Source organism: Affinirhizobium helianthi, assembly GCF_042680945.1.
GTDB lineage: Bacteria > Pseudomonadota > Alphaproteobacteria > Rhizobiales > Rhizobiaceae > Neorhizobium > Neorhizobium helianthi.
Genome location: NZ_JBHUEQ010000015.1, coordinates 287,574 through 377,725 on the forward strand (window position 1 = coordinate 287,574; position 90,152 = coordinate 377,725).

Sequence of the window (90,152 nt, forward strand, 5' to 3'; positions counted from 1 at the left end):
GCTCCGCAATGTATTTCTTTTGACCAAGGTGAAGTTAGACTAGCTGTAGTTGAGTGCGCGGAACCATTCACGCCCGGCGCGTTAGAGGGAAGCGCTCCTTGAGCAGCCGCTGTACCGCATCCGGTGGCATAGGTGCGCCAAAGAGGAAGCTTTGACCATAGGTGCAGCCAAGGCGTGCAAGTTCTGCAGCATCCTCATCCGTGCCAATACCCTCGGCAACCACAGCCATGTTCATTGACAGCGCCATGTTCACCACTGAGCGTAGCAAGACTATGCCCTTCTCGGATCGATCAAGCACAAGCGATTTGTCGATCTTCATGGTGTCGAATGGGAACTGGGTGAGATAGCCGAGCGAGGAATAGCCCGTGCCGAAATCATCCAGGGCAAGGCTTACACCAAGATCTCTCAGCTTGGCGAGAACCAGACGCGCTTGCTCCGGGTTCTCCATCATCATCGTTTCGGTGAGTTCCAGCTTCAACCGATGTGGATGGCAATGGGTGCGGGCAAGGAGCGAGCGGATCTCGTTGAACAGGTCGGAGTTCAGTAGTTGCGCGCTCGACAGGTTGACCGAGATGAAAATCGGAAGCTCGCCCGTCTGCTTCTCCCATGTCATGAGATCGGACGTGGCGCTCTCCAGTGCGAAGAGACCGAGTGGCTCGATCAGATCGCACATTTCGGCGATGGGTATAAATTCACCGGGTGGAATCATACCCCGTTTAGGGTGCTCCCACCGCATCAAGGCTTCGAAACCCGCGATTTCCCCGTTGGCGAGATTGATGATGGGCTGGTAGGCAAGAGAGAGCTCGCGGCGGTCAATCGCGCGGCGCAGATCGGTTTCGATCTGCAGTTTGTCTGGCGCGACGTTAGTCCGAAATGCCGGGCGGAATGGCTCGACTTTGTTGCCGCCGGTGCGCTTGGCGCGATACATCGCAAGCTCTGCATCGCCCAGCATGCCGGATGCATTCTCCTGCTGATCGACCCAGGAGCAAAGGCCGATCGACGCTGTCAGGATCACCTCGCGGCTGGCAAAATTGATCGGTACCAGAATTGCGCGGCTCACCGCATCGGCAAATTCCGCAACCTTGATCGGATCGCGTTCTGATACGAGGATAATGCCAAACTGATCGCCAGAAATGCGAGCCAGCGTATCCTGTGGCTTGAGCAGGCGGCGAAGACGGCGCGTCAGGGCAATCAGGATATTGTCGCCGGCAGCGATGCCAAGTGTATCGTTTACCTGCTTGTAGCGGTCGATATCGATTGCCATCACCGTGGGGCGCACACCATCGCTGGCTGATGCAATGGAAAGCACCGATTGCAGCCTATCAAGGAAAAGCTGCCGGTTCGGCAGTCCCGTCAGGTTGTCGTGCAGAGCGTCGGAGAGAAGGCGCTCGACCGAGTTCTTGGGTTCCGTCACATCGGCGATGGTGCCAACGCAACGAATAATTTCGCCGTTGGAGCCGAGCACCGGGCGCGCCCTGATTTGAAGCCAGTGAAAATGCCCGTCTTCGGCACGGACACGGAATTCGTGAGAAAGGCGCCCTTTCCTCTGCTCCAGCAGGACATCGAGGGTTGCTTTGAATCGGTCGCGATCATCGGGGTGCAGCCGGGGAATCCAGTTGCGCACCGGCCCATGCATGGCACCCGCAGGCAGGCCAAGTTGCAACGATACATCCGGCGTGGTCACCAATTTGTCGCGCGCTACGTCCCAATCCCAAACGGTGTCGCCACTGCCCATGAGGGCGAGCGATTGCCGCTCCAGGTCCGAGAAGAGACCTTGCTGATAGGCTCCGCCAGCGAAAGCGTGCTGCATGACCGTGAAGCCGATGAGAAGGACGATGAGAACGAGGCCGCCGCCGAGCGCGGGCTGGATGATGTCGTTATCCAGCTGGCCGGTGACAGTCAGCCAGCCGCCGAAAAGCCAGACCAGCGTCAAGGCCCAGGTCGGAACTAGCAGGATTGCGCGATCGTAGCGGTTAAGCCCCAGATAGACGATCAGCACGATTCCGGCTGTGGCGGTCAACGCAAGCGAGATCCGGGCAATACCTGATGCGATCGCGGGATCATAAATTGCGACGCCATAGAGAAGAACAAGCCCGATCACCCAGGCAAAGGTTGCATGACCCAGATGCACATGCCAGCGATTGAGGTTGAGATAGGTGAAAAGGAATATGACGAGCGAAGAGGCGAGGGCCACTTCGGCGCAGGCTCGCCATATGCGTTCGTCGCTAGAGGTAAGGCTGATCAGCTTTTCGAGGAAGCCGAAGTCCACGCAGATATAGGCAAGGACCGCCCAGGCCAGTGCCGCTGCGGCAGGTAGCATGGATGTTCCCTTGACCACGAAAAGGATGGTCAGGAACACGGCCAGAAGACCTGCAATGCCAAGAACGATGCCGCGATACAGTGTGAAGGAGTTCACTGTGTCCTTGTAGGCGTCCGGTTCCCAGAGATAAAGCTGCGGCAGGTTGGGCGTCGTCAGCTCTGCCACAAAGGTCACAACCGAGCCGGGGTTCAGCGTGATGCGAAACACGTCAGCGTCAGGGCTAGGTACGCGATCCAACGCGAAACCTTCCGATGGAGTGATCGCGTCGATACGCTGTGAGCCAAGATCGGGCCAGATGACCTGGGAATCGACAAGGCGGAAATGGGGCGCAACAATCACCCGCTCCAACTGCTCTTCCGAAACATTGGCGAGTGCAAAGACGGCCCAATCTCCCTGATGAGAGGGTGAGCTTGCGCGAACTTCGATGCGCCGACGAATGCCGTCTGAACCGGGTGCTGTGGAAACCTGGAAGGCTTCTCCCTGATTGGCATAAATGTCGGTCGTAGCGGTGAGATCGAGCGCGCGATCGTCGCGTGATATCTTGACCGGTTCAAGGGCAAAAGCCTGTGAGACCGGGGCAAGAGCAATGAGAAGCGACAGGACAAGGGACAGCACGCGCATGGGCAGAGTTGCAATGTGGGCAATTCTTCTCATCGGGCGGTATGCGCCCATGCAGCAACGTCATCGCCCTCAAGCAGCGAATAAAGGATGTGATCTCGCCATTCGCCGTTGATTTTCAGATATTTCCGCAACAGACCTTCCCGCTCGAAACCGGCTTTCTCGAGAAGCCGAATGCTCTTCCAGTTCTCCGGAATACAGGCTGCCTCGATGCGGTGCAACTGAAGGCCGGAGAAGATGTAGGGTACTACCAGTTTGAGTGCGGCAAACATATGGCCTTGGCCGGCATGGTTTTCGCCCATCCAATAGCCGATCATGCAGTTTTGTCCGGCCCCTCGACGGATATGACCAACCGTAATGCCGCCTAGCAACGCCATATCGTTCCGTCGGAAAAGGAAGAGTGGAACGGCAAGACCGGAAGAGAATTCCTGTGAATTACGCACGACGCGCGCCCGGAAGGAGGCTTCCGTCAGCTCATCATGCCTCCAGGTCGGCTCCCACGGCTGGAGGAATTGCCGACTCTGCGAGCGCAATGCGTACCACGCCTTATAGTCCTGATAGCGGGGTAGCCTAAGCAGGTGGTGATCACCGTAAAGCTCGGGCGACTCCGGCAGGCGCGACAAGAACCGAAACACCGACCTTTTCACCCCATCTTGGCGTCGCCACGCAGTTCCGGTCAAAGCCGATTTGCGCGCCGACGCCACCTCGACTCAACCCGTTGCGATCTGAGACTTGAACGGCTGCGACGACAGCGCCGCAGTGATGTCTGTCAGTGGTGCCAGCTTTTCGACCGGTCCGATTGCAGACAATGTGGGAACTGTATCGAAAAACAGTCGACCTGCAAGATCCGTCAATCGTGAGGTCGTAATCCCTTCCAGCCGCTCCATCATCTCCTGGTTTGGAATCATCCGACCGTAAAGAATCATCTGGCGGGCGATCTGACCAGCGCGCGCTGCCGGGCTTTCCTGCCCCATCAGCAATTGCGCACGGATCTGAGCGCGGGCGCGGTCAATTTCCTGCTGATCAATGAATTCGGAAGACTTGCGAAGCTCCTGCAGGATGACAGGCACGAGTTCCGGCAGATCCTCGCCACCTGTTGCGGCATGGACGCCGAAGACGCCCGTATCCGAAAAGCCCCAATGGAAGGCGTAGACGGAGTAGCAGAGGCCACGATGTTCACGGACTTCCTGGAACAGGCGGGATGACATGCCGCCGCCAAGGATGTTCGCCAGAATCTGCGAACAGTAGAAGTCGCGCATATGGTACGCCTTGCCCTCGAAACCGAGCAGCAACTGGGTGTCCATCAGGTCCCGCATCTCGCGAACTTCGCCGCCGTAATAGTGGGCGGGATCGAAAACAGGCGGTGAGGAGGGGCTGAGAGGCAGAAGCGCGAAGCGCTCTTCTACCTGACGAACCAGCGCATCGTGATCGACAGCGCCGGCGGCAACGATGAACATCCGATCCGTGGTATAGTTTCGCGAGAGATAGCCGCGGATCTGATCGGGGGTGAAGGAGCGAACCGTATCAGGCGTGCCGAGGATCGGGCGACCAATTGTCTGGCCGCGATAGGCTACTTCCGAGAAGCGGTCGAAAACCACATCGTCCGGCGTGTCGTTGGCCGCGCCGATTTCCTGCAGAATGACGTGCTTTTCCCTTTCGAGTTCCTCTTCATCGAAGACGGATTCCGTCAGGATATCAGCGAGAATATCAATCGCCAGCGGCACATGATCTTTCAGGACGCGGGCGTAATAGGAGGTCGTCTCGGTGGAGGTGGCGGCATTCAACTCACCGCCCACATTCTCGATTTCCTCGGCAATATCCCGCGCACTGCGGCGTGCGGTGCCTTTGAAGGCCATATGCTCCAGAAGGTGCGCTATGCCATGTTCATCCAGGGTTTCGTTACGTGACCCTGATTTGATCCAGACGCCCAATGCCACGCTTTCCAGATGTGGCATATTCTGCGTTACAACAGTCAACCCGGATGCGAGCCGGGTGATTTCAACATTCATCGTCGGTCTTTCCGGCACTTCGCCCACTGTTTCAGGCCTTCGCTCGCGCATGTTGACTGATGAAATTCTCTACAGCCTTCAGCTCCGGCTCCAGCAGGTCGAAGCGCTCCTCCCTACTCATAAGATCGCCGAGCCATGATGGAAGGCCGGGAAAAATTCCGCAAGCGGATTCTACAGCTGCCGGAAACTTGGCCGGGTGAGCGGTTGCAAGGGTTACCATAGGGCTGTTGGGCTTGCTGTTCTTCTGCGCCACGAAGATCCCGGTCGCAGTATGGGGATCAAGCAGATATCCGGTGGTGGCAAGGATCTCGCGAATTGTTTCTGCCACTTGTTTTTGAGTGGTGCGGCCCGCCCGGAACTCCCTGCGGATTGATTTCAGCGCCTCGGCCTGAATTTCAAACGCGCCGGACTGGCGCAGCCCGGCCATGGCTGCACGTACCTGCGAGGGATCGCGGCCATAGGCTTCAAACAGCAGTCGCTCGAAATTGGAGGAGATCTGGATATCCATGGATGGCGAGGTTGTGGCGATCGCTGGCCTCATCTCGTACCGTCCGGTCTTCAGCGTGCGCGCCAGAATGTCGTTGTCATTCGTAGCAATGACGAGGCGGTCGATCGGAAGCCCCATGCGCTTTGCCACGTAGCCAGCGAAAATATCGCCGAAATTGCCTGTCGGTACCGTGAAGGAAACCTTGCGGTCCGGGCTGCCCAGCGAGATTGCGGCCGTGAAGTAGTAAACCACCTGAGCCATGATTCGGGCCCAGTTGATCGAATTGACTCCGGAGAGTTTCACGCTGTCGCGGAAGGCCACATCGTTGAACATGGCTTTGACCAGATCCTGGCAATCGTCGAAATTGCCTTTGACCGCCAGCGCATGAACATTGGCGTAGCCGGTGGTTGTCATCTGCCTTTGCTGGACAGGTGAGACCTTGCCATGCGGGAAGAGAATGAAGACATCGGTTCTCTCCCTGCCGCCAAAGGCATCGATGGCAGCGCCACCCGTGTCGCCGGATGTTGCCCCAACAATCGTCGCGCGTTCGCCGCGCTCAGCCAGCACGTAATCCATCAGACGTGCCAGAAGCTGCATTGCCACATCCTTGAAGGCCAATGTGGTGCCGTGGAACAGTTCGAGGACGAAATCATTCGGGCCGATCTGCACCAGGGGGGCTACTGCAGGATGACGGAATGTTGCGTAGGCCTCGTCGATCATCGACTTCAATGCATCCGAGGGAATTTCATCCACCACGAAATGCGAAAGAACGGCGAAGGCAATCTCCTGATAGCTCTTGCCACGCAATGCGCGAATTTCCTTCTTGGAAATCTGTGGCCATTCCCGGGGAAGATACAGGCCGCCATCTCTTGCAAGGCCAGCCAGAAGCGCATCACGAAACTTGAGGGCGGGTGCATCGCCGCGTGTAGAAATATAGTCCAAGATTTCTCTTCCCAGCATGAAGGAGCGGCAGTGCCGCTTCTTTAACGTCATCGTGTCTGAACCTATCGGCAAAACGCCTGTTTTTCCGCACCGGGCGAACAAAAATCAGCTGCAATGCCAATCGATTTTTCCTTTTGTCGCTGGTATAGACCATCGAAATTTACCGTGAAAGCCCGGAATGAGTATTCAAACGAGTATTCGGGGACGTTCAGAAGAAAAGGGTCGCAGTCACGTGTCTGGCAAGCAATCGCTCAAGTTCCTCCCGCTCGCGCTTCTCGCAATCCTCGCCGGGTGTAATTCGGCCACGCCAACCGGCGGGCTCTCGCTCGGCGAATCCGCTTCACAAACGGCGCAGCCTGTAACGCCTGTGGTGCAGGCCTATTGCCCGCAGGTTGTGATGCTGGAGCAAACGGCTATCCGCAATGCCTATGCAGGCAATGCCAAGGATGATCAGAACAAGCTTCTTTATCGCGCTTCGCTCAGTGAGGCTACGCGTGCCTGCACTGCCAATGACACGACGCTGACAATCCACGTGCAGGCGCAAGGCCGCGTTGTGCTCGGCCCTGCCGGAAAGCCGGGACGCATTACCGTGCCGATCAACGTTCAGGTGTTGGATGATGACAAGGTCATCTACTCCCAGACAACCAACACCACTGTCGATGTGCCGCCGGAAGGCGTTACGCAGTTCCTGTTCGACAAGGCCGATGTGTCCATCCCGAACCAGATGGGCGGTGTTTCCCGCTTCACCCGTGTTCGCATTGGCTTCGAAGATGCAAGCGTGAAGAAGAGCGGCCGCCGCAAGGGCTGAGGAAGACCCGTCTGAAGGATATGGAAACCCGGCAGCTCAAGCGAGTTGCCGGGTTTTTGCTGTCATCAGATGGCGCCCGCCCACTCGCCGAGCGCGGCAATTGTCGCTGGCAGGTCGCTCATGCGGGATATGACCGTTTCTGCGCCCGCATCCGTCAAGCGGTCGGCATGGCTTGGATAGGTGTGAGAGGCACCGGTGAAACCAATAACGCGGCAACCGGCTGCGACGGCGCCATGAATACCGTGCACCGAATCCTCCACAACCACGGCCCGTGACGGCGCGACGTTGAAGGACTTCAAGGCGTGCTGGAAGATATCTGGCCGCGGCTTCACCTTATCCGGCCCCAGATCCTTCGCCGAAAAGATATTAGGCGCGAAATAGGGTTTGAGGCCCACCTTCGTCAGCATCGCATCAAGGCGCTGACTGCTTGAATTTGAGCAGATGCAGGCTTGCGTCGTGATGCGCGAGAGGGCCAGCTTGACACCTTCAATAACCTTCACATCGCGTGCCAGACGGGCATCCAGGATCTTCTCGGACTTATCCAGAAGCGAGGCGGAGAGGGGAATATCCGCTTCCTTTTCGATGGTCAGAAGGATATTTTTCCAGGTCATTCCTGCAAAGCGCTCTCCCATTTCCTCGACGGAAATGGGGTAGCCAGCGTCTGTCAACAGTTTCGATTCCACCTGTGCTGCGATGATTTCCGAATCGACCAGAACGCCGTCGCAGTCAAAGATGATGAGGTCGAACCCGCTCATAATTATCCAGCTCTTATCCAAATTCGTTTTGCGCACACCTACACGAGGCATGTCGAATTAACAATTGCGCAGCCTTGCATGGCTGCTTCCCGAAGGGCCGGCCTGCCTTTTCTGTGAAGTGCGGAGGAGTGGGTATATTTCTGTTGCGATCTCGGCCGTGTATGCGGCAATTGCCGTCATCGCCACGCGCCGCATCACAAACCACTCAATGTCTTTGCTTGCTCGCATAGGCTCTTTGCAAAAGCGTCGCAGGGTTTTGGGCAGGTTACTTTAGGGTTGCAGCGTCAAACAATCTGAGGCCACGTCGTGACTATACGCCTGCGTCCCCATCATCTTTTGTGCATGCTGACCTTTGTCGGCAAAGGCTATACGCCGTCCTTCACGCAGAACTATGTGGTGATCATCCGCCGTTTGGGACAAGGCGAAGATATCCTTCTTGTGGATGGGCCGGATGATATCTGCGCACCGCTTCTTGCAGACATCGCCATTCCTCACTGTCATTCCGACAGTGTCGCTTCACGCGATACGCAGGCTCTTTTAGACATAGCGTGTCTTCTTGGAGTGCCGCATCGGTTGGGCGATTTTATCCGATTGAACGCCGATCTCCTTCGCCGTCTTCGTACGGCCTTCGCCATGAAACAGGTGCGAAACGCCTGCCAGGGATGTGAGTGGGCTGGCCTCTGTGACAGTGTCGCCCATCACGATTTTCAGGATGCGTTGCTACGGATCGAGTGAATCTCAGCTATCGCATTTACCATTCTCGTACGCGCTCCAGACGCAATTCTCGGATTTATCCAGCCGTATTCAGCTTTTGGTAACCAAACTGAGTAACCATAACAGTCAATTAATGTGTCGAGTAAGCGTTCAGCGAGTATCAGATGGCATCCGTTCTTCCGCTTGTGGACCTCAAACAACAGGTCCGCCCCGATTCCTGGATTAACAGCATCATCAAGGGCGATTGCGTCGCCGCACTCGAGGCTTTGCCGGACCAATCCGTCGATGTCATTTTTGCGGATCCGCCCTACAACCTCCAGCTCGGCGGTATGCTTCATCGCCCAGATCAGTCACTGGTGGATGCGGTTGATGACGAATGGGATCAGTTCGAGAGTTTTCAGGCCTATGACGCCTTCACGCGTGCCTGGCTCCTTGCTTGCCGTCGCGTCCTCAAGCCGAATGGCACGATCTGGGTCATCGGCTCCTATCACAATATTTTCCGTGTCGGCGCGATGCTGCAGGATCTCAATTTCTGGCTGCTGAACGATATCGTCTGGCGCAAGACGAACCCGATGCCGAACTTCAAGGGACGCCGTTTCCAGAACGCTCATGAAACCATGATCTGGGCCAGCCGTGACCCGAAGGCAAAGGCCTATACGTTCAATTACGATGCTCTGAAGGCATCCAATGACGATGTGCAAATGCGCTCAGACTGGCTCTTCCCGATTTGCAGCGGTGGCGAGCGACTGAAGGGTGAAGACGGCAAGAAAGTACACCCAACCCAGAAGCCCGAAGCCTTGCTGGCTCGTGTTATCCTCGCCTCCACCAAGCCGGGCGATATTATTCTCGACCCCTTCTTCGGTTCAGGCACGACGGGTGCAGTTGCCAAGCGCCTCGGCAGAAACTTCGTCGGTATTGAGCGAGAGCAGGATTACATTGATGCGGCTTCTGCGCGGATTGCAGAGGTTGAGCCGCTGGGCAAGGTGGAACTGACTGTCATGACCGGCAAGAAGGCTGAACCGCGCGTTGCCTTCAATACCCTTGTAGAAAGCGGCCTTATCAAGCCCGGTCAGGTTCTGACAGATGTGAAGGGGCGGGTCAGCGCCATTGTCCGAGCTGATGGCACACTTGTATCCGGTGGCGAGGCAGGCTCCATCCATCGACTGGGGGCCAAAGTCCAAGGCTTCGATACCTGCAATGGCTGGACATTCTGGCACTATGAGGATGAAGGCGTACGAAAGCCCATCGATGCTTTGCGCAGCATTATTCGAAGCGGAATGGCGAAGCTGGATTGAAGGATCACAAATCCGGGAGTGGGCTAGGGAAGTGACCGGCAAACCGGACGTTCAATAATTCTGCCATATTCAAGGCCCCAGATGCCCTCGCGCCATTGACGAGGGACGATCCACCGCCACTGTCTCAAGGCGCAGCAGTTCGTGGAATTCGCGAGCTGCAGAGAAATTCAAACCATGTTCGGTTTGACCCTCCAGTGCCGAACAATCATAAGGTGCCCGGACCTTCCCTGCGGTCCGGGCGCTTTCTTTTTGGCGAACCCTCAATCCTCGGTTCGAAGAGTGTAATGGCGCGGAATGCCTGCCGTGATCTCGAACCAGTCAGAGGCCTTGGTTCTGGTTTGATGCGCCTCGAAGGCAGCTTGAGTTTCGAATTGTTCCGCAACAATCAGCCGACCGGGCACGTCTGGGCACTGCGTCACATCAAATTCTACGCAGCCCGGTTCAGCGCGATGTGCTGTGGCAAGGCAGCCAGAACCGCTTCCAACCGATTATCGGGAACATCGAGATAGCCATCCAGAAAAACACTCATTGCGTGTTCAAACCTCGAATCCGTAACGCGCCAGATCTGCCCTCAGCCTTGCTGCATCTGTGAATTGCACGGCGGACCAGCCAGCCTCACGCGCACCGTCCACATTGGCGGCAGAATCGTCGATGAACAGGGTCTTTTCCGGGGCCAGATTGAAGTTCCTGGCGTGGAGGTCATAAATCGCCTTATCCGGTTTGATGAGGAAAACCTCACCTGAAACAGTCACGCCACGCGGTTTGTTCAAGAAAGGAAAGAGCATACGCGCCTGCCGGAACGTGTCGGCGGCGAAATTGGTCAACATGGTTACATCATGACCCTGTTCGATCAGGCTCTCCATGATCGAAACACTTTCGTCATAGGCGTGCGGCACCATCTCGTGCCAGTGCTGCCGGAACGCACGGATCTGGTGGGCGCGTTCCGGATATTTGCCGATGAGTTCCGCTTCTGCGACCGCCCATTCCCGGCCTCTATCCTGCTCAAGGTTCCATTCATGGGTGCAGACATTGAGGAAGAACCAGCGTCGTTCTGCTTCATCAGGAATGATGCGACTGAAGGGAATGTTCGGATCGTAGTGGATCAGCACTTTGCCGATATCGAAGACGATGTGCTGAATGTTCATAGTCATCGGCTCTTCCTTTTCATTGCAGGGGAATTCATGTCTGCGCCGTTGAAGGCTGTCGGGATTGCCACCGAAATGGCCTTTTTCATCACCGTGGGGAGTGCCTGCGCCTCGAGATGATCGACCGGTTCCCACCAACCGGAAGCATCGGAACTGCGGGCGGTTACGGCGCGAAAAACCGTCAGGCGCAGTTCGAAATGCGTGAAGACATGAATGACAGTTCCGCAGCTTTGCCAATCTGCGGAAAACGGCGCGTGGTCAGCTGTCGTGCCTCCGTCCTGGCGTGCGGTCCATGCCGTGTTTGGCACCTCGGTCATTCCCCCCAAAAGCCCGGAGGCGGGGCGGCGACGCAGAAAAATTTCGCCTTCGGGCGAAACGGCAACGAAGGCCGCTCCCTGTCGTAGTGGCTTTTGCTTCTTTGGGGCTTTTAGCGGAAAGTTTTCAGGGTCGAACTCCCTTAGCGCAAGACAGTGGCCATTAAAGGGACAGAGTGCGCAGGCCGGGCGTTTTGGGGTGCATATAGTGGCTCCAAGATCCATCATGGCTTGAGCGAAGTCGCCGGGGCGTTCGATCGGTGTCAGCTCGCGGACCTTGCCTTTCATGATGGGCTTTGAGGCCGGAAGCGGTGACGAGATGGCATAAAGGCGCGAAATCACCCGCTCCACATTGCCGTCCATGACCGCGGCGGGGCGGTCGAATGCGATAGCGGCAATGGCTGCGGCGGTGTAGTCACCGATACCGGGAAGTGTTCGCAGTCCCTCTTCTGTGTCGGGGAAAAGGCCGCCATGGTCATTGGCCACCGCTTCGGCGCATCTCTTCAAATTTCGAGCGCGGGCGTAATAGCCCAGGCCCGCCCAGGCTGCCATGACATCCTCGACAGGTGCCGCTGCAAGATCCACGACTGTTGGCCATGTCACCAGGAATTTCTGGAAATAGGGCTTGACCGCTTGCACCGTTGTCTGTTGAAGCATCACCTCTGAAAGCCAGACGTGGTAGGGATTGGCGCGCTGTCCGGCCTGTTGCATGGCAGGTCCCACCCGCCACGGCAGGTCGCGGTGATGTCGGTCGTACCAGCCCAGCAAGTGGGCGGCGAGAGGATTGGTCGTTTTGGCGTCCATCGAGGCAGGCGTTCTCGTTGTCGATGCCTGTTCATAAAGAGGCGGAATGTCAAAGCCAATGGTAGTGCTGGATGATTTGCCCGTCTATCTCATCAATATTGATCGTGCGGCGGCGCGACGGGAATTGCTTGAGAAGCAGGCCGCAGACCTTGGTATCGAGCTGGAACGTGTTGCCGGTGTCGATGGCAAAGCTATCCCCGAGGCTGACTGGGTGGCAGTCGACAAGCCGCTTTTTCTGCGCCGCAATGGTCGGCCCCTCATGCCGGGCGAGTATGGTTGCTACAAGAGTCATTTGAAGGCTTTCGAGAGGCTGATTGAGAGCGGAAAACCCGCAGCACTTGTGATCGAGGACGATATATCGCTGAGCCATGACCTGCTGGAGCGTGCAAAGTCTGTGGCGATGACTGTGCCGAAAGAGTGTGTGGTCAAGCTAGTCAATCACCGCACGCAGGGCTTCCGTCCGCTGTTCACTACGGCAAAAGGTGACGCCGTAGGCTTTGCGCGCCTGGGCCCCCAGGGGTCTGCCGCATGCTATCTTCTCACTGCCGAAGCCGCGCGTCATCTGGTTCAACGTCTGAAAGTGCAATCGCTCCCCTTCGACATGGCCCTGGAGCGAAGCTGGGACCATGGAATCCCCGTTCTGACAATGCGGCATTCGCTTGTCGATTTCGGAGCGTTGAGGTTCGACACCTTTATTGCAAGTCGCGCCGATTACAGAAGTCATAAACTGAAAGGTCTGGCCAAGTTGCCAACGCATATTTTTCGCTTGCGGGAAATGGTCAAGCGGGCACTGCATCCACTTTTTCTATAGAAGTGCTGCCTTATGAAGATTGACGCTGCCTGCTCGTGACACAATTCACTTGGCTGAAGATTGAAGAAAGCTGCCATATGACCTTCAAGAAATTTCTGCTGGTGCGAAGACGCCTTGATCCTTGGCTTCTTGCATTTGGCATGTTTTCTGTTGCTCTCTACCTGCCAGCTGCTGTGGCAGTGGCAGGGCTTTTTGGCGCGCTCGGGATCTATGTTGCTTTATCGAAACGTCGCAGATTGATTGAGTTGGTACGCTCTCCAATCGGATTTGTCTTTGCTTACATTGCCTGGGTCGTGCTCTTGTTGGCCTGGCGGGGTGACCTGATCCCTCAAGACAACCGTCAGCTTGGTTTCATGGGTCTGCTGCTGGGGCTCTGTTTCATCGCTCCGGGTCTCTGTCTTGTGCGTCAGCCCATGCGGTGGCTTGTTCTCGGCGCGCGGGTTGGAACTTTTGCGGCGCTTGCCGCATCACTGATCGACCAGTTCGTGTTGAAGCCGGCGCCGGACCGTTACGATGGCGGAGGAAATTCGGCCATATTAGCTTTGGTTGTGATGCTTGCCGCGATTGTTGCCTTGATACCTCTTTATCGATCGCCGCGATATTTGCCCAATAGCATGCTTTATCTTGTCCTAGCGCTTGGTCCGGTTTTTCTTTCTCTTACAAGAGCTATAATGGTCGTTCTGCCCGCAATCTTGGTCGTGGAGTTCATTCTCTATGTTTGGCGTTTGCCCGCGTGGAAACGCAGTGTCGCGTTTGTCAGCGCGATCGTTGTCTTGTTCAGCGCGAGCTTCCTGCCGCCGGTGGCGCACATGTTGAACGAACGTTTCATTCCAGTTTACGAATATTATGTGAAAGGCGAAACAGATCTTCACATGGAATCGGGGAATGTGCGTCTGGCCCTATGGGATACCTCGCTGAAGGTGATTTCCGAGCATCCACTCATCGGGGTTGGCATTCGCAATACCTTTCCGGAACTGGAGAGGGTGGCTGGACCCGAATTGACCCGCGTTGAGGGAGGAAAGCATGTGCATAACTTTCTTCTGCAGGAGCTTTTGGCTAACGGGGTCATCGGACTGATTCTGCTTCTGTCGATCTTTGCAACCGTTGCAATTACGATATTGCGCCAAGGGGAAAATGCAGCGTTGAAGCGGGCATGTTTCTATTACTTTGGAAGCATTATCGTCTTCGGCCTTCTGCATGATCCATTTTATCATGAGTTGTGCATGTCCGCGACAATGCTGTTCCTCGGCGTTTTGATTGCCCAGATCGGTCGCTGGCGGCGGCTAACGAAGAGTGCCCGGAGGCTCATTTAGCACAATGGCGCGTAGACCTGTTCCGCTTCAGATCGCAGAGATCGCCAACGGGTTGATGGATCCCGTTCTGGCGCGCCGTGCAGGTATATCCACAAGTCTGCTTGGTTCATGGGATGAGATCGCGGGCGAGGAATTTGCCGATTGCACAAGACCGGAAAAGATCGCATGGCCTCAAAGGGATGGTCGTGAGGGGGAAGGTGGATATCAGCCTGGTACCCTGACCATTGCCTGTGAAGGCGCCCGCGCACTCTTCCTTAGCCACGCCCAGGGTGAGTTGATTGAGCGGATCAATGGGTTTTTTGGATTTCCGGCGATCCGACAGATTCGAATTGTGCAGAAGCCGGTTGTCGTGGCCGTGCGGCACAGAAGGCGCCCTCAGCCTTTGCGTGGCGATTCTGCGCGCAAACTTGCCGATTTGATGGAGGGGATCGAGAGTGATGCGCTGCGCAAGGCAGTCGAGCGGCTGGGAACGGCAGTGCTGCAACCTCGTAAAACGCCAAAGCGATAGCTGAACTGTCTCTTCTAAATCGCGACTTTACTCAGCTTCGGTTCATCTTCCCCCTGTCACGTTTGTTTGAGAAACGTCACCGGAACGTTGAAGCGCCTTGTTCTCGGTTCGATGGCGCGATACGTGAAGCAACAACTCTTTTCTTTACTTTAAAATGGGTGCCGCATGACGATTAGCCTTCCCGCTTCAACCCGCCGCCAGCTGCTTGGTGGTGTTGCTATTTCCGCCGCCGGCCTGGCCGTTCTCGGCACCGCTCCGTCTGCTCTTGCCGTGGATTTGCCGGAAGCTTCCGGAAAGGTGGATATGGCCAAGGTTCTGCAGCCGGGTCCGCTGCCCGAGATGGCTCTCGGTGATGAGAAAGCCAGGGTCACGATCGTCGAATACATGTCGATGACATGCCCCCATTGTGCGCATTTCCACAATGCAACCTTTGACGCAATCAAGACCAAGTACATCGATACCGGCAAGGTTCGCTTCATTCTGCGCGAGTTTCCGTTCGATCCAGTTGCGACGGCTGCCTTCATGCTGGCGCGTTGCAATCCCGCAAAGCCGCAGGAAATGGCTGATGTGAACAGCTACTACGCCATGGTTTCCATGCTGTTCAAGCAACAGCGCGCATGGGCCGCGCCTGCCGATGGCAATGTCCGCAATGCTTTGATGCAAACCTCCAAGATCGCCGGTTATTCACAGGAGAGCTTTGAGGCTTGCTTGACGAACCAGAAGCTTCTCGATCAAGTGAATGCTACCATGAAGCGCGGCGCGGATGAGTTTGGCGTCAATTCCACGCCCACCTTCCTGATCAATGGCAACCGCTATTCTGGAGACATGTCTGTTGAGGCCATGTCGGCGCTCATCGATAGCCTGCTCTAATACGAACGCGGCACGACACGCGGGCGCAGCGTCTTTGTGTTTGCGTGTCGGCTATTTGTCATTGGCTTGGAGAGCGTCGGCATGAAGTTCACCAAGCTTCGACTCGTCGGTTTCAAATCCTTCGTGGAACCGACCGAATTCATCATCGAGCCCGGCCTGACTGGTGTGGTCGGACCAAACGGGTGCGGCAAGTCTAATCTTGTTGAAGCTCTCCGCTGGGTGATGGGGGAAAATTCCTACAAAAATATGCGTGCGTCCGGCATGGACGACGTGATTTTTTCCGGATCTGGTAACCGGCCCGCACGCAATTCTGCGGAAGTCGGACTTTATCTGGACAATGCTGACCGGACCGCGCCCGCCGGCTTTAACGATTCCGATGAGATACAGGTTTCCCGCCGCATTGAGCGGGAGCAAGGCTCGGTTTATCGCATCAATGGCAAGGAAGCGCGGGCAAAGGATGTGCAGCTTCTCTTTGCCGACGCTTCCACTGGCGCACGGTCTCCGTCCATGGTCGGGCAGGGGCGGATTGGTGAACTGATTCAGGCCAAGCCGCAGGCTCGACGTCAATTGCTGGAAGAGGCAGCCGGTATTTCCGGATTGCATTCAAGGCGCCATGAAGCGGAACTGAGGCTTCGCGCTGCGGAAACCAATCTGGAGCGTCTGGAGGACGTGACCTCCCAGCTGGAAAGTCAGATCGAGAGCCTCAAGCGACAGGCGCGCCAGGCAAACCGCTTCAAAATGCTATCCGCAGACATTCGTGAGCGTGAGGCCAAGCTTCTGCACATTCGCTGGGTCCAGGCAAGAGACGCGGAAAATGAAGCAACGCAGGCGTTGAACGCCGCAACTGCCATTGTTGCGGAGAAGGCGCAAGCCCAGATGGAGGCGGCGAAGGCGCAGGCCGTTGCCAGTTTGAAACTGCCGGAGTTGCGCGAGGCAGAGGCACGGGCAGGCGCTGCCCTTCAACGGCTGCAAATCGCGCGTAGTCAGTTGGAAGAGGAGGCAGGCCGCCTCCTGCGCCGCAAGGATGATCTGATGCGCCGCCTCGCGCAGCTTGCTGAAGACATTCGGCGTGAAGAACAGCTGATGTCCGACAATGCCCAGATCATGGCGCGGCTGGTCGCGGAAGAAGAGGAGCTGAGCGATCTTCTGGGGCAAGCAGGCGAGGAAGGCGAAGAGCTGCGTATTGCCTTCGAAACGGCTGCTGCACGTCTGGCAGAGACAGAAGCGGCATTTGCTGCCATTACGGCAGAGCGCGCCGAAGCAGCGGCCATTCGGGCGCAACTGGAACGTCTGGTGCGCGACTTGACAGACAGGCGCCTCCGTCTCGATCGAAGCCGTGCCGATACGCATTCGGAACAGGAGGCACTCAACGAAACGCTTGCTGCGCTGCCAGATCCGGAAGAGCGACGGGAGGCTGTTGAGGCAGCTGAAACCGTTCTGGAGGAGGCAGGTAATGCTATTGATGAAATCGAGACTGCGTTGGCCGTATCACGCCAAAGGGAGGTGGAGGCACGGCGTCCGGTTGAGGTCGCCCGGGCAGCCCTGAATGGTCTAGAGGCAGAATCGCGTGCTATCCGCAAGATGTTGGCTGGGGACGGAGGAAGCGGAGTATTCTCACCCGTTGCAGACCTCGTTCGTGTCGCAAAGGGGTTTGAGACTGCCTTGGGAGCTGCTTTGGGCGATGCTCTTGAGAGTTCGCTTGATCCGGATGCGCCATCGCATTGGCTGAATATTGAAGCGACTGAGGCCGATCCTGCCCTGCCGCCGGGCGCTCAGTCCATTGCCCAGCATGTGACTGCGCCTGTGGAACTATCCCGACGCCTTGCACAGATCGGTATTGTGGCTGGTGAAGCAGCGGCATCCTTGCAGAAACAACTGAAAGTCGGACAACGCCTCGTCACACTCGAAGGTGCGGTCTACCGGTGGGATGGCCACGTTACCGGCTCTGAGGCACCCAGTGCTGCTGCCCTGCGTCTTGCGCAGAGAAACCGCCTTGCTGAGCTGGAGGCGGAGATCGATGAGGTACGCGTTCAGCTCTCTGAAGCGGAAGAATGGGCCGCAGATGCGCTTGAGACCATACGTGTACAAGAGGCTCGGCTGAGCGAGGCGCGTGAACGCAGTCGTCTGGCCCAGCGCGCGGTATCCGAAGCGCGTGACACTTTGGCTCAGGCCGAAAGGGCGGCGGGAGATTTGATGCGCCGTCGCGCCGTTCTGGATAATGCGCTGGCGCAGATCGATGAACAGATTGAGGACTTGGCTCGTCAGGCAGAGGAGGCACGTGCCGAACAGGAAACAGCACCTGACCTGGAGGAAATCGATAGAAGGCTTGCCGAACGTCAGATGATGCTCTCAGAGCAACGTTCGCAGCTGGCCGAGGCCCGGGCCCGTTATGAGGGGCTTGCGCGGGAAACGGACGTTCGCCGACGTCGCTTATCGGCAATTGCAGCGGAAAAGGAGAGCTGGAATGCCCGCGCAGCAAGTGCGCAACAGCATGTCTCGACGCTGCGGGAGCGGGAGGAAGAGGCTCGAGAGGAGGTCGCGGAACTCGATCTCGCGCCCGAGGAATTCGAAGACAGGCGCCGCGCGCTGATGGACGAGCTGCAAAAGGCTGAGGCCGCGCGACGCGCAGCCGCAGATCTTTTGGCAGCGGCGGAAAATCATCAACGTGAAGTCGATGGCGGGGCTGCTACTGCCTTGGCTGCCTTGGCAGAGGCACGGGAAAAGCGTGGCCGTATCGAGGAACGCCTGGTTTCCGCTGCAGAGCGGCGGCACGATGCTGAGAACGCAATCCGGCAGGCTCTTTCGGTCGAGCCTCATGAGGCGTTTCGCATGGCGGGTATAACACCGGGCTCCGCACTACCGGAGACGGCGGTGGTGGAACGGGAACTGGACCGGCTGAAAATTGAGCGAGAGCGACTGGGTGCCGTCAACCTGCGAGCTGAGGAGGAGCAGAAGGAGCTGTCGGAGCGGCTGGCGCAACTCATCAAGGAGCGCGACGACATTATCGATGCCATTCGCAAGTTGAGATCGGCGATCCAGAGCCTCAATCGCGAGGGACGCGAGCGACTGGTTGCAGCCTTCGATGTCGTGAACACACAGTTCCAACGCCTGTTTACCCATCTGTTTAACGGTGGAACAGCAGAGCTTCAGCTGATTGAGAGCGACGATCCGCTGGAGGCCGGTCTGGAAATTCTCGCCCGTCCCCCCGGCAAAAAGCCCCAGACGATGACGCTTCTTTCTGGTGGTGAACAGGCATTGACTGCCATGGCATTGATCTTCGCGGTATTCCTCACCAATCCGGCGCCGATCTGTGTGCTTGACGAAGTGGATGCGCCGCTGGATGACCACAATGTGGAGCGTTACTGCAATCTGATGGATGAGATGGCCGCCTCGACGCAGACCCGTTTCGTCATCATTACCCATAACCCCATCACCATGGCCCGGATGAACAGACTGTTTGGTGTGACGATGGCCGAGCAAGGGGTTTCTCAACTGGTGTCTGTTGATCTGCAGACTGCCGAATTGATGCGGGAGGCGGTTTGATTTTTTCGTTTCGAAGCGCCTTGCTGATCTTTAGCGTGGTGTTCCTGATGGCTCCGTTGAGTCTGGCGCAGGATTCTTCCAATTCGGTCAAGCCAACCGAAGGCGCGACTAAAGAACAGGCGAAAGCAGGCCGGTTTCTCCATGAAGTGATACGAACCTCTCCGCCGCACCAGAATGCACTTCTGCAAGCGCTACGAGGCCAGCGTCATCTGCCCAACTGGGTGCGCAACATGGTTGCGACGCCCTTTTATGTCTCCAGCGCCTCAGTGGCTGTGACGATCGACGGGGTCATGATGGAGGCTTTTGGTGCATGTCTGGCAGGAGATTGCGCCAACAGCCACTTGCGGGTGCTGTTTCAGCCAGACGGAAAGTTTGCCTCAATGCGTATCGTCGATGCCAAGATGGGTGAAATCATCGTTGGAACCCCCTCTCCGCAGGCGCTGGCGGAATTGGCAAGGCCGGGTCTTTAAGTGCCGAAACACAGGTGCCATCTACCGTTACTTGATAACTCTCTGGTTGCAGAATCGTGTGGCAGGGCATCCTAAACAACATTCGTTGCAACGTCGCGAACTGATCCATTGCAAGGGTTCTTTCGTAAGAACCTCTAAAGGAGCACGCCACCACCTATGCGTGTCTCTTTTACGGACTGCTATCGCTTCATGCGTTAGGTGTGAAATATCGCCCGTAGAATATCACTGCTTTTCAGAAGCGGTAAACGTGATACTTAGGCTTGAACCGCCGTGCCATGGCAAAGGCGGATATTGCAACCCCCCGGCCGGTTTCCTGTACCAGCCGGAAGACTTTGCGGGGCCGAAGCAGGCGGCCCCGCAAAGTCTGGTAATCTTACGAAATTTCACTAAAATCTAAAATATACTGCGGGTGATCAAATGCCAGCAGAACGCTTTTCATGCCCAAAAAATGCTGCATTGCAGCATGAACCTGTCTGTCGGCAGTTTTCAAGCCACACTATCTACGCTAGATAATTGAAGAAAAAGGCGGAAGGGGATCGCCGATGCGGAGGAGTGCATGAAGCAGTGGGTTTACCGTTTTGGAGGAGGTGCAGCCCAAGGACGTGCGCAGGATACTGCTCTTCTTGGCGGTAAGGGCGCGAATTTGGCAGAAATGGCTTCTCTCGGCCTTCCCGTGCCACCTGGCATGACCATTACGACGGAAGCCTGCCTTTGGTATTTCAGTCATGGAAAATGTTTGCCGGATGAGATGAAGGAGCAAGTTCTTGAGGCGCTTGCCGAGATGGAGCGCCTTACGGGCCGCAACTTCGGTGCCATCACCAAGCCTTTGCTCTTGTCTGTGCGATCCGGTGCGCGTGCCTCCATGCCTGGCATGATGGATACGGTGCTCAACCTCGGCCTTAATGATGAAACTGTGCAGGCACTTGGACACGATGCGGGCGATGCACGTTTTGCCTGGGACAGTTATCGCCGGTTTATCCAGATGTACGCGGATGTCGTGATGGGGCTCGATCACGAAGTCTTCGAGGAAATCCTGGAAGATGAGAAAGCGCGATTGGGGCATGACTACGATACCGAGCTTTCCGCAGTTGAATGGCAGCATGTTGTTGCATTGTACAAGCAGGCAATCGAGGAGGAACTGGGTGAAGCCTTTCCGCAGGATTGTCACACACAGCTTTGGCGAGCCATTGCCGCGGTGTTCTCAAGCTGGAACAATCCGCGCGCGGTGACATATCGTACGCTTCACAAGATTCCGCAGAACTGGGGAACTGCCGTCAACGTTCAGGCCATGGTATTCGGAAATCTTGGTTCAACGTCTGCGACCGGGGTTGCCTTTACCCGTAATCCGTCGACGGGTGAGAAAAGGCTGTACGGCGAGTTTCTCGTCAATGCCCAAGGAGAGGATGTCGTCGCGGGCATCCGGACGCCTCAAAGCTTGACGGAGGAGGGGAGGCTGGCCAGCGGCTCTGACAAGCCGTCTATGGAAAAACTGATGCCGGAAGCCTTCGCGGAGTTCAAGGCAATCTGTGAGAAGCTCGAAAGCCATTATGGCGATATGCAGGACGTTGAGTTCACAGTGGAGCGCGGCAAGCTCTGGATGCTTCAGACGAGAGCCGGCAAGCGCACGACCCGCGCGGCCATGAAGATTGCGGTGGACCTGGTGGATGAGGGTGTCATCACCGAAGAGCAGGCAATTTGCCGTATCGATCCGGCTTCTCTCGATCAACTGTTGCACCCGACAATTGATCCGCGCGTCGAGAGGGTTATTCTTGGATCTGGTCTTCCTGCTTCGCCTGGTGCCGCCAGCGGGGAGATTGTGTTCACCGCCGAAGATGCCGTGGAAGCGGAGGCCGAAGGGCGCAAGGTTGTTCTGGTTCGCATCGAAACCAGCCCGGAAGATATTCACGGCATGCATGTCGCAGAAGCCATTCTTACGACGCGCGGCGGCATGACCAGCCATGCCGCTGTCGTTGCACGGGGCATGGGCATTCCCTGTGTCGTGGGGGCGGGCGGTTTGCGCGTTGATTTGCGTAATGAAGTGTTGATCGGCCCGGGCTTCACCCTGAAACGGGGCGAACTCGTAACCGTTGACGGTTCTTCGGGACAATTGCTCAAAGGTGAAGTGCCGATGGTTCAGCCGGAACTTTCCGGCGATTTCGGACGCCTGATGGCCTGGGCCGATGCGGCCCGCCGCATGGGCGTCAGAACCAATGCCGATACGCCGCAGGATGCCCGTGCCGCACGCTCTTACGGCGCTGAAGGGATCGGGCTTTGCCGAACGGAACATATGTTCTTCGAGGGCGCACGCATCCATGTCATGCGGGAGATGATCCTGGCGGAAAACGAGGCTGGCCGAAGGGCCGCGCTTGACAAGCTTCTTCCCATGCAGCGGTCAGATTTCATTGAGCTTTTCACGATCATGTCCGGTCTGCCCGTGACGATCCGTCTGCTTGATCCGCCCTTGCACGAGTTTCTTCCGAAGACCCAGCAGGAGATCGAGGAAGTGGCCGCAGCCATGGAAATGGAGCCTGCGCAACTGTCCCGGCGTGTCGAGGCGCTGCATGAGTTCAATCCCATGCTCGGTCATCGCGGCTGCCGATTGGCAATTTCCTATCCTGAGATTGCGCAGATGCAGGCTCGCGCCATTTTCGAGGCAGCAGCGGCAGCCGCCAAGGAAACCGGCGCGCCGGTGGAGCTGGAGATCATGGTGCCGCTGGTTGGTCTTCGCTCTGAACTCGATTATGTCAAAGCCTGCATTGATGAGGTCGCGGCAGATGTGTCGCGGGAGACTGGCCTGCCCATCGGCTATCTGGCCGGTACGATGATTGAGCTGCCGCGCGCGGCCTTGCGGGCACACGTCATTGCTGAAACGGCCGAGTTTTTCTCATTCGGCACCAACGATCTCACGCAGACCACGTTCGGTATTTCGCGAGACGATGCGGCGAGCTTCATACCAACCTACCAGCGTAAAGGCATTATTGAGCAAGACCCCTTCATCTCGCTGGACTTCGATGGTGTGGGGGAGCTGATCGGCCTTGCCGCAGAGCGCGGAAGAAAGACCCGCGCAGACCTCAAGCTCGGGATTTGCGGAGAACATGGTGGCGATCCGGCCTCTATCCGCTTTTGTGAGGAGGTGGGGCTGAACTATGTGTCTTGCTCTCCATTCCGGGTGCCTATCGCGCGTCTTGCTGCGGCTCAGGCTGCGATTGAGTTGCGTCGCTGAATGACGTTTCGCAAAAACGAGTTGCGCCCGGATGGCGAACGGAGATGACTTGCCTCAGGACGGCGTCAGCAGCCAGTCCGTCAGACCGGTGAAGGTTGTCTGCCAGTCCGGAAGCGCTTGACCGAAACGCCATGCCTCATCTGCAAGCTTTAACAGCGTTGCGCGATCCTCAGCCAGTTGATTGATGGCTTGCGCCATGGCCAGCGGCCTCTCGGCATCAACCTGCAGTACGCCTGCTCCAGCCCAGGTGGAGACTGCGCCTGACGCGGTAGTGACAACGGGAATACCGTGGCGAAGCGCTTCTGCGATGGCCATTCCATAGCCTTCATAGAAGGATGCGCCGACGCAAATGTCGCTGGCAAGCCGGAGTGCTTCCAACTCTGCGTCGGACACATCCTCCAAGAACCGCAATCTGTTTTCCAATCCCAGCGTGCGGACCTGCGCTTTCAGCTCCTCAACATGGTCCGGTTGCCGACGCGGATCCCCGACAATGTTCCAGTGCCAGTCGAAATTGCCCAGTTGCGATGCTGCCTGGATGATGTGGTGATAGCGTTTTCGCGGGATGAGGGCTCCGACAGACAGTATGCGCAATGGGCCGGCATCAATTTGCCCGGCTGTGCCTTTGTGGGCTGGCGGGTTGCCAGGAATGGCTACCAGAATGCGGTCCGTCGAAATGCCGTATTGCGTGGCGAGATAGCGCTGCGTTTCACCGGAAGAAACGATGATTTTTGTGGCGAGTTGAAGTGCTGCCTTCTCTATCGACCGCAGGCTCTGTCCTTCTTCGTCCGCGTCTGTCCCATGCTCCATGACATCGGAGTGATGAAAAATAGCTGCAATCGGATTGGGGCTATCAGCCAGCTCCTGCCGGAGGCGGCAAAGATAGACGTGGTCCATCAGCAGGAGGCACTCCGCTGGTAAGCTCCGCAGATGCTCCATCACGATGCTGCGCTCTTGCGCAGAGATATCCGGAAAGGCTGCATGCAATTTCAGGACGCGTGGGTCTTGCCCCTGATGCCTGAGCGCCGAAAAGAGGTGTGTGTTGTAGATGTGGCCGCCGGTGAGTGCCGCGTAGTCCGAGCTCGTCAAATAGAGAATGCGCGTCAATGTCGATCCTGCCGATGGGTGAGTGCTATCTGCGCTCTACGATAATACGGCGTTCGACGATCATAGGCGGACCCCAGAATTGATCTGCCCGAGCCTGAAATGCCCGGCTATCGGCACGGCGATCGAGATCGAGATCCAGCAGGCAGCGGGCCAAGGCATCCGTGTTTGGCTTGAAGCCATAGCGCAGGCAAGTGCGTTCGTCGGCTGCGCGGCGTTCCTCCGGAGTCAGTGTCTGGCAGCTCGCCAGAAGAAGCGGGACTACAAGAAAAGCAAAAAGAAGCTGTTGGGGCCGTCCGAATGTCATCTTTGCCTCCGATCTGTTCCGATACCTGATTTTACTGCATCATGGTGACGCGAAGCGGTGCATGGCATAGAAGATAGAGCATGTCCTGCCAAAATCTGCGGGCCCAGGCAAATATATGGGCTTCCCGGCTTCTGGCATGGCCTGCATTCATGTAAGGCTTTGGTATAACGGGAATATCAGGGAATGGCCGTTCGTTTTGTCAGACCAGTATCCTCTGCCGCCTACTCGGCGAAGCGTCTGGCGTCGGGGGCGTTTCTGCTCTTGGTCATGGCCCTGCTTGCCCATCGCTTTGGACCGTTGACGACTCCGGGTTTCCTGGCACTGGTTCTTCTATCCGCCGCAATTTCCGCTATCAGCGTGATTCTGGCATTGCGTGGTCTGTCACAACTGTGGTCGGTGGGCGCAAAAGGTGGTGGCGCTGCCACGAAGGCACTCCTGCTGGCCCTGCCATCGCTCGCGCTTTTCGGTGCCGGGTTATGGCTATATGAAACGAAGCCGGCACTCTTCGATGTTTCTTCGGATCTGGCGGATCCTCCAAGCTGGAAGAAGCAGCCGGTTGCCGATCAGCTGTGGCTCAATCAGCCGATCTTTGTCAGCCCGGCAGATCGTGCCCTGCAGGAAGATGCCTATCCTGAACTGACAGGCCGGCGTTATGAAGGCGCACGCGACCGTGTTTATGAGGCCGTGATCAAGGTTGGACTTTCAAATCGCATTCAATTTGAGAAGGACAAGCAGTCTCAAAGCATGTCGGCAAAGTCAAAACCGAAATCCGGAGTGGTGCCACCGCCCGAATTGTCCGACGCGGAGCAGACGCCACCCGTTCCCGATGTTGTGCCGGTTCCGCTTCCGCGGCCTTCCCCTGTCACGCCATCGTCTATCCTTCAGTCTCAGGCACGTGGCGATCTTCTTCTTCAGGGAACCGTGCGTACGCTTGTGCTTGGTTTGCCATTCGATGTCGTGGTGCGGCTTCGAGAGGAGGAGGAAACAGTCATGGTGGATGTGCGGGTTGCCTCGCGCTATGGCTCGCATGACCTGGGTATCAGCGCCGAACTTGCCCAAGGCTTCCTGCGTTCACTGGATTCGGAACTTCTGGGGATTGCGACCGAGTAGGCTGCAGAATTACCCCGGCCAGTAGGTGCCTGACAGAGCGGGAGGTCCCTCCGTCACCACCCGGCCCTTTTCGACCAGATCTTCCAGATGCGCGAGAACGGAAAGTGCAGCGGCGCCATGAAGGCGCGGATCGGTGCGCGCATAAATCGCGCGAACCATATCCGGAATCTTGCGATCTCCCGCCTTTATCCGTTCCAGCACGGCACGTTCGCGCATTCTGCGATGGGTTCTGAGGGCCCGCAGGAAGGATGGCGGGTCGCCGATAGGTCCCCCGTGGCCGGGAAAAAGGACCCGGTCCTGTCGCTCCAGCAGCTTGTCCACGGATGCCATGAAATCACTCATCGATCCGTCGGGTGGCGCCACAATTGTGGTTGCCCATGCCATGACATGATCCGCCGAGAACAGGATGCCGGTATCCTCCAGGGCAAAGGCGCAGTGATTCGCTGTGTGCCCGGGCGTGTGGACCGCAGTCAGTGACCAGCCATCCGCATGGATTGAGGCACCATCCTCCAGCTTAATATCCGGTACGAAGTCAATGTCCGAGCTTTCGGCAAAGGGATTTTGCTCCCCTTCATGCAAGGGGCGCGCAGCACGGTGTGGCCCTTCTGCGACGGTCAATGCCCCAGTTTCGCGCTGAAGGCGCTGTGCGAGCGGAGAGTGGTCCCTATGCGTATGACTGATGAAGATATGGCTGACCTTTTTGCCCTTCAACGCACGTGCCAATGATTCGAAATGCGCGTCATTTTCAGGGCCGGGATCCAGCACGGCCACTGTGTCGCCTTTGCCGATGATGTAGGTGTTTGTGCCGTGAAAGGTGAAGGGTGAGGGGTTGTTGCACGTCAGCCGCAAGACACCGTCTGCAACCGCAACGGCTTGTCCGTAGGCAGCCTCGAAAGACAGGTCGAAGTCCGGCCCATCGGCATTGCTGGTCATGGCTCTTCCTCACGCAAACATCAACTGCGAAATGCCATGTGGAAGCTTTTGGCGAAAATGTCAAAAAAGCGCAGAGACCTGATTGCTCGAAGCAAAGAGCTTTGCTAAACGCATGCCCATCACGAAGGAAGTGCTTCGACGCACTGAACGGCCTTCGGTGGTGGGGCGTAGCCAAGCGGTAAGGCAGCGGTTTTTGGTACCGCCATCCCCTGGTTCGAATCCAGGCGCCCCAGCCATTCTTCTTATTAGATTTTTTCAAGAATGTGCGTGGAAGGTCTGCCTCCACCGCGCAAGCTTGTTCTAGGCTATCGCAGGCACATACACCCGCGATCTCGCTCTATAAGGTAGCGGTTTTGACGAATCCCATGCGCCAAGTCCCGAATGGGATCTGACCTTAACTCACTTCGCCCGTTTTAAGTTCGTCGATGATGGTTTCTGTCTTGATGACCATGCGGTGCGCCTTGGCAAACAGCGCGCGGCTGACTTCGGCCTCTGAAGTTCGCTGCTCCACCTCCGCTCTGGCGCGCAACACATCAAAAGCACGATCTTCCATTCGAGCCCTGGCAATGACTTCGGCTGAGCGCAGTTGCTGAAGCTCGGCACCACTCACCTGCCGCGAGGTGAGGCGCCGCCTGTTTAAGCTGGCTTCCGCAACATGCGCCTGTGCCGTTGCAGCCATATGGTCTGCAGCCTGCAGTTTGGCTAGGCTGGCATCGCGGCGTGCATCAGCTTCGGCCATTTTACGTTCAGCCTTCTCTGCGCGGATCGAGCGGATCTTGAGGAGAAGGGCGTAGTCCTTGCTGAAACGATCCATGAGAAACCCGCGACCTAGCGCTTCTGCTGCAGATCGAGATCCTGGACGTTTCCGCCGCGGATGACCTTTACAGTGGTGTTCTGCGGCCGGGCAAGGATGGCGGCAATCGTGTCATTAAACACTGCAGGGCCACGAACCGACAGGACACCAGCCTTTGCGTCAAAACGAAGCGTATCTTTCGGCATGATCGGGTAGAGAGACTTTACAACCGCCTGCGCGCTCGGCCAGTCATAATTGCCGAGTGGCAAAATCGTGGTCTTCGTATCCGTGCGAGATGCGATGATGACACGTGACCCGTCATAGGCCAGGAAGAGATTGGCATCTTTCGCAAGCTGCTGGAAAACGGCCAGACCATCCCCATCTGCAATCCAGTTTTCAATCTTTCCCGGAATCTCGCCCAGTTTTTGCGCCGGTGTGCCGGACAGGTCCGCCAGAACATCGATAACCTGTGTCAGCGGCTGGCTTTTTACCTCATAGCGCACTTGGCGCGCGCTGACGTCGATGGCCGAGCCGAGGGACGATGCCGCGAATATCAATCCAATGAATAAACTACGTAATAACACTGTAATATCCTCGACCCTGCGATATCTGAAGCAGACGGGCACAAAATGAAAATGCCACAAAATAATTCGTCTGTCTTGATAGAGCTTCGTTAAGGTTAAACGCCGGCCGACGGTTGCTGTGTTGATTGCTTTGTTATTGTGTCGGCGTAAATTAGACTGCGGCTATATAGCCGCGTCCCATGTCGGTCACACCGGACTGGCGCTTCACATTGATCGACGCGGCCCGAAATCTCCCTCTAATAGCTTTGCAAACCGTCGCGGATCCGGATTTTCGTCCTGACATTCGAAATGGCGATCTCGCCCAGAAAATTCGCCTTGGCTTGGGTGCTGTCGGTGCGGAACATAGTGCTGCCGTTGGAGAATTGCCCGCCATTGATCGTGACATTTGCCTTGATTTCCTTGCCCCCATTGGTGCGGACGAGCGTGGAGAAGTGGTCCGCGTTGAAGTCCTTAACGGTAAAATTCGTATCGGCGTTCAACTGAAAGATCTTGTCGGTCGCCTTGCTGGCAGATCCGCCGATAATGTTGACATCCCCGGCGGTTTTGACCGTCAGAGCATCCTCTCCCACGTCCTGCCAATGAACGTTCTGAAGGTTTGCTCCGCCATAGACGTGGATTCCGTCGGCACCATTCGCGCCGATGGTCACGTTCCTCAGGGTTGCACCATTTCTGAGAATAAAAACCGGCTTTTGCGATTCGCTCTGCCCGCCATCTCCGAGCTGGGATGAGGCAGTGAAAGTTTGTCCAAGTCCATCGAAAACGCCTCCGTCTACGATGATCGGTTTGTCGACCACCGTCACGGTTCCTTTCCCCGCGACCGCCGATGGTTCTGTGATTGCGCTGGATAGCGGTTTCGACTCGTTGGGAGTTGAAGAGGTGCTCCCCTTGGCTTTAGAGGGAACGCTATTCGTTTCCGTCGATCCAGTAGAAGCTCTGTTGGCTCCTTGTGGCGCGCCCGTGGTGCTTGCCATTTGCGCCAACGCCATCTGCTTCGGGGCAGGCGCGAATGGTGATGATTGTCTTGCCGTAGAGGGGAGCAGATCTCGCCCCGGGCTGGATTGGTCCCGAAAGGGGCATTTCTTTTGTATTGCTCCCATCGCTGTGCCCGGTACCTTGGTGCGAGCTGCCTTCCGATTTTTGTCCGGACTGGTGTCGCTCCGGAACTGACCACTGACGCTATACATATTCGGTCCTTATACGCAGAGCGCCTCATAATAAGGCGCGGTGAAAACTGATTTGAGCCTATCTCAGTTCGCAAGGCGATTGTCTGCGCCTATGCGCACTGCGGCTTATTTTGACGCATGCGTTCTCCGCGTCCAGTAGAAACCGAAGTAGAGTTAATTGGTTTACGGGTAGAAAGCGGTTAAAATTGTATTAAACTCAACACTCCCGGAGCCATCGCGCATCCTTCTCCTATGGACAGGGAGTCTAAACTTGGGCGCTCCCCGTGTGCTGTTCCCGCACCTCTGCTCTGAACATTATTCGGTAACTTCATGGTTGGAGAGCAGCTATCCAGCCAGCATTTCCTCGGGGCACGTGAGCGCCAGCCTTGGCCGAGGTGCATCTAAATAGCTGGATGCAATATCAAATTATGTTGAGGCTGCGCCCAGATCCTTCCAGTTGATGTCCTGAGCGGCGGGATCGCGTAAATCGTATAAGTCGTGAATGCGGATATTCGGATTTACTTCAATAAATGGGATTTATCCACCAAGAGAATCTTTTATCCGCAAAACGAAGCAATAAATTATTTACTCGACGGCCCAATTTGAACAGTATTGTCTCGTGATTTAAGCGCACTACTTCAAAAAAGGAGTTTCAAATGGCTAGCAGCAGTGGTGGAAGTCCAGCAGGCGGTTCCGGTAGCGGTAGCGTTGATAGCGCAATCGCTGAATACAAAAAGGCTCAGGAGGAGTCTTCGGCACAGAGCATGCGCGTTGCAACGGAAGTAACCCGCATCAACGGTGTCTTCAACGCAATCAAGAAAATCAGCCCATCATAATACTATCAGAAATTGTATTTTGATTATGTTTTTTCTGAACTTGCCGAGGGCGAATTTTTAACCGCCCTCGGAAGTCCAGGCAATGGCGGATTGTTCTATGAATGTATCTCAGCAGTTCGCGGCAGTATCCGGCAAGGTTCGGTCTGCACCACTTCGTAATTTCAAGGCGCGGCTTCCTGCAATGGCAGATAACGGCATGCAGCCTCACCTGTCTATTCAACGCGAGCAGCGATCCGGCAAGGTCGATCTTGCCGAAGGAACGCAGGCCATAGGCGGCGATCCCGCCTGTGACATCGTCATTCTGGGACTAGAGCCCAAGACCTATTTCAACCTTTCGCTTGAGACTGAAAAAGGCGTGCCATCCATTGTGGTGCACATTCTGGCGGACGATATTCGTCTGAATGGCCGCGATCTCGCGAAGGACGCCGTTCTGAGGCTCAAGCCGTCAGACGAGCTGCAATTTGGCGGTGCCACCTGCAAGATCGGCGGCATCAGACAGCCCGCCCGGCCTGCCTCCAGGCGCAGGATCGTCGCGGCGCTTCTGCTCAGCCTTTCGGCTGGTTTGATTGCATTGCTTGTCGTCGATGGTGTCGGCACCAGCAAGGCTCCACCCGTTCAGCCGCAGCAGCGCGTTCTGCGCACGCCAACCAATGTGTTGATTAACGAGTTGCGTGACGCGCTCCGAATGTCTTCTTTGAAGCTCGATGTGCGTCTCGATCAGTCGGGTAGCGAAGTGCAGATCGGTGATGCGAAGGAGCCGCTGACCATCAGCGAGAAACAGAAGCTGGCGGGGATTCTGGCTTCCTTCGAAAGACGCAGCGAGTTACCGCTGAAGGATATGACCCGGCTCACATCGGGGCTCGATAGTTTCGTGGCATCCATTGCCCTTGAGCCGGTCAAATTTGTCGTGGGCAGCGATGGCCGTCGCTACCGCGAGGGCGATCTTCTTGCCGAGAAGTGGCGGGTTGAGAGCATTCAGCCCGGCGGCATCGTCGTCAGCCGGGAAGGCAAGCAGGACATCATTGCAACCGCGCCGGTTTCCACCCCGGTGGTTATGCACCTTGCAACGCGCGATCAGGCGATACGCTAATGAATACAAGTCTGACCAATCTCACGCAGATGCTTTTGAAGCGGACGGAGATCCTCTTTTCGATCTTCTTTGTAGTCATCGTTGCCATGATGATCCTGCCGCTGCCGCCCGTCATCATTGATACGCTGATTGGCTTCAATCTCGCTTTCTCTTTCGTCGTTCTCATCACGACAATCTATCTCAAGACAGCGTTGGATATATCCACCTTTCCAGCGATTATACTGATCGGAACGATTTTCCGTCTGGCTCTGACCATATCGTCTACTCGTCTCATTCTGGCTGAAGGCCATGCCGGCGAAATCATCATCGCTTTCGGCTCCTTCGTCGTGGCAGGAAATGTGGTTGTCGGCCTCGTTGTCTTCCTCATCGTCGCGCTTGTGCAGTTCATCGTCGTGACAAAGGGCGCCGAACGTATTGCAGAAGTGGGAGCGCGCTTCACGCTCGACGCAATGCCAGGCAAGCAGCTGGCGATCGATAGCGATCTTCGCAATGGCCATATCACGCCGCAGAAAGCGCTTCAGCGCCGCGAGCAGCTCGAGCTTGAAAGCCAGTTCTTCGGTGCCATGGACGGTTCGCTGCGCTTTGTGAAAGGTGATGCGATTGCCTCACTCGTGGTGGTCGCGGTCAATCTCGTCGGCGGTCTTGCTATCGGTATGTTCCAGCGCGGAATGTCCTTTTCCGAGGCAGCCCATCTCTATTCGCTGCTCTCCATCGGTGACGGTCTGGTTGCGCAGATTCCGTCCATGCTGATGGCCATTGCCGCCGGTACAGTGGTAACGCGTGTTTCCTCCGATGACGCCGTCAGCCTCGGTCAGGATATCGGCCGGCAGTTGTCAAAGGATGCGCGTGCCCTGGGTGTTGCGGGTGCCATGACCTTCGCGATGGGCTTTGTTCCAGGCTTCCCGGCAACTGTGCTTTGGCCGCTTGGACTGCTTCTCGGCGGCGGTGCCTATTTGCTGGTCCGTCCAAACAAGAACGGCAAGCGCAGTGATACGGTTCGCTCGCAGGCGATGGAACAAAAGCTCCTCAGTCGCACCAAGTTTGGTGATCCGATTGTGGCCACAGTCTCGGAAGCCACACTCGATCGCCTGGAAAATGCGAATTTCGCGGCCCATCTTGAAACGCGGATCGGTGCGCTGGCTCATTCCACCGGGGTTGCCGTCACCCTGCCCACCTTCAATGTCGATACCAGGATTGCGGATAACATCATCCATGTTCAGGTGGAGAATGTTCCAGCAGGTGTGGTGGATGCGTCGCCGGAAGCGGAACTCGATACTATCGCCATCGGCCTGTGCCGCATTGTGCGCCGCCATGTCGGCCCAACCTTCAGTGTAGAAGATGTGGCGCAATGGCTGAGCAGTCTGGAAGGCCGCCTGGGAAGGCTCGCATCGCAGGTGCAGGACGATGTTCCACAGATGGTGCTGGTGCAGGTGATCCGCACCTTGCTAAGCTCCGGCGTCACTCTCTCCCAGCCGCGCGGTTTGCTGGAAGCGCTGCTCGCCAACAAACACCTGCATGATGATCCGGCAACTCTTGCGGAAATTGGCCGCAAGGCACTTGGCGAGCAGGTTGCCTATGGCATGCTCGATGTGAGGGGAGTGCTCAGCCTCATCAATTTCGGCGGGCGTTGGGAAGCTGCAATTGAAGCCAATCGCTACGGCGACACAGCCGAAGAGCGGGCGATTGCAGGCGAAACACTGGCTTCTCTTTCGAAACTTCTGGGTCAGCAGATCGACTATCTGATCCGCAATAATATTGACCCGGTAGGTTTGGTCGATAGCTCCGTACGCGCAGTGACGCAGAGCTACTTGGCCAGTCATAACATCCATATTCCACTGATCTCTTCTGAAGACATTCCAGCGGAACTTTCTTGCGAAATTCTGTCCTCTCTGGATGTCTCAGACGATGATGAACAAGAGGAGGGGATTCCGACCAGCACCGCAGCATGAAGCGAGCAGTATAATCGGATTTAAGCCGTGTATATCTCAGCGAAATAATTCATGAGGAATTCATTTCGTCAATGAATTGAGTGCGTACGGCGAACTTTAACAACGAGCTTTCATTTTTTAGATCAGGGGAAAGCAATGACGACAACAGGTATTTCATTTAGAACCTCAGGCAGCTTGTCGCAGTCTTCGGGAGCAACGGGCGATACCCGCAGCTCTAGCTTCAGCGCCTCGCTGGATGTGGGCAGCCGCAAGGAATCCCCGTTTGGCGGTGGCGCGCGCACCAGCGCACTGGATTCCCGTTACCTGAAATCAACAACTGCTGGTGCAGGCTCTGGCAGCTCTGCGGGTGCCTCTGGTTCTGGTAGCGCGAGCAGTGCAGCAAGTGCAGCGGGCGCCGGTGGTGCAAGCAGCGCTGCAAGTGCGGCGGGTTCCAATGGTTCCAGCAGTGCGGCCAGTGCCGCGAGTGCCGGGGGCTCAAGCAGTGCGGCAGGTGCCGCAAGCGCCGATAGTGCAAGCAGCGCCAGCAGCTCGAGCATGGTAGGGTCGCTTCAGCAAAGCGCTTCCAACCTCTCGCAAATGGTAAGCTCCCTGCAGGCGCAGCAAGGTGGTGGGCAATCCGCCAGTGCAGCAGGCGTCGGTCAAGGCGGGTGTGGTCCGCAGGGCAGTGGTGGGCAACAGGGTGGCGCCCAAGGTAGCGCTGGTCAGGGCGGTGCCCAAGGTAGTGCTGCTCAGGGTGGTGCGCAGGGTGCAGGCGGCCAAGGCGGAGCACAGGGTGCAGCGGGCGGCAAGGGCGCCGAAGGTGGAAAGGGCGCTGAAGGTGGACAGCAGGCTGGCGGTGCTCAGGGTGCGGGGTCGGCAGGCGGTGCATCTGATATGAACGCAATTCTGCAGAAGCTGTCATCCGTCCTTCAAAACCTGCAGCAGGTACTTGCGCAGATGGGCGGTAAAGATGCAGCCGGTGGCAAGGGTGATGCAGGTGGAGCCGCTGGCGGTAAGGCTTCCGGCGGTGGAGAAGGTGCCGGTGGTGGCCAAGGTGCTGGCGGTGAACAGGCAGCTGCAGGCGGTAAAGGCCAAGGTGGCGCTCAGGGTGCCGGTGGTGGCCAGGGTGCAGGCGGCGGTCAGGCCTCGGCTGGTGCAGGTGGCGGTCAGGCCTCGGCTGGTGCAGGTGGCGGTCAGGCCTCAGCTGGCGCAGGTGGCGGTCAGGCCTCGGCTGGTGCAGGCGGTGGTCAGGCCTCAGCTGGTGCTGGTGGCAATCAGGCTTCGGCTGGCGCAGGTGGGGGTCAAGCATCTGCTGGGGCAGGAAGCGCTCAGGGATCTGCGCCCGGTCGCAATCCTACGGACATGAATTCTACCTTGAAGCAGCTGTCTTCCGTTCTTCAGGAGCTGGAGGAGGTGCTCGGCAAGAAGGGCGCAAAGGGCGGATCCAAGGGCGCGGGTGCTGGCCAGAGCGCAGGCCAGGGTTCTGCTAGCGCCGGTTCAGCTGCAGCCGGTGGTGAGGGTGCTGCCTCTTCAAGCGCCGCCGCAGCGGCAGGCCAGGGTTCCGCTAGCGCCGGTTCAGCCGCCGCTGGTGGACAGGGTGGAGCGTCCTCGAGCTCTGCTGCCGCCGCAGGCCAGGGTTCCGCTAGCGCCGGTTCAGCCGCCGCTGGTGGTCGGGGTGCAGCCTCTTCCAGCGCTGCCGCTGCCGCAGGCCGGGGTTCTGCTAGCGCCGGCTCTGCCGCCGCTGGTGGTCGGGGTGCAGCTTCTTCCAGCTCTGCTGCAGCCGCAGGTCAGGGTTCTGCTAGCGCCAGCTCTTCTGCTGCCTCCTCCAGCTCTGCCGACATGAACACGGTACTGACGGATCTCACTGGCACGCTTGAAGGACTTGTTCGGGTGCTGTCGACGGGTGGCGCAGACCAGACGCAGGTGGTTGCCTGATAGAACGTGACGATCCGGGAGGCGGCTCTGCCTCCCGGATTTCTGCTTGAAGTGCTTCCAGTAAAATGGGTTTCACTGGAAGTTTTCTGCTTTTCGCACCGCTCTTTGCAATCCCGAAGCTTGGTGTATGCCACCCCCTGTCGGGAAGGGCCGGAGCGAATCTACCAAAACCTCATCTGGGAAGTCCGGCTCCGGCAAGGGGTAGTTATGCGTGCCGCTGTCCACTCACGTTCGTCTGATCAAGGCAGCTTTCGCGGTCTTCTGTAATGGCTAATGCTTGCCCATCCCGCTCTACTGTCTATGTTGGCAGAAAAGATGAAGCGGCAACAGCCGCATAGAGGGGAAGGGCGGAGCAATTTTCAGGAAATATGGCTGGCCGATCATCGGCCTTCTTGTCGTGGCAATATCGATCTGGCTCCTTTACCGGGAATTGAGGGGCCTCTCTCTTGAGGATCTCGGCGATAGCTTTGAGTCCATCACCCTTACGCACTGGCTTCTTGCTGGTGCCGGTGCAGTTTTCGCCTATGCGGCCCTCGCAGGTTACGATGCGCTTGCCCTTCGCTATCTGGGACGTAGAGTGGACCGGCTCTTTATCACGCTGACGTCGTTCACGACCTATGCGCTTTCGCACAATATAGGCGCCTCGGTGCTTTCCGGGTCGATTATTCGATATCGTGCCTATTCGTCCAAAGGGCTGTCGGGTCTTGAAATCGGGCAGTTGATTGCCTTCTGCTCTTTTACCTTTGCGCTTGGCACCATCGTATTGACCGGAATGGTGCTGGCAATCGACCCGATGATCGCGGTCAGGCTGGCGGATGGACTGTCGCCACATGTCGCGCGTTCGATTGGCCTTCTCTTGCTGCTTGCAGTCATTGCCTATGTGTATGGAAGCTGGAAGCAGATGAAGCCGTTCAAGATTGGGCCGCTCAGAATTGAATATCCCAATCTGAAAATCGTGGGGCTGCAACTGATCATAGGCCCGCTTGAATTGATCGGGGCTGCTGCAATCATTTATTTCGCATTGCCCGCCGCCGTAAACCCTGGCTTTTTCACGGTGCTCGGCATTTTCCTGATGTCGTTTTCGGCAGCACTCATTTCCAGCGCGCCCGGAGGGTTAGGCGTTCTGGAACTGTTGTTTGTCAGCGCATTGCCTGAAGTTCCTCCCTCGGATCTGCTGGCGGCACTGATTGTCTTCAGGTTGCTCTATCTGCTTGTTCCCTTCGCTATCTCCATCGTCATGGTCATATTCTTTGAGAAGAGAAATTTCGGGCGAGGACTGGAACCCTAGGCTCAGCTTGCCTGCTGGCGTTTGGCCCAGGTTACGGCGGCTTCTATGCCGCCAAGAGGGAAGAGATGGAACTGTTCGATCAGGCTCTCCGGATGGCCCTGCTTGTAACGTTCCAGTTCCAGAGCGAGTTCGGTGGGTTCGTAAGGCAAGAGAAGGCGCCGCACATCCATGGCGCGCCGTTGCAGCACTTTCAGAGACGGGCCGACCCCGCAGGTGATGGCGTATTTGATGAGAGTTTGAAGTTTGGCAGGGCCTGCCAGTCCGACATGAACGGGCAGATCAACGCCAAGATCGGCAATACGCTTGCTCCATGCGAGAATGGCGTTGGAATCGAAAGCGAATTGAGTCGAGATCACAATCCGACAGCCGGATCGTTCGCCCAATGCCTGCTTGCGTAGGAGGGAGTTATCGATCAAGTCATGGCCACCATCAGCCTGAATATCGCGATTGCCCTCCGGATGCCCGGCAACATGCAGTTGTTCGAACCCCGCCCTGTCGAAAAAGCCGGTCTCGATAAGATCGAAACTATCGCTAAACTCTCCTCGGGGGCTTGAAGCGCCGCCCGCCAGAAGCAAGGCGCGGCGCATGTCAGCCTCGTCTCGATACCTTTGCAGTAGATCTTTGAGCGATTGGCGATTTTCGATCGATCGCGCGGGAATATGCGGTGTCACCACAAAGCCTTCCCGGCATAGGCGGCGAGCCGTGCTCACCATGTCTTCCAACGGCGTTCCGTCCACATGGGCGAGGAATATGTTTGTTCCGGCAGGTAGAAGCTGGCGAAAATCCGCAATCTTGGCTGCCGTTCGTGGCAAGACTTCAATCGACCAACCGTCGATCAAGCGCTTGACCTGCGCTGGACGCTCCCCCGATGGCGCCAAGGCTGTATTGAAGTCCATTTTGGCTCGAAATCCTCGCGCAAACATGTGTATCGCCGCTGACATAGGCAATTCAGCTGCCTTTGTCAGCGCACGATTCCTCAAATGATGCGGTCAGGACCGCCGCTTGAGCTTATTTAGCTCTTCAGCGGCTGCAAGCGCAGTCACCTTGCGACATCTTCTGTTCGGTTGAGTCACTGCTATGTCGTTGGGCTGCATGCATGCCAAGTCGCTGCAACAAAGCTTCGTCCTGTTCGCGCTCCGGATTTCCGGTGGTCAGAAGCCGTGAGCCGGTGAAGATGGAATTGGCGCCCGCCAGAAAGCAGAGTGCCTGCGTCTCATCGCTCATTGCGTGGCGTCCGGCGGAAAGGCGCACCACCGACTGCGGCAGCATGATGCGCGCGAGCGCGACCAGACGCACAAAAGCAATGCTGTCCACTGCCTCAGCGGTTGACTGGACGGGCACTCCGTCAATTTCGTTCCACATGTTCAGCGGCACGCTTTCCGGGTGAGGAGTGAGCGTCGATAAGAGGACCAGCATGGAGATCCGATCCTCGATGGTCTCACCCATGCCAACGATTCCACCCGTGCATAGCTTTATGCCGCTGGAGCGAACCCTCTGCAGTGTCTCCAGACGATCCTCCATGGAGCGTGTGGTGACAATCTTGGGGTAAAATTCTGGTGAAGTGTCGACGTTATGGTTGTAGTAATCCAGTCCGGCATCCTTCAATCGCTCGGATTGTTGCTCCGTCAGCATGCCAAGCGTGACGCATGTTTCCAGGCCCAGCGCGCGGACACCCTCGATCATATCGCAGACGCTATCGAGATCCCTGTCTTTGGGTGAACGCCAGGCAGCACCCATACAAAAGCGGGTGGCGCCGCCTGCCTTGGCTTCCGCAGCGGCAGTCAAAACATCCTGCACCGCCATCAACTTGCTGGCGCGCAGGCCGGTCTTGTGATGCGCGCTTTGGGAACAGTAGCCGCAATCTTCCGGACAGCCCCCCGTCTTGATGCTGAGGAGGGTCGCGGTTTCGATCTCCGTGGGATCGAAATTTTCACGATGAACGGATTGTGCGCGGAAGAGGAGGTCCGGGAATGGAAGATTATAGATTTCTTTGGCTTCCTCCCGGCTCCACAGCGCGACGTCAGCTCTCATCATTCTTCCTTTTTATAGATAAAAAGCGATGGAGCAGGTTAAACTTGTGCGGCCATGTCGAGTCAAGCAAAAATCATAGATAATATCAGCCGATGATCGCAAAGGCGGAGTGGGTGGTTCCGTTGGCCGCACGGAGATTCCGATGCCCGATCCATTGAACGTGGCGGGCAAGCATGGCGCAAGCTGCCTCCAGATCGCCATTTCGCAGCGCCGCTAGAATGGCGCGGTGATCGTGGTCCGTCTGTGCTTCCCAGTTTGCCTGCCAGGCAACGAACAGGAAGCGGGCGCTTGCGGCATGAAGATCGTCGATGGTCGCAAGCAGGCGTGGCATGTTGCAGGGGGTGAGAATGGTGCGGTGAAAACGCCTGTTCGCTTCCTCCCAGCTGCGCACATCCCGAGACGCATCACCGGCTCGGATTGCTTCTTCCGCCAGATCAAGCGTTTCCCTATCGAGATTGGGCGCTGCATGGCGCAATGCCAGCACTTCCAGAGCGGCGCGCATTTCCGCCACTTCCTTGACTTCCGCGAGCTGGAAAGTGGCGACACGAACGCCTCTTCTCGGTTCGCTGACTGCCAGGCCTTGAGCTTCCAGACGCCGGAAGGCTTCCCGGACCGGAACATGGCTTGCACCGAACTCGGCGGCAATGTGATCCTGCCTGAGCTTTGTTCCGGGGGCGATCTGGCCAGCGATGATCCTGTCTGCCAGGACTCGACTTATGCGCAGCGCCAAGGTGTCTTCTTTGCGTTCTTTCATGAGAACTTGATAGGTCGGACTCAAGCTATTGTCGATCAACAAGATATGGCTTGGCAGCAAATTTTGTCACACCAGCAGGCTCCAGCACATCTCAAAGTCTTCAACTACGCAAATCGTCATATGGAGATGACAATCTGAGCGGCGTGGTGCGCAAATTTGGCCGTTCAAGCCATTCTGATCGTCACCCAATTGTGTTTTTCTTGCGCATCACGGAGGCCACTTATGCTTTGTAAACTCATCGGAATTCCGCTTCAGGACGGCGCCTCGCAACTCGGTTGCGAAATGGGGCCAAGTGCGCTTCGCACGGCGGGCATCGCAGCTGCCTTGAGCGACCTCGGGCATGAGGTTGAGGATACAGGCAATCTCGGCATTGCTGCGCCCGACCAGGTTGAACACTCCAATCCGCGTCTGCGCAACCTCGGATCCATCGCCAAGTGGATTGAAGTGATTGCCGATGCGGCCTACCGCGAAAGTGCTGAAGGAATGCCGATTTTTCTGGGAGGCGACCACGCTCTTTCAGCCGGAAGCGTATCCGGTCTTGCGCGGCGTGCGGCGCTTCTCAACCGCCCTTTGTTCGTCCTATGGCTGGACGCCCACACTGATTTTCATACGCTCGAGACAACAGATAGCGGCAACCTTCACGGTGTTCCGGTTGCCTATTTCACGGGGCGCGCAGGCTTTAGCGGCTATTTCCCGCCGCTCGCGCAGGCCGTCGATCCCGCCAATGTTTGCATGATTGGGATCCGAAGCGTTGATGGTGCCGAGCGTGAGGCTATTCAAGAAACGGAAATCACCGTGCATGATATGCGCGCAATCGACGAAAACGGCGTTGCGGTACTTCTCCGTGGCTTCCTGGCACGCGTTGCATCAGCCAACGGCCTGCTGCATGTCAGCCTTGATGTCGATTTCCTCGATCCATCGGTTGGCCCAGCCGTCGGTACCACGGTTCCAGGGGGCGCAACCTTCCGAGAGGCCCACCTGGTCATGGAAATGCTGCATGATAGCGGGCTAGTGACGAGCCTCGATCTTGTCGAACTCAATCCATTTCTCGATGAAAGAGGCCGAACAGCGACGCTGCTCGTTGATCTGACAGCGAGCCTTATGGGCCGGAAGGTGCTGGACCGCCCGACCCGTCGCTACTGATTAGTAGGATTTGCCTGGCAGATCGACCTGCGGCCGCTCTCCACGGTCGCGGGCAGCCTTCAATTCCCGATATTGAGCAGCCGCAGCGGCTCCAGCGTCACGCAGCAGCGCGATATTGTGTGGGCCGACGATAAAGCGGTAGCCGCGATCCAGCAGCGCGTTGACCGATGCGCCGGCACTTGGAACCGTCCCAAGCACCTTTCCGGCTGCCAGAACCGCTTCTTCCGCCCGCTTCGCCATGGCCTGCACTTCCGGATGCCCTGTTTGCCCGAGAAGCCCCATATTGCCCGCCAGGTCATTGATCCCAATGAAAAGTATATCGGCGCCATCAAGCGCGGCGATGGCTGCGGCGTTTTCCACGGCCCTAACGGATTCCAGCTGAATAGCAATCAGCATGTTCTCGTTTGCCTTGTGAATATAGTCTGTCTCCACGCCAAAGGTGGAGGCGCGAACGACGGAAGCGGCATAGCCGCGAATGCCCGCTGGTGGATAATAGCAGGCGCGGATCGCGTCTCTTGCCGCCTCGACCGTGTCGACAGAGGGGATCATCACGGACTGTACGCCGCCATCAAGTGCGCGTTTGAGCAGGACGTGGTCATTCCATGCCACGCGAACCATTGCGGGCGTTGGCGTGGTTTCCATCGCCCGCAGTGCATCGACAATCTCTCGCGTATCGCCTTGGCCATGCTCGAAATCGGCCAGCACGAAATCGAAGCCCACATGGCCCAACACTTCGCATTCCGTTGGCGTTCCACCCGCAACCCAGCATCCATAGGCGGCTTCACCAGAGAGAAGTTTTTGCTTGAGGACGTTCGGACGAAACATGGCACCACCTTGAAATGATTACAGCGCGGGAATGGTTTCCCGCGCTGTAGCTTATCGATCAGCAGATGGCTTTTCTATTTCTATTTGCCGAAGCCAAGCGTGCAACGGACGGCCGATTCCCAACCCTCTACCAGTTGCTTTCGTTCCTGGGCCGGCATTGAGGGGGTGAACTGCCTGTCGCGATGCCATTCTGCCGCAAAGCCTTCCTGATCGGGCCAGATCCCTGCGCCATGACCGGCAAGCCATGCTGCGCCAAGCGCCGTCACTTCCGCTGAGGCCGAACGATCCACAGCGACGCCCAGGATGTCAGCAAGGCGCTGCATGGTCCAATCATTGGCAGACATGCCACCATCCACGCGCAGCAGGGTATCGGTCTGACCCGGCCAATCCTTGTGCATGGCGCCCAGAAGATCCCGCGTCTGAAAGCAAACCGATTCCAGTGCCGCGCGGGCAAATTCTGCGGGACCTGTATTTCGCGTCATGCCAAACATGGCGCCCCGCGCTTCCGCATCCCACCAGGGTGCACCCATGCCGGTGAAAGCAGGCACCAGATAAACCCGTTGGCCGGGATCTGCTTGAGCAGCCAGTTCAGCGGTTTCTGAGGCTTTACCGATCATCTTCAGTCCGTCGCGAAGCCACTGGACCGCCGCGCCCGCAATAAAGATGGAGCCTTCCAGGGCGTAATGAACCTCGCCATTCAACCGGTATGCAATTGTTGTCAGCAGACGGTTGCGCGAGGCGACACGATCGGTTCCGGTATTCAGCAGAGCAAAGCAGCCCGTGCCATAGGTCGATTTCAACATGCCCGGCTTGAAGCAGGCCTGTCCGATGACTGCTGCCTGCTGGTCGCCCGCCACACCCTTGATAGGAATGGAGCCACCAAACAGAGAGGATTCGGTATCGCCGAAGTCGTCGATATTCGACAAGATCTGTGGCAGCATGGCGCGTGGGATGTTGAAGAGCTTCAGCAACTCCTCATCCCATTCGGCTGAACCGATATTGCAGAGCATGGTGCGTGAAGCATTGGTAACATCGATGACGTGTTTTTTACCGCCAGTCAGCTTATAGACAAGCCAGCTATCGACTGTTCCAAAGGCAAGATGACCTGCCTCGGCAGCTTCACGCGCGCCGGAAACATTGTCCAGCAGCCAGGAAATCTTTGTCGCCGAGAAATAGGGGTCGATCAGAAGGCCGGTGCGCTCGGCGATCAGGTCCGAATGACCATCCGCCCGAAGTTGCGCGCAATGGTCGGCGGTTCTGCGATCCTGCCACACGATGGCTTTGTGAATGGCTTTGCCGGTGCGGCGGTCCCAGACAAGCACTGTTTCTCGCTGATTGGTGATGCCGATAGCCGCGATCTGATCTGCAGCTACGCCCGCCTGTGCAATGGCAGTGCGTGCTGTTTCGAGCGTGGTGGTCCACAGATCTTCCGCTTCGTGCTCGACCCAGCCGGAATGGGGAAAGTGCTGTGTGAACTCCAACTGACCAGCGCCGCGAGATTGATATTGGCGGTCAAAGATGATGGAGCGAGTGGAGGTCGTTCCCTGGTCGATGGCGAGAATGAAGTCCTTCATGCAGCGGATCCCGTTTCAGTCATGTCTTCCAGATAGGCCGAGAGTGCCTGACGCTCCGCTTGGGTAAAGCGAAGGCCGAGCTTGGAACGACGCCAGAGGATATCATCTGCTTCACGCGCCCACTCATGAGCTACGAGGTAACGAACCTCGTTTTCACCCAGGTCTGCGCCGATGATTCTCCCCAGTTCTCCCCCGCTCCCGACGATGAGGAAGGCCTTGGTACCATAATTGCGCGCCAGTCGTCTCAGGGTCGTTTCAGCAATTTTTGGTGCTCGCTGCTTGAGATCTTTCACCAGCTTTTCAAAGCCATCGACGGAAAAATCACCGCCGGGCAGCGCGGCGCTGCCGGTCCACGGCTTTCGGCTTTCGCCCAGCTGGCGATTGATCTCCTCAAGCGCAGATTCCGCCAGCTTGCGGTAGGTCGTGATCTTGCCGCCGAAGACGTTGATGATCACGCCGGTTTCCTTGGTACCATCGCTGCGCAAGACGTAATCGCGGGTGGCCTCCTGGGCGGAACCTTCACCGCTGTTGTAAAGCGGACGGATGCCGGAATAGGTCCAGACGATGTCCTCTTGGCGTATGGCCTGCTTGAAATATTCGCTTGCCGCCTTGCAGAGGTAATCTGTTTCCTCAGGCGTGATGGCCACCTTGGATGGGTCGCCCTGATAATCACGATCTGTCGTGCCGATCAGGGTGAAGTCATTCTCATAGGGGATAGCGAAGATGATGCGGTTGTCCGCGTTCTGAAAAATATAGGCGCGGTCGTGATCGTAGAGCTTTGGCACCACGATGTGACTGCCTTGTACAAGGCGAACATTGTGCGCGCTGTTGTTGCCGGTCGTGTTACCGATAACGTCGTCCACCCAGGGACCGGCAGCATTCACCACAAGGCGGGCAGTTGCTCTTGATGCGGCGCCGGTCTGCTGATCACGCATGAAGGCAACAAAGCCGCCTCTTTCCCTCTCGATGCGCGCGACCTTGGTGCGGGTGCGGATTACAGCGCCACGGTCTGCTGCATCGCGCGCATTCAGTGCCACAAGTCGCGCGTCCTGAACCCATGCATCCGAGTATTCGAAAGCCTTCGCGTAATCGCCCTTCAAAGGCGCACCGCGCGGATCTTGCGTCAGGTTAAGAGCAGTCGTTGCCGGCAAAAGCTTTCTTCCGCCAATGTGATCGTAAAGGAAGAGGCCGAGGCGCAACAGCCAGGCGGGGCGCAATCCCTTGTGGTGCGGCAGTACGAAACGCAGCGGCCAGATGATATGGGGGGCGATTTTCCACAGAACTTCGCGCTCCATCAGCGCTTCGCGCACAAGCCGAAATTCATAATGTTCCAGATAGCGCAAACCGCCGTGAATGAGCTTTGTGGAGGCGGACGATGTGCCGCTGGCAAGATCATTCATTTCAGCCAGCAGGACTTTGTAACCTCTACCTGCTGCATCGCGCGCAATGCCGCAGCCATTGATACCGCCGCCGATGATCAGGATGTCGTAATCAAAGGAACTCATGGCTCGAACCTCTTGGGAATTAAGCTGCTTGGCTTGCGAGTTTGACGATGGCTGGTAGTGCCAGCGAGACGCCGGACAGAAACAGCAGAGCAAAGGCTGCGCGGCGCATGGCAACCGGTGAAAGGGGAGGGGGAAAGCGTTTTGCCAGATAGGTCGCGAGGATCACGACGGGAATGGCCGTTAATCCCCACCAGTAGGAGCTTGATGGCAGGTGCCCGGCGACCGTTACCATTCCGAGACGGATCAGCGCATTGGTCGCGAAGATGGCCACCAAAGTTTCCCGCACGGCGGAAGGCTTCAGCGGCTGGCGGTAGAAGTGATAAATCAGCGGTGGCCCGGCAGTGGAAAAGAGACCACCCATGACGCCCGCCGCAGCGCCAAAAACACCGAAGGAGACAGGTCCGGACATCTTCGGCAGCGGTTCCGGCTTGAGAGAAAGCTGGATGCTGGAAACGACGATGACAAGACCGAGCACGATCTTGAGCCAATCGAGTGATGCGGCCATCATCAGCCCGAGCAGCCAGTAGCCAAGCCCGAGAAACACCAGACTGGCCGCAAGGGCAGGAACGAACTGTCTGATGGCGACCTCTCGCCAGCCCTTTGCAAGCACCTGAACAGCATTGACCACAACCAGAATGCTCACCAGAACGGCGGCATCCGGCAGGGGCACCACGCCGGTCAGTCCGACCCCACCCATCATGATGAGACCGAGCGCAAAACCGGTGAGTGTCTGGGTATAGGCGGCCACGAAGGCTATGGCCAAAAGGCCCGCCAGACCGGAGAGGTCCATTGTCAGAGTGTCCGCATCGCTTCGAACAGAGAGGTATCAGACGCAGACGCGCGGTAGAAAACCGGCGGCTGACCAAGCGGTGCAGGCACGGTCACCGACTGCGCGCCCTCGTATGTCGCACCTGTCCAGACATGCACCCAGGTCTCGCCTTCCGGCAAGTACAGTGTCCGCTCGCTCTGTCCTGCCTGCCAGACCGGTGCCACGAGAAGGTCCCGACCGTAGAGGTAGCTGTCCTGAATGGCATAGGTGTTGCGGTCATTTTCATGATGCAGGAACAGCGGGCGCTGAACCGGCAGTCCCGTCGCCGCGGCCTCTTCCGAAAGCTTCCGGAGGTAAGGTGCCAGATGTACGTAGATCGAAGTCATGCGGGCAAAATGCGAAAGGACTTCCGCATCCTGATCGATCTGCACGTTATCGCGCGGCCGGTTGCCTTCGTGGCTGCGCATGACCGCCGTGAAGGCTGCCATTTCTGCCCAGCGCATGATGAGTTCCGGCGTGCGGACATTGCCAAACAGGCTGGTATAGCCACCAATATCGGAATGGTGATAGGCATTGCCCAGCAGACCGGAAGAGAGCGCGCCGCACATCACGGTAACCAGCCCATCGTGGCGCGAGAAATCGACCGACTGATCGCCGCCCCAGAGCAGCGGGCAATGAGCCTGGACGCCGGTGAAGCCTGCGCGCATGAAAAACAGGGCCTCGCCAGTCTTGCCGCGGCTTGTCACCGCCTTGGCGTTTACTTCCGCCCACAGCGTTGGCCAGGCATTGTGCATCAGCTTGGCATCCACGCCGTTTGCCAGTTTCACGTCGATGGGTAGATATTCGCCGAAATCGGCCATCCAGCCGGACAGGCCGTAATCCAGCATATTCTTGCCGATGACTTCTTCTGCGAACCAAGCGGCGGCTTCTGGATTGGTGAAATCCACCACACCGCAATCGAACTCGCCGAAATCGACGAGAGCTGTTTTTCCTGCCTCGTCCTTTGCGAAATAACCCTTCTCATCGGCAATCGGATAAAGCGGGCCATCCACGCAAAGATAGGGGTTCACATAGCCGAGGAAGCGGATGCCTTCATTGTTCAATTCGGCAATTTTCTCGCGCAGGTTCGGATAGCGGGTTTCATTTGCCTGCCAATCCCAGAACAGGCGTGCGCCGAAGGAGGTGTGGCGAAGACCGACCCAATCCTCACACCACAGCCCCGATACCTTGACACCTGCCGCTCGCATTTTTTCCATACGGGCAAAGGAGTTTTCACCGTCCTTCAGGCCCAGGATTGCACCCCCATAAACCCATTCCGGCAGCTTTGGCTGTCGACCGAAGCGGCTCGAAAGCTGGCCAACAAGCTCGATAAAGCTATCGGCTGTGAAAAGTTCCAATCGCTCGGGGATGGCCCAAACTTCGATTTCATGAAATCCGTCACGGCGGAAATCGAATACAGAATAGGCGGTCGTTTCCACGTGCAGCGCATATTTGCGCGAAGAGATATAGGTGGGTTGCGGATAGTTGGTGTTGTAGTAATCGCCGCCCGCCTTGCCGCTTACATCCGACTTGAAGGTGATCTCGGTCGTTTTATCTCGGCCTACGCCCGGCTCGGAGGTCCAGAGAGGAAAGCGGCGTCCCTTCATGTCGAAGTAGGACATCTGTTCGCCGCCGCCCCAAACGTGTTCGTCCGGCTCTGCGCTGATGCGCAGCCAGACCCGGTTTATGCTGCTGTCCAGAGCCGTTGTCAGGATGTGGTTGTCTTCGATGGTCAAAGCGAAACGGGCAGGCAGGCCTTCCGCAACCGCAAATTCAATGCGCTTGCCGGACACCGTAACGTGAGACAGCGCAGTGCGCTCGACCACATAATCCTCGATGTCGAAATTGCCGCGATACATATCCATGCGCTCTTCGCCCTTGCCGACGAAAAGGGCGGGTGCGGTGGCGGTGTGACGCAGAATCTCGCGGCCCTGAAGAGAGAGGACGAAACCACCGGGGATGAGATCGAGTTGCATGGAGGTAATCCTTAATTCTGTGTCAGACCGGCATCGACGACGAAGTTTGCGCCGGTGCAACCGTTGCTCTCATCGGAGCCGAGGAAGAGGGCAAGACGTGCAACATGGCTTGCGTCCAGGCGGAACTTCAGAGCTTGGAGATCAATGAATTGCTGGTTCTGTTCCGGGCTGGTCCAAAGCTTCAATTGCCGTTCCGTCACGATGGCGCCGGGGACAATGCAGTTGACGCGGATAGATGAGGGGCCAAGCTCACGTGCCAACGTCTTTGTCATGCCATTGATGGCCGCCTTCGAGGTGGTATAGCCGATCATGCCCGGACGTCCGCGCATCCAGGAAATGGAGCCGAACATGATAATCGAGCCGCCACCGGCCTCGGCCATGCCCTTCTGGACGGCCTGCGTGACGAAAAACTGGTGATCGAGATTGAGTGCCAGCGCGCGACGCCAGTAATCCGGCTCGACCTCATCCATCGCGTGTCGGTCGTCCTTGCCAGCATTGTTGAGGAGAACGCCGACCGCGCCGTGATCCTTCTCGATGCGCGCAACCGTCTCACGTAGAAGCGGCACATCGGTGAGGTCGCAAGGATAGAAGGTTGCGCCTGTGGCTGCAGCCGTTGCTGCGCCAGCGCTTTCATCGATGTCGATAAAAGAAACGCGCGCTCCCTGACTGCGATAGGCCTTTACCATCTCCTCGCCAATGCCCGTGGCGCCTCCTGTAATCAAAACATGGCGATCCGCGAGCGAGCGATACAGAACGGTGTCATAGGAAGCGGGCATGATGCGTGTTTCTCAGGCTTCTGGATTGAAAAGCGGCTTGGCCAAGCCGGGGACATCAGTGCGCATGGCAAAAAGCGCACCTGAAAGAGGATATTCGGCCAACTCTTCCTCTGGCCGTCCGATGCTGGCACTCGTGCAATAGAGCGTCTTGAGATCGGGACCGCCAAAGGTAACCATGGTCGGGCATTTGGCTGGTACGGGATATTCGCCAATCAAAGCGCCATCGGGCGTGTAGCGCTGAACGCGTCCACCTTCGAAGAGCGCGGTCCAGTAGCAGCCTTCGGCATCCACCGCACCGCCGTCCGGTCGTCCCTTGTCCGTCTCGGAGCCGAACCGGGCGAAGAGCTGCCGGTTGGTCGCCTCCCCGGATGCGACATCGTAATCGTAGGTGAAGAGGGAGTAACGCAGTGTATCGGAGTGATAGAGGCGCTTGCCATCCGGCGAGAAAGCAACCCCGTTAGAGGTCAGCAGGCCGCCCGCAAGTTTTTCAAGTCCACGCGCATCGCAGCGGTAGAGACTCGCGATGCCCCGCTCCCTGGTTTCATCCACCGTGCCAGCGATAAAGCGCCCGGCCGGGTCCACCATGCCGTCATTGAACCGGCTGATCGATTGATCCTCCGGATTGGCGGCGAGTTTGCGTAACAACTCGCCACGGCTTGAAATCAGCCAGATTCCGGAGCGAAGACCCGCGACAAAGCCGCCGCCGTGGGCAAGACCGATGCAGCCGACTTCCTCGGGCAGAGTGAGCGTATCCAGCGCGTTCGATGACGGATCGAACCGATGGATGCGGCTTTTTTTAATATCGACGAAGTAAAGCACCTGCTCTTCGACTGACCAGATCGGGCACTCTCCCAATGCGGCTTTGACATCCAGAACAAGCTCGAATCCGGTTTGCACGGTCGATTTCCTCAATAGGCTGCGGTTGGTGCGGCTGCGGGTTTGGTTTCGCCCTTCATCTGCGACAGCCAATCGTTCGCACGGCCGGTCATCATGGCAATATCGGACGCAATGGCCGCATAGTCATAGCCATAGCCGATAAAGCGTTTCACCATGTCCGGGTTCGGGCCTACGATGCCGATCGGCTTGCCAGCCGCATGCGCGTCCTTCGCCGCCTTCTCGATCAATGCCTGTACCTCGGGGTGAGCGATGTTGCCGATATGCCCCATTGCAGCCGAGAGATCGCCCGGGCCGACGAACAGAGCGTCGATGCCTTCGACAGCTGCGATTTCAGGCAAGCGCTCGATTGCCTCCGGCGTTTCCAGCTGAACGATGGTGCAAACATCCTCGTCTGCACTCTTGAGGTAGTTCGGAATGGTGCCGAACTTGGAGCCGCGATGAACGGCCGCCACGCCACGAATGCCATGCGGCGGATAGCGGGTGTAGGAAGCTGCAGCCTTGGCCTCTTCCGCGGTCTGAACAAAAGGCAGCATGACCGTCCGTGCGCCGGCATCCATGCAACGCTTCACGAGCACCTGATCGTTCCAGGCAAGACGCACGACCGCATCAGCAGGGGTGCAGCCAATGGCGCGCAGAATATGGGCCAGATCGGACACCTCGATTGGCACATGTTCCATATCCACGACGAGGAAGTCGAAGCCCGAATAACCAAGAGCCTCTGCGCTGGCGGGCGCGGCGGCCATCAGCCAGGTGCCGAGCGGCGTAGGGCGGGTTTTATCGGACAACCAGGATTTGAAAGGATTGAGCTTGCTCATCAGATTGTCCTTTAAAAGATGACCGGATCGGGCACGGTTTTCGTGCCGCTCAGGAAGTCGAAATCGCAGCCCTCATGGGCCTGGCTCACATGCTGCTGGTAAAGAGCAGCGAAGGAACGCTCGTAGATGCGTGCAGTTGGCTTCCACTCGGCACGGCGGGCAGCAAGTTCTTCCTCGCTCACCTTCATGTTGATGGTGCCTGCAACGACATCCAGCTCGATAAGGTCGCCGGTCTTGACCAGCGCCAGAGGTCCGCCGACAGCGGCTTCCGGCGAAACGTGCAAAATGCATGTGCCATAATGGGTGCCGCTCATGCGGCCATCGCAAATACGCACCATGTCGCGCACGCCCTGCTTCAACAGCTTCTTCGGGATAGGAAGATTACCCCATTCAGGCATTCCCGGTGCACCCACGGGGCCAGCGTTGCGAAGGATGATGACCGTGTCCTCGGTGACATCGAGATCCGGGTTATCCAGCGTCTTGTTCATGGTTGCCGGATCATCGAAGACAATGGCCGGACCGACATGCTTCAGGAATTTCGGATTGGCGGCAGACGACTTCATCACTGCGCCATTCGGAGCCAGATTGCCGCGCAGCACTTCCAGCGTCTTGCCCTTGGAGAGCGGCACGACAGGATTGCTTTCGTCGCGGATCACATCATCGTTCCAGCATTCCGCATCGGCAATATTCTCGCCAATGGTCCTGCCGTTGACCGTTGGGCGGGAAAGATCGAGATGATGCGAAAACTTCTTGAGAAGTGCGTTCAGGCCGCCCGCGAAGTAGAAGTCTTCCATCAGATATTCGCCGGACGGGAATACGTTGGCGGCCACCGGAACCTTGCCCGCCATGGCGGACATGTCATCCAGTGTCAACTCAACGCCCGCGCGCTTTGCCATGGCAACCAGATGAACCGCTGCATTGGTGGAGCCGCCCAGCGCCATATAGGCAACGAGGCCGTTGAGGAAGGTTTCCTTGCTCAGAATGTCGGAAGGTTTCAGATCCTCCCAGACCATTTCGACAATGCGGGTGCCGCAGAGCGAGGCCATGCGAGGATGGCCGGAATCGGTTGCAGGTATGGATGAAGCACCCGGCAAGGTCATGCCCATGGCATCCACAATCGAAGTCATGGTGGAAGCCGTGCCGATTGTGTTGCAGGTTCCGGCTGAGCGCGTCATCCGGCTTTCCAGATCGACCCAGTCATCCTTCGTAATGTTACCCGCCCGCAATTCGTCCCAATACTTCTTCGTATGGGTGCCTGCGCCGGTTTTAATGCCGCGCCACTGTCCGTTGGACATGGGACCGGCTGGGCAGTAGATCACCGGGAGATCCATCGAGAATGCGCCCATCAACAGTCCCGGCGTGGACTTGTCGCAGCCGCCGAGAAGAACGGCGCCGTCAATCGGGTGTGAGCGCAGCAGTTCTTCGCATTCCATCGCAAGGAAGTTGCGATAGAGCATGGTCGTCGGCTTCACCATGACCTCGCCGACGGAAAGAGCCGGCATTTCCACCGGATAGCCGCCTGCCTGCCAGACGCCGCGTTTGACGGCTTCGGCGCGATCGCGAAGATGCGCATGGCACGGGCTCATCTCGCTCCAGGTGTTGATGATGCCAATGACGGGACGCCCCATGAACTCTTCGCGCCGCATACCCATCTGCTGTGTGCGTTGGCGATGTGCGAAACCGCGCATGTCATCGGAAGCAAACCAGCGCTGGCTGCGCAGTTCGGACAATTCTTTTCTCTTTGTCATCTCGATTATCCCTTGATGCCACCCGCTGTGAGGCCCGAGACCACGCGTTCCTGGAAGATGACAATCAGGATTGCGACCGGAACGATGCCAACGACCAATGCGGCGGAAATGACCGGCCACGGGAAGGCGAATTCGCCCTGATAGAGCTGAATTCCGACCGGCAAGGTGCGCAGCGCAGGGTTCGAGTTGAAGGACAGTGCCAGAAGGAACTCGTCCCAGGCATTAACGAAAGCGAGAATGCCTGCCGTAAACACACCCGGAGCGCAGAGCGGCACAACCACCTTGAACAGAGCGCCAAGGCGGGTGCAGCCATCGATCATGGCGGCATTTTCCAGGTCGCGCGGAATGCCTTCGAAGAACGAAACCAGCATCAGCGTGCAGACCGGCAGCGACAAGACCGTGTAGGGCAGGATAAGCGCGATCCAGCTGTTGAGCAGGTTCAACGCACGCATGATCTCGAACAGAGGAACAAGCAGTGTGACGAGCGGGAAGGTGGAAACCGCGATGATCAGCGACAGGATCAAGCCACGATACTTCAGGTTCAACCGGGCAAGCGCATAAGCGGCCAGCACCGAGACCAGCAGCGTCAGGCATGTGGAGAGCAGCGCCACCATGAAGCTGTTGAACAGGAAAATGTGGAGCGGCTGATCCGAAAAGGCCTGCATATAGTTGGCAATGGTCGGCTGATGCGGAAACCATGTGATGGGTTTTACCGTCAGTTCCGCTTCCGTCTTCAGCGAGGTGAAGAGGATCCAGAGTGCCGGGAACATGCCGTTGACCAGCAGAATCGCGGCAGCAATGAAACGCAGCGGCTTGCCGGAAAAGAAAGAGGCGGAGCCGGAGGAGGCGACTTGGCTCATGAGTTTACTCCTTGGTCCGGATGATGCGGAGATAGACGGCGGTCACACACATAGAGAGGGCAAACATGACGACGGCAAGCGCAGAGCCATATCCAAGATCCAGGAACGAAACGGTGTTTTGGTGGATGTACATGGCAAGCGTTGCTGTCGAGGTGCCGGGGCCGCCACCCGTCATCATGTAGGGAATGTCAAAGGTTTGCAGAGCCGTGATGGTGCGGAAGATAAGCGCCACGACAATGGATGGCTTGAGAAGCGGCAGCGTTATCTCGAAAAACTGGCGGATGCGCCCGGCCCCATCCACATCGGCGGCCTCATAAAGCGAGCGGGGAATGGTCTGCAATCCTGCCAGGATGATCAGTGCCATAAAGGACGAGGTCTTCCAGATGATAGTAAGACAGATCGCTGCGAAAGCCAGATTCGGCGAGTTGAACCAGATAACCCCTTCAATGCCGAAACGGGCCAGTACATCGTTGACCACGCCATATTCCGAGTGGAAGAACCAGGCGAAGATCAGGCCCGCGAAGGAAAGCGGCAAAGCCCACGGGATGAGAAGGGAGAGGCGAACCGGCCATTGCACGCCGAAGGGCAGATTGGCAAGAAGTGCCAAAGCTAGCCCAACAAGCAGAGCGCCGGGAACGGTAATCAGCGTGATCAGAACCGTGTTCCAGGTGGTTTCCCAAAACACCGGATCGGTGAACATCAGCTGGTAGTTCTCAAAGCCTACGAATTCAGCAGGAAGGCCTGATGTCAGCGATAGGCTAAAGAAACTGGTATAAGCCAGTCGCAGCACAGGATAGACAATGATCAGCGACAGCAGGATAGCAGCCGGAGCCAGTAGCAGGACAGCAAGGGCGCGGTCGCTGAGATCGAGAAACTTCACCCAGCCTGGCTGTTGTTTTTCAATCCGCTGACTGGTGGCGATGGTTTGAGTGTTCACCTTGGCTGCTCCCGCGAAGACTCGTCGGCAAAAGAAATCCTGCGCGCTCCCATAAGAAGCCGCGTGACAGGAATATTGGACGGAGAGGGCGAGTAACCCTCTCCGGATTGTGCAAGTTCAGGACCGGATCAGCGGATGATTCGGCGAAGACGCGCTTCGATCTGAGCGGCACCTTCTTCCGGCGTCGTGACACCGGCGAGAACGGCATTCACCGTGGTGCGTATGACTTCGCTCACTTCATTGTAGCGCGGTGTGACCGGGCGCGGCTTGGCTGTTTCTACAACCTGCTTTGCATCGGCAAACCACGGAGCGGCTTTCAGAACCTCTGCATCCTGATAGAGAGCCGGATAGGTCGGCAGCAGAGATCCGTTCACAGCCATATACTTGGAGGCATCCTGGCTGGAGAGATATTCAACCAGCTTCTTGGCGGCATCCTGGTTCTTGGAATAGGCGGAAACGCCCCATTCCCACCCACCGAGGCAGGTTGCCTGCTCGCCACCCGCGATAGCCGGAAGACGCGTAACGCCAACCTTGCCCGCAACAGCGGATTCCTTGCCCTGAGCCTGCGCCCATGCATAAGACCAGTTTACCGCGAAGACCGCATTACCGGCCTGGAATTCCTTGCGGGTGTCATCCGTTGCGACTTCGGCAATGTTCTTCTTGGATACGCCTTCATCCACAAAGCTCTTCCACAGCTTCAGAGAGTTGACGGCCGCATCCTTGTCGAAGGTCAGCTTGCCATTGTTGACGAGCGTTTTGCCCTGGCTCCAGTATGGCAGCAGGAAGGTACAGACGGCACCTTCAATTGCCTTGCCCTGGAAAGAAAGGCCCTGCAGATCGGCGTTGTTCTCGCCGCCATTGATCTTCTTTACAGCAGCTTTCAGCTCGTCCCAGGTCTTCGGCGGCTCAATGCCGTATTTTTCCAGAAGGTCCTTGCGGTAGTAAAGGAACATCGAGTCCGCAAAGGCAGGCAGGGCAACAACCTTGCCGTCAACCGTGTTTGCTTCCGCATAGGCTGGCAGATAGACCGACATGTCCTTGCCTTCGAAAGGCGAGGTCCAGCCGGCTGCAGCAAACTGTGCCGGGCGAATGACGTCAAGGATCAGAACATCGAGGGAGCTATCCTTCGCGGACATGATCGTGTTGAGGTACTGAGCCTGCGCCTCGGAGGTGTTGCCTCCGGTCTCGATAGAGACCTTCGTGCCCGGGTTCGCGGCTTCGAATTGATCCAGAACCTTGCGCCAGACCTGAGGCTGATGCTGGCTGGAAATATAAACTTTCAATTCCGTATCGGCAAAAGCCGGGGCGGCAAAGCCGAGAATGCTGGCAGCTAGCAGTGTGCCAGTCAAACGCTTGATCATCATGGTCTCTCTCCCAGGTATAACAAGTTCAAAACGAGTGGGTCTCCGCCGTCCAGAGTTCAGGCGATGGCGCGTTCCGTTGCGGCATCGAAAAGGTGAACCTTCGTCGGGTCAAGTCCAAGCCGAAGCTCGGTATCAGGCTCCGGGCGCATTTCCGGCGGCATACGCGCCGTCAGCATCTCGCCGCCGATTGCAAAGTGGACGAGGGTATCGGAACCGAGGGGCTCGACGACCTGAACCTTGGCCGTCAGGGTCATTGCCGGATCGGCAACGGTTACGAAGTGCTCTGGGCGGATGCCAACAATGACTTCGCGGCCGTTTTCGACAACCTGCTTGTCGGATGCCAGGGCGGATAGCGGAATGCAGTCGCCGTTGGCGAATACAAGCGAGCCTTCCTGCACCTTTGCCCGGGCGAAATTCATGGCGGGCGAGCCGACGAAGCCGCCGACGAAAACGCTTTGCGGCTTGTTGTAAACCTCATCCGGCGTGCCGACCTGCTCGATATCGCCGCCCCGCAGAATAACGATCCGGTCCGCCAGCGTCATCGCCTCCACCTGATCATGGGTCACGTAGATGATCGTGGTGCCGATCTGCTGATGCAGCCGTTTGATCTCGGTGCGGACCTGGCCGCGCAATTTTGCATCGAGGTTGGACAGTGGCTCATCGAAGAGGAAAACCTGCGGGCGGCGAACAATGGCGCGACCCATGGCGACGCGCTGACGCTGACCGCCTGACAATTGGCCCGGACGGCGGTCCAGAAGATGTGCGATGCCGAGCATTTCAGCAGCTTCGTTGATGCGGCCTTCCGCATCCTTTACCGAAACGCCGCGAACCTTCAGACTGAAGCCCATATTTTCTCGCACTGTCTTGTGCGGATAAAGAGCATAGTCCTGAAAAACCATGGCGATGTCGCGCTCGCGTGGCGCAAGCTTGTTGACTATGCGCTCACCGATGCGGATTTCGCCGCCGCTGATTGTTTCCAGGCCCGCCACCATGCGAAGGGTGGTGGATTTGCCGCAACCGGAGGGGCCGACAAAAACGACGAACTCCCCATCCTGAATTTCAAGGTCGATGCCCTTGACGATCCGGAGCGAGCCGTAGCTCTTTTCGAGTTTGCGAAGGCTGACAGAAGCCATGGAAATCCTCCCCGCACGGCGCACCCACAGCGCCGCATTCTGCAATTTTCGGCGATCATAGCGCTACGATTGACAATTGCAATGCCTGTGTGTGGTTTTCCTTTTATTCTTTCAAAAGGGGGCATCGAAACGCGCCTATGGCGAAATTTCGTTGCCATCTCGCCTTATTCCTGCACAATACACTCCTTACAAGACAGATCATTGACGATCATGTATTTTCGCAGCGCTATGCAGGAGGGGGTATGGCAGATCAGGTGAAGGAAGCGATTTCTCGTCCGCAGCGTCGTCGCCGCAAGATGCAAAGTATCACCATGATGGATGTGGCGGAGCATGCAAAGGTTTCGCCTTCCACAGTTTCCCTTTATCTTCGCCGTCCTGAGGCTGTTTCGGCAAGTGCGGGCAGTTCCATAGCGCGCGCAATCGACAAGCTGAATTATGTCCCCAATCTGGTCGCGGGTGGTCTGGCTGCGGCCTCATCGCGCGCAGTCAGCATCATCGTTCCTTCTGTCCGCAATGCCTTCTTTGCCGAAACCGTGGCGGCCATGCAAACGGCGCTGCGCAAGGAGCGTCTGCAAGTTATCCTCGGTCACACCGAGTATGACGAGAAAGAAGAGGAAGATCTCGTCCGAACGGCCCTATCCTGGGCGCCGGCTGCGGTCGTCTTGACCGGCCTTTCGCACAGCGAGGCAACGCGCAAGATGCTTGCCAAGGCCACTGTTCCGGTTATCGAGATATGGGAACTGGGCGGTGTGCAAATCAATACGGCGATTGGCTTTCACCATGATCAGGTCGGCATTGCCTCCGCGAAGCATCTGATTCATGAGGGGCGGCGCAACCTCCTGTTTCTGGGAGCGCGCATGCACGAAGACAGGCGCGCAAGACAGCGTTGCGACGGGTTTGTCTCAGCCGCGAGAGAGGCAGGCGTAAAGGTGGATATGGTCCAGCATCCGGCACCGTCATCCGCCGAGGTCGGAGCGATGCTGCTGGCAGAGGCCATCGAGATGCACCCTGATGTTGACGGGATTGCCTGTTCCAACGATCACGTTGCACTTGGTGTCTTGTTTGAGTGTGAGCGTCTGGGGATTGCAGTGCCGGATCGTCTGGCGGTTATCGGTTTTGGCGATCTGAGCTTCAGCGCCGCCTGCAACCCGTCGCTGAGCACGATCAGGCCTTCTGGCGATCTGATAGGCCGGGAAGCTGCCCGCCTGATTGTGGATCATATGGCGGGCAAGGAATTGGAGCGCGACACCAGCATTGATACCCGGTTTACGCTTCTGCACAGGCGCAGTAGCTGATCGACCTCACTTCCTCTTGATTTCAGCGATGAGCACAGAGCCGGAACCAGCTATAGTTACCTCCGGCTCATGCGGTTCGATGAGAAGCGAATCGTGCTTTGCGAGGCTTGTCTGCGCAGGTTTGGCTCCTTCGTCGAGGCATAGAACCAGCCTCAGATGCGGGGATGGTTCCAGCGTCAGTGGTAGGATATGCCGCTTGACCGAATGGTCGCACAGACCGCGCCTTGTCATGACATTCAGATCCACGACGGTTCCGTCCAGCAGCCTGGCGAATGTCTGCTTGTCCGCCGGAAACGCCAGCGGTTCCGATGTCGGCGAAAGCCGGTAAAGGGGCTCTCCCTCTATAGCCAGTTCCATCCCCTCACCGGAAAGGATGGTCAGTGTTCTGTCTATGCCCGGAAAAGACGAAAAGGGGCCATCTGTTGCAACAGTTGCCATGCTGATGCGCCAGTGAAAATCGGAAAGATCCGCATTGGCGGGAAAGACGGCGATTTGCGCCGTCTCACCACCACCGTTCTTCCAGGGCATACGAATGTATTCTGCCGCGCGAAGAACCTGCATGGTTCAGTTACCAAGAATGCCGGGAAGCCGCAGGCCCTTTTCCTTGGCGCAATCCAGGGCAATGTCATAGCCCGCATCCGCGTGGCGCATGACGCCCGTGGCCGGATCGTTCCAAAGCACGCGCTCAAGCCTGCGGGCCGCATCATCGGTGCCATCTGCGCAGATCACCATGCCGGAATGTTGGCTGAAGCCCATTCCAACGCCGCCACCATGATGCAACGAAACCCAGGTTGCGCCCGAGGCACAGTTGAGCAGCGCATTCAGCAACGGCCAATCGGAAACGGCATCGGAGCCGTCTTTCATCGCTTCGGTTTCGCGGTTCGGCGAGGCAACCGAGCCTGAGTCGAGGTGATCGCGACCGATGACGACCGGAGCTTTCAATTCGCCATTGCGCACCATTTCGTTGAATGCAAGCCCCAGCTTGTGGCGGTCTCCAAGGCCGACCCAGCAAATGCGTGCGGGCAGACCCTGGAAGGAAATGCGCTCACGCGCCATGTCCAGCCAGTTATGCAGATGCTTGTTATCGGGCAGCAGTTCCTTCACCTTGGCATCCGTCTTGTAGATATCTTCCGGATCGCCTGAGAGGGCGGCCCAGCGGAAGGGGCCAATGCCGCGGCAGAACAGCGGACGAATATAGGCAGGAACGAAGCCGGGGAAGGCGAAGGCGTTTTCGAGACCTTCTTCCAATGCGAGCTGGCGGATATTGTTGCCATAATCGAGCGTCGGCACGCCCCTGTTCCAGAAATCCACCATGGCCTGCACATGCACTTTCATGGAAGCACGCGATGCCACTTCCACGGCCTTCGGGTCGGATTCCTGCTTGGCGCGCCACTCGGCTACGGTCCAGCCAGCGGGAAGATAGCCATGGATTGGATCGTGAGCAGACGTCTGGTCGGTCACGATATCCGGCTTCACGCCGCGACGAACCAGTTCCGGGAAGATCTCAGCGGCGTTTCCGAGAAGGCCGACGGATTTTGCCTCGCCCGCTTTGGTCCATTGATCGATAAGCGCCAGTGCCTCATCCAGAGTGTGCGCTTTGGCATCGACGTAACGGGTGCGAAGGCGGAAATCGATACGCGTTTCATCACATTCCACCGCAAGGCAGCAAGCGCCAGCCATGACAGCGGCGAGAGGCTGTGCGCCGCCCATGCCGCCGAGACCGCCAGTGAGGATCCACTTGCCCTTCAGATTGCCGCCGTAGTGCTGGCGTCCGGCCTCTACAAAGGTCTCATAGGTTCCCTGCACGATGCCTTGCGTGCCGATATAAATCCACGATCCGGCGGTCATCTGGCCGTACATGGCAAGGCCCTTGCGGTCCAGCTCGTTGAAGTGATCCCAGGTTGCCCAGTGAGGCACGAGGTTGGAGTTGGCGATGAGCACGCGTGGCGCGTCCTTGTGGGTGCGGAACACCCCGACCGGCTTGCCGGACTGGACGATCAGCGTCTCCTCTTCCGTCAGTGTCTTCAGCGTCTCGACGATCCGGTCAAAATCGTCCCAGGTGCGGGCTGCACGGCCAATGCCGCCATAAACGACCAGTTCATGCGGGCGCTCTGCGACATCGGGATCGAGATTGTTCATCAGCATGCGCAGCGGCGCTTCGGTCATCCAGCTTTTGGCGGAGAGTTCTGTTCCGGTCGCGGCGCGAACGTCACGAATATTATGGCGTGGGTTGCTCATCGTCTGGTCCCCTTGTTCTTCAGCTCGAACGCAATGGCTTCGATTTTTGTGAGAATAGTCTTTAAATGGACGCGCAGCCTCTCCGCTTTCGCGGTGTCATAGGTGAAGGGAGGTGCCTCGCTGCGCAGATGCGTGGATTGCGCCAACTCCATCTGAATGGCGTGAATGCCAGCTTGCGGCGTTCCGTAGTGGCGCGTCGTCCAACCCCCTTTGAACCGCCCGTTGAGGATTGACGTGTAATTATCTGCATCCGCCGCAACGTCTCTGACTGCGGCTTCGATCGCCGGATCGCAGGTGCGCCCCATATCGGTGCCGATGTTGAAATCCGGCAGCTTGCCATCAAACAGAAACGGAACGTGAGAGCGGATCGAATGGCAGTCATAGAGCACGGCAATGCCGTGTTCAGCCTTCACACGCTCGATCTCGGCGCGAAGCGCGTCGTGGTAGGGCGCGTGGAAATCCATCAGAGCGATGCGGATATCCGCCGTAGTTGGCTCTTCGCCCTGCTTCCAGATGGCTTGGCCGTCGAAATCCGTGCGCGGAACAAGATCCGTCGTATTCTGGCCGGGATAAAGACTGTTGCCGGAAGGATCGCGGTTTGCGTCGATGACATAGCGATGGAATGTGGCGCGCACGGTGGTCGCATCTGGCAAAAGCCCTGCGTAAAGCTCGTGAATATGCCAATCCGTATCGGCCAGCAGCTTTCCGTTATCGTTCAGACGATCCCAGATATCCGGGGGAACGTCTGTGCCCGTATGTGGAAAGGCCAGAATGACCGGCGAGCTGCCATGGGTGACTTCGAAGACGCTCATCTTTATCCCTCCAGCGCGGGCAGCAAGCCATCCGAGACGCTGGCCGTGAGCGCGCCACTGGCCACAAGCTGGCCGGCCGCTTCCAGATCCGGTGCCATGAAGCGATCTTCTTCGAGCGTCGGAACAACTTGGCGCAGTGCCGTCATGGCCTTCTGCAGTTCCGGGCTTGTCGTGAGCGGCGCGCGGAACTCAACGCCCTGTGCTGCCGTCAGGGCCTCGATGCCGATGATGGAGAAGAGATTCTCGGTCATCTGGAGCAGACGCCGTGCACCATGGCATGCCATGGAAACGTGATCCTCCTGGTTGGCTGAAGTCGGCGTGGAATCCACCGAGGCCGGGTGCGACATCTGCTTGTTTTCGCTCATCAAGGCCGCAGAAGTGACTTCTGCAATCATCAACCCGGAGTTCAGCCCCGGCTTCTTGGCGAGAAACGCGGGCAGTCCGTAGGACAGGGCAGGATCGACAAGCAGTGCGATACGCCGTTGGGCAATCGCCCCGATTTCACACACGGCAATGGCAATCTGATCGGCAGCGAAGGCAACCGGTTCCGCGTGGAAATTGCCGCCGGAAACGACGCTGTCATCCGACAGAACGAGCGGATTGTCCGTCACGGCATTGGCTTCGATTTCCAGCGTGCGGCCAGCCATGCGCAACAGATCCAGGCAGGCACCATCCACCTGCGGTTGACAACGAATGCAGTAGGGGTCCTGTACCCGTTCGTCGCCTTCCAGATGGCTTTGGCGGATAACCGAGCCTTCCAGCAGACGACGAAGGGCTGCGGCTGTGTCGATCTGCCCCTTATGGCCGCGCAGCGTATGAATGTCTTCGGTGAAGGGGGCGGAGGAGCCCATCGCGGCATCGGTTGATAGCGCGCCGGTGATAAGTGCTGCCTGTGCTGCACGATGCGCCCGGAAAAGGCCCGCCAGAGCAAGGCCGGTGGAAGCCTGAGTTCCGTTGATGAGAGCCAGTCCCTCTTTCGCAGCCAGCGTAACGGGTGCGAGGCCCGCGCGGCGAAGCGCTTCGCCACCCTGCAATCTCTCACCCTTGTAGAAGGCTTCTGCCTCGCCCATCATCACCGCAGCCATGTGCGCCAGAGGGGCAAGATCGCCGGATGCGCCGACAGAACCTTTCTCGGGAATGAGAGGCGTTACCCCTTTTTCCAGCATGCCTTCGATCAGGCGGATCAGGTCCAGACGGACGCCGGATGCCCCGCGGCCCAAGGAAATGAGCTTCAAGGCCATGATCAGCCGGACGATGTTTTCCGGCAGCGGAGAGCCGACGCCACAGCAATGGGAAAGGATGAGATTGCGCTGAAGGGTGGCAGTATCGGCGGCATCAATCTTGATGGAAGCGAGTTTTCCAAAGCCGGTATTGATGCCGTAGACGGGCTCGTTGCCTGCGGCAATCGCGGCTATGCGGGCCGCGGCCCTTTCAATCCTGGCATCGAAGCTGCGATCCAGAACGGCAGCGTCTCCGTGCCAGTAGATGCGGGCAAGGTCTGTCAGTTCCACGCTGCCTGGGTGAAGAACTATGGTCATTCAAATCTCTCCTGCCATCAAAGTTGAGGTGATGTGGCCGTTCCAAACCCTTGCACGCAGCGGGTTGAAGCCCATTCGGTAGACAAGCTCTGCGGGGCGATCGATGTCCCACACTGTGAAATCGGCGGCTTTGCCGACCTCGAGGGTTCCGGTTTCGGCAGAAATTCCCAAGGCACGGGCAGCCTCACGGGTTACGCCAGCAAGGCATTCATCCACCGTCAGCCCAAAAAGCGTGGCACCCATGTTTATCGTGAGCAGGAGTGAGGTGAGGGGAGATGTGCCTGGATTGCTATCGGTCGCGAGAGCAATGGCAGCGCTCTCCCGACGCAGCGCCCCTATCGGAGGCAATTGTTTTTCCCGCAATGTGTAGAAGGCGCCGGGAAGAAGCACTGCGACCGTGCCTGCCTGAACAAGCGCCGGGATGTCTTCCTCGGCCAGATATTCCAGATGATCGGCAGAAAGTGCGCCATAGGAGGCGGCAAGCCTTGCACCTTTCAGGTCAGAAAGCTGTTCTGCATGAAGCTTCACGGGAAGACCGAGCTTTCGCGCCTCATCGAATACCAGCGCTATCTCATCCCGCGAGAAGGCGATGCCTTCGCAGAAGCCATCCACCGCATCGACCAGCCCTTCAGCATGGGCAGCGTGCAGACCCGGAAGCGCGACTTCGCGGAGATAGTCACCATTGCGGCCCTTGTATTCCGAGGGTGTGGCATGGGCAGCAAGCCACGTGGTCGCGATGCGGATGGGCCGCATCTGGCCAAGTCTGCGTGCCGCACGCAGCATGTTCAGTTCGCCCTCAATGTTCAGAGCGTAGCCGGACTTGATCTCGACTGTGGAAACACCTTCAGCAATGAGCGTGTCCAACCGAGGCAGGGACTGTTCGACAAGTTGCTGAACATCGAGAGCGCGGGTTGCTTTCACCGAGGAGATGATGCCGCCGCCTGCGCGGGCAATCTCCTCATAGCTTGCCCCTGCAAGGCGCATTTCGAATTCCATGGCGCGATTGCCGCCGTAAACCAGATGCGTGTGGCAATCGATGAAGGAGGGCAGGAGCCAGCGGCCCCCGCAATCGATTTGACGAATATCTTTGGGGAGATCCTTTGGCAGCTGGCTCTCTGGCCCGACAAAGGCCAGGCGGCCATTCTGGACGACCACGGCTCCCTTTTCGATGGATGTGCCGTGCTTTGCCATGGTTGCGATGCGTGCATCGACCCATAGCGAAGGTGCGGGCTCTGCTGCTTTCCAAGTCTGCATTGAGCGATCTTTTTCCATATGGCTCCACCTTCCATTTGCGGATAATGTATAGACATGATAATGATCCACGCAAGCCAATTTTTTCCATCAGCCGACGGAGAACGCCGCCATGAGCCTTAGCCTCCACATCGAAAGCCTTTATTCGTCAGCAGGTTGGAGACAAAATGTTCGCCTGAAAATTGCTGGCGGACGCATAGAGACGATCGAAGAGGGAGTCTTGCCTGAGGCGCAGGACGAGAAGCATAAGGTTGTTGTTCCTGCTCTGCCAAACCTGCACAGCCATGCATTCCAACGAGCCATGGCAGGCCTTGCCGAAACACGCGGCCCTGGCAGTGACAGTTTCTGGAGCTGGCGCGAGTTGATGTATCGGTTGGCGCTGAGGTTCATGCCCGAACAGGTGGAAGCCGTGGCCAGCCAGCTTTACATGGAAATGCTGGAAGCGGGATTTGGCCGGGTCGGGGAGTTTCACTATCTGCATCACGATAGCGATGGCGGCCACTATGCCAATATTGCCGAGATGGCGGAACGCGTTGCGGCAGCCAGCGTCGAAACCGGAATTTCGCTCACGCTCCTGCCCGTGTTCTATGCGCATTCAGGCTTTGGCGCACAGCTGCCGACACCGGAGCAGCGCCGTTTTATTCATTCTGTCGATGATTTTGCGCTGCAGATGGATGCCTGCCGTGACCTCGTGAAACGGCTTCCTGATGGACGCCTGGGAATAGCGCCGCACAGCCTTCGCGCCGTCACGCCGGAAGAGTTGCACAGCATACTTCCACTTGCCGATGGCGGACCAATCCATATCCACGTTGCGGAGCAGACGCGGGAAGTCGAGGATTGCCTTCGGCACCTTGGTCGACGTCCTGTCGAGTGGCTGCTGGATGCTATGCCGGTCGATGCCCGCTGGTGCATGATCCACGCCACACATATGTCTGAGGCTGAAACCGTCAACCTTGCGAAAACCGGCGCAGTTGCAGGCCTTTGCCCTGTGACGGAGGCCAATCTTGGCGACGGCATTTTTGATGGCATCCGTTTCCGCAATGCCGGAGGTTTCTATGGTGTCGGCTCTGATTCCAACGTCCTCATTTCCGTGGCGGATGAATTGAGACAGCTTGAATATTCCCAGCGCCTCGGCGAACGCGTTCGCAATGCCATGGCACTACCGAATCAATCTACGGGCCGGGCGTTGTTCGAGGCCGCGCTCGCGGGCGGCACACGGGCACTGGCTGGACTAAAACCGCTGGAAGCAGGATCGATGGCTGATCTGGTTTCGCTGGATCTCTCTGCTGCGCCGTACCTTCGCGGCGATCAGATCCTTGATTCATGGATTTTCGGACAAGGAGTTTCGATTGACTGCGTATGGGTGAATGGCATCAGATGGGTAAGCCAAGGTCGGCACCACCAACGTGAGAAGATCAGCAGGAACTTCCGAACCGCCATGCAGGAGCTATTGCAGTTATGAGTGCAGAAAAAGACGGGACGCTCCACAGCCGTATTCTGGGCGATCTGGAGCAGAAAATCCTGTCCGGTGAATGGCCGCCGGGGCATCGTTTGCCCTTTGAGATCGACCTGGCCGCACACTATGGCTGCTCACGCATGACGGCGAACAAGGTGCTGACGCAACTTGCTCGATCCGGAATGATAGAGCGGCGTAAGAAGTCTGGCAGTTTCGTGGCCCAGCCTGTTGCACAGGCTGCGGTGCTCGAAATTCATGACATCGAAACCGAGGTGCGTTCCCTCAAGCAAGCCTATTCCTACCAACTCCTTTCCCAGCAGCAACGTGTCGCTGATCGGGAAGATCTGGCAAAGCTCGACGTGGAGGAAGGCGCGCCCATTCTGCAGCTGTCCTGCCTGCATTTTGCGGGTTCCAGCATTTTCTGCGTCGAGGATCGCCTGATCAACCTCGATGCCGTACCCGATGCGAAAGCTGCTGATTTTGAGAAAAATGCGCCGGGGCCTTGGCTTCTGGCCCGCGTTCCGTGGAATGCCGCTGAACATCGCATTCAGGCAATTGCCGCGACTGCGGAGACGGCCAGGCGCTTGCAGATCGCAAAGAACGCTCCCTGCCTGGTTATCGAGCGCCGCACCTGGGGCTCTGCCGGCCCGGTCACGCAGGTCAGGTTGACCTATCCCGGCGAGCGGCACCAATTGATTGCCCGGTTCCAACCCGGGGAAGCCGAACGGGCAGGCTGAGCACGGCCCTTGGCTTAGCCGAACAGGCCGACCAGAAAATAGAACCCGGCGGAGATCAAGGCTGCTGCGGGCAGCGTCACGATCCAGGCGATCACGATGTTTCCGGCCAGTCCCCAACGCACGGCGGAAACGCGGCGTGCGGCACCTACACCAACGATTGCGCCGGTGATGGTATGCGTGGTCGACACCGGGATGCCAAGCCAGGTTGCGCCAAACAGCGTCAAGGCACCTCCTGTTTCCGCGCAGAAGCCCTGCATCGGGTTTAACCTGGTGATCTTCGAGCCCATGGTGTGGACAATTCGCCAGCCGCCGAAAAGCGTGCCGAGGGCCATGGCCGCCTGGCAGGAAATGACAACCCAGAACGGAACGTAGAATGTGTCGCCCAGGTGCCCCTGACTGAACAGCAGAACGGCAATAATGCCCATGGTTTTCTGCGCATCGTTTCCGCCATGTCCGAGGGAGTAAAGCGAGGCCGATACAAATTGCATGAAACGGAATGTTCGATCCACTGCAAAGGGGGTCTGCCGCACGAAGAGCCATGAGACGATGAGGACGAGCACCAGCGCCAGAAAGAAGCCAATGGCCGGAGACATGAAAATGGCGCCTGCGGTTTTCAGAAGTCCGCTCCAGACGATGGACTGAAAGCCGACCTTGGCAAGCCCGGCGCCCACCAGGCCGCCTACCAGAGCATGTGATGAACTGGATGGAATGCCGAAAATCCAGGTGACGATGTTCCAGATGATTGCACCCATCAGCGCCGCAAAAATCACCTGCGGCGACACAATGGATGGATCGATGATGCCGGTGCCGAGTGTTTCAGCAACGTGAAGACCAAAGAACAGAAAGGCGATAAAATTGAAGAAGGCAGCCCAGGCCACAGCATATTGGGGGCGTAAAACGCGAGTGGAGACAATCGTGGCGATTGAGTTGGCGGCGTCGTGGAGACCGTTCAGGAAATCGAAAAACAGGGCGACGGCGATGAGACCGGCAAGAATGGGCAATGCAAGTTGCGCGTCCATTACACGTTCTCGATCACGATGCCGCTGATTTCATTGGCTACGTCTTCGAAACGATCCAGCACCTTTTCCAGTTCGCCGTAAATTTCGCTGCCAATCATGTAGGCCATGGCATTGCCGCTTGCGCCGTGCTGGTGGAACAGGTCCTTGAGGCCCTGATCGTGCAGATCATCCGAGCGGCCCTCAACCCGCGTAATCTCTTCTGTTATCGCGGCCAAGCGCTGGGCGTTGCTGCCTACCTTGTCGAGAAGAGGAATTGCTTCTGCGATAAGATGCGCTGCCTGGACGATTTCCTCGCCCATCTGCTGCATCAGAGGGTCAAAGCTTGATTTTTCGAACAGACGGATTGTCTTCACCGTCTTGTGCATCATATCGATGGCATCATCCATGGACTGTATGAGATCTTTGATATCGCCACGGTCGAATGGTGTGATAAAGCTCAAACGGACGGCGAGAAGCACCTCCCGGGTAATGTCATCGGCCTCATTCTCCAGCGTCACGATACGCTGGCAATTGCCGCTAACATCCTTTCCGTGCAGCAGATCATTCAGGGCTTCGGCTGCGCCCACGACGGTTTTGGAATGCTGACAGAACATGTCGAGAAACTTGTCCTCGCGCGGCATCAACTTACGGAAAATGCTCATCATGACCTTCAACCTTCCCGGTACAATTTGCGGTCATAAATGTGTCATGATCGCAGACAGGGCAATCTCTGCTTGCGCACTATCCAGCTTTATCCAGTGATATGAGCCAATCCGGGAAAAACCGTAAAGCCGGCTCAGGCAAGCCGCGCTCACTCCTGCAACAGCTTGCGCGTGTTCCTGAAAAGCTGTTCGACGGCGGTTTCCGTCAGCAATATGCCGCGCTCTGTTTTCGCCGTATTGAGTGTGAAATCCAGATCCTTCTGGTTACGACTCGCGACAGCGGTCGCTGGGTGATACCCAAGGGATGGCCAATCAAGCACAAAAAGCCACATCAGACTGCGGCGACGGAGGCCTGGGAAGAAGCGGGCGTGCGCGGCGCTGTGAAGAAAAAGCCCATTGGCCGCTACACCTATCTGAAGCTTTTGGATGACGGCGACGTGGTGCCCTGTGTCGTCGATGTATTCCAGATTGAGGTGAACGAGGTTCAGGATCGCTTCAAGGAAAAAGGAGAGCGACGCATTGCGTGGGTCAGTCCTGATGAAGCGTCGCGTCGCGTGCGCGACATCGAATTGAAGTCGCTTCTGGTGGAATTCAAACCAAAGAAGGTGAAGCGCCCCGCCACGTCGATGTCATAAGCCGTACATTGCCAAGGTCCTCCTTGCCGACTTTCCCCGACCGCTCATTTTACCTATAAGCAGAAACGTGCCGAAAGACGCGGCATCGGTATCAGGAGAGTTTTCATGGAGTTCCACTCGCCCTTCCGCCACGGCTTCGTGCGTTGCGCCACTTGCACGCCCGCCAGTGAAGTGGCTGATCCGCAGTTCAATGCAAAATCCATGCTGGAACTGGCACGCGAGGGACATGAAAAGCACGTGTCGCTGATGGTCTTTCCGGAGCTTGCGCTTTCCGGTTATGCCATTGACGATCTTTTCGGGCAGGATGCGCTGCTTGATGCTGTCGAACACGCCATCGCCTATATGGTGGAGGAAAGCCGAAGCCTCAATCCGGTTCTGCTGGTGGGTGCGCCCTTGCGTCATGAGGGACGGCTCTTCAACTGCGCAGTCGTTATCCATTCAGGCCGTATCCTCGGCATTGTGCCGAAGACGCATCTGCCGAATTATCGCGAGTTTTATGAAAAGCGCTGGTTTGCGTCCGGGCGCTCCGTTCGGGAAGCGGAAATGACGGTTGCCGGCCAGGTGGTGCCCTTCGGCATTGATCTGCAATTTGCAGCAAGCACGGTGAAGGATTTCATTTTTCACGTCGAGATATGCGAAGACCTATGGGCACCGGCACCGCCAAGCGATTTCGGCGCCCTTTCGGGAGCGCTCATTCTGGCGAACCTGTCTGCCAGCAACATTACCGTCGGTAAGGCGGAAACGCGCCGCCTGCTGTGCTCGGCGCAGTCCTCACGCACGTGGTCAGCCTATCTTTATTCCGCAGCGGGGCCGGGCGAATCCACGACCGATCTCGCCTGGGATGGTCAGGCCTGCATCTATGAACTTGGAGAACTACTGGCAGAGACGGAACGCTTCCCCTCCGGTTCCCAGATGTGCATTGCGGATATCGATCTTGAGAGGCTGCGACTCGAGCGGCTTCGCACCGGCACTTTCAATGACGCTGCAACGCTGCACCTGAGACCGGGAAAGACATTCCGGCGGGTCATGTTCGATTTCACCCTGCCAATGGCTGCAACGGACTTGATCCGCCCCCTGGCGCGCTACCCCTTCGTTCCAGCCGATCACAGCAAGCTGGATCAGGATTGCTACGAAACCTTCAATATCCAGGTCCAGGGCCTGATGAAGCGTTTGCAGGCCACGGGCATTCGAAAGCTGTGCATTGGTGTCTCCGGCGGGCTTGATTCCACACATGCTCTGCTGGTGGCTGCCCGCGCTTACGACCGGCTGGGCTGGCCCCGTTCCGATATTCTTGCTTTCACCATGCCCGGTTTTGCCACTGGTGACGAAACAAAGGGCAATGCCTGGGCATTGATGCGTGGCCTTGGCGTGACGGCAGAAGAGGTCGATATACGGCCGCTGGCCACCCAGCTGCTGAAGGACCTCAATCACCCCTTCTCCAACGGTGAGCCTGCCTATGATGTGACCTTCGAAAATGTTCAGGCGGGCTTGCGCACCGATTTCCTGTTCCGTGCTGCCAATCAGCGAAACGCCTTTGTTCTGGGAACCGGCGATCTTTCGGAAATTGCGCTCGGCTGGTCGACCTATGGCGTCGGCGACCAGATGAGCCACTACAACGTCAATGCCTCCGTTTCCAAAACGCTCATCCAGCATCTCATTCGCTGGGTCATTCGTTCGGAATTGTTCAGCCCGGACACTGGTGAGACCCTCGGTCGCATTCTCGATACGATTATCTCGCCTGAACTGGTGCCGACCGACGAAAGCGGAGCAATGCAGAGTACCGAAGACAAGATCGGCCCCTACGATCTGCATGATTTCTTCCTGTTCTATATCACCCGCTTCGGATTGAAGCCGTCGAAAGTCGCTTATCTCGCACTGCAGGCTTGGGGCGATGTGGAGCGCGGAAATTGGCCAGCCTATTTCCCGGAGTCAAAGAAGCGGGAATTCGATCTGGCAACCATCCGGAAGTGGTTGGAGACGTTTCTCTTTCGCTTCTTTACCATCAGTCAGTTCAAGCGGTCGGCTTCGCCCAATGGGCCAAAGGTCACTTCGGGCGGATCGCTTTCTCCCAGGGGGGATTGGCGCGCGCCCTCGGATGGCAATGCCCGTGTCTGGCTGAAGGAATTGCAGGAGAACGTACCGAAGGGTTAAAGCAGGTCCAAAAGACCTGCGTCAGCGGTTTGGCGTCCGGTTTGCAACTGAACTTTCCACTCCTTCTGCGGTTTTGTGCCGGACAAGGAGTGATCGATGAAAATTTCAGAGAATTGGCGGCACCTTTGCATCGATATGCAGCGCATCTTCGCGGAAGAGACGCCATGGCAGGTGCCCTGGATGGGGAGGGTTCTCCCACAAGTGATTGAGGTTGCGCGCCACCACAGCGAACGCACCGTCTTTACCCGCTTCATTCCCCCTCGGTCAGCCCAAACGGCTGTCGGCGCGTGGAGTGATTACTATCGAAAATGGTGGATGATGACGGGCGAGCATTTGCCGCCCGAGATGCTTGAACTGGTGCCGGAGCTTCAAAGCTTTGCGCCACCGGCGCGTATCATCGATAAAATGGTCTATTCTCCCTGGCTGGAGGGGCTGTTGGCGCAGGAACTGGCCCGTGATCAGGTTCGCACCCTCGTTGTCTCCGGTGGAGAGACGGATGTCTGCGTGCTTTCGACGATTCTGGGTGCCATCGATCTTGGTTTCCGTATCGTGGTTCTGTCAGACGCGGTGTGTAGCGGTACCGACGAAACCCATGATGCCGCCATTGATCTGCTGGCAAAACGTTTCTCTGTCCAGCTGGACCTGGTGGAAACCGAGGCATTCCTCTCCGCCCAAGGATGACTGGCATCTAGAGCATTTACCTGAGAAGAGTGCGCAGCGGTATTTCGCCCGGCTGAGGAGATGGGGCAGGGCTTTTACCGCTGCTCCATCTTCAAAGACCGCCCATGCAGAGATATTTCATTTCGAGATAATCCTCCAAGCCATGGCGTGAGCCTTCGCGCCCAATGCCGGATTGTTTCATGCCGCCGAAGGGCGCGGCTTCCGAGGACATTCGGCCCGTATTGATGCCGACCATGCCATATTCGAGCGCCTCGGCCACATGCCAAACACGCTTGAGATTGGACGCGTAGAAATAGGCTGCAAGGCCGTAAATCGTATCATTGGCTTCGGCGACCACCTGATCGGCATCCTCGAAGCGGATAATCGGGGCGAGGGGCCCGAATGTTTCTTCCTGAGCCAGGCGCATGTCGCGGGTCACTTCGGTGATGACCGTGGGCTGGAAGAATGTGCCATCGGCACTGACGGGCTCTCCGCCACATCGAACCACGGCGCCTTTCTCGATGGCATCGGCGATGTGTGACTGCATCTTTGCAAGGGCGCGCGTGTCGATCAAAGGCCCGATGGAAACGCCAGGATCGAAGCCGTTTCCGACCCTAAGTTCACCGACCCTCGCCGTGAATTTTTCCGCAAATTCCGTGAAGACACCAGACTGCACATAAAGTCGATTGGCCGAAACACAGGTTTGCCCGGCATTGCGGAATTTGGCTTGAAGGGCGCCATCGACAGCGGCATCGACATCTGCATCGTCGAACACGATGAATGGTGCATTGCCCCCCAACTCGAAGCTGACGCGTTTGATCTGATCGGAACATTGGCGCATCAGCAAGCGCCCCACTTCCGTCGAGCCGGTGAAACTGATCTTTCGCACCTTCGGATTGGTGCAAAGCTCGTAGCCGACCGAAGCGCCTTCCGAAGCATAAATGAGATTCAGGACGCCTGAAGGAAAGCCCGCCATGCGCGCGAGCGCAAACATGGCGCCAGCGACAAGGGGCGTTTGTTCGGCCGGTTTAACGACAACGGCACAGCCAGCGGCAAGTGCTGGAGATATTTTCCGCGCGATCATGGATGCAGGGAAATTCCACGGCGTGATGGCACCCACCACGCCAACAGGCTGCTTGATGACGATCATCCTTCGATCGACCGATGGCGCGGAAATCGTTTCGCCGTAAATCCGGTTGGCCTCTTCCGCATACCATTGCAGATAGGCTGCCGCATGAGCAACTTCCGATTTGGCTTCCGTAAAGGGTTTGCCCATTTCCGCCGTCAGGATGGATGCGAGGTCTTCGCTATGCTGCAAGATCAGTCGGTGCCATTCCCACAGAAGATCGGAACGCTGGCGTGCCGTCAGTGCGGCCCATTGCGCCTGGGCGGCATGAGCACGGTCGATAGCTAAGGCAACCTGTGGAATACCCATATCAGGAAGCTCTGCCAGCACGTCACCCGTGGCGGGATCGAAGACCGCAAACTTCGGCAGGCTCTGCAAATCCCCTTCGGGAACGCCCGCAAGATTGGAAAACAGCTCAGGCTTTTTCAAATGCCTGGTGAGTGCTGATGTAATGGTCACAACCATATCCTTCCGTGGGCACTGCTCATCAACAGGCACGAGGGCGCTGAATGAGGCAGGAGACAACTCCTCTTTAGGCCGGTCTCCTCCAGCGTTCCAATCAGTTACTTTGATGCCCGCCATCTGCCAGCGTGATCGCCGCCCCGCTTTTTCGGGTCCGTGTCAGGCACTCTTGTTAAAGGCTTGTTGATCGAAGAGCAGAAGGCAATCCTCCAATGTCTGGGCCACATCGGCGCAAAGGGAAAGGATTTCCGGTGTCGGTTGCAGAAGATCTGGGACCATCACTGCCATTGTTCCGGCCGCTGCGGCGCTGCGAATACCGTTGAAGGAATCTTCCAGCGCAAGACAATCGGCCGGTGCGACGCCAAGCCTTTTTGCCGCCTCAAGATAGGGGTCTGGATGTGGCTTGCCCCGCTGGTAGTCTCCATGAGCCAGAATATGGGTAAAGCGGTGTCGGATGCCCAGTTTTCCGAGGTGATGATCGACCTGGAAATGCGCCGAAGACGTGCATAACGCCCGCGGAACATCATTGGCTTCCAACAGATCCAGCAAGGCGAGTGCGCCGGCTTTCGGCCGAAGCTGGGTTTCTGCTAGCTGGTGAAAGTGATCGAGCCAGATATGGCGGAATCCATCAGCGTCGAAGGCTGATCCGTAATGGTCGCGCAGGAGTTCAGCGATGCTGATCCAGGGGCGGCCCAGCATTCCTTCATAAATCGAAGGGCCGATTGGCAGGTCCAGCGTGCCCGCGGCGGAGATGATGGACTGCCGATGCAGGATCTCGGTATCCAGCAACAGGCCATCCATATCGAAGATGACGGCTTTTGGTTGGCGGGGAAGTTTGAGCATGATTATCTGCCTTCAAAAAGGCCGAATACCCAAATCCTCGAAGGGCCGCAAGAGATAGCCGTCCGGATCGGCGACGACAAACTGTCGATTGCCCATTTCCTCATCGCCGCGCCGATACCATTTTTCTTCCAGCGGCAGATGCAGTGAATAACAAGCCGCTTCAAGCCGACGGATGATCGTTGTCACACTCTCGACGCGCAGCTGAAGGTTCAACCCCCGACCAAGCGGCGGATCGAAATCAGCCTGATCGCCAAAGGTGCGCCCAAGACCGATCTGATCGATCATCAACTGTGCACCGTTGAGGCTCAAAAAACTAAAGCCCTCTTCCGGACGCTCGTAATCGACTGAAAAACCGATCAGGTCACAGTAGAAGCGACGACTACGCCGCCAGTCCGACACGGCCAGTTCAGGTACGAGCGAATTGCTCCTCACGCCTTGGTGCCGCCGACCGTTACCTGATCCATTCGCAAATGCGGCTGGCCGACGCCAACGGGCACCCACTGGCCGGCCTTCCCGCAATTGCCAATCCCGCTATCCAGCGCCATGTCATTGCCGACCATGGAAACCCGCTTCATGGCATCTGGGCCGTTTCCAATCAGCATCGCACCCTTGATCGGCGCGCCGACTTTGCCATTTTCAATCATGTAGGCTTCGGTGCAGTCAAAGACGAACTTGCCGGAGGTGATATCGACCTGCCCGCCGCCAAAGGAGACGGCGTAGATGCCCTTTTTCACCGAAGCGATGATCTCTTCAGGAGTCTTGTCGCCACCCAGCATGTAGGTGTTCGTCATGCGCGGCATTGGCTGGTAGGCATAGCCTTGCCGACGGCCATTTCCAGTCGGCTTCATGCCCATCAGGCGGGCGTTCTGCCTGTCCTGCATATATCCGACCAGCCTGCCATTTTCGATCAGCACATTGTAGCCGGAAGGGGTGCCTTCATCATCGATGGTGATGGAGCCGCGGCGGTTGTCCATCGTGCCGTCATCGACAACGGTCACACCCGGTGCTGCAACCATTTCTCCCAGAAGGCCCGCGAAGGCGGAGGTTTTCTTTCTGTTGAAATCGCCTTCCAAACCGTGACCGACGGCCTCGTGTAGCATCACTCCAGGCCAGCCGGAGCTCAGCACAACATCGAAAGTGCCTGCAGGGGCTTCCATGGCTTCGAGGTTGACCAAAGCCTGTCTAAGCGCCTCATCCGCGCCGCCCCTCCAGTTGCCATTCAGGACGAACTCGGCCAACCCCATGCGCCCGCCTTTGCCGGAACTGCCGCTTTCCTGACGATCGCCTTGCCCCACGACCACGGAAATATTCACGCGCGTCATGGGTCTGACATCGGTGACAAGATGGCCGTCGGCACGCAGAATATTCACGACCTGCCAACTGGCGGCAATCGAAGCCGTCACCTGCCGTACCTTCGGGTCCTTCGCGCGCAGGTAGGCGTCAATCTCTGTCAGCAGCGCAACCTTCTCTTCGAAGCTCGGTGAGCCGATGGGATTTTCATCGCCATAGAGCTTTTTGTTGGTGCGCTGTGGCGCGGCTGCATAGCTACCGGAATAGCCGCGGGTAACGGCCTTCACTGCATCAGCCGCGCGCGAAAGGGCGCTAACGGAAAGCTCTCCTGCATGCGCATAACCTACCGCTTCGCCAGCGACCGCACGCAGACCAAATCCCTGGTCCGTGTTGAAGGAGCCACCCTTCAGGCGGCCATTATCGAAGGTGAGTGCCTCTGCCTGGGCATGTTCGATGAACAACTCGCCGTCGTCAGCCCCATCCAGCGCCTTTGCAAGCATGAGGCGCAGCTGCGCTTCGTCACAATCGAACAGGTTCAACAGATCCGTGGTCATGCAGGAAACTCCTTCGCGCTGGCCGGGATGGTCGTTTTAGCAACCCCGTCCTTAAAGTCGCATGTAGGCTGAGCGCATCATGGGCGCAAGGGAGGCTGGCAGCGCCAACCTCACGGCAGCGCATCATATCCCTGGGCGAAGCCATTCAGCTCGATGGGAATGCCGACGCGATCCTGATCCACCGCCTCACGCAATGCAAACACCGCATTCTTGCCTGCGCGCAGGATTTTCAGAAGTTCATCGTCAATTTCAACTTCAACATAGCAGCCTTCGGAGAAGCAGCGGGTGAAATAGGCGCGGCCTATGTTGTTTCCATCGACAAAAAGATCCATGCCATCCTTCAACAGAACGCCAAGAGGCGCAAGGATGCGCAGAATGCGTGCCTTTCGATCGACCGTTTTCAAAACGACTACGGAAAGGCCGACTTCCGGTCGGTCATCGGCGATGACGTTTTGCATCATCGCGCATTGTTCGACGCTGGAGCCTGCAGGCTTGTCGCAAAGAATGGACCAGGCACCATGGCTTTCGCGAACGGTACCAGGTGCTGCCGGAGAACTTTGTTGACCAGGAGCCTGAGCGGCACCAGTTTGCCGCTGTTGCTTGTCTCCCGTCTGTGGAGTCTGGGACAGTGCCGGGGACACCGCAAGTGCAACCGGCAGCAGTGCTGCCACAGCTGCGGCGCACAGGGTGGGAAAACGCATGAATACCTCTGTTGTACGAATCAGTCGCGCTATTCTTGTCGCCAGGGAGCGGGAATGAAAAGCCCTCACCTCATTTCAACCGACTGCGGCGAAAATACGGATCGGGGACGAAGCCCGGATTTCCGCCTGTTTTCGACGAAAATTTGACAGCCGGCAAAAATGCCGCACGCTCAGGCAGAGACAGACACCGTTGAGCATATTGCGGCTCCGCTGATTCTGTGGTTGAAACGACGATCTATAGATAGGGAATTTGCGTTGCGATCTGATCTGGATCAAACGCAAGGGGAGAGAAAATCGATGAACAGAGCTTGTGCAGCCTTGGCTGCGACGATCTGTCTGCTCTTCGCCTCCACGGCGGGGGCGGATCAACCAGTGCCGTGGCAGTTGGATCTGCAGCAGGCCGTTACGCCGATCATGCATGAGATCCGTTGGTTCTCACATTATAGCCTCTGGTTCATCGTGCCGATAACGCTGCTGGTGCTGGCGCTTCTCGTGTGGGTGGTCCTGAAGTTCCGTTCGAGCGCCAATCCGGTACCTTCCAAGACAAGCCATAACACCGCCATCGAGGTTATCTGGACCCTCGGTCCGGTTGTGATTTTGCTGTTCCTGGCAATCCCATCGTTCAACTTGCTGAACGCACAGTTGACGATGCCGGAAAATCCGGATGTGACGGTGAAGGCAACTGCGACGCAGTGGCTCTGGTCCTACGAATATGAAGGAGCTGAGAACACTGTTTCTTTCGACAGTTATATGTTGAAGGAAACGGACCGTGCTTCCTTGGGGAAGGAAGACGTCAAGGCCTATCCTCGCCTTCTCGCTGTCGACAATGAGTTGGTGCTGCCTGTCAACAAGACCGTGCGTCTGCTTGTAACGGCTGCGCCGACAGATGTTATCCACGCTTTTGCGATGCCGGCCTTCGGCGTGAAGATCGACGCAGTTCCGGGCCGCCTGAACGAAACGTGGTTCCGCGCCGAGAAAGAAGGCCTCTATTACGGCCAGTGCTCGGAACTGTGCGGTAAGGATCACGCCTACATGCCGATTGCTATCCGTATCGTTTCGGAGCAGCAGTACCAGGCCTGGCTGGCGGATGCCGCCAAGGATTTGCCTGCAGCGAACAAGGCTTTGATGGCTGCCTTCGACATGAAGAACGGTTTGAAGCTCGCTTCGGCCGAGACGAAATAAGGGGGAGTGGGGACAATGGCTGGACCATCATCACACGACAGTCATCACCATGCCGCTCACGATGCGCATGTGCATGACGATCATCACAAGCCGGGTTTCGTTGCCCGCTGGTTGTTTTCGACCAATCACAAGGATATCGGCACCCTTTACCTGATCTTTGCGATCATGGCAGGTATTGTCGGCGGCCTGATGTCCGTTGCCATGCGCATGGAGCTTCAGGATCCTGGTATCCAGATTTTCCATGGACTTGCCTCCATGGTTTACGGTTTTGAGGGTGACGCTGCCATCGATGGCGGCAAGCACATGTATAATGTGTTCACGACTGCTCACGCTCTGATCATGATCTTCTTCATGGTCATGCCAGCATTGATCGGCGGTTTCGCCAACTGGATGATCCCGATCATGATCGGCGCGCCGGATATGGCTTTCCCACGCCTCAACAACATCTCCTTCTGGCTTATCGTGCCTGCATTCCTGCTTCTTGTTCTTTCCATGTTTGTGGAGGGGCCGGCAGGTGCTTATGGTGCTGGTGGCGGTTGGACCATGTATCCGCCGCTTGCGACCTCTGGTCAGCCGGGGCCGGCAGTCGATCTCGCGATTTTCGCGCTGCACGTTTCCGGTGCCTCCTCGATTCTTGGCGCGATCAACTTCATCACGACGATCCTCAACATGCGCGCACCGGGCATGACGCTGCACAAGATGCCGCTGTTTGCGTGGTCCGTTCTTGTTACGGCGTTCCTGCTGCTGCTGTCGCTTCCGGTTCTGGCCGGTGGCATCACCATGCTGCTGACCGATCGCAACTTCGGCACGACCTTCTTTGCGCCTGAGGGCGGTGGTGATCCGATTCTTTACCAGCACCTTTTCTGGTTCTTCGGCCATCCGGAAGTCTACATCCTGATCCTGCCCGGTTTCGGCATCATCAGCCATATTGTGTCGACCTTCTCGAAGAAGCCGGTCTTCGGTTACCTTGGCATGGCCTATGCCATGGTTGCAATTGGTGCTGTCGGCTTCATCGTCTGGGCTCACCACATGTATACGGTCGGTCTTTCTCTCGATGCGCAGCGCTATTTCGTCTTCGCAACGATGGTCATTGCCGTACCAACGGGCGTGAAGATCTTCTCCTGGATTGCAACGATGTGGGGAGGCTCCCTCAGTTTCCGTGCACCTATGGTTTGGGCGATCGGCTTCATCTTCCTCTTCACGGTTGGTGGCGTCACGGGCGTTCAGCTCGCCAATGCGGGTCTCGATCGCTCGCTTCATGACACCTATTATGTTGTGGCTCACTTCCATTACGTTCTGTCTCTTGGTGCTGTTTTCGCGATCTTCGCCGGCTGGTACTACTGGTTCCCGAAAATGAGCGGATACATGTACTCAGAGACCATCGCGAACCTGCATTTCTGGGTTATGTTCGTGGGTGTGAACCTGGTGTTCTTCCCGCAGCACTTCCTCGGTCTGGCTGGCATGCCGCGCCGCTACATCGACTATCCGGATGCATTCGCCGGCTGGAACTACGTATCTTCTATTGGTTCGTACATCTCCTTCGTCGGCGTGCTGATCTTCCTTTACGGTGTGTGGGAAGCTTTCGCTCGCAAGCGTGTCGCTGGCGACAATCCGTGGGGCGAAGGTGCAACGACATTGGAATGGCAGCTTTCTTCGCCGCCACCGTTCCACCAGTGGGAAGAACTGCCGCGCATCAAGTAAGCGCAAGACTATGAAAGCGGCGCACCTTGGTGCGCCGCCTCCATCGAGATCAGGAAATTGACATGGCCGCAATCGATCACCACGCAAATCTTGGACAGGAGGGAGAAATCCTTCTATCCGAAGCTGGCGCGCGGGATTTCTTCGAACTTCTGAAGCCGCGAGTCATGTCGCTTGTCGTCTTTACGGCCTTCGCCGGGCTGGTTCTGGCTCCAGGCAGCATCCATCCCGTCCTTGGCGCGATTGCCATCCTTTGCATTGCGGTCGGGGCCGGGGCATCCGGTGCGCTCAACATGTGGTACGACGCCGATATCGATGCGGTCATGAGTCGGACGGCCCGTCGACCGATCCCGGCGGGACGTATACAACCGCGCGAGGCGCTCGCATTCGGCCTTACCTTGTCGACATTCTCAGTTGTTATCCTCGGTTTGGCCGTCAACTGGTTCGCTGCGGCTCTGCTGGCTTTCACAATCTTCTTCTATGCCGTTGTCTATACAATGTGGCTGAAGAGATCGACGCCGCAGAATATCGTGATCGGCGGCGCGTCCGGTGCCTTCCCGCCCATGATAGGTTGGGCTTGCGTCACTGGCGGCGTCTCACTCGACAGTCTGATTCTGTTTCTGATTATCTTTCTTTGGACACCAGCGCATTTTTGGGCCCTGGCCTTGTTCAAGATGCGGGACTACGGTTCCGTTGGTGTGCCGATGATGCCAAATGTAGCGGGTGAACGCTCAACCAAGCATCAAATTGTGGTTTACGCCGTACTGACCGCCGTCATCGCCGTTGCGCCGACCTTTACGGGTTTGGCTGGCATGGCTTACGGCGTGTTCAGCGGCGTACTCGGTGTGATTTTTGTGATCTGTTCCATCGCCGTCTGGCGCATGCCGGATGGCGACGAGAAGATGGCGCCGGCAAAGCGAATGTTCGCTTACTCCGTGCTGTATCTGTTTGTGATTTTCTGTGGCCTGCTCCTATCGCATACAGGCGCTATGCTGTTTGGCGATGTCGGAGGCTTGCTGTGAAGGACACCGTAAAGCTCAGTGAGAAGCAGCAGAAGTCGCGTCGCGGTCGCAATATCGCACTAGGGTTGGTACTCGGCGGTCTCGTGCTGTTGTTCTATGTTGTGACGCTCATCAAGATCGGTGGCACGGGCTGATAGGCTGATTGTGGGAGGGGAACCAATGAGCAAACTGGACGCAAGTGCTCCAGGTGCAAGAAGGCGGGTCAGCAATAGCTCCATTCTGGTGGGCTGTCTGGTCTTTGTGTCAGGAATGGTTGGCGCAGCCTATGCTTCGGTCCCGCTCTATGGGCTTTTTTGCCAGGTGACCGGCTATAATGGGACGACCCAGCGCGTTGAGCAGTATTCGGAGACTATCCTGGATCAGAAGGTAAAAGTCACCTTCGATGCAAATGTATCGTCGGGGCTGAACTGGACCTTCGAACCGGAAAAGAAATTCGTGGAATTGAAGATCGGCGAGACCACACAGGTCGAGTTCAAGGCAACCAATCGTTCTCCTTATGAGACGACCGGAACCGCGGTTTTCAATGTCACGCCGATGGAGGCCGGAGCCTACTTTAACAAGGTACAGTGCTTCTGTTTTACCGAGACCAAGTTGAAGCCGGGTGAAAGCATGAATATGCCTGTTGTTTTCTTTGTTGATCCGGAAATAACGAGGGCCGAAGAAACAAAGAATATTCGCACTATCACCTTGTCCTACACATTCTATCCGAGCCAGGGGGCCAAGCCGGTTGCCGGCTTGAAGGAGAATGGGGCAGACGAGGCGAAGAAACTGTGAGAGTGGGTTCCACGCCAGCGGCGAGGGCTTGAGGAGAGAGATCGGGGACTATTGAAATGGCTGAAACGCATCAGAAAAAACACGATTACCACATCATAGACCCGAGCCCGTGGCCGCTTCTGGCATCCATCGGTGCCTTCGTCATCACCTTTGGCGGTGTGGGCTATATGCGCTATTTGCATGGCAGCGAGTTCAAGATCTTTGGCTTGAACCTTGCCACCCCGTGGCTCTTCTTTATCGGTTTGGCGATTGTTATCTATACCATGATCGGTTGGTGGGCAGATACGATCAAGGAAGGGCGCGAGGGCCATCACACTCGGGTCGTGTCGCTCCATCTGCGCTACGGCATGATCATGTTTATTGCATCGGAGGTTATGTTCTTCGTTGCGTGGTTCTGGGCCTTTTTTGACGCGAGCCTCTTTGCCAACGAAGCTATTCAGGCCAGCCGTGTGACGGCGACAGGTGGCCAGTGGCCGCCGAAGGGCATTGAAGTCCTCGATCCCTGGCATCTCCCTCTCTACAACACAATCATTCTATTGCTATCGGGTACCTGCGTGACCTGGGCGCATCATGCGGTACTGCATAACGACCGCAAAGGTCTGATCAACGGTTTGGCGCTAACCGTTGCTCTTGGTGTCTTCTTCTCCTTCGTTCAGGCGTACGAATATGCTTATGCTCCGTTTGCATTCAAGAATTCAATTTATGGGGCAACCTTCTTCATGGCGACCGGCTTCCACGGTTTCCACGTGCTCATTGGTACGATCTTCTTGCTCGTTTGCCTCATTCGGGCAATGAACGGAAGCTTTACGCCACAGAAGCATTTCGGCTTCGAGGCTGCAGCCTGGTACTGGCACTTCGTTGACGTTGTGTGGCTCTTCCTTTTCTTCACGATTTACATCTGGGGGGGCTGGGGCGCGCCTTTAGCGCACTGAGCTGATGAGGCAAGACGGCAGGGTGGGATGACTGGACCCTGCCGGATTACGTGCTAATCCTACGTCAGGAGATAGAGGGTGCAGGATGAAGCGCAATTTCCGCCACAGGATCCCTGGCGTTCAGGCTTGGCTGGGCTATGCCCGCGATGTGGCAACGGAAAGCTCTTTGAAGGCTTCCTGAAGGTTAAATCTGAATGCAGCTCCTGTGGTCTAGACTTGCAGTTCGCTGATGCAGGTGACGGGCCAGCAGTTTTCGTGATGTTGATCCTCGGTTTCCTGGTGGTTGGCTTTGCGCTTTGGCTCGAGTTTACCTTCCGTCCTGTATTCTGGGTGCATTTTATCGTCACAGCGCCCGTCGCTGTTATTGTATGCCTTGCTGGTCTGAGACTTCTCAAAGGGCTCCTCATTTCACTGCAATACAGACACAGTGCACATGAGGGGCAGCTCGATCGTGATTGACATTGAACCGATGTCACGACGAAAAGCTGTCGTAAGCCTCATCATGATATCTATTCTGCTGGCCGTTCTGGTAACCCTTGGTACGTGGCAGGTGGGGCGACTTCACTGGAAAGAAGATTTGCTCGCACAGATCGAAGCGAGGCGAGATGCGGATCCAACTCCGCTGGCTGAGCACACGGTGGCTGAAGTGCGGAACGAAGAATATCTGCATGTAAGATTGCAAGGTCGCTTCGATCATAAACGAGAGCGTCACTTCTTCGCCACGCTTGAGGGAAGCACTGGCTTCTACATATACACGCCACTCATATTATCGGATGAGAAGTATATTTTCATCAATCGGGGCTTTGTGCCCTATGACATGAAAGAGGCTGACACCCGTGCACAGGGACAGGTTGAGGGTGAAGTGGAACTGACGGGGTATGTCCGTCAGATTTTGGATCGGAAGCCTTCTTGGTTAGTGCCGGATAACGATGAGAAAAAGAATATTTTCTATTGGAAAGACTGGAACGGCATGGTTTCGTCCAGCGGTCTGAAACCGGAGCAGGTTCTTCCCCTTTTCGTAGATGCCGACAAGGCGGTTCAGGTACCAGGCGGTTGGCCTAAATCGGGTGTCACCCAGTTCGAGTTTCCCAATAATCATTTGCAATACGCGCTCACTTGGTACGGTCTTGCGCTCACCTTGATTGCCATAGTCATTGCCTATTCAATTCGCCAACAGAAACGTCCATGAAATGTGTCACTTTTTAGCGTAAGTTATTGGAGTAATTCGATGTGTATTGCAGCAGATACATTAACTTTGTTGCTTGCCATTCTGCATGTCTATATTCTTATCCTAGAAATGTTTTTATGGACAAAGCAGGCTGGTCGTAAAGCTTTCGGAATGTCGGCGGAACGGGCAGAGCTGACACGGGTAATGGCGGGGAACCAAGGATTATATAATGGCTTTCTCGCCGCAGGGCTGATTTGGGCGCTTCTCCACCCCAACCCTATCGTCGCGGTAGAGCTCAAATTGTTTTTTACTGGCTGTGTTCTGGTTGCTGGCCTATATGGAGGGCTAACAGTGGGGCGGAAGATACTGTACATTCAGGCTCTACCAGCTGCCATTGGTCTTCTGCTCACAGGACTTTGCTGGCTAAAAATATGACTTCTCCTATTGACCGACCTCAACTGACTATCCGTCTATGTGGGCCGCGCGGTTTTTGCGCAGGCGTTGATCGGGCGATACAAATTGTTGTGCTGGCACTTAAAGCCTATGGCGCACCAGTCTATGTGCGCCATGAGATCGTGCACAACAGATATGTTGTCGAGGGATTGGAAGCGAAGGGTGCAATTTTCGTTGAGGAGCTCGACGAAATTCCACAAGAGCATAGGCAACAGCCAGTGGTGTTCTCCGCGCACGGAGTGCCGAAATCAGTTCCAGCCGATGCCCAGTCGAGGAACCTCTTTTATCTTGATGCCACCTGTCCCTTGGTATCCAAAGTTCACAAGCAGGCTATGCGCCACCAGCGCCTCGGGCGCCACGTTATCCTCATTGGTCATGCGGGCCATCCAGAGGTGATTGGTACCATGGGGCAATTGCCGGAGGGGACTGTCTCGCTGATTGAGACAGTCGAAGATGTTGAGCGCTATCAACCGACTGACCCCGATAATCTGGGCTATGTCACTCAGACGACACTCTCGGTTGATGATACTGCAGGCGTCATTGCAAAATTGCAGGAACGCTTTCCGAACCTTACGGCGCCATCGGCGGATAGTATCTGCTACGCAACGACCAATCGGCAGGAAGCAGTAAAGCAGGCAGCGCCGGGCTGTGACCTTTTCATTGTCGTGGGCGCGCCGAATTCCTCGAATTCCAAGCGGCTGGTTGAGGTGGCTCTCAGGGCGGGTGCCAAGCAGTCAATGTTGGTACAACGTGCTGCTGAGATTGACTGGCAGAATATCGGACAAATCGGAACTCTGGGCATCTCAGCAGGAGCGTCGGCTCCTGAAGTGATCGTTGATGAGATCATCGAAGCATTCCGTCAGCGCTTTAATGCGAAGGTGGAGCTCGCGATCACCGCAGAAGAGAATGAGCACTTCCTGGTGAACAGGGAGCTGAGGGATATTGAGTTGACGCGCGAGGACATGGCCTGGGTTAATGGCTAGTCTGTCAGTGGGAACTGCCCAGCACTCCTAACAAGCGCAACGCAACGGAACTAAGCTGTGAAAACGCGGCGGGTTCCAGTTTCTCTAACGAGAAATATGAACCGCTTTAATGGCCGTTTTCGCTTTGCTGATCTGTATGGTTTGAATGCAAAGTCTATGGTGTTGCAGGCTTGGACCTGCAATAGGGACGCGCCCGCGGTGATGTTGGGCGGACGCGTTCATCGTCAGGATTCGCCCACGAGGAGTTCCGCGCAGTAACTCGGGCCCTTGGCGCCCGGACGATCCGCAACAATGCGAATGGACTGAATGCGGTACTGTGAATCTGCCGTGATCTGCGCGCTGCAGCTGACGCTGATCGACCTGCCCTCTTTCGTCTTGATGCGATTGAAGCCGCCGCGCCAGTTATAGACTGTCTGCGAACCATTTTCACTATCGCTGTAAGGAGGGGCAAAGCGCGCGAAAAATGAGCCTGCTGATTTGCCCTTCCAATAGCTTTCGACCGGATTGGTTGCGACTGGTGAGGTAGTGGTGCAGCCTGAGGCCAGACCTGCCAAAGCCGCCACCGCAATCAAACGATAGTTCATTCAATTCACCCTAATTTTGCTGCTCGGCCCTGTGTCGCCGTAACTGGATTCTGAACGATGACGGAGACTCTTGTCATCTTGACCGCTGCAACTAGACAATTTCCCGAGAAGTCGCGAGAGGAGATGGTGTGAATGCGAAAAAAACTTTTCGCAGTGCGATTTCTGCCACGCATCATCGGCGATTGGTGCCACAGAGTTTGTATAAATTAAGGATCGCTTAAATCGGTCCTGGGACCACCTTGATATTGTGAAACGTGATATCTAAAATTGCATTTTGTAATGCACCTTTTATTGGTGTGAATGCGTATCTGCAATTTGGGCGATTGCCTTAAAAGTGAAACGCCCAGGTGAGGAGTGTGAGGTGCGGCGCGGACGATCAGATCGAACGACACTGTTCGATGTTGCAAAGAAGGCTGGGGTCAGTCCGATTACAGTGTCCCGCGTACTCCGGGAGCCTGGAAAAGTATCGCCAGAACTCCGGGGCAGGATCCTCGAACTTATCGAGGTGATGGGCTATGTCCCGGATCAAGCCGCGAGAGCGCTGGCAAGCAAGCACAACTCTACCTTTGGCGTTCTGATATCCGCGATGACCAATCCCGCATTTATCAGCTTCATGCGCGGAATTGAGGAGCGGGTCCGCGATACTGATTTCCGTGTCCAGTACGCAAACACGCATTACTGTGTCGAGGAAGAGAAGCGTCAAGTCCGCCTGCTACTCTCACAAAATACCGCTGGGATTATTCTGGCGGGAATGGAGGGGCTGGAGCAGGTTGCAGAATTATTGAAACAGGCAACCTGTCCTGTGGTGCAGGTGGTTGATGTTAATCTGGAGAGCGTTGGCGCTTCAGTTTCCATTGATCATACGGAGGCTGCTGCAACGGCCACCGAATATCTGCTCAAATGTGGCTATCGCCGCATTGCCTTTTTTGGTGGCACGTCAGACGAGAGGGGTCGACGCCGTTCCTTGGGCTATTCCCGGGTGATGAAAAAGGCAGGACTCTTCCAAGAGTCGCTAATCTACAGCGAGAACAATATCAGCGCGCCAGCTGGTGTGCACTTGCTTCATGCCGCACTCCAGGAGCATCCGGATCTTGACGCAGTTCTTTGCCAGATTGATGAACTGGCTCTCGGTGTGCTGTTCGAAGCCCAGCGGATCGGCAAACGGGTTCCCGAAGATTTCGGGATTTGTGGTTATAATGATCTCCAGTTCGCGGCCATTACGCAACCGCCGCTAACAACCATTCGCGTTCCACTTTTCGAAATGGGCTATCGCGCAGCGGATCTGGTCATCAGAGACGCTTGCGGGCAGACGAAAACGCGTTCGGTGGTGAATATGGGTTTCGAACTCATCGCACGCGGCACCACCCGGCCACCGCGAGCCGTCGAGTGAACGTTCGGTTCTCGGTGCACAAACTAAACGAGATTTTGCCAATCAATGCTGTGTCATACCGAGCCAGTTGTCGGTCGTGACGAAGCCTTCGCCACAAGCTGGTTGGTGCGTTGCCAGAACATAGCCTGTGTCATCGTCTGTTACCCAGCGTTCAGCAGTTTCGCTGTCCAGAAGAGTGGGGGCTAGCCTTTGTGTGATGGCTGGGCTGTATAAGGCCGTAGCTTGATCGGGAGGTTCCATTCAGGGATCATCGACCAGCACAATCTCGGCTGCTTCAGCAACGAAGTCGTGGCAGTGAAGTTGGAGGGCCAATGGCTTGATAGCCACGCATTGCTCATCCGAAATTAAAAGCAAATCTCGTAAGTTTGATGGAAGACTATTCTTCACTCTTTCCCGTCGCGCTAAATCAAGACTTCGTTCTAATTTTAACTCCATTCTCATTGTATAAAGGTCAATGGCACGTCGCCATAGTGAGCCCCGCAATGCAACATGAGCCAAGCGATTATAACATATATATTAACCTCTCTTTGCATAAATATCGCACAAAGTTTTGTTTCGTTAGGAAAGTTCCTCGGTATGGGCGTTGAGCGTTTGCTACAAAATTTCCGAATTGTGACAAAATTTTTGTTTTTTCTTGCGCCATTGATTATCATCATTGCAGGGGTAGGATTGATCGGCTTTTTGACTGCAAACAAGCTCAATAGCCACATGACCATTACCCGTCAGACGATTGAAAATCTTTCCGATTTTCAAAACTTGCGTTCGGCAGTGCTCAGCTTTACCGAAGAGCGTGATCAGGCGTCGCATCAATTCTTATCCAAACGCATTGATGAGCAGCAAGCTGGCATCCGCAAACTTGAAGCAATGCTATCGTCGCCGGATCAGCAGCAGCAAGTAACGCAGGTCGTGCAGCTTGCCGACCTGCTTCGTAACTCGCTGAAGCAAATGTGGGCGGCTGAAACGCTTCGCTTGGAAGCGGACAAGAAAATTGAAGAGGCAATGGACGACCTGCAGGGGCAGAGCAAGACCGCACGCGACCAACTTGATGTCATCGTGAATGCCGCCACTCAGAAGCAGAATTTTGTTAAAATGCTTATGTTCGACGCTTCGGCATTCCAAAAGGTCTCGGCCCGCCTTGAGAAGCTCGCAAAGTTGGCAAATGCGCAGATGGATGCGTCAGAATTGGCCAAGGCCCTCGCTCTCGCCATCCCTCAATTGAAGAAGGATTATTTTGCTGCCAAGGAAATCGCCTCGCCTGATGGCCTGAAGCAGCTTTCTCCGCTCGAACCTCACATTGCTACGATCGAGGCAATGGTTGTCGACAGCGCAAAGGTAACACCGGCTGCCTACTCTGCCGTTGAGGATGCGCTTGCACGGATTGAGGCCAACTTGAACTCAAAAGCCTTGAGCAATTCGCAGAAGGCCGCTGATCGTTATGTGAGCATCGCCGCTGAAATCAACGAGATGAATAGCCTCGCAGGCATCGTAGACAGTACATTCAAGGCGCTTGATGAGAGCCGCATCAAGGTGGGAGATCTGCGCCGTCGTCTGGATGAGACTTCGAGAAACGCCGTGATTTCCGAATTGGATATGTTTGCCTCGAATGCAGCCAAACTTGCGACTGTGGGCGCCAAATACGCGGCATTGGGCAACTTGCAGCAGAAAAGCAAACCGTCACTTGATAGCATCCGTGATGCCACCGCTTCATTGATTTCTGCTGGAGCGGATTGGGACACACAAAGCGCCGCCACCCAGCAGCTCATTGCAACCGCCAGCAAAAGCCTGGAAAGCTTCGTTGGAAACACGCAAGAAATTGGTACGCAAGACAGCGAGCAATCTGGAAATGTGTCTCTCATCGCTATGATTGCAGGCACGTTGCTGGCACTGATTGGCGGCATCATGCTGATCGAAACCTTGCGCCGTCCCATCAACAACGTCACCGAGATCACCACCAGTCTGTCGATGGGTAATCTGAATGTGGCAATCGAGGGGCATGAACGGCGTGATGAAATTGGCCGAATGATCCGTTCCGTTATAGTCTTCCGCGACAATGCACTGGCGCGCATACGCTTGGAAGAAGAAGCGGAACAAAGCAGAGCCAGGGAAGCAGAGATGCAGACGCGCCGCGCCACTGAGCGCGCACGCATTGAAGCAGAACAGCGCGAAGCATTGGACGCCCTGTCAGAAATGCTGGCGAAGATTGCAAACGGCAACTTGCAGGAGGCAATGCGGGAGGATCTGACGGAAAACTACGTGGGAATGGCGCAGACCTTCAATCGGGCCATTGAGGCCCTGCGCGCGACCTTGGTCGATGTCAGGCTTGCAACGAATGAAATCACGGCCGGCACATTCAATCTGGCCTCTTCTGCAGACGATCTCGCGCAGCGCACCGAAAAACAGGCGGCAGCGCTGGAAGATAGTGCCCGCTCAATGAACAAGTTGACAACTATGGTTCATTCCTCAGCGGAAAATGCGCGCAAAACGTCAGATTATGTCGAAGAGGCAACAATCTATGCAGATCGCTCGGCGGAGGTTGTCTCGAAGGCGGTGAGCGCAATGGACCAGATCAATAAATCGTCGCAAAAAATCGGATCAATTGTAGGCGTGATTGACGAGATCGCATTTCAGACCAACCTCCTTGCCCTTAACGCCGGTGTTGAAGCAGCGCGTGCAGGCGAAGCGGGCAAGGGCTTTGCAGTCGTGGCTCAGGAAGTGCGCGAGCTTGCAATGCGCTGTGCAAGTGCGGCGCGTGAAATCAACGATTTGATCTCAGAAAGCTCGGCTCAGGTGAACACAGGCGTGTCTCTCGTTCAGGAAACTGGCACTGCTTTGGGCGTGATTCACGAAAAGATCGCGTCCATACATGAACTCGTTTCTGCGATCTCCCGCTCTACAAGTGAACAGTCATCCAGTCTGGAAAGCATTAACACTGCGGTGAACGGCGTTGCACAGATCACCCAGGCAAATGCAGCCATGGTTGAGGAGAACACCGCCGAGATTCACAGACTCCGCTATCAGGTAGAGAGGCTGAATCTGAAGATAGACAGCTTCAAGATCGGCAGAGAGATACCGACCGCACAACAAATGCGCACTGCAGTCAATAACGCCGCCTAGTTTTTATATAAGTTGGATTTTCAGCATCTCGGATAGCTCTCGCCGGACACCGCGTAAAGACCGTTAATTGTTTCGGCGAGGGCATTGTATTAACTGTCGCCACCGCTTCCGAAAGACGGTTCGCTGCCCGCCTCCGCCAATCGTTTGCAATAGCGAATGATGCACTGATCAGTCGACACCTGAAGGGCAAGGCCGGGGAGGGAGCCTTTGAGGCTTTCAAAGCCCGGCAGAAGGTTTGTCAGTTCAAACGGTTCATGGCCTTCAGGCCATGGCTCGGCAATCTGGTCACGCGGGGCTGCCTGCCAGAAGGAATAGTCGAAGTTATGCGGCAGCAGCGGATGGCGGGTGTTGAACCAGTCATCGTCATAGGTTCCGGCAAGAGCGGCGCGATCCTTCCAAAAGGGAGAGACTGGCGCAAAACCGGCTGGCGGTGGTCGGTCCTGGAGCGACTGGATGCAGGATTAGCCTATTGGTCTTACGATGACCGATTTTCCGTAGCCTTGCACGTCTATGAGATTAAAATTCATCGTTTGCGCCACAATCGAAAAATGTGCTGCGGCATTCATTCGCTTGACATGGTCAATGTCGGCTACACCGCCTAGGGCCAGCGCTGGCACGAAACCGTAGCACTCCCCAATTTCCAATGGACCGCATTTCTTTAACGCTCGCCTAAATAGGGCGCTTCCATCTTTATCGCTTATATCCAAGGCTTCGTCGCTCAAAGTAAATGGAACGTACACCTGCTTCTCGATGAGCGCGCCCGGTTTAATTTTTCCAATTGCGCCACGGCTGGTTATCGTTCCATCAATAAGATTTATTGTTGCGACTCCCATTTTATTTGACCAAACATAGATGCATCCAAAGGCTGTATATGAAAATGCGTGCCATTCCTTATGGTTAAACTGTTGGTCTTCTCCAAATATGAGTGCTAAAATCGATGCCATGTCCGAGGGGAGGCATGTTTGGATCAAGCCTTCTCTGAACAGGCTACGCCCATAGTTCATGTAAATATCTATCAATTCACTCGGCAACATATCTTTCAGCAGGCTAATATCATATTCCGGCATAGGACAGCCTATTGGCTTGCGTAAAGAAGATGATTGGATACGCTTATTGTTAGGATTCATTACTGATTTGTTTTTACAGAATGAGGCGCAAATGCTTAGGCTTTAGAAGCGATTGTTACGGGAATGGTCTTGGACAAAAATTGTGGGCTGATACTGTTTATACGCTCGCACATATCGTTAACTGCATCTTTAATAGGTTTTGGCGCGGTCCTTAATTGATTCACAAGTTCGTGCTTGGTTGCCTCATTATTTAGGGTCCGCATTAACGCTATGGATGTCCACCGGGGCGCTTTATTCATAATCGTAGGGAATACGGTCAGCAGGGCTAGTACGTAATTGTAGTCATCGGCGATTTCTGCGGTATGTATTATGGAAAACATGCCTTCGTCATGTTCCGCATCATCCGATAGAAGTAGAAGCAGATCGATTGTCCTATTTTTATTGTCATATTTAACAATAAAATCTAGATATTGGTCGATGACGATAGGCCGGGCACCACCATTAGCGGTTTCCTCACGTAGGTTCTCTAGAGCATTGTTGTATTCCTGATTCATCATTTCTTCTCAAAAATGGTGGGATATTCTGATTTATTCATCTGGATCAAATCCTGTAGGCTTCTTCTGAGTTCGGGCGTATAAAGCCCGTCTGCCTGATAAATTCTTCTAGCGTCCCTAACCCCTGCTGCTAACGCATCCCTAGGTGTCATTCCTATATCAGCTGTGTTCCCATATGTAAAAGTAGACCGGTGACGTCCGCCAGATCCAGGTGTAGGCTGCTCCATATTGATGGCGACACCATCTCTCTTCGTGATCCCTTCTTTAGCCATTCTATTGCTCGAAGGAATGTGGTGAGGAGTAATGTCATCCCCCTTTTTTCCTGCCGCTATAAGGTCTCCATAAGTTCCAACCTTGCCTTCATCGGGCAACAATTGAGGCTTTGAAACTCGCGTTCCATTAGAGCCCTCTTTTGCTGCAGTCCTCGCGGCCTCTTCGGCCTCCTTCAAGCGATGCTCCGCCTTAGCGACATCGCTTGCGAGGTCGAGGCCTTCGCCAGCGGCTTTGGCCTTTCTGAGGGGGTTGGCTATGCCGAGCGCTGTTGCGGCCACATGTCCGCCTGCTTGAGCAACGCCACCCTTGTCGTAGGCATTTGGACGCCTCTAAAAACCTCCTCATTTTTGGCAAATCGTGATTCAATCCGACATTCGTGATTTTGT

Annotated in this window: 82 protein-coding genes and 1 tRNA gene; 36 read left to right on the forward strand and 47 right to left on the reverse strand. The window is 56.7% G+C overall.

The window, feature by feature from the left end:
* Positions 1-67: 67 nt before the first annotated feature.
* From ACFSE1_RS08930 to thrC, 4 genes are all read right to left on the reverse strand, one after another.
* Entirely contained in the window at positions 68-2,941 is a 2,874-nt protein-coding gene (locus ACFSE1_RS08930; RefSeq protein ID WP_377399799.1) for an EAL domain-containing protein, read from the reverse strand.
* A 29-nt stretch (positions 2,942-2,970) separates the two neighbouring features.
* A complete protein-coding gene (locus ACFSE1_RS08935; protein WP_377399519.1) occupies positions 2,971-3,585 on the reverse strand; it encodes a GNAT family N-acetyltransferase in 615 nt (204 codons plus the stop codon).
* 63 nt (positions 3,586-3,648) lie between these two features.
* Complete coding sequence (locus ACFSE1_RS08940) at positions 3,649-4,947, reverse strand: M16 family metallopeptidase (protein WP_377399522.1); 1,299 nt, start codon at positions 4,945-4,947, stop codon at positions 3,649-3,651.
* 31 nt (positions 4,948-4,978) lie between these two features.
* Positions 4,979-6,376, reverse strand: a complete 1,398-nt coding sequence (gene thrC, locus ACFSE1_RS08945; RefSeq protein WP_377399525.1) for a threonine synthase — start codon at positions 6,374-6,376, stop codon at positions 4,979-4,981.
* A gap of 178 nt (positions 6,377-6,554) precedes the next feature.
* Between thrC and ACFSE1_RS08950 the strand changes: the two genes are divergently transcribed.
* Positions 6,555-7,184: a PilZ domain-containing protein gene (locus ACFSE1_RS08950; RefSeq protein WP_377399528.1), complete on the forward strand. Its 630-nt coding sequence runs from the start codon at positions 6,555-6,557 to the stop codon at positions 7,182-7,184.
* A 65-nt stretch (positions 7,185-7,249) separates the two neighbouring features.
* On the opposite strand, the gene ACFSE1_RS08955 is transcribed toward ACFSE1_RS08950, so the two are convergent.
* A complete protein-coding gene (locus tag ACFSE1_RS08955) occupies positions 7,250-7,939 on the reverse strand; it encodes an HAD family hydrolase (RefSeq protein ID WP_377399531.1) in 690 nt (229 codons plus the stop codon).
* Positions 7,940-8,245: 306 nt separating this feature from the next.
* Between ACFSE1_RS08955 and ACFSE1_RS08960 the strand changes: the two genes are divergently transcribed.
* Entirely contained in the window at positions 8,246-8,674 is a 429-nt protein-coding gene (locus tag ACFSE1_RS08960) for a DUF1284 domain-containing protein (RefSeq protein WP_377399534.1), read from the forward strand.
* 143 nt (positions 8,675-8,817) lie between these two features.
* Positions 8,818-9,948, forward strand: a complete 1,131-nt coding sequence (locus ACFSE1_RS08965) for a site-specific DNA-methyltransferase (RefSeq protein WP_377399537.1) — start codon at positions 8,818-8,820, stop codon at positions 9,946-9,948.
* A 260-nt stretch (positions 9,949-10,208) separates the two neighbouring features.
* Here ACFSE1_RS08965 and ACFSE1_RS08970 read toward each other — a convergent pair whose 3' ends face one another.
* From ACFSE1_RS08970 to mutY, 3 genes are all read right to left on the reverse strand, one after another.
* Positions 10,209-10,367: a hypothetical protein gene (locus ACFSE1_RS08970; protein WP_377399540.1), complete on the reverse strand. Its 159-nt coding sequence runs from the start codon at positions 10,365-10,367 to the stop codon at positions 10,209-10,211.
* 117 nt (positions 10,368-10,484) lie between these two features.
* Positions 10,485-11,099, reverse strand: a complete 615-nt coding sequence (locus ACFSE1_RS08975) for an HAD family hydrolase (protein ID WP_377399543.1) — start codon at positions 11,097-11,099, stop codon at positions 10,485-10,487.
* Complete coding sequence (gene mutY / locus ACFSE1_RS08980) at positions 11,096-12,211, reverse strand: A/G-specific adenine glycosylase (RefSeq protein ID WP_377399545.1); 1,116 nt, start codon at positions 12,209-12,211, stop codon at positions 11,096-11,098. The genes ACFSE1_RS08975 and mutY overlap by 4 nt, the downstream gene beginning before the upstream one ends.
* A gap of 46 nt (positions 12,212-12,257) precedes the next feature.
* Between mutY and ACFSE1_RS08985 the strand changes: the two genes are divergently transcribed.
* The 7 genes from ACFSE1_RS08985 to ppdK all read left to right on the forward strand — a co-directional run bounded on the left by ACFSE1_RS08985 (position 12,258) and on the right by ppdK (position 22,949).
* Positions 12,258-13,022 carry a glycosyltransferase family 25 protein gene (locus ACFSE1_RS08985; RefSeq protein WP_377399548.1) on the forward strand — a complete coding sequence of 255 codons (765 nt, stop codon included), beginning with the start codon at positions 12,258-12,260 and terminating at the stop codon, positions 13,020-13,022.
* Positions 13,023-13,099: 77 nt separating this feature from the next.
* Positions 13,100-14,335, forward strand: coding sequence for an O-antigen ligase family protein (locus ACFSE1_RS08990; RefSeq protein ID WP_377399551.1), 1,236 nt, complete (start codon positions 13,100-13,102; stop codon positions 14,333-14,335).
* A gap of 4 nt (positions 14,336-14,339) precedes the next feature.
* Positions 14,340-14,843: a DUF721 domain-containing protein gene (locus tag ACFSE1_RS08995; RefSeq protein ID WP_377399554.1), complete on the forward strand. Its 504-nt coding sequence runs from the start codon at positions 14,340-14,342 to the stop codon at positions 14,841-14,843.
* 165 nt (positions 14,844-15,008) lie between these two features.
* The gene (locus ACFSE1_RS09000; RefSeq protein ID WP_377399557.1) at positions 15,009-15,713 is read left to right on the forward strand and encodes a DsbA family protein; all 705 of its coding nucleotides are present in this window, start codon (positions 15,009-15,011) and stop codon (positions 15,711-15,713) included.
* Between the two features lie 81 nt (positions 15,714-15,794).
* Positions 15,795-19,256, forward strand: coding sequence for a chromosome segregation protein SMC (smc, locus tag ACFSE1_RS09005; RefSeq protein WP_377399560.1), 3,462 nt, complete (start codon positions 15,795-15,797; stop codon positions 19,254-19,256).
* 47 nt (positions 19,257-19,303) lie between these two features.
* A complete protein-coding gene (locus ACFSE1_RS09010; protein WP_377399563.1) occupies positions 19,304-19,726 on the forward strand; it encodes an Ivy family c-type lysozyme inhibitor in 423 nt (140 codons plus the stop codon).
* 556 nt (positions 19,727-20,282) lie between these two features.
* Entirely contained in the window at positions 20,283-22,949 is a 2,667-nt protein-coding gene (ppdK, locus tag ACFSE1_RS09015) for a pyruvate, phosphate dikinase (RefSeq protein ID WP_377399566.1), read from the forward strand.
* Positions 22,950-23,003: 54 nt separating this feature from the next.
* On the opposite strand, the gene ACFSE1_RS09020 is transcribed toward ppdK, so the two are convergent.
* Positions 23,004-24,053 carry a glycosyltransferase family 4 protein gene (locus ACFSE1_RS09020; RefSeq protein ID WP_377399569.1) on the reverse strand — a complete coding sequence of 350 codons (1,050 nt, stop codon included), beginning with the start codon at positions 24,051-24,053 and terminating at the stop codon, positions 23,004-23,006.
* A 25-nt stretch (positions 24,054-24,078) separates the two neighbouring features.
* Positions 24,079-24,357: a hypothetical protein gene (locus ACFSE1_RS09025; protein ID WP_377399572.1), complete on the reverse strand. Its 279-nt coding sequence runs from the start codon at positions 24,355-24,357 to the stop codon at positions 24,079-24,081.
* Positions 24,358-24,540: 183 nt separating this feature from the next.
* Between ACFSE1_RS09025 and ACFSE1_RS09030 the strand changes: the two genes are divergently transcribed.
* Positions 24,541-25,467, forward strand: a complete 927-nt coding sequence (locus tag ACFSE1_RS09030; protein ID WP_377399575.1) for a DUF1499 domain-containing protein — start codon at positions 24,541-24,543, stop codon at positions 25,465-25,467.
* Positions 25,468-25,476: 9 nt separating this feature from the next.
* Here the strand turns inward: ACFSE1_RS09030 and ACFSE1_RS09035 are convergent, their stop codons facing one another.
* Positions 25,477-26,400: an MBL fold metallo-hydrolase gene (locus tag ACFSE1_RS09035; protein WP_377399579.1), complete on the reverse strand. Its 924-nt coding sequence runs from the start codon at positions 26,398-26,400 to the stop codon at positions 25,477-25,479.
* A gap of 161 nt (positions 26,401-26,561) precedes the next feature.
* On the opposite strand from ACFSE1_RS09035, the gene ACFSE1_RS09040 reads away from it, so the two are divergent.
* Positions 26,562-26,636, forward strand: a tRNA-Gln gene (locus ACFSE1_RS09040).
* Positions 26,637-26,794: 158 nt separating this feature from the next.
* Here ACFSE1_RS09040 and ACFSE1_RS09045 read toward each other — a convergent pair.
* The 3 genes from ACFSE1_RS09045 to ACFSE1_RS09055 form a co-directional block, all read right to left on the reverse strand.
* The gene (locus ACFSE1_RS09045; RefSeq protein ID WP_377399582.1) at positions 26,795-27,214 is read right to left on the reverse strand and encodes a hypothetical protein; all 420 of its coding nucleotides are present in this window, start codon (positions 27,212-27,214) and stop codon (positions 26,795-26,797) included.
* A gap of 14 nt (positions 27,215-27,228) precedes the next feature.
* Positions 27,229-27,777, reverse strand: a complete 549-nt coding sequence (locus ACFSE1_RS09050) for a hypothetical protein (protein WP_377399585.1) — start codon at positions 27,775-27,777, stop codon at positions 27,229-27,231.
* 236 nt (positions 27,778-28,013) lie between these two features.
* Positions 28,014-28,748 (reverse strand): pectate lyase, encoded by a 735-nt coding sequence (locus ACFSE1_RS09055; RefSeq protein ID WP_377399588.1) that lies wholly within the window; start codon positions 28,746-28,748, stop codon positions 28,014-28,016.
* Between the two features lie 848 nt (positions 28,749-29,596).
* Here ACFSE1_RS09055 and ACFSE1_RS09060 point away from each other — a divergent pair.
* The 5 genes from ACFSE1_RS09060 to ACFSE1_RS09080 all read left to right on the forward strand — a co-directional run bounded on the left by ACFSE1_RS09060 (position 29,597) and on the right by ACFSE1_RS09080 (position 36,017).
* Positions 29,597-29,776, forward strand: coding sequence for a hypothetical protein (locus ACFSE1_RS09060; RefSeq protein WP_377399591.1), 180 nt, complete (start codon positions 29,597-29,599; stop codon positions 29,774-29,776).
* A gap of 97 nt (positions 29,777-29,873) precedes the next feature.
* Positions 29,874-30,866 (forward strand): SctD/MshK family protein, encoded by a 993-nt coding sequence (locus tag ACFSE1_RS09065; RefSeq protein WP_377399594.1) that lies wholly within the window; start codon positions 29,874-29,876, stop codon positions 30,864-30,866.
* Positions 30,866-32,815 carry an FHIPEP family type III secretion protein gene (locus ACFSE1_RS09070; RefSeq protein WP_377399597.1) on the forward strand — a complete coding sequence of 650 codons (1,950 nt, stop codon included), beginning with the start codon at positions 30,866-30,868 and terminating at the stop codon, positions 32,813-32,815. The genes ACFSE1_RS09065 and ACFSE1_RS09070 overlap by 1 nt, the downstream gene beginning before the upstream one ends.
* Before the next feature lie 135 nt (positions 32,816-32,950).
* Positions 32,951-34,729 carry a hypothetical protein gene (locus tag ACFSE1_RS09075; protein WP_377399600.1) on the forward strand — a complete coding sequence of 593 codons (1,779 nt, stop codon included), beginning with the start codon at positions 32,951-32,953 and terminating at the stop codon, positions 34,727-34,729.
* A 355-nt stretch (positions 34,730-35,084) separates the two neighbouring features.
* Positions 35,085-36,017, forward strand: a complete 933-nt coding sequence (locus tag ACFSE1_RS09080; protein ID WP_377399802.1) for a lysylphosphatidylglycerol synthase transmembrane domain-containing protein — start codon at positions 35,085-35,087, stop codon at positions 36,015-36,017.
* Positions 36,018-36,019: 2 nt separating this feature from the next.
* On the opposite strand, the gene ACFSE1_RS09085 is transcribed toward ACFSE1_RS09080, so the two are convergent.
* From ACFSE1_RS09085 to ACFSE1_RS09095, 3 genes are all read right to left on the reverse strand, one after another.
* Positions 36,020-36,913, reverse strand: a complete 894-nt coding sequence (locus ACFSE1_RS09085; RefSeq protein ID WP_377399603.1) for a methylenetetrahydrofolate reductase — start codon at positions 36,911-36,913, stop codon at positions 36,020-36,022.
* A gap of 124 nt (positions 36,914-37,037) precedes the next feature.
* Complete coding sequence (gene bioB / locus ACFSE1_RS09090) at positions 37,038-38,051, reverse strand: biotin synthase BioB (RefSeq protein WP_377399606.1); 1,014 nt, start codon at positions 38,049-38,051, stop codon at positions 37,038-37,040.
* An 82-nt stretch (positions 38,052-38,133) separates the two neighbouring features.
* Positions 38,134-38,802, reverse strand: coding sequence for a GntR family transcriptional regulator (locus ACFSE1_RS09095; RefSeq protein ID WP_377399609.1), 669 nt, complete (start codon positions 38,800-38,802; stop codon positions 38,134-38,136).
* Positions 38,803-39,024: 222 nt separating this feature from the next.
* On the opposite strand from ACFSE1_RS09095, the gene rocF reads away from it, so the two are divergent.
* On the forward strand, positions 39,025-39,945 hold the full coding sequence (gene rocF / locus ACFSE1_RS09100; RefSeq protein WP_377399612.1) for an arginase: 921 nt from the start codon (positions 39,025-39,027) through the stop codon (positions 39,943-39,945).
* Here the strand turns inward: rocF and ACFSE1_RS09105 are convergent, their stop codons facing one another.
* The 13 genes from ACFSE1_RS09105 to ACFSE1_RS09165 form a co-directional block, all read right to left on the reverse strand.
* Positions 39,946-40,770: an HpcH/HpaI aldolase family protein gene (locus ACFSE1_RS09105; RefSeq protein WP_377399615.1), complete on the reverse strand. Its 825-nt coding sequence runs from the start codon at positions 40,768-40,770 to the stop codon at positions 39,946-39,948. It abuts the gene before it with no gap.
* An 80-nt stretch (positions 40,771-40,850) separates the two neighbouring features.
* The gene (gene glpK, locus ACFSE1_RS09110; protein WP_377399617.1) at positions 40,851-42,344 is read right to left on the reverse strand and encodes a glycerol kinase GlpK; all 1,494 of its coding nucleotides are present in this window, start codon (positions 42,342-42,344) and stop codon (positions 40,851-40,853) included.
* Positions 42,341-43,849, reverse strand: coding sequence for a glycerol-3-phosphate dehydrogenase (glpD, locus tag ACFSE1_RS09115; protein WP_377399620.1), 1,509 nt, complete (start codon positions 43,847-43,849; stop codon positions 42,341-42,343). Before glpD ends, glpK begins: the two co-directional genes overlap by 4 nt.
* A 19-nt stretch (positions 43,850-43,868) precedes the next feature.
* The gene (locus ACFSE1_RS09120; protein WP_377399623.1) at positions 43,869-44,639 is read right to left on the reverse strand and encodes a TSUP family transporter; all 771 of its coding nucleotides are present in this window, start codon (positions 44,637-44,639) and stop codon (positions 43,869-43,871) included.
* 2 nt (positions 44,640-44,641) lie between these two features.
* On the reverse strand, positions 44,642-46,633 hold the full coding sequence (locus ACFSE1_RS09125; protein WP_377399627.1) for an alpha-glucosidase: 1,992 nt from the start codon (positions 46,631-46,633) through the stop codon (positions 44,642-44,644).
* 11 nt (positions 46,634-46,644) lie between these two features.
* Complete coding sequence (locus ACFSE1_RS09130; RefSeq protein ID WP_377399630.1) at positions 46,645-47,409, reverse strand: SDR family NAD(P)-dependent oxidoreductase; 765 nt, start codon at positions 47,407-47,409, stop codon at positions 46,645-46,647.
* 12 nt (positions 47,410-47,421) lie between these two features.
* Positions 47,422-48,306 (reverse strand): SMP-30/gluconolactonase/LRE family protein, encoded by an 885-nt coding sequence (locus ACFSE1_RS09135; protein ID WP_377399633.1) that lies wholly within the window; start codon positions 48,304-48,306, stop codon positions 47,422-47,424.
* A gap of 11 nt (positions 48,307-48,317) precedes the next feature.
* Positions 48,318-49,121, reverse strand: coding sequence for an HpcH/HpaI aldolase family protein (locus ACFSE1_RS09140; RefSeq protein ID WP_377399636.1), 804 nt, complete (start codon positions 49,119-49,121; stop codon positions 48,318-48,320).
* A gap of 11 nt (positions 49,122-49,132) precedes the next feature.
* The gene (gene araD / locus ACFSE1_RS09145; protein ID WP_377399639.1) at positions 49,133-50,869 is read right to left on the reverse strand and encodes an L-arabinonate dehydratase; all 1,737 of its coding nucleotides are present in this window, start codon (positions 50,867-50,869) and stop codon (positions 49,133-49,135) included.
* A 5-nt stretch (positions 50,870-50,874) separates the two neighbouring features.
* A complete protein-coding gene (locus ACFSE1_RS09150) occupies positions 50,875-51,729 on the reverse strand; it encodes a carbohydrate ABC transporter permease (RefSeq protein ID WP_377399642.1) in 855 nt (284 codons plus the stop codon).
* 4 nt (positions 51,730-51,733) lie between these two features.
* Complete coding sequence (locus ACFSE1_RS09155) at positions 51,734-52,666, reverse strand: carbohydrate ABC transporter permease (RefSeq protein ID WP_377399645.1); 933 nt, start codon at positions 52,664-52,666, stop codon at positions 51,734-51,736.
* A 128-nt stretch (positions 52,667-52,794) separates the two neighbouring features.
* The gene (locus ACFSE1_RS09160) at positions 52,795-54,030 is read right to left on the reverse strand and encodes an ABC transporter substrate-binding protein (protein ID WP_377399648.1); all 1,236 of its coding nucleotides are present in this window, start codon (positions 54,028-54,030) and stop codon (positions 52,795-52,797) included.
* Positions 54,031-54,086: 56 nt separating this feature from the next.
* The gene (locus tag ACFSE1_RS09165; RefSeq protein WP_377399651.1) at positions 54,087-55,163 is read right to left on the reverse strand and encodes an ABC transporter ATP-binding protein; all 1,077 of its coding nucleotides are present in this window, start codon (positions 55,161-55,163) and stop codon (positions 54,087-54,089) included.
* A gap of 242 nt (positions 55,164-55,405) precedes the next feature.
* Here ACFSE1_RS09165 and ACFSE1_RS09170 point away from each other — a divergent pair, with 242 nt between their 5' ends.
* A complete protein-coding gene (locus ACFSE1_RS09170) occupies positions 55,406-56,458 on the forward strand; it encodes a LacI family DNA-binding transcriptional regulator (protein WP_377399654.1) in 1,053 nt (350 codons plus the stop codon).
* Between the two features lie 6 nt (positions 56,459-56,464).
* Here ACFSE1_RS09170 and ACFSE1_RS09175 read toward each other — a convergent pair whose 3' ends face one another.
* Genes ACFSE1_RS09175 through hutI form a run of 5 tightly spaced genes read right to left on the reverse strand, consistent with a single transcriptional unit; the run spans position 56,465 to position 62,300 of the window.
* Entirely contained in the window at positions 56,465-57,019 is a 555-nt protein-coding gene (locus ACFSE1_RS09175; RefSeq protein ID WP_377399657.1) for a HutD/Ves family protein, read from the reverse strand.
* 3 nt (positions 57,020-57,022) lie between these two features.
* On the reverse strand, positions 57,023-58,696 hold the full coding sequence (gene hutU, locus ACFSE1_RS09180) for a urocanate hydratase (protein WP_377399660.1): 1,674 nt from the start codon (positions 58,694-58,696) through the stop codon (positions 57,023-57,025).
* A complete protein-coding gene (gene hutG / locus ACFSE1_RS09185; RefSeq protein WP_377399663.1) occupies positions 58,693-59,508 on the reverse strand; it encodes an N-formylglutamate deformylase in 816 nt (271 codons plus the stop codon). The genes hutU and hutG overlap by 4 nt, the downstream gene beginning before the upstream one ends.
* 2 nt (positions 59,509-59,510) lie before the next feature.
* Positions 59,511-61,046: a histidine ammonia-lyase gene (hutH, locus tag ACFSE1_RS09190; RefSeq protein WP_377399666.1), complete on the reverse strand. Its 1,536-nt coding sequence runs from the start codon at positions 61,044-61,046 to the stop codon at positions 59,511-59,513.
* Complete coding sequence (gene hutI, locus ACFSE1_RS09195) at positions 61,047-62,300, reverse strand: imidazolonepropionase (protein ID WP_377399669.1); 1,254 nt, start codon at positions 62,298-62,300, stop codon at positions 61,047-61,049.
* Positions 62,301-62,409: 109 nt separating this feature from the next.
* Here hutI and ACFSE1_RS09200 point away from each other — a divergent pair, with 109 nt between their 5' ends.
* Together ACFSE1_RS09200 and hutC are read left to right on the forward strand one after the other, a co-directional pair.
* Complete coding sequence (locus ACFSE1_RS09200) at positions 62,410-63,759, forward strand: formimidoylglutamate deiminase (RefSeq protein ID WP_377399672.1); 1,350 nt, start codon at positions 62,410-62,412, stop codon at positions 63,757-63,759.
* The gene (hutC, locus tag ACFSE1_RS09205; RefSeq protein ID WP_377399675.1) at positions 63,756-64,490 is read left to right on the forward strand and encodes a histidine utilization repressor; all 735 of its coding nucleotides are present in this window, start codon (positions 63,756-63,758) and stop codon (positions 64,488-64,490) included. Before ACFSE1_RS09200 ends, hutC begins: the two co-directional genes overlap by 4 nt.
* 14 nt (positions 64,491-64,504) lie before the next feature.
* Here the strand turns inward: hutC and ACFSE1_RS09210 are convergent, their stop codons facing one another.
* Both ACFSE1_RS09210 and ACFSE1_RS09215 read right to left on the reverse strand, forming a co-directional pair.
* Positions 64,505-65,509, reverse strand: a complete 1,005-nt coding sequence (locus ACFSE1_RS09210) for an inorganic phosphate transporter (RefSeq protein ID WP_377399678.1) — start codon at positions 65,507-65,509, stop codon at positions 64,505-64,507.
* Positions 65,509-66,153: a DUF47 domain-containing protein gene (locus ACFSE1_RS09215; protein WP_377399681.1), complete on the reverse strand. Its 645-nt coding sequence runs from the start codon at positions 66,151-66,153 to the stop codon at positions 65,509-65,511. The genes ACFSE1_RS09210 and ACFSE1_RS09215 overlap by 1 nt, the downstream gene beginning before the upstream one ends.
* A gap of 98 nt (positions 66,154-66,251) precedes the next feature.
* On the opposite strand from ACFSE1_RS09215, the gene ACFSE1_RS09220 reads away from it, so the two are divergent.
* The 3 genes from ACFSE1_RS09220 to ACFSE1_RS09230 all read left to right on the forward strand — a co-directional run bounded on the left by ACFSE1_RS09220 (position 66,252) and on the right by ACFSE1_RS09230 (position 69,617).
* A complete protein-coding gene (locus ACFSE1_RS09220) occupies positions 66,252-66,785 on the forward strand; it encodes an NUDIX hydrolase (RefSeq protein WP_377399684.1) in 534 nt (177 codons plus the stop codon).
* Between the two features lie 105 nt (positions 66,786-66,890).
* The gene (locus ACFSE1_RS09225) at positions 66,891-68,936 is read left to right on the forward strand and encodes an NAD(+) synthase (protein ID WP_377399687.1); all 2,046 of its coding nucleotides are present in this window, start codon (positions 66,891-66,893) and stop codon (positions 68,934-68,936) included.
* A 96-nt stretch (positions 68,937-69,032) separates the two neighbouring features.
* Positions 69,033-69,617: a cysteine hydrolase family protein gene (locus ACFSE1_RS09230; protein WP_377399690.1), complete on the forward strand. Its 585-nt coding sequence runs from the start codon at positions 69,033-69,035 to the stop codon at positions 69,615-69,617.
* Positions 69,618-69,708: 91 nt separating this feature from the next.
* Here the strand turns inward: ACFSE1_RS09230 and ACFSE1_RS09235 are convergent, their stop codons facing one another.
* From ACFSE1_RS09235 to ACFSE1_RS09255, 5 genes are all read right to left on the reverse strand, one after another.
* Positions 69,709-71,181: an NAD-dependent succinate-semialdehyde dehydrogenase gene (locus ACFSE1_RS09235; RefSeq protein ID WP_377399693.1), complete on the reverse strand. Its 1,473-nt coding sequence runs from the start codon at positions 71,179-71,181 to the stop codon at positions 69,709-69,711.
* 162 nt (positions 71,182-71,343) lie between these two features.
* Complete coding sequence (locus ACFSE1_RS09240; protein ID WP_377399696.1) at positions 71,344-72,027, reverse strand: HAD family hydrolase; 684 nt, start codon at positions 72,025-72,027, stop codon at positions 71,344-71,346.
* Positions 72,028-72,039: 12 nt separating this feature from the next.
* Positions 72,040-72,459, reverse strand: coding sequence for a bleomycin resistance protein (locus ACFSE1_RS09245; protein WP_377399699.1), 420 nt, complete (start codon positions 72,457-72,459; stop codon positions 72,040-72,042).
* The gene (gene tldD / locus ACFSE1_RS09250) at positions 72,456-73,871 is read right to left on the reverse strand and encodes a metalloprotease TldD (RefSeq protein WP_377399702.1); all 1,416 of its coding nucleotides are present in this window, start codon (positions 73,869-73,871) and stop codon (positions 72,456-72,458) included. The genes ACFSE1_RS09245 and tldD overlap by 4 nt, the downstream gene beginning before the upstream one ends.
* A 110-nt stretch (positions 73,872-73,981) precedes the next feature.
* Entirely contained in the window at positions 73,982-74,572 is a 591-nt protein-coding gene (locus tag ACFSE1_RS09255; RefSeq protein ID WP_377399705.1) for an invasion associated locus B family protein, read from the reverse strand.
* A 297-nt stretch (positions 74,573-74,869) separates the two neighbouring features.
* Between ACFSE1_RS09255 and coxB the strand changes: the two genes are divergently transcribed.
* The 10 genes from coxB to ispH all read left to right on the forward strand — a co-directional run bounded on the left by coxB (position 74,870) and on the right by ispH (position 82,784).
* The gene (gene coxB / locus ACFSE1_RS09260) at positions 74,870-75,754 is read left to right on the forward strand and encodes a cytochrome c oxidase subunit II (protein ID WP_377399708.1); all 885 of its coding nucleotides are present in this window, start codon (positions 74,870-74,872) and stop codon (positions 75,752-75,754) included.
* Between the two features lie 15 nt (positions 75,755-75,769).
* Entirely contained in the window at positions 75,770-77,455 is a 1,686-nt protein-coding gene (gene ctaD, locus ACFSE1_RS09265; protein ID WP_377399711.1) for a cytochrome c oxidase subunit I, read from the forward strand.
* A gap of 62 nt (positions 77,456-77,517) precedes the next feature.
* Positions 77,518-78,474 carry a heme o synthase gene (locus ACFSE1_RS09270; RefSeq protein WP_377399714.1) on the forward strand — a complete coding sequence of 319 codons (957 nt, stop codon included), beginning with the start codon at positions 77,518-77,520 and terminating at the stop codon, positions 78,472-78,474.
* Positions 78,471-78,608, forward strand: a complete 138-nt coding sequence (locus ACFSE1_RS09275) for a hypothetical protein (RefSeq protein WP_377399717.1) — start codon at positions 78,471-78,473, stop codon at positions 78,606-78,608. Before ACFSE1_RS09270 ends, ACFSE1_RS09275 begins: the two co-directional genes overlap by 4 nt.
* Positions 78,609-78,633: 25 nt before the next feature.
* Positions 78,634-79,248, forward strand: coding sequence for a cytochrome c oxidase assembly protein (locus ACFSE1_RS09280; protein ID WP_377399720.1), 615 nt, complete (start codon positions 78,634-78,636; stop codon positions 79,246-79,248).
* A gap of 56 nt (positions 79,249-79,304) precedes the next feature.
* Complete coding sequence (locus tag ACFSE1_RS09285; protein ID WP_377399723.1) at positions 79,305-80,180, forward strand: cytochrome c oxidase subunit 3; 876 nt, start codon at positions 79,305-79,307, stop codon at positions 80,178-80,180.
* Positions 80,181-80,258: 78 nt separating this feature from the next.
* A complete protein-coding gene (locus ACFSE1_RS09290) occupies positions 80,259-80,639 on the forward strand; it encodes a DUF983 domain-containing protein (RefSeq protein ID WP_377399726.1) in 381 nt (126 codons plus the stop codon).
* Positions 80,614-81,369, forward strand: a complete 756-nt coding sequence (locus ACFSE1_RS09295; RefSeq protein WP_377399729.1) for an SURF1 family protein — start codon at positions 80,614-80,616, stop codon at positions 81,367-81,369. The genes ACFSE1_RS09290 and ACFSE1_RS09295 overlap by 26 nt, the downstream gene beginning before the upstream one ends.
* Positions 81,370-81,408: 39 nt before the next feature.
* Complete coding sequence (locus ACFSE1_RS09300) at positions 81,409-81,783, forward strand: DUF1304 domain-containing protein (RefSeq protein WP_377399732.1); 375 nt, start codon at positions 81,409-81,411, stop codon at positions 81,781-81,783.
* A complete protein-coding gene (gene ispH, locus ACFSE1_RS09305; RefSeq protein WP_377399735.1) occupies positions 81,780-82,784 on the forward strand; it encodes a 4-hydroxy-3-methylbut-2-enyl diphosphate reductase in 1,005 nt (334 codons plus the stop codon). Before ACFSE1_RS09300 ends, ispH begins: the two co-directional genes overlap by 4 nt.
* Positions 82,785-83,008: 224 nt before the next feature.
* On the opposite strand, the gene ACFSE1_RS09310 is transcribed toward ispH, so the two are convergent.
* Positions 83,009-83,368 (reverse strand): hypothetical protein, encoded by a 360-nt coding sequence (locus ACFSE1_RS09310; RefSeq protein ID WP_377399739.1) that lies wholly within the window; start codon positions 83,366-83,368, stop codon positions 83,009-83,011.
* 361 nt (positions 83,369-83,729) lie between these two features.
* Between ACFSE1_RS09310 and ACFSE1_RS09315 the strand changes: the two genes are divergently transcribed.
* Together ACFSE1_RS09315 and ACFSE1_RS09320 are read left to right on the forward strand one after the other, a co-directional pair.
* Positions 83,730-84,758: a LacI family DNA-binding transcriptional regulator gene (locus ACFSE1_RS09315; RefSeq protein ID WP_377399742.1), complete on the forward strand. Its 1,029-nt coding sequence runs from the start codon at positions 83,730-83,732 to the stop codon at positions 84,756-84,758.
* A gap of 489 nt (positions 84,759-85,247) precedes the next feature.
* Entirely contained in the window at positions 85,248-87,872 is a 2,625-nt protein-coding gene (locus tag ACFSE1_RS09320) for a HAMP domain-containing methyl-accepting chemotaxis protein (protein WP_377399745.1), read from the forward strand.
* 89 nt (positions 87,873-87,961) lie between these two features.
* Here ACFSE1_RS09320 and ACFSE1_RS09325 read toward each other — a convergent pair whose 3' ends face one another.
* From ACFSE1_RS09325 to ACFSE1_RS09340, 4 genes are read right to left on the reverse strand one after another with little or no spacing between them, the layout of a single operon-like run.
* Positions 87,962-88,327 (reverse strand): DUF2169 domain-containing protein, encoded by a 366-nt coding sequence (locus ACFSE1_RS09325; protein WP_377399805.1) that lies wholly within the window; start codon positions 88,325-88,327, stop codon positions 87,962-87,964.
* 6 nt (positions 88,328-88,333) lie between these two features.
* Positions 88,334-88,999: a T6SS immunity protein Tdi1 domain-containing protein gene (locus ACFSE1_RS09330; RefSeq protein ID WP_377399748.1), complete on the reverse strand. Its 666-nt coding sequence runs from the start codon at positions 88,997-88,999 to the stop codon at positions 88,334-88,336.
* A 35-nt stretch (positions 89,000-89,034) separates the two neighbouring features.
* Positions 89,035-89,496 (reverse strand): Imm30 family immunity protein, encoded by a 462-nt coding sequence (locus ACFSE1_RS09335; RefSeq protein ID WP_377399751.1) that lies wholly within the window; start codon positions 89,494-89,496, stop codon positions 89,035-89,037.
* On the reverse strand, positions 89,493-90,044 hold the full coding sequence (locus tag ACFSE1_RS09340; RefSeq protein WP_377399754.1) for a hypothetical protein: 552 nt from the start codon (positions 90,042-90,044) through the stop codon (positions 89,493-89,495). The genes ACFSE1_RS09335 and ACFSE1_RS09340 overlap by 4 nt, the downstream gene beginning before the upstream one ends.
* Positions 90,045-90,152 lie beyond the last annotated feature (108 nt).

Bases quoted from the DNA above. Each gene is read 5' to 3' on its own strand.
- ACFSE1_RS08930 (WP_377399799.1), bottom strand. From the start codon at position 2,941: ATGCGCGTGCTGTCCCTTGTCCTGTCGCTTCTCATTGCTCTTGCCCCG.
- ACFSE1_RS08940 (WP_377399522.1), bottom strand. From the start codon at position 4,947: ATGAATGTTGAAATCACCCGGCTCGCATCCGGGTTGACTGTTGTAACG.
- ACFSE1_RS08950 (WP_377399528.1), top strand. From the start codon at position 6,555: ATGAGTATTCAAACGAGTATTCGGGGACGTTCAGAAGAAAAGGGTCGC.
- ACFSE1_RS08955 (WP_377399531.1), bottom strand. From the start codon at position 7,939: ATGAGCGGGTTCGACCTCATCATCTTTGACTGCGACGGCGTTCTGGTC.
- ACFSE1_RS08965 (WP_377399537.1), top strand. From the start codon at position 8,818: ATGGCATCCGTTCTTCCGCTTGTGGACCTCAAACAACAGGTCCGCCCC.
- ACFSE1_RS08975 (WP_377399543.1), bottom strand. From the start codon at position 11,099: ATGACTATGAACATTCAGCACATCGTCTTCGATATCGGCAAAGTGCTG.
- mutY (WP_377399545.1), bottom strand. From the start codon at position 12,211: ATGGACGCCAAAACGACCAATCCTCTCGCCGCCCACTTGCTGGGCTGG.
- ACFSE1_RS08985 (WP_377399548.1), top strand. From the start codon at position 12,258: ATGTCAAAGCCAATGGTAGTGCTGGATGATTTGCCCGTCTATCTCATC.
- ACFSE1_RS08990 (WP_377399551.1), top strand. From the start codon at position 13,100: ATGACCTTCAAGAAATTTCTGCTGGTGCGAAGACGCCTTGATCCTTGG.
- ACFSE1_RS08995 (WP_377399554.1), top strand. From the start codon at position 14,340: ATGGCGCGTAGACCTGTTCCGCTTCAGATCGCAGAGATCGCCAACGGG.
- ACFSE1_RS09000 (WP_377399557.1), top strand. From the start codon at position 15,009: ATGACGATTAGCCTTCCCGCTTCAACCCGCCGCCAGCTGCTTGGTGGT.
- smc (WP_377399560.1), top strand. From the start codon at position 15,795: ATGAAGTTCACCAAGCTTCGACTCGTCGGTTTCAAATCCTTCGTGGAA.
- ACFSE1_RS09010 (WP_377399563.1), top strand. From the start codon at position 19,304: ATGGCTCCGTTGAGTCTGGCGCAGGATTCTTCCAATTCGGTCAAGCCA.
- ppdK (WP_377399566.1), top strand. From the start codon at position 20,283: ATGAAGCAGTGGGTTTACCGTTTTGGAGGAGGTGCAGCCCAAGGACGT.
- ACFSE1_RS09025 (WP_377399572.1), bottom strand. From the start codon at position 24,357: ATGACATTCGGACGGCCCCAACAGCTTCTTTTTGCTTTTCTTGTAGTC.
- ACFSE1_RS09030 (WP_377399575.1), top strand. From the start codon at position 24,541: ATGGCCGTTCGTTTTGTCAGACCAGTATCCTCTGCCGCCTACTCGGCG.
- ACFSE1_RS09035 (WP_377399579.1), bottom strand. From the start codon at position 26,400: ATGACCAGCAATGCCGATGGGCCGGACTTCGACCTGTCTTTCGAGGCT.
- ACFSE1_RS09045 (WP_377399582.1), bottom strand. From the start codon at position 27,214: ATGGATCGTTTCAGCAAGGACTACGCCCTTCTCCTCAAGATCCGCTCG.
- ACFSE1_RS09055 (WP_377399588.1), bottom strand. From the start codon at position 28,748: ATGGCAAGCACCACGGGCGCGCCACAAGGAGCCAACAGAGCTTCTACT.
- ACFSE1_RS09060 (WP_377399591.1), top strand. From the start codon at position 29,597: ATGGCTAGCAGCAGTGGTGGAAGTCCAGCAGGCGGTTCCGGTAGCGGT.
- ACFSE1_RS09065 (WP_377399594.1), top strand. From the start codon at position 29,874: ATGAATGTATCTCAGCAGTTCGCGGCAGTATCCGGCAAGGTTCGGTCT.
- ACFSE1_RS09070 (WP_377399597.1), top strand. From the start codon at position 30,866: ATGAATACAAGTCTGACCAATCTCACGCAGATGCTTTTGAAGCGGACG.
- ACFSE1_RS09075 (WP_377399600.1), top strand. From the start codon at position 32,951: ATGACGACAACAGGTATTTCATTTAGAACCTCAGGCAGCTTGTCGCAG.
- ACFSE1_RS09085 (WP_377399603.1), bottom strand. From the start codon at position 36,913: ATGGACTTCAATACAGCCTTGGCGCCATCGGGGGAGCGTCCAGCGCAG.
- bioB (WP_377399606.1), bottom strand. From the start codon at position 38,051: ATGATGAGAGCTGACGTCGCGCTGTGGAGCCGGGAGGAAGCCAAAGAA.
- ACFSE1_RS09095 (WP_377399609.1), bottom strand. From the start codon at position 38,802: ATGAAAGAACGCAAAGAAGACACCTTGGCGCTGCGCATAAGTCGAGTC.
- rocF (WP_377399612.1), top strand. From the start codon at position 39,025: ATGCTTTGTAAACTCATCGGAATTCCGCTTCAGGACGGCGCCTCGCAA.
- ACFSE1_RS09105 (WP_377399615.1), bottom strand. From the start codon at position 40,770: ATGTTTCGTCCGAACGTCCTCAAGCAAAAACTTCTCTCTGGTGAAGCC.
- glpK (WP_377399617.1), bottom strand. From the start codon at position 42,344: ATGAAGGACTTCATTCTCGCCATCGACCAGGGAACGACCTCCACTCGC.
- glpD (WP_377399620.1), bottom strand. From the start codon at position 43,849: ATGAGTTCCTTTGATTACGACATCCTGATCATCGGCGGCGGTATCAAT.
- ACFSE1_RS09120 (WP_377399623.1), bottom strand. From the start codon at position 44,639: ATGGACCTCTCCGGTCTGGCGGGCCTTTTGGCCATAGCCTTCGTGGCC.
- ACFSE1_RS09125 (WP_377399627.1), bottom strand. From the start codon at position 46,633: ATGCAACTCGATCTCATCCCCGGTGGTTTCGTCCTCTCTCTTCAGGGC.
- ACFSE1_RS09130 (WP_377399630.1), bottom strand. From the start codon at position 47,409: ATGCCCGCTTCCTATGACACCGTTCTGTATCGCTCGCTCGCGGATCGC.
- ACFSE1_RS09140 (WP_377399636.1), bottom strand. From the start codon at position 49,121: ATGAGCAAGCTCAATCCTTTCAAATCCTGGTTGTCCGATAAAACCCGC.
- araD (WP_377399639.1), bottom strand. From the start codon at position 50,869: ATGACAAAGAGAAAAGAATTGTCCGAACTGCGCAGCCAGCGCTGGTTT.
- ACFSE1_RS09150 (WP_377399642.1), bottom strand. From the start codon at position 51,729: ATGAGCCAAGTCGCCTCCTCCGGCTCCGCCTCTTTCTTTTCCGGCAAG.
- ACFSE1_RS09160 (WP_377399648.1), bottom strand. From the start codon at position 54,030: ATGATGATCAAGCGTTTGACTGGCACACTGCTAGCTGCCAGCATTCTC.
- ACFSE1_RS09165 (WP_377399651.1), bottom strand. From the start codon at position 55,163: ATGGCTTCTGTCAGCCTTCGCAAACTCGAAAAGAGCTACGGCTCGCTC.
- ACFSE1_RS09170 (WP_377399654.1), top strand. From the start codon at position 55,406: ATGGCAGATCAGGTGAAGGAAGCGATTTCTCGTCCGCAGCGTCGTCGC.
- ACFSE1_RS09175 (WP_377399657.1), bottom strand. From the start codon at position 57,019: ATGCAGGTTCTTCGCGCGGCAGAATACATTCGTATGCCCTGGAAGAAC.
- hutU (WP_377399660.1), bottom strand. From the start codon at position 58,696: ATGAGCAACCCACGCCATAATATTCGTGACGTTCGCGCCGCGACCGGA.
- hutG (WP_377399663.1), bottom strand. From the start codon at position 59,508: ATGAGCGTCTTCGAAGTCACCCATGGCAGCTCGCCGGTCATTCTGGCC.
- hutH (WP_377399666.1), bottom strand. From the start codon at position 61,046: ATGACCATAGTTCTTCACCCAGGCAGCGTGGAACTGACAGACCTTGCC.
- hutI (WP_377399669.1), bottom strand. From the start codon at position 62,300: ATGCAGACTTGGAAAGCAGCAGAGCCCGCACCTTCGCTATGGGTCGAT.
- ACFSE1_RS09200 (WP_377399672.1), top strand. From the start codon at position 62,410: ATGAGCCTTAGCCTCCACATCGAAAGCCTTTATTCGTCAGCAGGTTGG.
- hutC (WP_377399675.1), top strand. From the start codon at position 63,756: ATGAGTGCAGAAAAAGACGGGACGCTCCACAGCCGTATTCTGGGCGAT.
- ACFSE1_RS09210 (WP_377399678.1), bottom strand. From the start codon at position 65,509: ATGGACGCGCAACTTGCATTGCCCATTCTTGCCGGTCTCATCGCCGTC.
- ACFSE1_RS09215 (WP_377399681.1), bottom strand. From the start codon at position 66,153: ATGATGAGCATTTTCCGTAAGTTGATGCCGCGCGAGGACAAGTTTCTC.
- ACFSE1_RS09220 (WP_377399684.1), top strand. From the start codon at position 66,252: ATGAGCCAATCCGGGAAAAACCGTAAAGCCGGCTCAGGCAAGCCGCGC.
- ACFSE1_RS09225 (WP_377399687.1), top strand. From the start codon at position 66,891: ATGGAGTTCCACTCGCCCTTCCGCCACGGCTTCGTGCGTTGCGCCACT.
- ACFSE1_RS09230 (WP_377399690.1), top strand. From the start codon at position 69,033: ATGAAAATTTCAGAGAATTGGCGGCACCTTTGCATCGATATGCAGCGC.
- ACFSE1_RS09240 (WP_377399696.1), bottom strand. From the start codon at position 72,027: ATGCTCAAACTTCCCCGCCAACCAAAAGCCGTCATCTTCGATATGGAT.
- tldD (WP_377399702.1), bottom strand. From the start codon at position 73,871: ATGACCACGGATCTGTTGAACCTGTTCGATTGTGACGAAGCGCAGCTG.
- ACFSE1_RS09255 (WP_377399705.1), bottom strand. From the start codon at position 74,572: ATGCGTTTTCCCACCCTGTGCGCCGCAGCTGTGGCAGCACTGCTGCCG.
- coxB (WP_377399708.1), top strand. From the start codon at position 74,870: ATGAACAGAGCTTGTGCAGCCTTGGCTGCGACGATCTGTCTGCTCTTC.
- ctaD (WP_377399711.1), top strand. From the start codon at position 75,770: ATGGCTGGACCATCATCACACGACAGTCATCACCATGCCGCTCACGAT.
- ACFSE1_RS09270 (WP_377399714.1), top strand. From the start codon at position 77,518: ATGGCCGCAATCGATCACCACGCAAATCTTGGACAGGAGGGAGAAATC.
- ACFSE1_RS09280 (WP_377399720.1), top strand. From the start codon at position 78,634: ATGAGCAAACTGGACGCAAGTGCTCCAGGTGCAAGAAGGCGGGTCAGC.
- ACFSE1_RS09285 (WP_377399723.1), top strand. From the start codon at position 79,305: ATGGCTGAAACGCATCAGAAAAAACACGATTACCACATCATAGACCCG.
- ACFSE1_RS09295 (WP_377399729.1), top strand. From the start codon at position 80,614: ATGAGGGGCAGCTCGATCGTGATTGACATTGAACCGATGTCACGACGA.
- ACFSE1_RS09300 (WP_377399732.1), top strand. From the start codon at position 81,409: ATGTGTATTGCAGCAGATACATTAACTTTGTTGCTTGCCATTCTGCAT.
- ispH (WP_377399735.1), top strand. From the start codon at position 81,780: ATGACTTCTCCTATTGACCGACCTCAACTGACTATCCGTCTATGTGGG.
- ACFSE1_RS09310 (WP_377399739.1), bottom strand. From the start codon at position 83,368: ATGAACTATCGTTTGATTGCGGTGGCGGCTTTGGCAGGTCTGGCCTCA.
- ACFSE1_RS09320 (WP_377399745.1), top strand. From the start codon at position 85,248: ATGAGCCAAGCGATTATAACATATATATTAACCTCTCTTTGCATAAAT.
- ACFSE1_RS09330 (WP_377399748.1), bottom strand. From the start codon at position 88,999: ATGAATCCTAACAATAAGCGTATCCAATCATCTTCTTTACGCAAGCCA.
- ACFSE1_RS09335 (WP_377399751.1), bottom strand. From the start codon at position 89,496: ATGATGAATCAGGAATACAACAATGCTCTAGAGAACCTACGTGAGGAA.